This is a genomic window from Variovorax saccharolyticus, assembly GCF_030316765.1.
Taxonomy (GTDB): domain Bacteria; phylum Pseudomonadota; class Gammaproteobacteria; order Burkholderiales; family Burkholderiaceae_C; genus Variovorax; species Variovorax saccharolyticus.
Genome location: NZ_JASZYT010000007.1, coordinates 56,426 through 168,929, shown reverse-complemented (window position 1 = coordinate 168,929; position 112,504 = coordinate 56,426). Strand labels below are relative to the sequence as shown.

General features: G+C 68.5%; 101 protein-coding genes and 1 pseudogene (2 of these 102 cut by a window edge). 73 read left to right on the top strand and 29 right to left on the bottom strand.

The window, feature by feature from the left end:
• The 4 genes in view from QTI45_RS21445 to QTI45_RS21430 are tightly spaced (at most 27 nt apart) and all read right to left on the bottom strand, a layout consistent with a single transcriptional unit that may run on beyond the window.
• On the bottom strand, positions 1-1,040 hold the 5' portion of the coding sequence (locus tag QTI45_RS21445; RefSeq protein ID WP_286655829.1) for an ABC transporter substrate-binding protein. Its footprint begins 280 nt before the window's first position; 1,040 of the gene's 1,320 nt are visible here — the first part of the coding sequence; its start codon is at positions 1,038-1,040; the stop codon falls past the left edge of the window.
• A gap of 27 nt (positions 1,041-1,067) precedes the next feature.
• Positions 1,068-1,973, bottom strand: coding sequence for an NAD(P)-dependent oxidoreductase (locus QTI45_RS21440; protein ID WP_286655828.1), 906 nt, complete (start codon positions 1,971-1,973; stop codon positions 1,068-1,070).
• A gap of 18 nt (positions 1,974-1,991) precedes the next feature.
• Complete coding sequence (locus QTI45_RS21435; RefSeq protein ID WP_286655827.1) at positions 1,992-3,929, bottom strand: bifunctional 5-dehydro-2-deoxygluconokinase/5-dehydro-2-deoxyphosphogluconate aldolase; 1,938 nt, start codon at positions 3,927-3,929, stop codon at positions 1,992-1,994.
• Positions 3,926-4,789, bottom strand: coding sequence for a MurR/RpiR family transcriptional regulator (locus QTI45_RS21430; RefSeq protein WP_286655826.1), 864 nt, complete (start codon positions 4,787-4,789; stop codon positions 3,926-3,928). Before QTI45_RS21430 ends, QTI45_RS21435 begins: the two co-directional genes overlap by 4 nt.
• Positions 4,790-4,887: 98 nt before the next feature.
• On the opposite strand from QTI45_RS21430, the gene QTI45_RS21425 reads away from it, so the two are divergent.
• The 5 genes from QTI45_RS21425 (at position 4,888) to QTI45_RS21405 (ending at position 8,453) form a co-directional block, all read left to right on the top strand.
• Positions 4,888-5,946, top strand: a complete 1,059-nt coding sequence (locus QTI45_RS21425; RefSeq protein WP_286655825.1) for a branched-chain amino acid ABC transporter permease — start codon at positions 4,888-4,890, stop codon at positions 5,944-5,946.
• Positions 5,933-6,676 carry an ABC transporter ATP-binding protein gene (locus tag QTI45_RS21420; RefSeq protein WP_286367974.1) on the top strand — a complete coding sequence of 248 codons (744 nt, stop codon included), beginning with the start codon at positions 5,933-5,935 and terminating at the stop codon, positions 6,674-6,676. The genes QTI45_RS21425 and QTI45_RS21420 overlap by 14 nt, the downstream gene beginning before the upstream one ends.
• Positions 6,673-7,431 carry an ABC transporter ATP-binding protein gene (locus tag QTI45_RS21415; protein ID WP_286655824.1) on the top strand — a complete coding sequence of 253 codons (759 nt, stop codon included), beginning with the start codon at positions 6,673-6,675 and terminating at the stop codon, positions 7,429-7,431. Before QTI45_RS21420 ends, QTI45_RS21415 begins: the two co-directional genes overlap by 4 nt.
• 4 nt (positions 7,432-7,435) lie before the next feature.
• Entirely contained in the window at positions 7,436-8,071 is a 636-nt protein-coding gene (locus QTI45_RS21410; RefSeq protein WP_286655823.1) for an ATP-binding cassette domain-containing protein, read from the top strand.
• 163 nt (positions 8,072-8,234) lie between these two features.
• Positions 8,235-8,453 (top strand): hypothetical protein, encoded by a 219-nt coding sequence (locus QTI45_RS21405; RefSeq protein ID WP_286655822.1) that lies wholly within the window; start codon positions 8,235-8,237, stop codon positions 8,451-8,453.
• A 7-nt stretch (positions 8,454-8,460) separates the two neighbouring features.
• Here the strand turns inward: QTI45_RS21405 and QTI45_RS21400 are convergent, their stop codons facing one another.
• From QTI45_RS21400 to QTI45_RS21380, 5 genes are all read right to left on the bottom strand, one after another.
• Complete coding sequence (locus QTI45_RS21400) at positions 8,461-9,915, bottom strand: GntP family permease (RefSeq protein WP_286655821.1); 1,455 nt, start codon at positions 9,913-9,915, stop codon at positions 8,461-8,463.
• Positions 9,916-9,918: 3 nt separating this feature from the next.
• Entirely contained in the window at positions 9,919-10,932 is a 1,014-nt protein-coding gene (locus tag QTI45_RS21395) for a patatin-like phospholipase family protein (RefSeq protein WP_286367969.1), read from the bottom strand.
• Positions 10,933-11,167: 235 nt separating this feature from the next.
• Entirely contained in the window at positions 11,168-12,064 is an 897-nt protein-coding gene (locus tag QTI45_RS21390; RefSeq protein WP_286367968.1) for a transglutaminase family protein, read from the bottom strand.
• Positions 12,065-12,099: 35 nt separating this feature from the next.
• Positions 12,100-13,974 (bottom strand): bifunctional tRNA (5-methylaminomethyl-2-thiouridine)(34)-methyltransferase MnmC2/FAD-dependent 5-carboxymethylaminomethyl-2-thiouridine(34) oxidoreductase MnmC1, encoded by a 1,875-nt coding sequence (gene mnmC, locus QTI45_RS21385; protein ID WP_286655820.1) that lies wholly within the window; start codon positions 13,972-13,974, stop codon positions 12,100-12,102.
• A 20-nt stretch (positions 13,975-13,994) separates the two neighbouring features.
• Positions 13,995-14,270, bottom strand: a complete 276-nt coding sequence (locus QTI45_RS21380) for an oxidative damage protection protein (RefSeq protein ID WP_286367966.1) — start codon at positions 14,268-14,270, stop codon at positions 13,995-13,997.
• A gap of 127 nt (positions 14,271-14,397) precedes the next feature.
• On the opposite strand from QTI45_RS21380, the gene QTI45_RS21375 reads away from it, so the two are divergent.
• The 10 genes from QTI45_RS21375 (at position 14,398) to QTI45_RS21330 (ending at position 21,944) form a co-directional block, all read left to right on the top strand.
• Positions 14,398-15,423, top strand: a complete 1,026-nt coding sequence (locus QTI45_RS21375) for a sulfate ABC transporter substrate-binding protein (RefSeq protein WP_286655819.1) — start codon at positions 14,398-14,400, stop codon at positions 15,421-15,423.
• Positions 15,424-15,442: 19 nt separating this feature from the next.
• Complete coding sequence (ssuE, locus tag QTI45_RS21370) at positions 15,443-16,027, top strand: NADPH-dependent FMN reductase (protein WP_286367964.1); 585 nt, start codon at positions 15,443-15,445, stop codon at positions 16,025-16,027.
• Positions 16,028-16,133: 106 nt separating this feature from the next.
• Positions 16,134-16,274, top strand: a complete 141-nt coding sequence (locus tag QTI45_RS21365) for a hypothetical protein (RefSeq protein WP_286655818.1) — start codon at positions 16,134-16,136, stop codon at positions 16,272-16,274.
• Positions 16,275-16,302: 28 nt separating this feature from the next.
• The gene (locus tag QTI45_RS21360; protein WP_286367962.1) at positions 16,303-17,247 is read left to right on the top strand and encodes a sulfonate ABC transporter substrate-binding protein; all 945 of its coding nucleotides are present in this window, start codon (positions 16,303-16,305) and stop codon (positions 17,245-17,247) included.
• Positions 17,248-17,254: 7 nt separating this feature from the next.
• A complete protein-coding gene (gene ssuD, locus QTI45_RS21355; RefSeq protein WP_286655817.1) occupies positions 17,255-18,424 on the top strand; it encodes an FMNH2-dependent alkanesulfonate monooxygenase in 1,170 nt (389 codons plus the stop codon).
• 10 nt (positions 18,425-18,434) lie between these two features.
• The gene (gene ssuC / locus QTI45_RS21350; RefSeq protein ID WP_286367960.1) at positions 18,435-19,268 is read left to right on the top strand and encodes an aliphatic sulfonate ABC transporter permease SsuC; all 834 of its coding nucleotides are present in this window, start codon (positions 18,435-18,437) and stop codon (positions 19,266-19,268) included.
• Positions 19,265-20,053 carry an ATP-binding cassette domain-containing protein gene (locus QTI45_RS21345; RefSeq protein ID WP_286655816.1) on the top strand — a complete coding sequence of 263 codons (789 nt, stop codon included), beginning with the start codon at positions 19,265-19,267 and terminating at the stop codon, positions 20,051-20,053. Before ssuC ends, QTI45_RS21345 begins: the two co-directional genes overlap by 4 nt.
• Before the next feature lie 34 nt (positions 20,054-20,087).
• Positions 20,088-20,303, top strand: a complete 216-nt coding sequence (locus tag QTI45_RS21340) for a TOBE domain-containing protein (RefSeq protein ID WP_028250350.1) — start codon at positions 20,088-20,090, stop codon at positions 20,301-20,303.
• Between the two features lie 129 nt (positions 20,304-20,432).
• Positions 20,433-21,347 carry a serine O-acetyltransferase EpsC gene (epsC, locus tag QTI45_RS21335; protein WP_286655815.1) on the top strand — a complete coding sequence of 305 codons (915 nt, stop codon included), beginning with the start codon at positions 20,433-20,435 and terminating at the stop codon, positions 21,345-21,347.
• A gap of 42 nt (positions 21,348-21,389) precedes the next feature.
• Positions 21,390-21,944: an NADPH-dependent FMN reductase gene (locus tag QTI45_RS21330; RefSeq protein WP_286655814.1), complete on the top strand. Its 555-nt coding sequence runs from the start codon at positions 21,390-21,392 to the stop codon at positions 21,942-21,944.
• Between the two features lie 76 nt (positions 21,945-22,020).
• Here the strand turns inward: QTI45_RS21330 and QTI45_RS21325 are convergent, their stop codons facing one another.
• Positions 22,021-22,671 (bottom strand): FMN-dependent NADH-azoreductase, encoded by a 651-nt coding sequence (locus QTI45_RS21325; RefSeq protein ID WP_286655813.1) that lies wholly within the window; start codon positions 22,669-22,671, stop codon positions 22,021-22,023.
• Positions 22,672-22,799: 128 nt separating this feature from the next.
• On the opposite strand from QTI45_RS21325, the gene QTI45_RS21320 reads away from it, so the two are divergent.
• The 7 genes from QTI45_RS21320 to QTI45_RS21290 all read left to right on the top strand — a co-directional run bounded on the left by QTI45_RS21320 (position 22,800) and on the right by QTI45_RS21290 (position 28,961).
• A complete protein-coding gene (locus QTI45_RS21320) occupies positions 22,800-23,717 on the top strand; it encodes a LysR family transcriptional regulator (protein WP_286655812.1) in 918 nt (305 codons plus the stop codon).
• Positions 23,718-23,880: 163 nt separating this feature from the next.
• Positions 23,881-24,459 carry an RBBP9/YdeN family alpha/beta hydrolase gene (locus QTI45_RS21315; protein WP_286367954.1) on the top strand — a complete coding sequence of 193 codons (579 nt, stop codon included), beginning with the start codon at positions 23,881-23,883 and terminating at the stop codon, positions 24,457-24,459.
• Positions 24,456-25,454, top strand: a complete 999-nt coding sequence (locus QTI45_RS21310; RefSeq protein WP_286367953.1) for a sulfate ABC transporter substrate-binding protein — start codon at positions 24,456-24,458, stop codon at positions 25,452-25,454. The genes QTI45_RS21315 and QTI45_RS21310 overlap by 4 nt, the downstream gene beginning before the upstream one ends.
• An 85-nt stretch (positions 25,455-25,539) precedes the next feature.
• Positions 25,540-26,427, top strand: a complete 888-nt coding sequence (gene cysT / locus QTI45_RS21305) for a sulfate ABC transporter permease subunit CysT (RefSeq protein ID WP_286367952.1) — start codon at positions 25,540-25,542, stop codon at positions 26,425-26,427.
• 3 nt (positions 26,428-26,430) lie between these two features.
• A complete protein-coding gene (gene cysW, locus QTI45_RS21300) occupies positions 26,431-27,327 on the top strand; it encodes a sulfate ABC transporter permease subunit CysW (protein ID WP_286655811.1) in 897 nt (298 codons plus the stop codon).
• Between the two features lie 12 nt (positions 27,328-27,339).
• The gene (locus QTI45_RS21295; RefSeq protein WP_286655810.1) at positions 27,340-28,434 is read left to right on the top strand and encodes a sulfate/molybdate ABC transporter ATP-binding protein; all 1,095 of its coding nucleotides are present in this window, start codon (positions 27,340-27,342) and stop codon (positions 28,432-28,434) included.
• A 2-nt stretch (positions 28,435-28,436) separates the two neighbouring features.
• Positions 28,437-28,961 carry a disulfide bond formation protein B gene (locus QTI45_RS21290; RefSeq protein ID WP_286655990.1) on the top strand — a complete coding sequence of 175 codons (525 nt, stop codon included), beginning with the start codon at positions 28,437-28,439 and terminating at the stop codon, positions 28,959-28,961.
• Between the two features lie 226 nt (positions 28,962-29,187).
• Here QTI45_RS21290 and QTI45_RS21285 read toward each other — a convergent pair whose 3' ends face one another.
• The gene (locus tag QTI45_RS21285; RefSeq protein WP_286367949.1) at positions 29,188-29,880 is read right to left on the bottom strand and encodes a P-loop NTPase family protein; all 693 of its coding nucleotides are present in this window, start codon (positions 29,878-29,880) and stop codon (positions 29,188-29,190) included.
• A gap of 125 nt (positions 29,881-30,005) precedes the next feature.
• Between QTI45_RS21285 and QTI45_RS21280 the strand changes: the two genes are divergently transcribed.
• Complete coding sequence (locus tag QTI45_RS21280; RefSeq protein ID WP_286655809.1) at positions 30,006-30,392, top strand: helix-turn-helix domain-containing protein; 387 nt, start codon at positions 30,006-30,008, stop codon at positions 30,390-30,392.
• Entirely contained in the window at positions 30,389-31,816 is a 1,428-nt protein-coding gene (locus QTI45_RS21275; protein WP_286655808.1) for a type II toxin-antitoxin system HipA family toxin, read from the top strand. The genes QTI45_RS21280 and QTI45_RS21275 overlap by 4 nt, the downstream gene beginning before the upstream one ends.
• Here QTI45_RS21275 and QTI45_RS21270 read toward each other — a convergent pair.
• Together QTI45_RS21270 and QTI45_RS21265 are read right to left on the bottom strand one after the other, a co-directional pair.
• Positions 31,767-33,059, bottom strand: coding sequence for an esterase/lipase family protein (locus QTI45_RS21270; protein WP_286655807.1), 1,293 nt, complete (start codon positions 33,057-33,059; stop codon positions 31,767-31,769). The genes QTI45_RS21275 and QTI45_RS21270 overlap by 50 nt on opposite strands.
• 14 nt (positions 33,060-33,073) lie before the next feature.
• Entirely contained in the window at positions 33,074-33,826 is a 753-nt protein-coding gene (locus QTI45_RS21265) for a hypothetical protein (protein ID WP_286655806.1), read from the bottom strand.
• Between the two features lie 129 nt (positions 33,827-33,955).
• Between QTI45_RS21265 and smc the strand changes: the two genes are divergently transcribed.
• The 5 genes from smc to def all read left to right on the top strand — a co-directional run bounded on the left by smc (position 33,956) and on the right by def (position 41,646).
• Complete coding sequence (gene smc / locus QTI45_RS21260) at positions 33,956-37,471, top strand: chromosome segregation protein SMC (protein WP_286655805.1); 3,516 nt, start codon at positions 33,956-33,958, stop codon at positions 37,469-37,471.
• Positions 37,472-37,484: 13 nt separating this feature from the next.
• The gene (locus QTI45_RS21255) at positions 37,485-38,579 is read left to right on the top strand and encodes a cell division protein ZipA C-terminal FtsZ-binding domain-containing protein (protein ID WP_286655804.1); all 1,095 of its coding nucleotides are present in this window, start codon (positions 37,485-37,487) and stop codon (positions 38,577-38,579) included.
• Between the two features lie 12 nt (positions 38,580-38,591).
• Entirely contained in the window at positions 38,592-40,682 is a 2,091-nt protein-coding gene (ligA, locus tag QTI45_RS21250; protein ID WP_286655803.1) for an NAD-dependent DNA ligase LigA, read from the top strand.
• Positions 40,683-40,754: 72 nt separating this feature from the next.
• Entirely contained in the window at positions 40,755-41,075 is a 321-nt protein-coding gene (locus QTI45_RS21245) for a hypothetical protein (RefSeq protein WP_286367941.1), read from the top strand.
• 31 nt (positions 41,076-41,106) lie between these two features.
• Complete coding sequence (gene def, locus QTI45_RS21240) at positions 41,107-41,646, top strand: peptide deformylase (protein ID WP_286367940.1); 540 nt, start codon at positions 41,107-41,109, stop codon at positions 41,644-41,646.
• Between the two features lies 1 nt (position 41,647).
• Here def and QTI45_RS21235 read toward each other — a convergent pair whose 3' ends face one another.
• Both QTI45_RS21235 and QTI45_RS21230 read right to left on the bottom strand, forming a co-directional pair.
• A complete protein-coding gene (locus tag QTI45_RS21235) occupies positions 41,648-42,052 on the bottom strand; it encodes a DoxX family protein (protein WP_286367939.1) in 405 nt (134 codons plus the stop codon).
• A 97-nt stretch (positions 42,053-42,149) separates the two neighbouring features.
• Positions 42,150-42,464 (bottom strand): annotated as a pseudogene (locus QTI45_RS21230) (transposase); the annotation flags it as partial.
• Between the two features lie 419 nt (positions 42,465-42,883).
• On the opposite strand from QTI45_RS21230, the gene QTI45_RS21225 reads away from it, so the two are divergent.
• From QTI45_RS21225 to QTI45_RS21210, 4 genes are all read left to right on the top strand, one after another.
• The gene (locus QTI45_RS21225) at positions 42,884-43,423 is read left to right on the top strand and encodes a fimbrial protein (protein ID WP_286655802.1); all 540 of its coding nucleotides are present in this window, start codon (positions 42,884-42,886) and stop codon (positions 43,421-43,423) included.
• 87 nt (positions 43,424-43,510) lie between these two features.
• Complete coding sequence (locus tag QTI45_RS21220) at positions 43,511-44,311, top strand: fimbrial biogenesis chaperone (protein ID WP_286655801.1); 801 nt, start codon at positions 43,511-43,513, stop codon at positions 44,309-44,311.
• 123 nt (positions 44,312-44,434) lie between these two features.
• Positions 44,435-47,062, top strand: a complete 2,628-nt coding sequence (locus QTI45_RS21215) for a fimbria/pilus outer membrane usher protein (protein ID WP_286655800.1) — start codon at positions 44,435-44,437, stop codon at positions 47,060-47,062.
• Positions 47,063-47,079: 17 nt separating this feature from the next.
• The gene (locus tag QTI45_RS21210; RefSeq protein WP_286655799.1) at positions 47,080-48,195 is read left to right on the top strand and encodes a fimbrial protein; all 1,116 of its coding nucleotides are present in this window, start codon (positions 47,080-47,082) and stop codon (positions 48,193-48,195) included.
• A gap of 19 nt (positions 48,196-48,214) precedes the next feature.
• Here QTI45_RS21210 and QTI45_RS21205 read toward each other — a convergent pair whose 3' ends face one another.
• Positions 48,215-48,601 (bottom strand): hypothetical protein, encoded by a 387-nt coding sequence (locus QTI45_RS21205; RefSeq protein WP_286655798.1) that lies wholly within the window; start codon positions 48,599-48,601, stop codon positions 48,215-48,217.
• A 191-nt stretch (positions 48,602-48,792) separates the two neighbouring features.
• On the opposite strand from QTI45_RS21205, the gene QTI45_RS21200 reads away from it, so the two are divergent.
• From QTI45_RS21200 to QTI45_RS21185, 4 genes are all read left to right on the top strand, one after another.
• Positions 48,793-49,824 carry an amino acid ABC transporter substrate-binding protein gene (locus tag QTI45_RS21200; RefSeq protein ID WP_286655797.1) on the top strand — a complete coding sequence of 344 codons (1,032 nt, stop codon included), beginning with the start codon at positions 48,793-48,795 and terminating at the stop codon, positions 49,822-49,824.
• Complete coding sequence (locus QTI45_RS21195; protein WP_286367932.1) at positions 49,821-50,828, top strand: amino acid ABC transporter permease; 1,008 nt, start codon at positions 49,821-49,823, stop codon at positions 50,826-50,828. Before QTI45_RS21200 ends, QTI45_RS21195 begins: the two co-directional genes overlap by 4 nt.
• Positions 50,825-51,859, top strand: coding sequence for an amino acid ABC transporter permease (locus QTI45_RS21190; protein WP_286655796.1), 1,035 nt, complete (start codon positions 50,825-50,827; stop codon positions 51,857-51,859). The genes QTI45_RS21195 and QTI45_RS21190 overlap by 4 nt, the downstream gene beginning before the upstream one ends.
• 106 nt (positions 51,860-51,965) lie before the next feature.
• Complete coding sequence (locus QTI45_RS21185) at positions 51,966-52,400, top strand: hypothetical protein (protein ID WP_286655795.1); 435 nt, start codon at positions 51,966-51,968, stop codon at positions 52,398-52,400.
• Here QTI45_RS21185 and QTI45_RS21180 read toward each other — a convergent pair.
• Both QTI45_RS21180 and map read right to left on the bottom strand, forming a co-directional pair.
• The gene (locus tag QTI45_RS21180) at positions 52,324-54,909 is read right to left on the bottom strand and encodes a [protein-PII] uridylyltransferase (protein WP_444813302.1); all 2,586 of its coding nucleotides are present in this window, start codon (positions 54,907-54,909) and stop codon (positions 52,324-52,326) included. The two genes, QTI45_RS21185 and QTI45_RS21180, sit on opposite strands and share 77 nt — an antisense overlap.
• Before the next feature lie 26 nt (positions 54,910-54,935).
• Complete coding sequence (gene map, locus QTI45_RS21175) at positions 54,936-55,760, bottom strand: type I methionyl aminopeptidase (RefSeq protein WP_286367929.1); 825 nt, start codon at positions 55,758-55,760, stop codon at positions 54,936-54,938.
• 80 nt (positions 55,761-55,840) lie between these two features.
• Between map and purL the strand changes: the two genes are divergently transcribed.
• Entirely contained in the window at positions 55,841-59,914 is a 4,074-nt protein-coding gene (purL, locus tag QTI45_RS21170; RefSeq protein WP_286655794.1) for a phosphoribosylformylglycinamidine synthase, read from the top strand.
• A 65-nt stretch (positions 59,915-59,979) separates the two neighbouring features.
• Entirely contained in the window at positions 59,980-60,831 is an 852-nt protein-coding gene (gene ygiD / locus QTI45_RS21165) for a 4,5-DOPA-extradiol-dioxygenase (protein WP_286655988.1), read from the top strand.
• Positions 60,832-60,907: 76 nt separating this feature from the next.
• Here ygiD and QTI45_RS21160 read toward each other — a convergent pair whose 3' ends face one another.
• From QTI45_RS21160 to QTI45_RS21140, 5 genes are read right to left on the bottom strand one after another with little or no spacing between them, the layout of a single operon-like run.
• The gene (locus QTI45_RS21160; RefSeq protein WP_286655793.1) at positions 60,908-61,693 is read right to left on the bottom strand and encodes a foldase protein PrsA; all 786 of its coding nucleotides are present in this window, start codon (positions 61,691-61,693) and stop codon (positions 60,908-60,910) included.
• Between the two features lie 51 nt (positions 61,694-61,744).
• Complete coding sequence (locus QTI45_RS21155; protein WP_286655792.1) at positions 61,745-62,008, bottom strand: BolA family protein; 264 nt, start codon at positions 62,006-62,008, stop codon at positions 61,745-61,747.
• On the bottom strand, positions 62,005-62,544 hold the full coding sequence (locus QTI45_RS21150) for a septation protein A (RefSeq protein WP_286655791.1): 540 nt from the start codon (positions 62,542-62,544) through the stop codon (positions 62,005-62,007). The genes QTI45_RS21155 and QTI45_RS21150 overlap by 4 nt, the downstream gene beginning before the upstream one ends.
• A gap of 8 nt (positions 62,545-62,552) precedes the next feature.
• Positions 62,553-62,972: a peptide-methionine (R)-S-oxide reductase MsrB gene (gene msrB, locus QTI45_RS21145; protein WP_286655790.1), complete on the bottom strand. Its 420-nt coding sequence runs from the start codon at positions 62,970-62,972 to the stop codon at positions 62,553-62,555.
• On the bottom strand, positions 62,969-64,450 hold the full coding sequence (locus tag QTI45_RS21140) for a protein adenylyltransferase SelO (protein ID WP_286655789.1): 1,482 nt from the start codon (positions 64,448-64,450) through the stop codon (positions 62,969-62,971). Before QTI45_RS21140 ends, msrB begins: the two co-directional genes overlap by 4 nt.
• A gap of 103 nt (positions 64,451-64,553) precedes the next feature.
• On the opposite strand from QTI45_RS21140, the gene QTI45_RS21135 reads away from it, so the two are divergent.
• Positions 64,554-64,790 carry an AbrB/MazE/SpoVT family DNA-binding domain-containing protein gene (locus tag QTI45_RS21135; protein WP_286367922.1) on the top strand — a complete coding sequence of 79 codons (237 nt, stop codon included), beginning with the start codon at positions 64,554-64,556 and terminating at the stop codon, positions 64,788-64,790.
• Complete coding sequence (mazF, locus tag QTI45_RS21130; protein ID WP_286655788.1) at positions 64,790-65,128, top strand: endoribonuclease MazF; 339 nt, start codon at positions 64,790-64,792, stop codon at positions 65,126-65,128. The genes QTI45_RS21135 and mazF overlap by 1 nt, the downstream gene beginning before the upstream one ends.
• An 18-nt stretch (positions 65,129-65,146) precedes the next feature.
• Here mazF and QTI45_RS21125 read toward each other — a convergent pair whose 3' ends face one another.
• Entirely contained in the window at positions 65,147-66,124 is a 978-nt protein-coding gene (locus QTI45_RS21125) for an AraC family transcriptional regulator (RefSeq protein WP_286655987.1), read from the bottom strand.
• Positions 66,125-66,358: 234 nt separating this feature from the next.
• Here QTI45_RS21125 and QTI45_RS21120 point away from each other — a divergent pair, with 234 nt between their 5' ends.
• From QTI45_RS21120 to QTI45_RS21035, 18 genes are all read left to right on the top strand, one after another.
• On the top strand, positions 66,359-68,161 hold the full coding sequence (locus QTI45_RS21120; protein ID WP_444813301.1) for a carboxylesterase/lipase family protein: 1,803 nt from the start codon (positions 66,359-66,361) through the stop codon (positions 68,159-68,161).
• A gap of 156 nt (positions 68,162-68,317) precedes the next feature.
• Positions 68,318-69,961 (top strand): 3-(methylthio)propionyl-CoA ligase, encoded by a 1,644-nt coding sequence (locus QTI45_RS21115; protein ID WP_286655787.1) that lies wholly within the window; start codon positions 68,318-68,320, stop codon positions 69,959-69,961.
• A 166-nt stretch (positions 69,962-70,127) separates the two neighbouring features.
• A complete protein-coding gene (locus tag QTI45_RS21110; protein WP_286367918.1) occupies positions 70,128-71,366 on the top strand; it encodes a branched-chain amino acid ABC transporter substrate-binding protein in 1,239 nt (412 codons plus the stop codon).
• An 81-nt stretch (positions 71,367-71,447) separates the two neighbouring features.
• Entirely contained in the window at positions 71,448-72,401 is a 954-nt protein-coding gene (locus tag QTI45_RS21105) for a branched-chain amino acid ABC transporter permease (protein WP_286367917.1), read from the top strand.
• Between the two features lies 1 nt (position 72,402).
• Complete coding sequence (locus QTI45_RS21100) at positions 72,403-73,716, top strand: branched-chain amino acid ABC transporter permease (RefSeq protein ID WP_286655786.1); 1,314 nt, start codon at positions 72,403-72,405, stop codon at positions 73,714-73,716.
• Complete coding sequence (locus tag QTI45_RS21095; RefSeq protein WP_286655785.1) at positions 73,713-74,483, top strand: ABC transporter ATP-binding protein; 771 nt, start codon at positions 73,713-73,715, stop codon at positions 74,481-74,483. Before QTI45_RS21100 ends, QTI45_RS21095 begins: the two co-directional genes overlap by 4 nt.
• Position 74,484: 1 nt before the next feature.
• The gene (locus QTI45_RS21090; protein WP_286367914.1) at positions 74,485-75,180 is read left to right on the top strand and encodes an ABC transporter ATP-binding protein; all 696 of its coding nucleotides are present in this window, start codon (positions 74,485-74,487) and stop codon (positions 75,178-75,180) included.
• Positions 75,181-75,357: 177 nt separating this feature from the next.
• The gene (locus QTI45_RS21085) at positions 75,358-77,463 is read left to right on the top strand and encodes a 3-hydroxyacyl-CoA dehydrogenase NAD-binding domain-containing protein (protein WP_286655784.1); all 2,106 of its coding nucleotides are present in this window, start codon (positions 75,358-75,360) and stop codon (positions 77,461-77,463) included.
• Between the two features lie 20 nt (positions 77,464-77,483).
• A complete protein-coding gene (locus tag QTI45_RS21080) occupies positions 77,484-78,953 on the top strand; it encodes a M20 family peptidase (protein WP_286655783.1) in 1,470 nt (489 codons plus the stop codon).
• A 31-nt stretch (positions 78,954-78,984) separates the two neighbouring features.
• Entirely contained in the window at positions 78,985-80,160 is a 1,176-nt protein-coding gene (locus QTI45_RS21075; RefSeq protein ID WP_286367911.1) for an acetyl-CoA C-acyltransferase, read from the top strand.
• Between the two features lie 233 nt (positions 80,161-80,393).
• Complete coding sequence (locus tag QTI45_RS21070; RefSeq protein WP_286655782.1) at positions 80,394-82,226, top strand: acyl-CoA dehydrogenase; 1,833 nt, start codon at positions 80,394-80,396, stop codon at positions 82,224-82,226.
• Complete coding sequence (locus QTI45_RS21065; protein ID WP_286367909.1) at positions 82,226-82,447, top strand: hypothetical protein; 222 nt, start codon at positions 82,226-82,228, stop codon at positions 82,445-82,447. Before QTI45_RS21070 ends, QTI45_RS21065 begins: the two co-directional genes overlap by 1 nt.
• Before the next feature lie 60 nt (positions 82,448-82,507).
• Entirely contained in the window at positions 82,508-83,302 is a 795-nt protein-coding gene (locus QTI45_RS21060) for an SDR family oxidoreductase (protein WP_286367908.1), read from the top strand.
• A 1-nt stretch (position 83,303) separates the two neighbouring features.
• Positions 83,304-83,765, top strand: coding sequence for a PaaI family thioesterase (locus tag QTI45_RS21055; RefSeq protein ID WP_286367907.1), 462 nt, complete (start codon positions 83,304-83,306; stop codon positions 83,763-83,765).
• Positions 83,766-83,786: 21 nt separating this feature from the next.
• The gene (locus QTI45_RS21050; protein WP_286655781.1) at positions 83,787-84,803 is read left to right on the top strand and encodes an NADP-dependent oxidoreductase; all 1,017 of its coding nucleotides are present in this window, start codon (positions 83,787-83,789) and stop codon (positions 84,801-84,803) included.
• 25 nt (positions 84,804-84,828) lie between these two features.
• Positions 84,829-86,469, top strand: coding sequence for an isovaleryl-CoA dehydrogenase (locus tag QTI45_RS21045; RefSeq protein ID WP_286655780.1), 1,641 nt, complete (start codon positions 84,829-84,831; stop codon positions 86,467-86,469).
• Between the two features lie 22 nt (positions 86,470-86,491).
• Positions 86,492-87,430, top strand: a complete 939-nt coding sequence (locus QTI45_RS21040) for a glutathione S-transferase family protein (protein ID WP_286655779.1) — start codon at positions 86,492-86,494, stop codon at positions 87,428-87,430.
• An 84-nt stretch (positions 87,431-87,514) separates the two neighbouring features.
• Positions 87,515-88,420, top strand: coding sequence for an SDR family oxidoreductase (locus tag QTI45_RS21035; protein WP_286655778.1), 906 nt, complete (start codon positions 87,515-87,517; stop codon positions 88,418-88,420).
• On the opposite strand, the gene QTI45_RS21030 is transcribed toward QTI45_RS21035, so the two are convergent.
• Positions 88,421-90,244, bottom strand: a complete 1,824-nt coding sequence (locus QTI45_RS21030; protein ID WP_286367902.1) for an SLC13 family permease — start codon at positions 90,242-90,244, stop codon at positions 88,421-88,423.
• A 160-nt stretch (positions 90,245-90,404) separates the two neighbouring features.
• Here QTI45_RS21030 and QTI45_RS21025 point away from each other — a divergent pair, with 160 nt between their 5' ends.
• Positions 90,405-90,764 carry a DUF1428 domain-containing protein gene (locus QTI45_RS21025; protein ID WP_286367901.1) on the top strand — a complete coding sequence of 120 codons (360 nt, stop codon included), beginning with the start codon at positions 90,405-90,407 and terminating at the stop codon, positions 90,762-90,764.
• Between the two features lie 23 nt (positions 90,765-90,787).
• On the opposite strand, the gene QTI45_RS21020 is transcribed toward QTI45_RS21025, so the two are convergent.
• Positions 90,788-91,828, bottom strand: coding sequence for an aldo/keto reductase (locus tag QTI45_RS21020; protein ID WP_286655777.1), 1,041 nt, complete (start codon positions 91,826-91,828; stop codon positions 90,788-90,790).
• Between the two features lie 46 nt (positions 91,829-91,874).
• Positions 91,875-93,056: an MFS transporter gene (locus tag QTI45_RS21015; protein ID WP_286655776.1), complete on the bottom strand. Its 1,182-nt coding sequence runs from the start codon at positions 93,054-93,056 to the stop codon at positions 91,875-91,877.
• Between the two features lie 78 nt (positions 93,057-93,134).
• Here QTI45_RS21015 and QTI45_RS21010 point away from each other — a divergent pair, with 78 nt between their 5' ends.
• The 10 genes from QTI45_RS21010 to QTI45_RS20965 all read left to right on the top strand — a co-directional run bounded on the left by QTI45_RS21010 (position 93,135) and on the right by QTI45_RS20965 (position 103,651).
• On the top strand, positions 93,135-94,061 hold the full coding sequence (locus tag QTI45_RS21010) for a LysR substrate-binding domain-containing protein (RefSeq protein ID WP_286655775.1): 927 nt from the start codon (positions 93,135-93,137) through the stop codon (positions 94,059-94,061).
• A gap of 190 nt (positions 94,062-94,251) precedes the next feature.
• Complete coding sequence (locus QTI45_RS21005) at positions 94,252-94,974, top strand: carbonic anhydrase (protein WP_286655774.1); 723 nt, start codon at positions 94,252-94,254, stop codon at positions 94,972-94,974.
• A 47-nt stretch (positions 94,975-95,021) separates the two neighbouring features.
• The gene (locus QTI45_RS21000) at positions 95,022-95,645 is read left to right on the top strand and encodes a paraquat-inducible protein A (protein ID WP_286367896.1); all 624 of its coding nucleotides are present in this window, start codon (positions 95,022-95,024) and stop codon (positions 95,643-95,645) included.
• Positions 95,642-96,334, top strand: coding sequence for a paraquat-inducible protein A (locus QTI45_RS20995; protein WP_286367895.1), 693 nt, complete (start codon positions 95,642-95,644; stop codon positions 96,332-96,334). Before QTI45_RS21000 ends, QTI45_RS20995 begins: the two co-directional genes overlap by 4 nt.
• The gene (locus QTI45_RS20990; RefSeq protein ID WP_286367894.1) at positions 96,331-97,968 is read left to right on the top strand and encodes a PqiB family protein; all 1,638 of its coding nucleotides are present in this window, start codon (positions 96,331-96,333) and stop codon (positions 97,966-97,968) included. Before QTI45_RS20995 ends, QTI45_RS20990 begins: the two co-directional genes overlap by 4 nt.
• Positions 97,965-98,597, top strand: coding sequence for a PqiC family protein (locus QTI45_RS20985; RefSeq protein ID WP_286655773.1), 633 nt, complete (start codon positions 97,965-97,967; stop codon positions 98,595-98,597). The genes QTI45_RS20990 and QTI45_RS20985 overlap by 4 nt, the downstream gene beginning before the upstream one ends.
• A 15-nt stretch (positions 98,598-98,612) precedes the next feature.
• Positions 98,613-99,158, top strand: a complete 546-nt coding sequence (locus tag QTI45_RS20980) for a methylated-DNA--[protein]-cysteine S-methyltransferase (RefSeq protein WP_286655772.1) — start codon at positions 98,613-98,615, stop codon at positions 99,156-99,158.
• 65 nt (positions 99,159-99,223) lie between these two features.
• The gene (locus QTI45_RS20975) at positions 99,224-100,429 is read left to right on the top strand and encodes a multidrug effflux MFS transporter (RefSeq protein ID WP_286367891.1); all 1,206 of its coding nucleotides are present in this window, start codon (positions 99,224-99,226) and stop codon (positions 100,427-100,429) included.
• Complete coding sequence (locus QTI45_RS20970) at positions 100,395-101,858, top strand: MFS transporter (protein WP_444813300.1); 1,464 nt, start codon at positions 100,395-100,397, stop codon at positions 101,856-101,858. Before QTI45_RS20975 ends, QTI45_RS20970 begins: the two co-directional genes overlap by 35 nt.
• 80 nt (positions 101,859-101,938) lie before the next feature.
• A complete protein-coding gene (locus QTI45_RS20965) occupies positions 101,939-103,651 on the top strand; it encodes a hypothetical protein (RefSeq protein ID WP_286655771.1) in 1,713 nt (570 codons plus the stop codon).
• Positions 103,652-103,691: 40 nt separating this feature from the next.
• Here the strand turns inward: QTI45_RS20965 and QTI45_RS20960 are convergent, their stop codons facing one another.
• A complete protein-coding gene (locus QTI45_RS20960) occupies positions 103,692-105,146 on the bottom strand; it encodes an alpha/beta hydrolase (protein ID WP_286655770.1) in 1,455 nt (484 codons plus the stop codon).
• A gap of 63 nt (positions 105,147-105,209) precedes the next feature.
• Entirely contained in the window at positions 105,210-106,640 is a 1,431-nt protein-coding gene (locus tag QTI45_RS20955; RefSeq protein WP_286655769.1) for an aminotransferase-like domain-containing protein, read from the bottom strand.
• A 44-nt stretch (positions 106,641-106,684) separates the two neighbouring features.
• Between QTI45_RS20955 and QTI45_RS20950 the strand changes: the two genes are divergently transcribed.
• The 3 genes from QTI45_RS20950 to QTI45_RS20940 all read left to right on the top strand — a co-directional run.
• Positions 106,685-108,289 (top strand): MFS transporter, encoded by a 1,605-nt coding sequence (locus QTI45_RS20950; protein WP_286655768.1) that lies wholly within the window; start codon positions 106,685-106,687, stop codon positions 108,287-108,289.
• 107 nt (positions 108,290-108,396) lie between these two features.
• Positions 108,397-110,922, top strand: coding sequence for a hypothetical protein (locus QTI45_RS20945; protein WP_286655767.1), 2,526 nt, complete (start codon positions 108,397-108,399; stop codon positions 110,920-110,922).
• 22 nt (positions 110,923-110,944) lie between these two features.
• On the top strand, positions 110,945-112,504 hold the 5' portion of the coding sequence (locus tag QTI45_RS20940) for a GMC family oxidoreductase (RefSeq protein ID WP_286655766.1). The gene runs 312 nt beyond the window's last position; the window shows 1,560 of its 1,872 coding nt (coding positions 1-1,560); the start codon lies at positions 110,945-110,947; its stop codon lies beyond the right edge, outside the window.

The window sequence follows — 112,504 nt, the reverse complement described above, 5'->3', positions numbered from 1 at the left end:
TCGCAGCAGCGCAGCAGTTCGCGCGTCGCCATGTAGGTGTTGTGATAGACGTTGCCGGGCACCCGGATCGCCATCCCCGGGTACTGCTTCTGGTAGGCGGCGACGAACTCCTTCACGCCCGGCAGGTCGAGGCGCCAGTACCAGGTGGTGCCGAAGACGCCGAAGATCGCTTCCGGCCCGAGGCCGTAGACATCGGGCCAGTCCTGCTGGTTGTTGATCCAGGCCATCGATTCGTTGAGCTTGAGCTGCACCACCTGCTGGCGCAGCGCCTTGATGTCGTCGCCGCCCACCGCCGTCGCCACCACGTTGGGCTTGAGCTGCTGCAGCTTCAGCAGGTAGGACGAGAAGTCGCGCGTGTTCTGTGGCACCAGCAGTTCGTCGACGATCTTGCCGCCGTTGGCCTCGACGATCGCGCGCGTGGCCTTCGAGGTGTTGTGGCCCCAGACGTAGTCGTTGGTCAGCAGCACCCAGTTGCGGCCGCTGGTGGCGATCGCGTTCTTGACGATCGCGTTCGAGAAATTGGTGCCGTTGCCGTCCCAGACGAACTTGGTGCGGTGGCAGTCCTTGCCGGCCTCGGTCGGCGAGCTCGAGTTGGTGTTGAAGAACACCGTGCCGTACTTCTGCGCCACCTGCGAGATCGCGTTCGACACGCCCGAGTGCACCGCGCCGATCAGGAAGGCGGCCTCGTTGCGCGTGATCATGCGTTCGGCCACCCGCGAGCCGGTGGCCGGCGTGGTCTCGGTGTCGATGTGGATCGCCTCGATGCGCCGTCCCAGCACGCCGCCCCGGTCGTTGAATTCCTTGATCGCCATCATCGCGCCCAGGCGTTCCTCGCCGCCCGAGGCGGCATACATGCCCGAGGTGTCCATCGTGAGCCCGATCACGAGCGGCTTCTTCTGGGCCGCCTGGGCCCAGACGCGGTTGTGCTTCCAGGGCCCCATGAACGGCGCCACGCCGTAGAGGCCGGCGCCGGTCAGCGCGAGTCCGGCACCCTTGAGGAGCGCGCGGCGTGAATCGGAGGCGGGGTCGATCTTTTTCATGGTGCTTGTCTCCTGCGGTGGATGGGTCTAGCGCGGAACGATCTTCACGTCGTTGATCTTTTCCTGGGCCTCGAACAGGGAGGCGATCAGCTTGTCGCCGAAGCCCAGGTTCACGGCCTGGACCAGGCTCTGGTGCGTGGCCTCGCCCATGAAGCTCGAGACCGGCAGGCTTTCGGCCAGGTGGGTGTAGTAGCGCAAGTCCTTCTGCGCGTTGGCGATGCCGAACTTGAAGCCGTCGACCGTGCCGTCGGTCAGCGTCTTGGCGGTCATCATCTGGAAGATGCCGCAGTTGACGCCGCCGGCCGACACCACGTCGTAGAACCGCTTGAGGTCGAGCCCCGACTTGGCGGCCACGGCGAAGGCCTCGGCGATGCAGCTGGCGAAGCTCATCGCCATCATGTTGTTGACCAGCTTGAGCACGTGGCCGTGGCCCGGCGGGCCGACATGGAAGATGTTCTCGCAGAAGGCCTTGAGCACCGGCTCGATGGTGCGAAAGTCTTCGGGATCGGCGCCGACCATGGTGTTGAGGCGGCCTTCCTCGGCTTCCTTCGGCGTGCGCGCCAGCGGCGCGTCGATGAAGCTGACGCCGCGAGCCGCGAAATCGGCGCGGACCCGGGCGCTCGACGAGGGCTCGGCGGTGGAGCAGTCGACCACGATCAGCCCCGCACGCGCGGCGCCGAGCAGGCCGTCGACCCCGTAGACGATCTCCTCGACCTGCGGCGATCCGGTGACGCAGAGAAAGACGATGTCGACGTCCTGCCCGGTGGCCGCGTGGGTGTCGGCCTCGGTCGCGCCGGCCGCCAGCAGGTCGGCGAGCCTGGCGCGGTTGCGATGCGCCTTGAGCTTCACCGGATAGCCCTTGGCAAGCAGGTTCCTCACCATGCCGTGGCCCATCATGCCGATGCCGATGAAGCCGATTTTTTTGGTCGTCATTTGAATGTCTCCGAGAGTTCAAGCCAGGCTGGTGGTGTGGCCGGCGCGCGCCTCGCGCCAGAGCCGCATGAGACGCGCGTAGCGCTGCGCGATGTCGTCGATCGCCGCGGCGTCGGAAAGCCGGCCGGCGAACCATCCGGCCGCCGCCTCGGCGAAGATCGAGCGGCCGACCGCGAAGCCGCGGCAGACCGGATGCGGGGCCGCGGCCTCGAAGCCGTTGCGCAGCTCGTCCTCGCTGGCCTCCAGGCCCAGCAGCAGCACGCCGCGGCAATGCGGGTCGTGGCTGCGGACCACCTCGGCGATGCGTTCCCAGGCCTCGGCCGAGCCGGCGGGCGGCAGCTTCCACCAGTCCGGACGGATGCCGGCCTCGTAGATCTGCTGCAGGGCGCGGGCCAGGGTGCTGTCGTCGGCCGGCTGTTCGCGCGGCGGAATGACCTCGATCAGGAACTCGTGGAAGGTGGCGACGCTCGCGCACTGCAGCTCGTCGAGGTAGAGCAGCTGCTGCGCGCGCAGCGGCTGCGGGTCGTCCGGGTGGTAGCTGACCAGGCACTTGACCACGTGTTCGCCCGGCCAGCTGCGCAATTCCTGCATCAGCGGCAGCTCGGGCTCGAAACGCAGCGGCCGCGAGCCCGGCAGTTCGACCGGGCGCGCCACCCACCAGCCCCTGGCGGTGAGTGTCGGCAGGATGTCGCTGCCGAAGCGGCTGTCGAGGATCATGCCGGCCTCGAGGCCGCGGGCGGGTCCGGTGTCGGCCTGCGCCACGCGCCGTGCGGCCTCGGCCACCAGGCGCTTGAAATCCTCGATGCGCTGCGCGTCGGCGCCGTGGCGCTCGGCGAGCTCGTCGAACTGCACGCGGTGGTCGAAGGCCAGGATGCCGAGCTCGCCCCAGTGCCGCGTGCGGGTCGTCGTGCGGTGCAGGTGTTCGAGCGCCAGGTCCTCGCGCAGGCGCCGGGTGTGCGAGCCGACTGCGAGAAAGTGCTGCAGCTCCTCCCAGCTGGCCATCGCCGGCGCACAGCCGTGGCGCGACACCACCAGCGCGCCGCAGGCGTTGGCGTAGGCGCAGCAGCGCTCGAGCGGCTCGTCCTTGAGCCATCCGCGAAGAAAGCCCGCCATGAACGCATCGCCGGCGCCCAGCACGTTGTAGACGTCGACCGGGAAGCCCGGGCCCCGCAGGCCGTCGTCGAGCCGATCGGGGATCGGGCCGTCGAACACCACGCAGCCCATCGGCCCGCGCTTCACGACCAGCGTGCCCCGCGTGAGTTCGCGCAGCCGCCGCAGTGCGGCGAGCGTATCGGAGCTGCCGCCCGCGATGTGGATCTCCTCTTCGGTGCCGACCACCAGGTCGCAGGCGGGAATCAGGGTCTGCAGGTGGGCGCTGACCTGATGCGAGGGCACGAAGCGCTGCTCGCCCATGCCCGGCGAAGTCAATCCCCAGAGCACCGGCCGGTAGTCGATGTCGAGCACCACGCGGGTGCCGGCTTCTTTCGCGCGCTGCGCCGCCCTTCGGCAGGCGGCATCGCTCTGCGGCTGCGACAGGTGCGTGCCCGACAGCAGCAGGGCGGTGGCCGAGGCGATCGGCGCCGCGTCGACGTCGGCCTCGTCGATCGCCATGTCGGCGCAGTTGTCGCGGTAGAAGACCAGCGGGAAAGTCTCCTTGTCCTGGATGCCGAGGAAGACCAGCGCCGTCAGGCGCTTCGGGTCGGTCCTGACCTGGCTCACGTCGACCCCTTCGGCGGCCAGTGCCTGGCGCACGAAGCGGCCGTTGTGCTCGTCGCCCACGCGGGTCAGCATCGCCGGCCTGAGGCCCAGCCGGGCCACGCCGACCGCGGTGTTGGCCGGCGAGCCGCCGAGGTACTTGGTGAAGCTCAGCATGTCCTCCAGCCGGCCGCCGACCTGCTCGCCGTAGAGATCGACCGCCGCGCGGCCCATGCAGACCAGATCGAAGGGACGCGTCATGCTTTCCTCTTTCTCGATGGAGCCGGCTTGCGCCCGGCCTGCTCGGCCAGCAGGTGCCCGGTGCTCACGACCAGCGCCTGTGCCAGGCAGAGCGGCGCGACCAGCGAGCGGAAGGGCTTGGACGAATCGTCGGCGAGCTCGAAGCAGACCGTGGCCGAGGCCTTGAGCGGCGACAGCGGCCCGTCGGTGATCGCGACCACCGACGTGCCCTGCGCGCTGGCTTGACGGGCCGCTTCGAGCACCTCGGGCGAGTAGTTCCTGAAGCTGGCGACCAGCAGCAGGTCGCCCGGCGCCACCGAGCGCAGGCTTTCGCGCAGCATGCCGCCGGCGCCGTCCAGCAGGTGGGTGCGCAGTTCGAGCTGGCTCAGCGCGTAGGCCAGGTAGCCGGCGACCGGAAAGGCACGGCGCTGCGCCAGCACGTGGATATGGGGTGCGCCGGCGATCAGCTCGACCGCCGCCTTGAGCTCCGCCTCGCGCACCATGTCCTCGAGCTGGCCCAGCTCGGCCACCGAGTCGCTCGCCAGCTGGTGCAGCACGCCCGCCGGTGCCTGCGCATCGTGGTTCTGCTTGCGCCGCATCTCGACGATGCGTTCGCGGTAGCTGGACGAGCGTTCGACCAGGTGGCCGCGAAAGACCTGCTGCATCTCGGAGAAACCGCCATAGCCGACCGCGTTGGCGAAGCGGATCATGGCCGAGGGCTGGACTTCGGTGTTCTCGGCGATGGCCGCCACCGTGCCCAGCGCGAGATCGTCAGGGCGCTCCAGCGCATAGCGCGCGATGCGCTGCAGTTGCTTGGACATGCCGGGGTAGGCATCGGCGATGCGGGTCTTCAGCTGCTCGTAGTTCGCGATCGGGTCCATGTGCAAGAAATAGAATGAATGTTCTTGAATGTTTAAATAATAGAACGTACATTCTGTTTTGTCCAACGGTCCTTGAAAATATTCGGAGACGGAACTTCATGCACCTCGCCGCCGGCCGCGCCGCCCTGTTCCCCGCGCCCCTGGTCCTCACGCTGGGGCTGCTGCTGTCCACGCCGCTGTGGGTCGCGCAGGTCGGGCTCTACCAGTACCTGGCGCTCGAAATCATGATCTGGATGATGTTCGCGCTGGGCTTCAACCTGCTGCTCGGTTTCACGGGCTTGCCTTCCTTCGGCCACGGCGCCTACTTCGGCATCGGCGCCTATGCCTTCGGCCTGCTGCAGCTCAAGGTCTGGCCGAACCTGTGGTTCGACCTCGTCGGCGCGGTGCTGGTGGCGACCGCGCTGGGCGCGCTGGTGGCGCTGTTCATCTCGCACCGGCGCGGCATCTACTACGCGCTGCTGACCATCGCCTTCGGCCAGGTGTTCTGGTTCATCGCCAACAAGTGGCACACCGTGACCGGCGGCGAGGACGGCCTGCTCAACATCAAGCGCCTGCCGGCCGACTTCGGCTTCGTCTCGTTCAGCCTCGCGGACAACAACGCGCTGTTCTATTTCTGCCTGGCGGTGTTCGGGCTGGTGCTCGTCGGTCTCTGGCGGCTGGTGCATTCGCCGCTCGGGCGGGTGCTCAGCGCGATCAAGCAGAACGAGACCCGCGCCGCCTTCGTGGGCTACGACGTCTGGCTCTACAAGTGGCTCGCCTTCACGCTGTCGGCCGGCGTGGCGGGCCTGGCCGGCGCGCTGTTCGCGATGGCGCAGCAGTCGGCCTACCCGAACGTGATGAGCCTGCACAACTCGGGCTTCGTCGTGATGATGGTGCTGGTGGGCGGCGGGCTCGTGAGCTTCTGGGGACCGGTGATCGGCGCCGCCTTCTTCATCCTGGCGCGCGACCTGCTCGGGGTCTACACCGAGACCTGGCTGCTCTGGTATGGCCTGCTCTTCATGGCGCTCGTGATCTTCAAGCCCGACGGCATCGCGGGCATCTGGCAGGGCTGGATGGAAGCGCGACGGCGACGGCCGCCGCCGGCGTCTAGGAGCCCGAACGCCGCGGTCGGCGGCCCGGTGCCACTGGTCCAGGGAGGCGCAGATGAAGCTGTTTGAAGCCCGGGGCCTGTCCAAGCGCTTCGGCGACCAGGTGGTGCTCGAGGACATCACGCTGGGCTGCGACGAAGGCGAGCTGGTCGGCATCATGGGCCCCAACGGGGCCGGCAAGACCACCTGCTTCAACGTGCTCACCGGGCGCTATCGGCCCGACCGCGGCAGCGTGCATTTCGCGGGCCAGGACATCACGGGCCTGGCGCCGCGCGAGATCGCGCGCCGGGGCATCTCGCGCTCGTTCCAGATCATGAACCTGTTCGACGACTACTCGGCGCTCGACAACGTCCTGATCGCGACGCCGCAAGTGCGCCGGCAAGGTTTCAATCCCTGGCGCGACCTGGGCGCGGACAGCCGGGCGCAGGAACTGGCGGCGGCGGTGCTGGCGCGCGTCGGGCTGGCCGGAAAGGAGCGCGCGCAGGCCCGCAGCCTGTCGTACGGCGAGCGCCGCGCGCTCGAGATCGGCGTCGCGCTGGCCGCCGAGCCGCGCATGCTGTTCCTCGACGAGCCGACCGCCGGCCTCGGCGCCGAGGGCACCGCACGCCTGACCGAGCTGGTGGCGCAATTGCGCCGGCACCTGACCATCATGGTGATCGAGCACGACATGAAATTCCTGTTCGGCCTGGCCGACCGGATCTCGGTGATCCACTGGGGGCAGGTGATCGCGCAGGGCACGCCGGACGAACTGCGGCAGAACGAATGGGTGGCACGGTCCAACCTCGGGGTGCTCGCATGAACGCGGTCGTATCCGAACTGCGCGAACCGCCTGCCGCCCTCGATCGCCCGGCGCAGGCCTTGCTGTCCATCGACCGCATCGACACTTTCTACGGCGAGACCCAGGCTCTTTTCGACGTCTCGCTGCGGGTCGGCGCCGGCGAGGTGGTGGCGCTGCTGGGGCCGAACGGCGCCGGCAAGACCACCACGCTGCGCTCGATCCTCGGCCTGACGCCGGCGCGCGCGGGCCGCATCCGTTTCGACGGGCGCGAGATCACGCGGGCCTCGACGCACGAGATCGCGCGGGCCGGCGTCGGCTGGGTGCCGGACGACCGGCGCATCTTCCCGACGCTGACCGTGGCGCGCAACCTCGCGATCGCGCGCAAGAAGTCGCGCTTTCGCGCCTGGAGCGAGAAGGAGTGCTTCGAGATCTTCAGCGCGCTCGAGTACCTGATGCACCGCGAGTGCGAGAACCTCTCGGGCGGCGAGATGCAGATGGTCGCGATCTCGCGCGCGCTGCTCGGCTCGCCGGGACTGGTGCTGTTCGACGAGCCCAGCCAGGGCCTGGCGCCGAAGGTGGTGCAGGACGTGATGAAGACGATCACGCGGCTGAAGGCCGAGGGCGTCGCGGTGCTGGTGGTCGAGCAGAACGTGCAGAGCGCGCTCGAGGTGGCCGACCGCGTCTATGTGATGAACCTGGGCACGGTGGTCCACGAGGGCCCGGCGGAGGCGCTGCGCCGCGACGCCGCGCTGCGTCTTCGACTGTTGGGGGTATGACGGCATGAACCCACCGCTGCTCAGGGTCGAGAACATCGCCAAGCAATACGTCCGCGGCCTGCTGCGGCCGCAGGTCACCTTCGATCTCAACGCCGACTTCGAGGTCGCGCGGCCGGCGGTGGTCGGCGTGCTGGGGCCCAACGGCTCGGGCAAGACCACGCTGTTCGAGCTGATGACCGGCAGCAATCTGCCGAGCGCCGGCCGGGTGCTGGTCAACGGCCAGGACATCCACCGCGTGCGAACCCGCGAGCGCGACCGGCTCGCGATCCACTACCACCAGTCCTACCAGCTGCGCTCGTTCCAGCGCAACCGGCCGAACTTCATGCTCGACCGCGCGGCGAGCGATTCGCCGCTGGTGCACCTGTTCGACGAGCCGCAGTTCAACACCCAGGACGGCTATATCGGCTTCATGCTGGATTTCTTCCGCTCGCTCAAGTCCCGCGGCCGGCTGGTGTTCCTGTGCCTGCATCCCAACGAGCCGTATCACATCGACATCCTGCGCCAGAGCTGCGAGCGCTTCATCTTCGTCCAGAAGGGCAGGGTCACGCAGCTGCCGGACTTCGATGCGCTGATGGGCGACGAACGGGTGCGCGCCTACCTCGGCGCGGCGGCGGCCCCGCAGGGCAAGGAGTGCGCTTGAATTGAAACAAACTGCTACTGCACGTAACGGATAGGGCCTAAGCCATATGGACCCCGGCCCCTGATGGCCGTATCGTTTGCTAATACCTAAGTACTCCAATTGGCAAACGGGGGATTCCGTGCATCGGTCGAAAAGAGGAGAGCTGGCGAAGCTGCGGGGCGAGATGGTGCGCTGCCGTCTGGCGGTGGCCGCGGCCCGGGAGGAGATGATCGAGGCCCTCGGCGACTTCATGTGCGGCAGCGGGACGCCGCCGGGCCTGGAGGACGTGCGGGCCTTGAACTGCCTTTGCGAAGCCCTGGAAGAGGCCGAGGCGGCCTATGCGCGCCGCCTCGCGGCCCCGTCCGAGCTCCATCTCGGGAGCTTGCGGCGGCGGGTGGGCTGACAGAGCTTCAGAACGATCCGAACGCCGTCCCGAGCACGATCACCGCGATCAGGGCGATCAGCGCGCCCACGATGCCGACCATCACGATGTCGAAATAGCTCTCCCGGTGCTTGGTGCCGCAGACCGCGAGCAGCGTGACGACCGCGCCGTTGTGCGGCAGGCTGTCGAGCGTGCCGGCACCGATCACGGCCACCCGGTGCATTAGCGCCGGATCGAGGCCGGTGGTGGCGGCCAGTTCCATGAAAGTGCCGCCCAGGGCGTCGAGCGCGATCGTCAGGCCGCCGGAGGCCGAGCCGGTGAGGGCGGCGAGGATGTTGGTGGACAGCGCCAGCGACACCAGCGGTCCGCCGCCGATGCCGAGCACCCATTCGCGCACGATCTCGAAGGCCGGCATCGCGGCCACCACGGCGCCGAAGCCCACCAGGCTGGCCACGCAGACCACCGGCAGCACCGAGGCGTTGGCCCCGGCATCGACCGTGGCGCGCAGCGAGGGCAGGCGCTTCCAGTTCAGCGCCACCAGCACCGCCATCGCCGCGGCCAGTGCCACCAGCACCGCCCAGACGCCGCCGACATTGGCCAGGCCGATGCCGCCGAAGCGGGCCTCGGCGAGGTAGTCGGTGTCCATGCGCGGCAGCACCACCAGCGCCATCAGCAGGTTGACCACCACCACCACCACCAGCGGCATCAGCGCCACCACGATGCCGGGCTGGCTGCTGCCGTGCTGGCCCTGCTGGACCTCGGACGGGTCGAAGCTGCCGGCGGTGGTGGCGCGCTCGCGCACCACCGGATCTTCCGCGGCGTCTACGTGGGCGTCGGCGTTCTGGATGCCGAAGCTCTCGCCGGCCGCGCGGGCCTTGGCCTCCGCGCGCCGCAGCCACCACATGCCGAAGCCCAGCATGATCGCCGAGGCGATCACGCCAAGCCCGGGCGCCGCGAAGGCGGTGGTGCCGAAGAAGGGCATCGGGATCGCGTTCTGGATTGCCGGCGTGCCGGGCAGCGCCGACATCGTGAAGGTCGAGGTGCCGAGCGCGATCGCGGCCGGCATCAGCCGCGCCGGAATGTTGGCGGCGCGGAACAGCGCCTGAGCCATCGGCGCCAGCACGAAGAAGGCGACGAACAGGCTGACGCCGCCATAGGTGACCAGCGCACCGGCCAGCACCACGGCCAGCATGGCCCGCTTGGGCCCCAGCTTCTCGGTCATGAAGCGGGCGATGGTCTGGACCGAGCCGCTGTCGTCCATCAGCTTGCCGAACACCGCGCCGAGCAGAAAGAGCGGGAAGAACTGGGCCAGGAAGCCGGCCGCCGACCCCATGAAAGTCTGGGTCCAGTGGGCCAGCAGCGGCTCGCCCGCGAACAGCGCGGCGATCAGCGCCGCGGCCGGTGCCAGCACCAGCACGCTCCAGCCCCGGTAGGAGAGCCAGATCAGGAGGCCGAGGCCGAGGAAGATCCCTGCGAGTCCCATGCCTCAGACCCCTTCGAGCAGAGCGTCGAGGTCGAGTGTCGAGCGCTTGCCGATGTCGCCCTTGTGGGCGTCGAGGAAGGCTTGCGCCGAGCGCCGCCCTTCATCGCGCAGCTGGCACAGGAAGGGCCACTCCGAGATCATCTTCGAGGACGCCCCGAGCGCGAGCATGGCGTCGGTGGCAATGCGGTGGATGCGCATCCGGGCCCAGGCCGCGCCTTCGCCGTGCCCGGGATCGGCCACCTGGTGCAGCAGCGCGATCATGCGCAGCTCCTTGAGGAGCGGCGAGTTGAAGGACAGCTCGTTGAGCCGGTTGTTGATCTCGGTGGCGCTGCGCGGGATGCCCGCCCGTTCGACCGGATTGATCTGGATCAGCAGCGTGTCGCTCGACTGGCATTCGCGGATCAGCGGCGTCATGGTCGGATTGCCGGCGTAGCCGCCGTCCCAGTACGGGTCGCCGTCGATCTCCACCGCGTGGAACATGGTCGGCAGGCAGGCCGATGCCAGCAGTACCTCGGGCGTCAGCTCGGCATTGCGGAACACCCGGCCGCGGCCGGTGCGAACGTTGGTGGCGGTGACGAACAGCTTGATCGGCGAGGCCGTGAGGCGGTCGAAGTCGATCAGGTCGGCCAGGATGCCGCGCAGCGGATTCATGCCGCGCGGATTGATGTCGTAGGGCGACCACAGGCGCGTCGCCAGGTCGGCCGCAACGAAGGCCGGCGAATTCTCGAGGGTCCAGGTGCCGGTCAGCATGTCCATCCAGCTGCGCTTGAAGGGGCTGAACCTGGCGGCGTCGGAAACCCCGCGCCAGAACTTGTCGAGCGACTCGCGTGCGCCCTCGGCCCCGCCCACCGCGTGACCCGAAGCCAGGGCCGCGGCGTTCATCGCGCCGGCCGAGGTGCCGGAGATGCCATCGAGGCGCAGCCACGGCTCCTCGAGCAGGCGGTCGAGGACGCCCCAGGTGAAGGCGCCGTGCGAGCCGCCTCCCTGCAAGGCCAGGTCAATGGGAAAAGTCTTCAATCAGAACCTCCGAAGCGAAGCGTTGCCGCTGCTGAGCCGTTTCCTCGTCGCGAATCGAGTGGCGAGAGTGTCGGGCGGTGCCGTGTCCGCACGGTGTCAGCAGCAAGAAGTGCGCCCAGGAGGCGCGATGCGCCACTTTAAGTGAGCGGTGGTCGTTGCGGCAATGTCTTCGTGGCGCTTGCGCAAGCGCGCTTTTACGGCTGCTGAATCCGGTGCTGGCGGCGCCGAACGGCGCTCAGCCCGGGAGCCGGCGCACCACCACTGTTGCTTCGAGTCCTTCATAGGCTTCGGCATCGCCGTACCAGCTGCCCGAGATCGGCGCCGCCAGGGCCGGGTCGCGCGCCACGCCGACCCGGATCAGCTGGCTGCTCGCCATCAGGTTGTTGGTGGGATCGAAGGCGACCCAGCCGGCGCCCGGCAGGTAGGCGTGAAGCCAGGCGTGGGTGCTGCCCGAACCGGTGACCGCCTGGCCCGGCTCCGCCTCGCCGGTGTCGAGCGCCGCGTCGTAGAGATAGCCGGAGACGAAGCGCGTCGCGATGCCGAGCCGGCGCGCGGCTTCCATCATCAGCAGCGCGTAGTCGCGGCAGCTGCCGCTGCCGAGCGTGAGGGTCTGCAGCGGTGTCTGCGTGCCTTCCTCGTCGCGCGCGACATAGCGCAGGCTCTGGCCGACGTGCGCGTTCATGCGCGTCAGCACGTCGCGCGTGTTGTTCGGCTGGTCGGTGTGCAGGAACTGGTGTGCCCAGCGGATCAGCGTGCCGTCCGGATCGTCGTGATGCGGTCGCAGGTAGTGCTCGAGGTCGAGCCGCTCCTCCAGCGAGTAGGCGAAGGGCAGCACTTCGGCCGCAGGGTCCAGCGCGAGTTCGTCGATCGGCGTCGGCACATGCTCGATCGTGAACGAGCACACGATGCGCAACTCGGTCGCCTCGCCCATCGGCTGGACCAGCGCGACCGAATTGGAATGCGGATCCTGGATCATCCGGACATAGGCCTGGGGGCTGACCTCCAGGTCGGTGGCCAGCACCCGCAGGTCATGGCTGTCCCGCGGCCTGAACATCACGCGATGCAGCCCGAAGGTGACGGGCGTCTTGTAGCGGTAGACGGTGGTGTGGGTGATGTCGTAGCGGATGGCCATGGGGCATTGTCCCTCGGGCGCCCCGCGCTGCTCGACTACATTGCACTCGCCGATCCCGGCTCGGTCGCCCGGCGCGCATCGAGGGCCTGGGCGAGCTTGATCGGCAGCGGCAGCGGCTCGGCATGCCACTGCGCCGCCAGCAACTCGGCGCACAGCGTGGCGAAGCTCAGGCCGCGCGATCCGAGCGCGGTGCACAGCCAGATGCCATCGGCCGATCCGGATGACAGCGGCCCGACCAGCGGCCTGCGATCGGCCGAAGCGCAGCGCACGCCGGTCCAGGTCCCGGTCGCGCCGGATGCGAAGGCGGCATCGAGCTGCGCCGCTGCCTCGGGCAGCAGCCGGGCCAGCCGCTCGCGATTGAAGGCCGTGTCGGCGGCGCGCGGCGCGGCATCGGTGCTGTCGCGATCGAAGGTGGCGCCGGCGAGCCAGAGCCGGCCGTCGGCGGTGGGCACGCCGGCGATCAGATGGCCATCGCCATTCACGGGCGCCTCGGGCAAGCGTTGGGTGTCCGCCATGCGGCCCCATTCGACCTGGCCTCGCACCGGCTGCAGCGGATAGGCGGGCGCGAGGGCGCCGCTCTCGAAGCCGGCGGCGATCACGACGCGATCGGCCTCGGCGAGCAAGCGGTTGCCGGCGTCGCGCAGCGCCCAGCCGGCGGCCGGTTCGCCCGTTGCTTCGATGCGCGCCACGCGGCAGCCGGTTTCGACAAGCACGCCCGGTTGCGCGAGCCAGGCCTCGACCAGCCGCGCAGGGCGCACCCAGCCGGCGCGCGCATGCCAGAGCGCGAGGGCGTCGGCGGGCAGGCCCGCCGCGCGCAACCGCGCTTCGCCGGCCCGCCAGGATTCATTGGGGCCCATTTCGCTCCAGCCGGACGGCAGGCGGGCGTCGCCGGCGGCACGCCGCTCGAGCACGCCGCTGGCGCGCCAGTCGACGCCTTCCGCGAGCAGCGCCTCGAGTTGCTGCCAGGTCAGGCGGATGCCGGCCCGGGTCAGCCGCGAGAGCAGCGCGTCATCGGGCGACACATGCGGCGCCAGCATGCCGGCCGGCAGGCTCGACGCACCCGCTGCGGGACGCTGCGCGGCATCGAGCACCCGCACCTGCCAGCCGCGCCTCGCCAGGCTCGCGGCCACTGCGGCGCCGGCCAGCCCGGCACCGATCACCGCGCAGCGGCCTGGCGTGGCAGGGGGCGGCGCTGCCGGCCCGCGGCGCCGCGGCTCCCAGGCCGGCTCGAAAACGCCCTGCAGGCAGTCGCGCTTGGGCGGCAGCCCCGGTGACCTGGTCAATCGGAACCCGCTTTGCGCCAGCGCGTCGCAGACCGACCGGGCGATCGTCCAGGTGGCGATGCGGGTGCCGCGCCGTGCGAAGCGCGACACCGCCTTCAGCGTGTCGGCCGACCACATGGCCGGATTGCGCTGCGGGCTGAAGCCGTCGAGGAATATCGCGTCGGCCTCGAAGCGCTGGGCCCGCAGCATCGGCTGCACGTCGCCGATGCACAGCGTGAGCAGCACCTGTCCGCCAGCGAAGCCAAGGCGATGGAAGCCCGGCAGCAGGCCGTGCCATTGCGCCGCCAGCATTTCGGCCAGCGGCAGCAGATCCGGATAGGCGCCGGCCGCGCGCAGCAGATCCTCGCGCGAGACCGGAAAGGCTTCGATCGAGACGAAATGCAGCAGCCGCGGCCGCTGCGGGTCTTCGCGCCAGGCGTGCCAGGCTGTCAGGAAATTGAGGCCGAAACCGAAGCCGGTTTCGAGAATCCGCCATTGCGCCTGGCCGGCCCAGGCCGCAGGCAGTCCGCAGCCGCCCAGGAACACATGGCGGGCCTGTGCCGGCGCGCCGCTCTCGGAGTGGTAGATGTCATCGAAGCGCGCGCTGCGCGGAATGCCGTCGGCGCGCCAGTCGACGGGCTCGGCCATCGCGCGCGAGAACCCGGGGCTCAGGCGGCGGGCGGCGGCACGTAACCCTGAGCGACGTCGGCGCCATCGCCGAAGAAGTGCTTTTCCATCTGCCGCGCCAGGTACTGGCGGGCGCGTGCATCGGCGAGGTTCAGGCGGTTCTCGTTGACCAGCATCGTCTGCTGCTTGAGCCAGGCGGCCCAGGCCTCCTTGCTGACGTTCTCCCACAGGCGCTTGCCGAGTTCGCCCGGATAGGGCGGGAAATCGAGGCCTTCGGCCTCTTTGCCGAGCTTGATGCACTGGACCATGCGTGCCATTTGGATGCCTTTGTGGGTGTCTTAGTTGATTTCGTTATTTGGAAGTGAGAACTCAGTCGTTCGCTATTCCATATGCCGTATCCAGAATACGTGACTTCAGCGTTATGCCATTTACGAGCACAAGACCATGAGCCTTCGCCGCGACTTTATCAAGCTTTCCCTCGGTGCCGCCGCCGCAGCCAGCATCGCCCTGACGGCAATGCCGTCGTTCGCCCAAAGCGTGACCCTGCTCAACGTCTCCTACGACCCGACGCGCGAACTCTACGTCGACTACAACCAGGTCTTCGCCAAGTACTGGAAGGCCAAGACCGGCCAGGACGTGACGATCAAGCAGTCGCATGGCGGCTCGGGCAAGCAGGCGCGCTCGATCATCGACGGCATCGACGCCGATGTCGCGACCTTGGCGCTGGCCGGCGACACCGATGCGCTCGTCACGCATGGCGGCCTGGTCAAGCCCGACTGGCAGAAGCGCCTGCCGCACAACTCGGCCCCCTACACCTCGACCATCGTCTTCCTGGTCAAGAAGGGCAATCCCAAGGGCCTGAAGGACTGGGACGACCTGGTCAAGCCCGGCGTGCAGGTGATCACGCCGAACCCGAAGACCTCGGGCGGCGCGCGCTGGAACTACCTGGCGGCCTGGGAGTTCGCCAAGCGCAAGTACGGCGGCGATGCCAAGGCCAAGGAATTCGTCGGCAACCTCTACAAGAACGTGCCTGTGCTCGACACCGGCGCCCGCGGCTCGACGATCACCTTCGTCCAGCGCGGCGTCGGCGACGTGCTGCTGGCCTGGGAGAACGAGGCCTACCTGGCGCTGAAGGAATTCGGCGCCGACAAGTTCGACATCGTGGCGCCTTCGATCAGCATCCTGGCCGAACCGACCGTGACCGTGGTCGACAAGGTGGTCGACAAGAAGGGCACGCGCGCCGTGGCCGAGGAGTACCTCAAGTACCTGTACTCCGACGAAGGCCAGGACGTGGCGGGCCGCAACTTCTACCGCCCGACCTCCGAGAAGGCGAAGGCCAAGTACGCGAGCCAGTTCCCCAAGCTCACGCTGTTCACGATCGACGACGCCTTCGGCGGCTGGGCCCAGGCCGACAAGACGCACTTCGCTGACGGCGGCACCTTCGACCAGATCTACCTGGCCAAGAAGTAAGCCGCACCCAAGGTTGCCGATGTCCGTTCTCCTGATAGCCGGAAGCCCCTCGGCACCCTCGCGATCCGCCGTGCTGCTCGACGCGGTGGCGGCACGGCTCGCCGAGCGCGATGTGCCGGTCGAGCGGCTCGCGATCCGCGAACTCGCGGCCCATGCGCTGCTGCTCGGCGAGGCCTCGCATCCTTCGGTGCAGCGCGCCGTCGAACAGCTGCGGCGCGCCGACGTGGTCGTGATCGCGACGCCGGTCTACAAGGCCGCCTACAGCGGCGTGCTCAAGGTGTTTCTCGACCTGCTGCCGCAGTCGGCGCTCAAGGGCAAGACCGTGCTTCCGCTGGCCACCGGCGGCAGTCCGCACCACATGCTGGCGCTCGACTATGCGCTGCGCCCGGTGCTGCAGTCGCTGGCGGCGCGCCATATCCTGCCGGGCGTCTATGCGACCGATGGCCAGGTCACGCTGCAGCCCGAAGGCGCCTACCAGCTGCAATCCGAGCTGGCCCAGCGGCTCGACGATGCGGTCGAGACGCTGGCCAGCGAAGGCCTCCGGCTGCCGCCGGCCTGGGGCTTCGAGCCGGTCGATTTCTCGCGCGTCCGATGTAGCGTCTGACTGTCCGGCGCCGGCCCCGCGCGGCGCCGCCTCCATTCAACAACCCCGATCCCGATTCGAAACGCCGCTCTCGCGGCGCGGGACTTTCTTTGCCCGAAAGAAACGCATGCCGCCCGTTCTCACCGACGACTTCCAAGCCCCGCGCCCGCTGCGCCAGGCGCTCGCCGACCTCGCGATCAGCCTGCTGGTGGTGGCCGCGCTCGCGCTCGTCACCGGCTTGCTGGCGACCCCGTTCGCGCCGCTGTGATTTGCGCAGCCTGAATGAAAGCACTCTCATGAACCCGCATTCCTCGATCCGCCGACGGCTTCTTCAAGTCAGCGCAGCCGCGCTGGCACTGCCGGCGCTTTCCTCTTTCGCCCAGGCTCCCGCTCGCACCCTGCGCATCGGCCACCAGAAGGGCAACCTGAGCCTGCTCAAGGGCCGCGGCACGCTCGAAAAGCGCCTCGCGCCGCTGGGCGTGGCCATCAAGTGGACCGAGTTCAGCGCCGGCCCGGTGCAGCTCGAGGCACTCAATGTCGGCTCGATCGACTTCGGCGATGTCGGCGAGGCGCCGCCGATCTTCGCGCAGGCCGCCGGGGCGCCGCTGGCCTACGTGGCGGCGACCGTGACCCGTCCGCAGTCCGAGGCGGTGATCGTGCCGAAGGCGTCGACGATCCAGTCGGTCAAGGACCTCAAGGGCAGGAAGGTCGCGCTCAACAAGGGCAGCAACGTCCACTACTTCCTGGTCAAGCTGCTCGAGAAGCACGGCCTTGCCTACGGCGACGTCAACGTCGTCTTCCTGCCGCCGGCGGATGCCCGCGCGGCGTTCGAGAAGGGCTCGATCGACGCCTGGGTGATCTGGGACCCGTTCCTGGCGGCGGCGCAGAAGACGCTCGATGCGAGGCTGCTGGTCGACGCCACCGGCGTGGTCGGCAACCGGGCCTTCTATTTCTCGTCGCTCGACTATGCGGGCAAGAACGCCGATGTGATCAAGGTCCTGATCGAGGAACTCGACAAGGTCGACCAGTGGGGCGAGGCCAACAAGGGTGCCTTCGCGGCCGAACTCGCAGCGCTCTGGGGCCTGCCGCAGCCGGTGGTCGACCTGTCGGTGTCGCGCACCCGGTTCGGCACCGGGCCGATCACCAAGGCGATCCTCGGCGAGCAGCAGCAGATCGCCGACACCTTCCTCGCGCTCGGCCTGATCCCCAGGAAGATCAATCTGCTCGAAGCCGCCGTCTGAGGTGCCCATGCAAGTTTTCTGGTTCCTCCCCACCCACGGCGACAGCCGCTACCTCGGCACCACCGAGGGCGCGCGCGCGGTCGATCTCGACTATCTGCAGCAGATCGCCGGCGCCGCCGACTCGCTCGGCTACGAGGGCGTGCTGATCCCGACCGGCCGTTCCTGCGAGGACCCCTGGGTCATCGCATCGAGCCTGATCGGCGCCACGCGGCGGCTCAAGTTCCTGGTCGCGGTGCGGCCCGGACTGCACCAGCCCAGCCTGGCCGCGCGCATGGCGGCGACCTTCGACCGGCTCTCGGGCGGGCGGGTGCTGGTGAACCTGGTCACCGGCGGCGACCAGGCCGAACTCGAAGGCGACGGCGTGTTCCAGGACCATGCTTCGCGCTACGAGCAGTCGGCCGAGTTCATCCGCATCTGGCGCGAGATCATCGCGCGCAGCCACGACGGCGGGAGTTTCGACTTCGAGGGCAAGCACCTGAGCGTGAAGGGCGCCAAGCTCCTGTTCCCGCCGACGCAGAAGCCGCATCCGCCGGTGTGGTTCGGCGGCTCGTCGGCCGCGGCCCACGAGCTCGCCGCCGAGCAGGTCGATGCCTATCTGACCTGGGGCGAGCCGCCCGCCGAAGTCGCGAAGAAGATCGCCGACGTGCGCCAGCGTGCAGAGCGCAAGGGCAGGGCGCCGAAGTTCGGCATCCGCCTGCACGTGATCGTGCGCGATACCGAGGACGAAGCCTGGCGCGCCGCCGAGTCGCTGATCAGCCGGGTCGACGACGCGACCGTGGCGCGTGCCCAGGCCGCGTTCGCTCGCATGGATTCCGAGGGCCAGCGGCGCATGGCGGCGCTGCATGCGGGCGGTGTCAGGCGCACGCGCGAAGAGCTCGAGATCAGCCCCAACCTGTGGGCCGGCGTCGGCCTGGTGCGCGGCGGCGCGGGCACGGCGCTGGTGGGCGATGCGAAGACCGTCGCGGCGCGCATCGAGGAGTACGCAGCGCTGGGCATCGACAACTTCATCCTGTCGGGCTATCCGCATCTGGAGGAGTCCTATCGCTTCGCCGAACTGGTGTTCCCGCTGCTGCCGCGCAAGCAGCGGCCGGGCCTGCCGGGGCAGGTGCTGAGCGGGCCCTTCGGTGAAGTGGTCGCCAATCTCGACGCGCCTTCGCGCCTCGCTTCCCAGAGTTGAAGGACTCCCCATGAATCAACAAGTACAAAGCCTGCCGGTGGCCGCGCCGTCGCTGGGCGCGTTCCGCGGCTTCGCCTTCGGCGTCGCCCGGCGCCTGCTGCCATGGCTGGTGCCCGTCGGGCTCATCGTCGTCTGGCAGATCGCCTCGTCGCTCGGCTGGTTGTCGACGCGCGTGCTGCCGGCGCCGGTCGACGTGGTCAAGGCCGCGTGGCGGCTGGCTGCATCGGGCGAACTGTGGACCCATGTCAAGGTGAGCGCGGCACGGGCATTGACCGGGCTGGCGATCGGCGGCGGCCTCGGGCTGGTGCTGGGCCTGCTGACCGGCTCCGTGAAAGTGGCCGAGACGCTGCTCGATTCGACCTTGCAGATGGTGCGCAACATTCCGGCGCTGGCCCTGATTCCGCTGGTGATCCTGTGGTTCGGCATCGACGAGTCGGCCAAGCTGTTCCTGATCGCGGTGTCGGTCTTCTTCCCGATCTACCTCAACACCTTCCACGGCATCCGCAATGTCGATCCGCAGCTGATCGAGATGGGGCGCACCTATGGCCTGACCCGCTGGCAGCTCTACAAGGAGGTCATCTTGCCCGGCGCGATGTCCTCGATCCTGGTCGGACTGCGCTTCTCGCTCGGACTCATGTGGGTGATCCTGATCGTGGCCGAGACGATCTCGGCGCAGTCGGGCATCGGCTACCTGACGATGAACGCCCGCGAGTTCCTGCAGACCGACATCGTGCTGGTCGGCATCCTGTTGTACGCGCTGCTCGGCAAGCTGGCCGACCTGCTGGCGCGCGGCCTCGAACGCGGCTGGCTGCGCTGGCACCCGGCCTACGGAGCGGCGAAATGAGCGGGGGCGTTCGGCTCGACATCCGCGGCCTGTCGAAGCGCTATGGCGAGCGCGAAGTGCTGCGCAACACGCAACTGGCCATCGAGCCCGGCCAGTTCATCGCCATCGTCGGCCGCAGCGGCTGCGGCAAGAGCACGCTGCTGCGATTGGTCGCCGGTCTGGAGCCGGCTTCCGAAGGCGCGCTCTTCACCGACGGCAAGCCGGTCGAGGGATTGCACGACGACACCCGGATCATGTTCCAGGAGGCACGCCTGCTGCCATGGCGCCGGGTGATCGACAACGTCGCGCTGGGCCTGCCCGACGCCGACCGCGCCCGTGGCCGGGAGGTGCTGGCGCAGGTCGGCCTGGCCGAGCGCAGCGGCGAATGGCCGGCGCGCCTGTCGGGCGGCCAGCGCCAGCGCGTGGCGCTGGCCCGGGCGCTGGTGCACCAGCCCAAGCTGCTGCTGCTCGACGAGCCGCTGGGTGCGCTCGATGCGCTGACCCGGATCGAGATGCACCGCCTGATCGAGAGCCTGTGGCTGCGTCATCGCTTCACCGCGCTGCTGGTGACGCACGACGTGCAGGAGGCGGTGGCGCTGGCCGATCGCGTGATCCTGATCGAGGACGGCCGCATCGCGCTGGACGAGAACATCGCGCTGGCGAGGCCGCGCTCCCAGGGTGATCCGGCCTTCGCGGCGATCGAGAAACGCATCCTCGATCGCGTGCTGCAGAAGCCCGACGCCGAACCCGCCAACGACACCCCTTGGACCGATGGGCCCGCGCACGTCCTGCGCTGGGCCGTGTGAGTCCAGGTTCATTTTCCAATCCGAAGGAGTTTTCATGTCCATCCAGGCCATCAATGTGCGCAACCAGTTCAAGGGCAAGGTGCGCGAGATCATCCGCGGCGATGTCGTCTCCGAAGTCGATGTCGAAACCGCATGGGGCATCGTGACCTCGGTCATCACCACGCGCTCGGTCGACGAACTGCAACTGAAGCCCGGCTCCGACGTGGTCGCGCTGGTGAAGTCGACCGAGGTATCGATCGCCAAGCTGTGAACTTTGCTCCTCGAAGGCACTGCGCCCGCGGCGGTCTCGCTCGGAGAACGTTCCGAGCGACAAGACCCGCAGGTCGTGGGGTCTTGCGCGATGGTGCATCGTCGATGCCCCACGACTGGAGGAGTTCGCATGTCCTTATTCGATGTCGGCGACATCGTCAGCGCGCTGCACGAGGCGCGCGATGAATGGCGCGATTCGCAGCGGCGTTCGCGCGAACCCGGCAGCCGCGAGTTTCCGTCGCGCGAAGCGGTCGCCGAGATCGTCGAGTCGCTCAAGGGGGCGCTGTTCCCGATGCGCCTGGGCCCGCCGGAACTGCGCCACGAGAGCGAGGATTTCTATGTCGGCTACACCCTCGACACCGCCCTGCATTCGCTGCTGAACCAGGCGCGGCTCGAACTGCGCTACACGGCGCGCCACGAGCCGCGCGCGGCCGAGGATATCGACGCCCAGGCCGGCAGTGCGGTGCGCGAGTTCGCCGTTGCACTGCCGGGCATCCGGCGCCTGCTCGACGGCGACGTGCTGGCCGCCTTCCAGGGCGACCCCGCGGCGCGCAGCGTCGACGAGGTGCTGCTGTGCTATCCGGGGATCCTGGCGATGATCCATCACCGTCTGGCGCATCAGCTCTATGGGCTGGGGCTGCCGCTGCTGGCGCGCATCGCGGCCGAACTGGCGCACTCCCAGACCGGCATCGACATCCACCCGGGCGCACGCATCGACGCCGGCTTCTTCATCGACCACGGCACCGGCGTGGTGATCGGCGAGACGGCCGTGATCGGCAAGCGGGTGCGCATCTACCAGGCGGTCACGCTGGGCGCCAAGCGCTTTCCGACCGACACCGAGGGCAACCTGCAGAAGGGCCTGCCACGGCACCCGGTGGTCGAGGACGATGTCGTGATCTACGCCGGCGCGACCATCCTCGGGCGCGTCAGGCTGGGCAAGGGAGCGACCATCGGCGGCAACGTCTGGATCACCGACGATGTGCCGCCCGGTGCGAACGTGTCGCAGGCCAGCCTGCAGAACGCGCCGCAGCGGCAGCGCGCCTGAGCTATCGTCCTTCTCATCCTCAACCCGTCCCAAGGAGTCTTCATGGCCCAGAAAAAGATTGCCGTCGTCATCGGCAGCCTGCGCAAGGATTCGCTGAACCGCAAGCTCGCGCTCGCGATCGCCCACCTCGCACCGGAGGATTTCACCTTCGAGCATGTGCGCATCGACGACCTGCCGCTCTACAACCAGGACGACGACGGCAATCAGGCTCCCTCCGTGCGGCGCCTGAAGACCGAGATCGCGGCTGCCGACGGCGTGCTGTTCGTCACGGCCGAATACAACCGCTCGATTCCGGGCGTGCTCAAGAACGCGCTCGACAACGCCTCCCGGCCCTATGGCCAGAGCGCCTGGGCCGGCAAGCCGGCCGGTGTGGTGGGCGTCTCGGTGGGGCCGATCGGCACCGCGGCGGCGCAGCAGCACCTGCGCCCGATCCTGGCCTATCTCGACATGCCGACGCTCGCCCAGCCCGAGGTCTACATCCAGAACAAGGAGGGCATGTTCGACGACAAGGGCCACATTGCCGAGGGCAGCAAGCAGTTCCTGCAGGGCTGGGTCGACAAGTACGTCGCCTGGATCAAGACCCACAGCGGCAAGTGAGAACGCGAAAGGGGCGGCCCGCTCGATGCGGACCGCCCCTTTCAAGGCCTGGACGCGCGCTGCGTCCGGTTCGGGATCAGGCCGCCAGGGCAGCCTGGTCCTGGTTGGCCGCCTTGCCGGCGGTCGCGACTGCGATGTCGGCCCGGGCGGCGCTCAGCGCGGCAGCCTTGGCCGCATCGCCCATGCCGACGCCTTCGGCGCGCACGAAGCGCACATCGGTGATGCCGAAGAAGCCGAAGATCACCTTCAGGTAGCTCTCCTGGTGCTCCATCGCCTGGCCGCCTTCGCTGGTCGAGTACAGGCCGCCACGGGTCGAGGCGACGATCACGGTCTTGCCGCCGGCCAGGCCGACCGGGCCCTTGTCGGTGTACTTGAAGGTGCGGCCGGCTTGTGCCAGGCGGTCGATCCATGCCTTGAGCTGGGTCGGCACCGTGAAGTTGTAGAGCGGTGCGCCGACGACGATCACGTCGGCAGCCAGGAATTGCGTCACCAGGCGCTCGGAGACCTCGTTCTCGCGGCGCTGTGCTTCGGTCGGTTCGGCCTGGACGCCGACCTTGATGCCGAGGGCGTCGGCGCTGAAATGGTTCGGGGTGTCCACCGCGAGGTCGAGGTATTCGACGCTCGTGTTCGGGTGGGCGTTGCGCCAGTCGGCCACGATTTCGGCGGTGAGCTGGCGGGAGACGGAGTTGCCTCCGAGGACGCTGGAATCGACGTGCAGGAGTTTCATGATCATTGCTTTCTTTGAAAGCGCCGGCACTGGAATCGGTCGGCGTGGGATGAATTCTATTTTTGTAGCGATTGATTGATAAGTCTGCAAAAATGGCTTAGTTCGTTCCAAATATAGGACAGTGACTCATGCAGGACCTCAACGACATGGTGTTTTTTGCCGAGGTCGCCGAGCGTGGCGGTTTCGCTGCCGCCAGTCGGGCGCTCGGGATTCCCAAGTCGCGGCTCTCGCGGCGGGTCGCCGACCTCGAGGCCCAGCTCGGCGTCCAGCTGATGCAGCGCAGCACGAGGCGGCTGTCGCTGACGCCCGCCGGCGAGATCTACCTCAAGCACTGCGCGGCGATGCGCGATGCCGCGCAGGCGGCGTCCGAGGCGGTGGCGCAGATCCAGACCGAGCCCAGCGGCACGGTGCGATTGAGCTGCCCCGTGACGCTGGCGCACAGCAGCGTCGGGCCCTTGCTGCCCGAGTTCATGCGCCGCTATCCGCAGGTCCGGGTCGAGATGCGGGTGCTGAACCGGCCGGTCGACCCGGTCGAGGAGGGCGTCGACGTGGCCCTGCGCGTGCGCCCGACGATCGAGGACAGCGCCACCTTGGTGGCCAGGAATTTCGGCGACAGCCGCGGCATCCTGGTGGCCAGCCCGGAATTGCTCGAGCGCCAGGGCCCGGTTTCGACGCCGGCCGATCTCGGCCAGCTCGACACGGTGGCGATGTCGACCGGCGACGGCCGCGCCAGCTTCAGGCTCGAAGGCGCGGGCGGCAAGGTGATCGTCCATGCCCACACGCCGCGCTATGTCGCCGACGACCTGCTGACGCTCAAGTTCGCGGTGGTGCAGGGGGTTGGCGCCTCGGTGCTGCCGGACTACATGTGCCGCCGGGAGATCAACGCCGGCAAGCTGGTGGAAGTGCTGCCCGGCTGGGGGCCGGCGCCAGGCATCTGCCACGCGGTGTTCCCGGCGCGTCGCGCCCTGGTGCCGGCGGTGCGCCGCCTGATCGACTTCCTGGTCGAGAACCTCGACGGCGCCGAGCCGCATCACCTGGCGGAATAGGCTGCTTATGTCGAAAAGCTCATATTCAAACAAGTAGATATTCGTTTGCCGATTAAGCGTTGGTTTGCAAAATGGCGGCCATGAACCGCATCACCCTCTGCCAGCCGGCGATTTCCGGTCGCCGCGCCGGCAAGCTGCTGCCGATCCGAACCGCGAGCCGCGCATGAGCAAGGCGACCATCATCATCGTGCCGGGCTGGCGCGATTCCGGGCCGGGTCATTGGCAGAGCCTGTGGGCCGAGCGCATGCAGGGCGCAGTGCGGGTGGTGCAGGACGACTGGATCACGCCGAGCCGGGCGGCCTGGGTCGCGGCGCTGGAAAAGCTGGTGCTCGAAAGCCCGGGCCCGGTGGTGATCGCCGCCCACAGCCTGGGCTGCATCGCGACCACGCACCTGTCGGAAGCCGCCGCCGCGCGCATCAGCGGCGCCTTGCTGGTGGCGCCCGCGGACCCCGAGCGGCGCGCCGTCCTGAGCGATTTCGCTCCGGTGCCCTTCGGCCGCCTGCCGTACCGCAGCATCGTGGTGGCGAGCAGCAACGATCCCTTCTGCCCGGTCCGGCTGGCCGGCGCCTATGCCCGCGCCTGGGGCAGCGAATTCGTTCGGATGCAGAATGCCGGCCACATCAACATCGAATCCGGACATGGCGACTGGCCGCTGGGCCTTGCACTGCTCCAATCGCTGACCGACGAGCCGACCACGCTGATGGCCGGCCGTCAAGATTTCGTACCTTTGGCAACCCTATGACCTCCAGAATCAAGACTCTCATCGGCACGCTGGTGCTCGCCGCCAGCGGGGCCGCGTCGGCCCAGACCCTGCTCAACGCCTCGTACGACGTGGCGCGCGAGTTCTACAAGGATTACAACGCCGCCTTCGTTGCCAACTACAAGAAGACCACCGGCAAGGAGGTCAAGATCGACCAGTCGCACGGCGGCTCCAGCGCCCAGGCGCGGGCGGTGGCCGACGGCCTCGACGCCGACGTCGTGACCATGAACACCTCGACCGACATCGACTTCCTGGCCAATGCCGGCGTGGTTGCCAAGGACTGGCCCAAGCGCTTCCCGTACAACGCCTCGCCGACCACTTCGACGATGCTGTTCCTGACCCGCAACGGCAACCCGAAGGGCATCAAGGACTGGGACGACCTGATCAAGCCCGGCGTCCAGGTCGTGGTCGTGAACCCGAAGACCGGCGGCAACGGGCGCTACGCCTACCTGGCGGCCTGGGGCTACGTGAAGAAGAAGGGCGGCACCGATGCCCAGGCGGCCGAGTTCGTCGGCAAGCTGTTCAAGAACGTGCCGATCCTGGCGCGCGGCGGCCGCGATGCCACCACCGCCTTCCTGCAGCGCAACATCGGCGACGTGCTGATCACCTTCGAATCCGAAGTGGTGTCGATCGATCGCGAGTTCGGCTCGGGCAAGGTCGACGCGGTGTACCCGTCGATCAGCATCCTGGCCGAGAACCCGGTTGCGATCGTCGAGCGCACGGTCAACAAGAAGGGCACCGGCGAACTCGCCAAGGCCTACCTCGACTACCTCTATTCGGAAGAAGCGCAGGAGATCGCCGCCAAGCATGCGCTGCGCCCGCGTTCCGAGGCGGTGCTCAAGAAGAACGCCGCGACCTTCAAGCCGCTGCAGCTGTTCACGGTGCAGGAACTGTTCGGCAGCCTGGGCGAAGCGCAGAAGGTGCACTTCAACGACGGCGGCCAGTTCGACAAGCTCTACACGCCCGGCGCCAAGTAATGAGCTCGGCGCAGAACCGCTTCAAGCGAGCGAACGCCCCCTCGGGGGGCAGCGATGACGCGCCAGCGCTGAGCGTGGGGGCACGATGAGCGGTGCCGCTACATCGGCGCTGCCGTCCGCGGCAGCGCCGCTTGCGTCTGGCGCGAGCCGCGGCGTGTCGCGTCGCGTGCTGCCGGGCTTTCACCTCACGCTCGGCTACGCCGTGCTCTACCTGAGTCTGATCGTGCTGATCCCGCTGTCGGCGCTGGTCTTCAAGACCTTCACGATGAGCTGGGATCAGTTCTGGGTGGCGGTGACCTCGCCGCGCGTGATGGCCTCGTACCGGCTGACCTTCGGCGCCTCGCTGCTCGCGGCGCTGGTCAACCTGGTGTTCGGGCTGCTCGTGGCCTGGGTGCTGGTGCGCTACAAGTTCCCAGGCAAGCGGATCGTCGATGCGCTGGTCGATCTGCCCTTCGCCCTGCCGACCGCCGTGGCCGGCATCTCGCTGACCGCGCTGCTGGCCGGCAATGGCTGGGTCGGCCAGTTCCTGGAGCCGCTCGGCATCAAGCTGGCCTTCACGCCCGCGGGCGTGGTGATCGCGCTGATCTTCATCGGCCTGCCCTTCGTGGTGCGCACGGTGCAGCCGGTGCTCGAGGACACCGAGAAAGAGCTCGAAGAGGCCGCGACCAGTCTCGGGGCGACGCGCTTGCAGACCTTCACCAAGGTGATCCTGCCGTCGATCATGCCGGCGCTGCTGACCGGCTTCGCGATGGCCTTCGCGCGGGCGATCGGCGAGTACGGCTCGGTGATCTTCATCGCCGGCAACATGCCGATGATCTCGGAGATCACGCCGCTGATCATCATCGGCAAGCTCGAGCAGTACGACTACGCGGGCGCCACTGCGGTGGCGCTGGTGATGCTGGTCATTTCCTTCGTGCTGCTGCTGGTCATCAATGGCCTGCAGGGGTGGAAGCGGCGCCGTTCGGAGGCTTGAACCATGAACGCACCTTCGAAAACCATCGGCCGCGTGCAGGCCGGCACCACCGAGTCGGCCTGGGTCCGGCGCACGCTGATCGGCATCGCGCTGGTCTTCATGTTCCTGTTCCTGGTGCTGCCGCTGGCCGCGGTCGCGGCCGAGGCGCTGCGCAAGGGCTTCACGGCCTACCTCGAGGCGCTCAAGGAGCCCGACGCCTGGGCGGCGATCCGCCTGACCCTGCTCACGGCCGCGATCGCGGTGCCGCTGAACCTGGTCTTCGGCGTGGCGGCGGCCTGGGCCATCGCCAAGTTCGAGTTCCGCGGCAAGGCGATCCTCACGACCCTGGTCGACCTGCCGTTCGCGGTGTCGCCGGTGGTGGCGGGCCTGATCTACGTGCTGGTGTTCGGCGCGCAGGGCTGGTTCGGACCCTGGCTGCAGGCGCATGACATCAAGATCATCTTCGCCGTGCCCGGCATCGTGCTGGCGACCGTGTTCGTGACCTTCCCGTTCATCGCGCGCGAACTGATCCCGCTGATGCAGGCGCAGGGCACCGACGAGGAGCAGGCCGCGATCGTGCTCGGCGCCACCGGCTGGCAGACCTTCTGGCGCGTCACCCTGCCCAACATCAAGTGGGGCCTGCTGTACGGGGTGATCCTGTGCAATGCGCGCGCCATGGGCGAGTTCGGCGCGGTGTCGGTGGTGTCGGGCCACATCCGGGGCCAGACCAACACCATGCCGCTGCACGTCGAAGTGCTCTACAACGAATACCAGTCGGTGGCCGCCTTTGCGGTGGCTTCGCTGCTGGCCATCCTGGCGCTGGTCACGCTGGTGATCAAGTCGGTCATCGAGTGGCGCCACGAGCGCGAGATGAAGGCGATTGCCGAACTGCCGCCCGAGCGTCCGACGCCGGCGACCTGAGAAAGAGAAATCATGAGCATCGAAATCAGAAACGTCAGCAAGCAATTCGGTGATTTCCACGCCTTGCGCGATGTCAGCCTGGACGTGGCCTCGGGCGAGCTGGTCGCGCTGCTGGGCCCCTCGGGCTGCGGCAAGACCACCTTGCTGCGCATCATCGCGGGCCTGGAGACCGCGGGCGCCGGCAGCATCCTGTTCTCGGGCGAGGACACCACCGACGTCCATGTGCGCGAGCGCCAGGTCGGCTTCGTGTTCCAGCACTACGCGCTGTTCCGCCACATGACGGTGTTCGAGAACGTCGCCTTCGGCCTGCGCGTCAAGCCGCGCGGCCTGCGCCCGAGCGAGGCGCAGATCAAGGCCAAGGTGCACGACCTGCTCAAGCTGGTGCAGCTCGACTGGCTCGCGGACCGCTATCCGTCGCAGCTGTCGGGCGGCCAGCGCCAGCGCATCGCGCTGGCCCGGGCGCTGGCGGTCGAGCCCAAGGTGCTGCTGCTCGACGAACCCTTCGGCGCGCTCGACGCCAAGGTGCGCAAGGAACTGCGCCGCTGGCTGCGCCGGCTGCACGACGAACTGCACGTGACCAGCATCTTCGTCACCCACGACCAGGAAGAAGCGCTCGAAGTGGCCGACCGCGTGGTGCTGATGAACAGCGGCCGCATCGAGCAGGTCGGCTCGCCGCAGCAGGTGTGGGACCACCCGGCCAGCCCCTTCGTCTACGGCTTCCTGGGCGACGTGAACCTGTTCCACGGCCGCTCGCTCGAGGGCGAGGTGCAGGTCGAGGGCATCCGCCTGGATACGCGCGACCAGCAGGGCCTGCGCGACGGCAAGGCGCTGGCCTATGTGCGGCCGCACGACCTCGGCGTCGAGCGCTACGCCCCGGGCGCCAGCGGCATCGTCGCGACCCTGACCCGTGCCATCGTGGTGGGACCGATCGCGCGGCTGGAACTCGAACCGGTCGAATCGAATCCAGATAATCCGGGCTCCGGAACCATCATCGAGGCGCAACTCCCTGCGCAACAGTTCCGGGACCTCGCATTGCACGAAGGCGACAAGGTGGTCGCCACGCCGCGCAAGGCGAGGGTGTTCGTAGAGGATTGGGTTTCACCTTGAATGTGATCGACTGGTATTTCGGCGCGCCGCGGCGTGCACTGGCATTGATCTGCCTGGCCTGCATCGCGATGCTCGCCTTCGGCATGTACCTGCAACACGTGGTCGGCCTCGAGCCTTGCCCGATGTGCGTCGTGCAACGCTATGCGCTGGTGCTGGTGGCCGTCTTCACCGGTCTGGGCGCCGCCAGCGGCGGCAAGGCCTTGCGCGTCGCCGGCATGCTGCTGGCCCTGGTGGCCGCGCTGGGCGGCGCCTACACGGCGGCCAGCCAGAGCTGGCTGCAGTGGTATCCGCCCGAAGTCGTCACCTGCGGCCGCGACATCTATGGAATGATCGAGACCTTCCCGCTGCAGCGCGCGCTGCCGATGATCTTCCGCGGCGCCGGCGATTGCTCGCAGGTCGACTGGACCTTCCTCGGCCTGTCGATCGCCAACTGGTCGTTCATCGCGTTCGCGGGCTTCTCGGTGCTGCTGCTGGTGCTGCTGTTCCGCCGCGCCGCGCCGCGCCCGACATTCGCCACCGCCCACTGATTCGCGTCGGCCGGCGCAGCCAGGCCCGTTGGTGGAACACCGCGGAACTGGCTTTGCCAGGCCGCTGGTGTTGCCCCCGGCAGGGGGTGGGCGTCCGGACACGAAGTGCCGGGCAACCTGGGGGGCGAGCGAATCACCGCGGAACCGGCTTCGCCGGGCCGCTGGTGTTGCCCCCGGCAGGGGGTGGGCGCCCGGACACGAAGTGCCGGGCAACCTGGGGGCGAGCCTACAACGGCAGGGTGTCGAAGGCGGCGTAGGCTGTCGCCAGCCAGGTCTTCACGCGCTGGCGCTCGAGCAGCCCGAGCGCGTGCGGGCCTTCGCGGTCGTTGACCGCCTTCCAGAAACTCGTGTTGCGCGCGTCGATCTTGCGCATGCTGGCGTCGTGCAGCCGGGGCAGGGCGATGACGCGGGCGCCGTGCGCGGTGGCCTTGCTGAGCGACTGGGAGCCGAGCAGCAGGCCGAAGTCGTTGCCGCGCCCATAGTTCTGCACCACGATGTAGTTCGGCCGGTCGCCGAAGGTGTCGATCAAGGTGCCCAGCAGATCGCTCGAATCCTTGCCGTCATCGAGCACGTGCCAGAAGTTCACCGCCACGCCGAGTTCGGCGAAGACGTCGAACAGGTCGGACTCCTTGATCCAGCGCGACAGCGGCGCCAGGGTCTGCGCCGCCAGGTCGACGATCACGCTCTGCTGCGGGTTCGTCTCGAAGCCGTTGACCACCGTGTCGAGGCCTTCGAAGCTGTCCACCACCACGGGTGAGGCGAAGCCTTCATAGAAACGGGTGAAAGAGCTGTGCGAACGATCCGTATCGAAACCCACGAACGGCCGGCTGTGGTCGATGAAATATTGCGCCAGCACCCGCGCCGTGACCGATTTGCCGACACCGCCTTTTTCGCCGCCGATGAAATTGATGGAGCTCATGAGGTTCCTGCCAGAGTGGGGTGAAAAATCCGGATCATTCTAGGGGGCCGGGTTGCGCGGGCGCGAAGGCCAGGCGGCCGCAGAGGGGTGATCATCAAGTTGTGCAAAATTAAAAAATGCTCAGTATGTTGGTCATTTCCATTGACTTTGAGAGCCGCATTGCGCAACATGCTTTGCATGTGGACGATTTGCCCAGGATGTTGCGCATGACGACGCTCGCCGCCATCGGGAGCTTCCTGCGCCAGGCGCGCAAGGATCGCGCCATGACCGTGTCCGAACTGGCGGCGAAGGCCGGCATATCCAGAAACACGCTCGGCGCGCTCGAAGCGGGCCGGGGCAATGTCGAACTCAATACGCTGCTGGCCCTGCTGCGTTGCCTGGAGCTCGAGCTGCAGTTCGTGCCGCAGGCGGTGGCCGACCTGGCGCGATTCGGCACCGACACCAAGCGGACGGGCCTGCAAGACGAGGTTCGCGGCCTGATGCAGTCGCCCCCGCGGCGGCGCCTGCCGTGAGCGTGGTCCGTTCGTTGCGCATCCGGCTCGGCAGGACCGAGGTCGGCTCGCTGTTCGGGCTCGACGACGGGCGGGTGTACTTCCGCTTCGACGACGCCTATGCCAAGAACCCGTCGCGCCCCGTGCAGTCGCAGCTCTACGTGGTGGCGCCGGCGACCGAGGGCAGCGCCGAGAGGGTGGCGCAGGCCGTTGCCGAGGCCGAGGCCGCCACCGTGGCGCAGCTGCTGGACCCGGCCCTCGACGCGAACCGCGGCGACGGCAGCTTCGGCCTGCCGCCGTTCTTCCAGAACCTGCTTCCCGAAGGCCCGCTGCGCAAGCAGCTGATCGGCGACCTGGGGCTCGAGGTGAACGATGAACTGGGCCTTCTTGCGGCCTGCGGAGGCGACCTGCCGGGCGACGTCTGGGCCGATGCGGAGACGCTCGAGGACTCCGCGCTGGGGCGCCTGATCGGGCAAAGCCGCGACAGCTACGAGATGAGCTCGGGCCAGGTGCCGACGCCCCAGCAGACGTCGATCTCGGGCGTCCAGCCCAAGGTGGCGCTGGTCCAGGGTGCTGCGGGGCGCTACGTGATGCGCTCCAGGCGGTCGGGCGGCCGGCACTTCATCGGCAAGCTGCCGACGGCCGAATACGACCGGCTTCCCGAAGTCGAGTACAGCGCACTGAGGCTGGCCGCGGCCGCCGGCGTGAACACCTGCGATGCCTCCTTGCAGCCGCTGTCGGCCATCGCCGATCAATTGCCCTACGCGCTCCAGAAGGACGAGCGCAACTTCCTGCTGGTGTCCCGTTTCGATCGCGACGTCGACACCGAGACGCGGCGCCTGCACATGGAAGACTTCGCGCAGGTCACCGGAACGCCTTCGGAGTACAAGTACTCGGGCACCTACGCGGCCATCGGCCTGCTGCTCAAGCGCCGCTCGGCCAGGGGCGAGGCCGACGTGGCCGAACTGCTGCGGCGCATCAAGGTCTCGGAGCTGCTGGGCAACTACGACGCCCACCTGAAGAACTTCAGCCTCGTCTACCTGCCGGGTCAGGCCAGGCCCGAGCTGTCGAAGGCCTACGACATCGTCGCCTACGGCGTGTACTTCAAGGGCTCTGGGCACGGCCTGCAGTTCTTTCCGGGCCAGAAGCCGAGGACGCTGCTCACGCCCGCGACGCTGCGGCAACTCGCCAACGCCTGGGACATACCCGAAAAGCAGTTGCGCGAGGTCGTGGCGGACTGCATCGACCGGGCGATGCGAAGCTGGCCCGGCCTGTTGAAGACGCTGCCGCTCTCGCCGGCCCACCGGGCGCGGCTGGCCGCGTACATCGAATCCAATGCCAGCGTTTCTTCATGGCGCAAGCGCCACCCCGGCGCCGAGTGGTTCCAGGACGACCTCAGCGCGACGCCGGCAGCGGGTCCGCCTCCGCCCGCAGGCGCTGCATGAGCTTGTCGACCATCTCGTCCGACCGGAGGATCGAGGCGTGATCCTCGTCGAAGCCGAAGACGGAGTCGGCGCGTGACTGGATGCCGGCCGGCAGCACGCTCTGCAGCGAGACGGTGCCGTCGTTGTTGCCCGAGACCCAGCGCGACGCGCCGCCGTAGCCGAAGAAAAGCGTGTACCGGATGTCGGCAGGCCGCGGCACCACCATCAGATCGCTCAGGAACGCAGAATCGGGCGCCATGTCGAGCCACGATCCGGGCACGCGTGTCGGCCCGATGTCCGCCCAGCGTGCTGCCGCATGGCCCAGCCACGGCGTCGAGATCGTCACCACGTGATGCACCGGCGGCGTGCGGCCTTCGCGCAGGACGATGTTCAGCGCCCCCCGGACCACCAGGCCGCCCATGCTGTGGGCAACCACGATGCTGGTGGCGAATCCGTGCCGGTGATGCAGTTCATCGAGTGCGTTGTTGAGCAGCAGAGCCGACAGGCCGATGGAAACTCCCGACGGATAGAAGAAGACCCACGGCTGGAAGCGCGTGCGGTCCAGCTTGTCGATGACGTGCGCCCAGTCGCGAGGCGAGCCGCCGATGCCGTGCACGAAGATCACCGGGATCCGCTGCGGATCGTAGGGCTCCAGCAAGAAGAGCCCCGATCGGCCCTCCGCGATGAATCCGAGCGGCCGGAACAGGCCCGCGCGTACCTGTTCCGGTGCGAATCGCCCTTCGTCGATGGTGGCCGAGGCGCCGAACACCTCGTTGCGCCGGCGCACCAGGGCCTCGTAGGCTTCGTCGAAGACGGCCGGCAGCACCTTGGCGGGAGGCGCGGCCGGGATCCTGATCCGGCCGAGGCCGCTCGCCGCGGAAGGCGGCTGGTCGACGGCCTCCATGCCCAGTGCGACGCCCTCGTAGAGCGTCGCCGGTTCGCCGGCCCGATAGCGCAGGTCGCGCTCGACGTCCTCGAAGGCCAGGATCCCGTAGCGGCCCGGCGGCGCCGCGAGGTGGTAGACGCCCCGCGTTCTCGGCACCACGTCCAGGAAGACCGGCTCGGGAGGGCCGTCGAGCTTGTACAGCACGACCACGATCGGGCCGCGCGCCGCGTTCTCGGTCTCGACGATGCCCGTGAAATAGACCGCGGCATCGAGCCGCTTCATCTGCCGGTCGGCCTGCAGCAGGCCGCAGCCGCCGGCCAGCAGGCAAAGCGCCAGCAGTGCGAGGCGAAGCGTGCGGGAGAGCGTCCTGGCCGTCATCTGGCGCACCGCGCTCAGTTCTTGGGCACCATCGAGAAGAAGGGCCCGAGGCTGCCCAGAAACCAGTTCTGGCCGAAGTCGAGCGCCGCGCGCCGGTACTTCTCGTCGGCCTGCGCCGCCAGCAGATCCAGACGGGCGACCACCTTCGACAACTCGCGGTCGACCAGCAGGTTGCGCCCGCGATCGCTGATCTCGGTGGCCAGCAGCAGCGGCTGCCCGTCGGGCCCCGTTTTCGAGCCGATCAGCCACAGCGAGATCTCGAAGTTGCGCGCCGCCCTGAAACTGTTCTCGGCGCTCACGCCATCGAGCATGTTCTGCTCCCAGGTGTCGCCGTTGGCCTGCTTGAGCAGCGCCGCCCAGCCGACCACCAGCGCCGCGACGCGATCGCCCTCGAAGGGCTTGGGCGCGGTCTCGAAGGCCAGCCGGACGGCATCGATCCCATAGGCGCCGTGCAGCTGGGGCAGCGGCTCGTTCTGCGAAATCGAATCCCAGGTGCGCTTGATCGCCTCGTCGGCGCTGGCGCACCACTTGCGCCATTCGCGCGGATTGCGGCGGTAGAGCGAGAGCTGCACCCGCCGCACCGACAGCAGGTTGTCGCGCAGCGCGAGGTTGGCGATGCGGTTGGCGCCGGTCTGCAGCCATTCGTTGTTGGCGTAGGGCTCGGCCCGCTCGGTGGAAGAACAGCCTGCCAGTGCCAGGGCTGCGGCGCCGGCGCCGACCAGCCACGCGCGACGGGCGAGGGGCAGGGAAAGAGGGGAAACGCGCATGGCCTGCACGTTATCATCCTCGCCTCAGGTGGCGGCCTGGCCTGGCGGTGCCTGCCGCCGGAATCTGCTTACAAATCAACACCTTGGCACCCAACCTTGGCAAAACAACTGGCTTAGGGCCGACCTGACGTGCGTCTCAATTCCATCAAGCTCTCGGGCTTCAAGTCCTTCGCCGAACCCACCAACTTCCTGCTGCCCGGCCAACTGGTCGGGGTGGTCGGTCCCAACGGCTGCGGCAAGTCGAACATCATGGATGCGGTGCGCTGGGTGCTCGGCGAATCGCGTGCCTCCGAACTGCGCGGCGAGTCCATGCAGGACGTGATCTTCAACGGCACCACCACCCGCAAGCAGGCCAGCCGCTCGAGCGTCGAGCTGGTGTTCGACAACGCCGACCACCGGGCCGGCGGCCAGTGGGCCCAGTTCGCCGAGATCGCGGTCAAGCGCGTGCTGACGCGCGACGGCAATTCCAGCTACTACATCAACAACCAGCCGGTGCGCCGGCGCGACGTGCAGGACGTGTTCCTCGGCACCGGCCTGGGCCCGCGCGCCTACGCGATCATCGGCCAGGGCACGATCAGCCGGATCATCGAATCCAAGCCCGAGGAACTGCGCCTGTTCCTCGAAGAGGCGGCCGGCGTCTCGAAGTACAAGGAGCGCCGCCGCGAGACCGAGAACCGGCTCGGCGATACGCGCGAGAACCTCACGCGGGTCGAGGACATCCTGCGCGAGCTCAACAGCAACCTCGAGCGCCTCGAGAAGCAGGCCGAGGTGGCGGCGCGCTACAACCAGCTCACCGGCGACGCCACCCGCAAGCAGCATCAGCTGTGGTTCCTGAAGCGCACCGAGAGCGAGGCCGACCAGGCCAAGGTCAAGGCCGATGCCGAGCGCGCGATCAACGATCTCGAATCGCGCACCGCCGACCTGCGCCACATCGAGGCCGAGCTCGAGACGGTGCGCCAGGCCCATTACGCGGCCGGCGACCAGGTCAACCAGGCCCAGGGCAAGCTGTACGAGGCCAGCGGCGAGGTCGGCCGCCTCGAGGGCGAGATCCGCTTCGTGGTCGAAGGCCGCCAGCGGGTCGAGCAGCGGCTGGTTCAGCTGCGCGAGCAGATGGGCCAGTGGGGCGCGCGGCGCGAAGATGCCGAGGCCGAGATCGAGACCCTGGCCGGCCAGGGCGTGAACGCCGAGGAGCAGGCCGAACTGCTGGCCGCGCAGCTCGAGGAGCACGACGCCCGCATGCCCGAGCTCGAGGACGCGCAGCAGCGGGCCCAGAACGAGGCCAACGCGCAGCGCGCCACGGTGGTCCAGGTGCAGCAGCAGATCCAGGTGCTCGCCGCCGACCAGCGCAACATCGAGGAACAGAGCCGCCAGCTCAATCAGCGCGCCGAGCGCCTGCGCACCGACCAGAACGCGCTCGCGGCGCCCGACGAGGCGCGCCTGCGCGACCAGCAGGAGCAACTGGCGATGGCGCAGGAGGCCGCCGCCGAATCCGATGCCCGACTGCAGGAGCTGCAGGAAGCCGTGCCGCAGCTCGACGACGACCGGCGCACGCGGCAGCAGGCGGTCAACACCGAAGGGGCGCGCCATGCCGATCTCTCGGCACGGCTCGAAGCCCTCAAGGCCCTGCAGGAGAAGGTCAAGACCGACGGCAAGCTCGCACCGTGGCTCGCCAAGCACGGGCTCGAGAGCCTGCAGGGTCTGTGGAGCCGCATCCACATCGAACTCGGCTGGGAAGACGCGCTCGAATCGGCCTTGCGCGAGCGGCTCGGCGCCCTCGAAGTCAGCCGGCTCGACATGGTGCGCGCCTTCGGCGGCGATGCGCCGCCAGCCAAGTTGGCCTTCTACACGCCGCCGCTGGCCGCCGTGCCGCAAGGCCCGTCGGCGCTGCCGCGCCTGTCGGACCTGCTGCGCCTGGCCGATGCCGGCCAGCAGGCCTTGCTGGCCGAATGGCTGCACGGCTGCTTCACCGCTGCGACCCTCGAAGAGGCTCTGGCGCAGCGCGACAAGCTGCAGCCGGGCGAGGCGGTCTACGTCAAGAGCGGGCACGCGGTCACGGCCCACAGCGTGAGCTTCTACGCGCAGGACTCCGAACAGGCCGGCCTGCTGGCGCGCCAGCAGGAAATGGAAAACCTGGAGCGCCAGCTGCGCGCCCAGACCCTGATCGCCGACGAGTCGCGCACCGCGCTGGCCCGTGCCGAAGCGGCCTATGCCGATGCCGCACAGCGGCTCGTCACGGCGCGTCGCGAAGCCGCCGACAGCCAGTCCCGGGCGCACGAATTGCAGGTCGAGACGCTGCGCCTGCAGCAGCTGGCCGAGCAGACGCGGGCCCGCAGCGAACAGCTGTCCAACGACCTCGGCGAGGTCGTGGCGCAACTCGAGGAGCTGCAGGAGCGGCGCATCGCCGCCGAATCGCGCTTCGAGGAGCTCGACATGCAGCTGGCCGACAGCCAGGAGCGCCACGCGCAACTGGACGAGCGCGTCATCGAGGCCGGCCGCGCGCTCGCCGCCAGCCGCGACCAGCACCGCAGCCTGGAACGCCAGGCGCAGGAGGCGACTTTCGCCCAGCGCACCCTCGAGGCCCGCCGCGCCGAGCTGAGCCGCGCCATCGAGACCGCCATGCAGCAGACCGTGGCGCTGACCGACGAGGACGAGCGTGCGCGCGCCGAACTCGGCCGCCTGTCCGATGCCGCGGCGCAAGCCGGATTGCAGGACGCGCTCTCCCTCAAGCTCGAACGCGAGGCCGCGCTGGGCGCCTCCCGCAGCCAGTACGACGACCTCACGATCAAGCTGCGCGCCAGCGACGAACGCCGGCTGCAGCTCGAGCGCGAGCTCGATCCGCTGCGCCAGCGGATCACCGATTTCCAGCTCAAGGAGCAGGCCGCGCGCCTGGGCTTCGAGCAGTACCAGCAACTGCTGGCCGACGCCGAGGCCGATCTCGAGGCGGTCGCGCTGTCGATCGAGACCGACAAAGTGCGGCTCACCGGCCTGCAGAGCGAGATCGACCGGCTCAACCGCGAAGTGGCGGCGCTCGGCGCGGTCAACCTCGCGGCGCTCGACGAGCTGGCCGTGGCCAGCGAACGCAAGACCTTCCTCGATGCCCAGTCGGCCGACCTGAACGAGGCCATCGGCACGCTCGAGGACGCGATCCGCAAGATCGACGCCGAGACCCGCGACCTGCTCGGCGGCACCTTCAAGATCGTCAACGAGCACTTCAGCCGCATGTTCCCCGAGCTCTTCGGCGGCGGCAATGCGCGCCTCATGATGACCGGCGACGAGATCCTCGACTCCGGCGTCCAGGTGATGGCGCAGCCGCCGGGCAAGAAGAACCAGACCATCCACCTGCTGTCGGGCGGCGAGAAGGCCCTGACCGCCATCGCGCTGGTGTTCGCGATCTTCCAGCTCAACCCGGCGCCGTTCTGCCTGCTGGACGAAGTGGATGCGCCGCTGGACGACGCCAACACCGAGCGCTATGCCAAACTCGTCACCGCCATGAGCCGCGAAACCCAGTTCCTCTTCATCAGCCACAACAAGATCGCGATGGAAATGGCCGAGCAGCTGATCGGCGTGACCATGCAGGAGCAGGGCGTGTCGCGCATCGTCGCAGTAGACATGGAGTCTGCCGTTTCCATGGTCGAAGCCGCTTGAGCACCGGCGGCCCATGAGCAATCTCACCGTCGCCCTCGCCATCCTCGGAGGACTGGTTCTCGCCACCGTGGTCGGCTACAACGCCTGGATGTCGCGCCGCAACGCTCCGAAGCAGCCCGACGCGCCGGTCGGCGAAGCGCCCGCTCCCGAAGCCGCGCCCGCGGGCGAACTCGAACCCGTGCTGCACGTCGATCCGCACCAGGTGCCGGGCAACGAGCGGCACGAGCCGCTGTTCGATCCCGACCTGCCGGCGCCCAGCGCCCTGGCCGTGCCTTCGGCCGAACGGCGCGGCGGCCTCGATCCGCTGATCGACGTCATCGCCCCGGTGTCGCTCGACGGCCTGGCGTCGGGCGACGCCGCGATCGCGGCCATGCCGGCAACCCGGCGTGCCGGCAGCAAGCCCGTGGCGGTCGAGGGGCTCAACGAGTTCACCGGCCAATGGGAGCCGGCGGTGGCCGGCCAGCGCTACGGCGCCTTCCAGGTCGGCGTGCAGATGGCCAACCGCACCGGCGCGCTCAACGAGATCGAATATTCGGAGTTCGTCGTCAAGGCCCAGGCCTTCGCCGATGCGGTCAACGGCGCGCCCGAGTTTCCCGAGATGCTCGACGAGGTCGCGCGGGCCCGCGAACTCGACCAGTTCGCGAGCTCGCACGATGCCCAGCTGAGCTTCGTGCTGCGTGCGCGCCATGCCGCATGGAGCCCTGGCTACGTGCAGCAGAACGCCGCGCGCCTGGGCTTCGTCGCCGGCATCATCCCGGGCCGCATGGTGCTGCCGGCGGGCGAGCAGGGCTTGCCGCCGCTGTTGGGCCTGTCCTTCGATACCCAGGCCGCGCTGGCCGACGATCCGGCGCAATCGGCGATCCGCGAGCTGACCCTGAGCCTCGACGTGCCACAGGTCGACCGCATCGAGCGGCCTTTCGAGCGCATGCGCGAGGCCGCCGCGGCGCTGGTGCGCGAGATGGACGGCGTGGTCACCGACAGCGACGGCCAGCCGCTGCGCGAGGAGACCATGGACGCCATCGGCATCGACCTCGAACAGCTCTACGACACGCTCGATGCGCGCGACCTGTCGGCCGGATCGCCCCTGGCGCGCCGCCTGTTCAGCTAGCCGGAGACCCCCATGACCACGCGTGAAGACGCGGCCAAGGAAGCCGCGGCGCTGAGCGGGCAATTGCACCGCCATGCCCATCTCTACTACGTGCTCGACGCGCCCGAACTGCCGGACGCCGAGTACGACCGCCTGTTCCAGCGGCTGCAGGCCCTGGAGGCCGAATACCCCGAGCTGCGCAGCCCCGATTCGCCGACCCAGCGCGTCGGCGGCAAGCCGCTCGACGGCTTCGCCAAGGTGCGCCACAAGGTGCCGATGCTGTCGATCCGCACCGAGACCGACATCACGCCCGGCGGTGCCAGCGCCTTCGATGCGCGGGTGCGCAAGGAGCTCGGGTTGGCCGAGGACGGACCGCAGGTCGAATACGTCTGCGAGCTCAAGTTCGACGGCTTGGCGCTCAATCTGCGCTACGAGCACGGCGTGCTGGTGCAGGCGGCGACCCGCGGCGACGGCGAGATCGGCGAGGAGGTGACGCAGAACATCCGCACGGTGCAGCAGATCCCGCTGCGCCTGCACGGCGAGGCCTCGGCGATCCCGCCGGTGGTCGAGGTGCGCGGCGAGATCTACATGCGGCGCGACGACTTCGATGCGCTCAACGAACGGCAGCGCGAGAAGATCGCCGCCGGCCAGAAGAACGAGAAGGTCTTCGTCAATCCGCGCAATGCGGCAGCGGGCGCGGTGCGCCAGCTCGATCCGGCGATCGCGGCGCAGCGGCCCTTGAGTTTCTTCGCCTACGGCCTCGGCGAGGTGACGCCCCCCGAGCAGGGCGGGCCCTCGCATCCGACGCAGTTCGACTGGCTGCAGCAGTTCGGCGCCTGGGGCTTCCCGGTGGCGGCGCAGACCGCGCGGGCGCGCGGCGCGATCGAGCTGATCGCCTTCCACGAGACCATCGGCCGTCAGCGCGATGCGCTGCCCTACGACATCGACGGCGTGGTCTACAAGGTCGACAGCCTCGAGCTGCAGCGGCAGCTGGGCTTCGTCTCGCGCGAGCCGCGCTGGGCCGTGGCGCACAAGTACCCGGCGCAGGAGCAGCTCACCGAGGTGCTCGCGATCGAGGTCCAGGTCGGGCGCACCGGCAAGCTGACGCCGGTCGCCAAGCTGGCGCCGGTGTTCGTCGGCGGCGTCACCGTGACCAACGCCACCCTGCACAACGAGGACGAGACCCGCCGCAAGGACGTGCGCGTGGGCGACACGGTGATCGTGCGGCGCGCCGGCGACGTGATTCCCGAGGTGGTCGGCGTGCTGCCCGAGAGCGCCGCCCGGCCGGAGGCGGAGCGCGGTCCGGTCTTCACGATGGCGCACCAGTGTCCGGTTTGCGGCTCCGACGCACTGCGCGAGGAGGGCGAGGTCGACTACCGCTGCACCGGCGGGCTGTTCTGCGCGGCGCAGCGCAAGGAGGCGATCCTGCATTTCGCGGCCCGGCGGGCGCTCGACATCGAGGGCTTGGGCGACAAGCTGGTCGAGCAGCTGGTCGACGCCGACCTGATCCGCACGCTGCCTGATCTCTACAAGCTTGGTTTCACGACCCTGGCCGGCCTCGACCGCATGGCCGACAAGTCGGCCGGCAACATCGTCGAGGCGCTCGAAGCCTCGAAGAAGACCACGCTGCCGCGCTTCCTGTTCGGCCTCGGCATCCGCCACGTGGGCGAAAGCACGGCCAAGGACCTGGCGAAGCATTTCGGCAAGCTCGACGCGATCATGGATGCGAGCGAGGAGCAGCTGCTCGAAGTCAACGATGTCGGGCCGGTGGTGGCGACCAGCCTGCGCACCTTCTTCGACCAGCCTCACAACCGCGAAGTGGTCGAGCAGCTGCGCGCCTGCGGCGTGCACTGGGAAGAGGGCGAACCCGCCGCCCGGGCGCCCAGGCCGCTGGCGGGAAAGACCTTCGTCATCACGGGCACCCTGCCGACACTGAGCCGCGACGAAGCAAAGGAAAAACTCGAGGAAGCCGGCGCCAAGGTCGCCGGCTCGGTGAGCAAGAAGACCGACTACGTGGTGGCGGGCGCCGAGGCCGGCAGCAAGCTCGACAAGGCGCGCGACCTGGGGGTCGCCGTGATCGACGAGGCGCAGATGCTGGAGATCCTCGCGCAGGGATTATCCTGAGCACCTGAGTTTTCCCGGTCAACAGCCCGCCGCGCTGGCCGTTGAAACGCAGTCAGAGCTCAGGAGGTCCCGATGAAGCGAATCCGTTCCCTCTCGGCCACCATCGCGGTCGGTGGTGCCGCCCTGCTGGGGGGCTGCGTGGCACCGGGTCCCTACTACGCCGGGGCCACCTATCCCTACTATGTCGAACCCGGCCCGGTGGTCGTGTCGCCTTCGCTCTACATTTCCGGCGGGTATTACGGGTGGGGCGGCTACTACGGGGGCTGGCCCGGGTATTACGGGCGGCCGGGCTTCTACGGCGGCTATCGATACGGCGGCTGGCCCGGCTACTACGGGCGCCCGGGTTACTACGGCCGGCCTGGCTACTACGGACGCGGATACGGCCGCCGATAGCGCCGGCCCCGGCCGCCTCGATAATCGAGCGATGGCCATCCGCGAAATCCTCAAGATGGGCGACCCCAGGCTGCTGCGCATCGCGCAGCCGGTTGCCGCCTTCGACACCGACGAACTGCATCTGCTGGTGCGCGACATGTTCGAGACCATGCACGCGGTGAATGGTGCCGGCCTGGCCGCGCCGCAGATCGGGGTCGACCAGCAACTCGTGATCTTCGGTACCGACACGGTGAATCCGCGTTACCCGGATGCGCCGATCGTGCCGCGCACGGTGCTGCTGAATCCCGTCATCACGCCGATCGGCGACCAGGAAGAAGAAGGCTGGGAGGGTTGCCTGTCGGTGCCGGGCCTGCGCGGCGTGGTGCCGCGCTTCGCCAGCATCCGCTACACCGGTTTCGACCCGTACGGCGATCCGATCGACCGCACGGTGAGCGGGTTCCATGCCCGCGTCGTCCAGCACGAGGTCGACCACCTGCTGGGCAAGCTGTATCCGATGCGGGTGCGCGACTTCTCGCGCTTCGGCTTCACCGAGGTCCTGTTTCCAGGCCTCGATGCGGGCGACGACGACTGAATCAGTTGTACTTGCCGCTGGTGCCGCCGACGCTGAAGCGGCCGGCACCCAGGAAGGCCACGGCGAGCGCAGCGAACAGGAACATGCCCTGCAGTTCCAGCGCCCAGCCGCCGGTCTTGCCGATGACCCAGAGATCCTTGAGGTGCACGAGCCAGATGGCGACCAGCATGTTGATGACCGTGATCCACGCCGCAGGGCGCGTGTAGATGCCGACGATCAGCAGCACCGGGGCCAGGATCTCGCCGACATAGACCAGGTAGGCGAGCGCGCCCGGGAGGCCGTTCGCGGCCAGCGTGCTCGAAATGAAGCCGACGCCGTTGCTGAGTTTCGCGATCCCGTGAAGCAGGATCAGGATGCCAAGGGCCAAGCGCAGCACCAGCTTGCCGGTGTCATCGGAACGGATCATGAGAAATACCTTTCGTTGCTAAAGACAGGCGCGATTGTGGTCGATCCGGGACCGCCTCATCGGCTCGATGCTGCCCGGCTTGTGGGGGCAAGCCTGGCGCGGCCGATCGGCGCCTGCGGGTCTGCATGAGCGTGGCGTCGATGGCGCGAAAGGGGTTGTCGGGATCCTGAGCCAGGGCCTCCACCACGGGAGACCAGGCACCGCTGCGTCGCCAGCGCGAGTAGCGCAGGTGCACGACGCGGAAATCACCGAAATGCGTCGGCAGGTCGCGCCAGGGAATGCCCGCTCGATAACGGTAGAGCACGGCCTCGACGAAGAGCCGGTTGTCCTTCGCCGTGACGCCCACATGCCCGGGGCGCCCGGGCAGCAGGTCCTTGATCAGTGTCCATTGGTGCTCCTTCAGTGCGTACATCGGCCTTCATATTTTTAATTGTGCGTTTCTATTAATGTAGCCGCCTTAATCTTGACAAATTGATGACAGTTACAAATTGAAGTATCGGAGCCGTTGATTTTACCAATGGCTCTGGCTGCCGTTGAATTTCCAGTCCCATTCAATTGATGACAAATTGGGTGCTGGCTTTTTTGTTACGGACGGTTAGGAAAATCCGAAACTCTTACACTAATGGGCTTTTAATTGATGATTTGTCAGGATTTCCGATTTCTCCTGCTTTTGTCGGAAATTTCTCAGGCTGCCGGCTTGCCATGCCGTGCTTAGAATCCACGCCGTGCATCAATGCCGGGTGGCATTGACAATTGATTTTCAAATCAATTATCAGATGGGGCGGCTGCAGCCGCCCCTTGCACGTTCATTGACTTCAATCTGGAATTACCATGAAGAAAATCCTTTTGTCGACTCTCGTTGCCGGCGCCTCGGTCTTTGCTGTTTCTGCCCATGCATCGGGAACCATCAATTTCGACGGTGAACTGGTCGCCCAGACCTGCGATACCAACGTGAACGGCGTCCCGACGCCGTCGATCGCCACCGTCTCGCTGCCGCATGTCAGCGTGGCCGCCCTGACCGCCGCCGGTCAAGTGGCCGGTCAGACGCGTTTCACCATCGGCCTGAACAACTGCGTGGGCACCCTGACCACCGCCGCTGCCTACTTCGAGAACGGCGCCACGGTGCACACCTCGGGTCGCCTGATCAACACGGCAGCCGCCGGCGCCGGCAACGTGCAGCTCCAGCTCGTGGACAGCGGCAGCAATGCCGCGATCGTGGCCGGCGACTCGTCGCAGCGCACCAACAACACCCACGGCACCATCGTCGGCGGCGCGCTGAGCCTGCCGTACGGCGTGCAGTACTACGCGACCGGCGCGACCACGCCCGGCAACGTGGTCAGCTCGGTGACCTACACGATCGACTACCAATAAGGTCGACAGCGCCCGCGCGCCGTGTGCGTGCGGGCGCCCCCGGCGCGCCTTTGCGGCGCGCCGGCTCGGGCCAAGCAAAAAGACGCAATGAAAAATCACTTTCGCAAATACCTGCGCTGGGCGGTTGCCGTGTCCGCGTTCGGCTTCGGGTTTTCGCAAGCCGGCATCGTCATTACCGGCACGCGCGTCGTCTATCCGGCCCAAGAGCGCGAGGTCACGATAAAAATAAACAATACCGGAACATTGCCGGCCCTGGTTCAAAGCTGGATCGACGACGGCAATGAAAAAACCAGTGCCCAGGAAAAATCAATGCCGTTCTCCCTGTTGCCGCCGGTATTCAGGGTCGATCCGGGCAAGGCGCAGACATTGCGCATGTCCTATACCCAGGAGCCGTTGCCGCAGGATCGCGAGTCGGTCTTCTGGCTCAATGTGCTCGAAATTCCACCGCGGCCCGATGCGGAAACCCGGGAGAGCCGGAATCTGCTGCAGATGGCTTTCCGATCGAGGATAAAGATATTCTTCCGGCCCCAGGGCCTGCCTGGCGACGCCGACGCGGCGGCGGCCGGATTGCGCTGGCAATTGACCACCAACGAAGCCGGCACCGGCTACGACCTGGAGGCTGAGAATCCCTCGGCCTTCCACGTCAGCATTTCCAAGGCCTCGGTCTCCTTCGGCGAGCAGGCGTACGAAGCCGGCAGCGGAATGGTCGCACCGCGCGGCAGCCAGCGGTTTCCGCTGGCCGGACTGGCCGCGAAGCCCGCTGCCGCCCCCCGGATCCGGTTCACCGCGATCAACGACTACGGCGCCCTGGTCGACAGGGAAGCCGGCCCGGAAATTCGAGGCGAACAACAGGTCGCGCCGCCGTCGGAGGCGGCCCCCAACACCTGATCCGGTCCTGCTCGCCCGCCTGCCGGCGACAGCACCCATTCCGATCTTCACCTGGCGCCACCCTCCGAGGGGCTTGGCGTGGCGCAGCCTTTCCGGCTGCCAAGCGATGGAACTGAGACAACGATGCGAGTTTTTTCCCGCGACGCCAGACCGTCATGGCCGTTGAGCCGGCTGAGCGTGGCCCTGATCCTGGTGTTCGGCCCGGCTTCGATGTCGATGGCGCAGGAGACGCCGGCGCCGGCAGCCCCGCCCTCGGCGGCCTCCGCTTCCGAGAGCCTGGTCGACATCGAGTTCAACGAAGACTTCGCCGCCGATGCGGCGGGCTCCAAGGTCGATTTCTCGCGCTTCTCCAGGGGCAACCCCTTGCTGCCCGGGGACTACCGTGTCGACCTGTCGGTCAACGGCAAGGCGCTCGGGCGCACCGAGGTCTCGGTCAAGGCGAGCCCGGGCCAGGAAGAGGGCCGGTTCTGCGTCACGCGGGCCTTGCTCGAGCGCTTGGGGGTCGACTTCGAGAAGCTGGGCGAACCCGCCGTCCTAGCGCTGGCCGGGCCGGCCTGCCTGTCGATCAAGGACCTGATCCCGGACGCCTCGCTGACCCTGGACACCTCGGCCCTGTCGCTCGAAGCCAGCATCCCGCAGGCCCTGCTGCGGCGGACGGCGCGCGGCTACGTCGATCCGGCCGCCTGGGATTCGGGCGTGACCGCGGCCGTGCTCGGCTATGCCTTCAATAGCTATCGCAATCGCACCGCCGGCCAGTCCTTCGACTCGTCCTACCTCGGGCTGAACCTCGGCTTCAATGCCGGCGGCTGGAACTTCCGCCACAACGGCGGCATGTCGTGGCCGGTGCGCGGCGGCTCGACCTACCAGACCCAGAACACCTACGTGCAGCGGGACCTCAGCGCGCTGCGCGGCCGCCTCACGCTCGGAGAGGCCAACACCAGCGGCGAGATTTTCGACACCGTGCCCTTCCTGGGCGCCCAGGTGGCCTCGGACGACCGGATGCTGCCGGATTCGCAGCGCGGCTATGCGCCGGTCGTGCGCGGGATCGCCACCACCCAGGCGCGGGTCACCATCCGCCAGAGCGGGGTGATCATCTACGACACGCCGGTGGCGCCGGGCCCGTTCGAAATCGACGATCTCTTCCCGGCCGGATACGGCGGGGATCTCGAGGTGACCGTGACCGAGTCCGATGGCCGCCAGCGGGTCTTCTCGGTGCCCTATGCGGCGGTGCCACAGCTGCTGCGTCCGGACACGATGCGGTTCAGCGCGACCGGCGGCCGCCTCCGCAATCCCGCGCTGCTGGACGAGCCGGGCTTCTTCCAGGGCACGCTGCAGCGGGGCTTCACCAACAGACTGACCGGCTACGGCGGCGTGCAGGCCGCGGAACACTACGCCGCCGCGCTGCTCGGCGCCGCGGTGGCGTCGCCGATCGGCGCCTTGTCGGCCGACCTGAGCGCGGCCCGGTCGGAGATCGGGCAGGACCACCTGTCCGGCCACAGCCTGAGGCTGGGCTACAGCAAGTTCCTGGAGCAGTTCGCCAGCAACGTCTCGGTTTCGGCGGCGCGCTTCTCGACCGACGGCTTCTTCGGCTTCAGCGATGCGGCGCTCGCCGCGGATGCGGTCCGGCGCGGCCTCTCGGCCGATTCGGTCTGGCGTCCGCGCAATCGCCTGTCCCTCAGCTTCAGCCAGGCCCTCGGAGAGAACGGCGGCCACCTGTCGCTCAGCGGCTTCGCGCAGGACTACTGGAACCGCGATCAGCGCGATCTGCAATACCAGTTCAGCTACACCAACCGCTTCCGCTCGATGAGCTACACCCTGTCGATCAACCGGACGCGCGATGCCGCGGGCCGGATGGCGAACATGGTCATGGCGAGCCTGTCGATTCCCCTCGGAAGGAGCGACAGGCCGCCGATGACCGCCATGCTCAACGTCAGCCGCGATGCGGACGGCCGGATGAGCAGCCAGGCCTCGCTCAGCGGCACCGCTGGCGCCAGCAACGAGCTAGGCTGGGGCGTGGCGGCCGGCCACGCCGAGACGCAGGGGGCCAGCGGCTCGCTCAATGCCCAGTACCGCAGCCGCTACGCGAACCTGCAGGCCTTCTACGGGCAGGGCCGGGACTACCGCAGCGGCTCGCTGGGCGTCAACGGCTCGGCGGTGCTCCATGCGGGTGGCCTGACGCTGTCGCCCTACCTCGGCGAGACGATCGGCCTGGTCGAGGCGCCGGACGCGGCCGGGGCGCGGATCGAGGGCTACTCCGGCGTGGTGCTCGACGGCAAGGGCTTCGGCGTCGTGCCCTACATGACGCCGTACCGCCTCAACGAAGTGGCGATCGATCCCAAGGGCATCTCCGCCGACGTCGAGTTGCAGGCCACGAGCCAGCAAGTCGCGCCGCGCGCCGGCGCGGTGGTGCGGCTCCAGTACAAGACGACGACCGGCCGTGCCCTGCTGGTCGACAGCCGCCTGGCCGATGGCGCGAGGCTGCCGTTCGGCGCCGATGTCAGGGACGCCGCCGGCCACAGCGTCGGCACGGTCGGGCAGGGCGGCCGCATCTTCGTGCGGATGCCCGAATCCAACCGCCTGCTGACCGTACGATGGGGCGAGCAGGCTGCACTCGCGTGCAGCATCGACCTGTCGGCGTTGCCGGCGCGCGTGGCGGGCGCCGGCGCGAAGCTCGAGCGCTTCGATGGTCCCTGTACGGTGGCGCAGGCGGCGGCCGGTCGCGAGCCCGGTGCCGCTGGCGCCATCGAATGAAACCACCTGGAGCATCCATGCAAGCACTTCAACTTCCGGCCAGGGCCGCGGCCGTCCGGTTCTGCGCCGGCCTCGCATTGCTGGCTCTTTCCGCGGCGGCCCAGGCCGCGATCCGCTGCGACTACCGCTTCGACAATCCCTATGGTCCGGCGCCCGCCGTGCTGCCGCAGTCGCTGCTGGTCCAGGCGCTGACCGTCGGGCGGGACGTTCCGGACGGCACGGTCATCTACCAGCAACTCACCGACCTGCAGCCGTTCAGCCTCAGCTGCGACGGCGGCACCGGCAATGTCGAGCTGCGGTCGAGCTACGCTGCCAATCCCCGGCCACTGGCTTCATGGAACACGGGCCCTTATGCCGGGAAGGTCTACGAATCGGGCCTGCCGGGCATCGGGGTCTTCATCGAGGACCTGTCCTCCGGCGCTGCGCTGCCGGCGGTGCGGAACCTGCCGATCGCCTCGCTGCCGGCTTCCGTGACCGGAAAGCAGGCTCAACTGCGCCTGAACCTGATCAAGATCGGGCCGGTGTCGCCCGGCGCGGTCGGCGGCAGCCAGTTGCCGAGCGCCGAGGTCGCGATCGCCCAGCTGCCGCTGCTGCGGCTCCAGTTCCTGGGGGGGCTCCAGATCGTCTCGCAGACCTGCACCACGCCGGATGTGAACGTCTCGATGGGCACGCATCGAACCAGTGAGTTCTCGGGTCTGGGCAGCGCCACGGCGTGGAAGCCGTTCGAGATCCGCCTCGAGAACTGTCCGGCCTTCCACGGGGCGTCGGCATCGGCGACGAACACCCACACGGGCGGCTCCGGATGGGTGTTCTCGGGCACCACCGCGAGCAACCAGATCGGCTACGCCCTGACGAGCACGACGCGCATGATCGGCGCGCCGGCGCAGGGGATCGTGGCGCTGGGTGCGGCCCGGCGGGGCGGGTCGACGGCCGGCGGCATCGGCTTGCAGCTCGGGCGTCCGGACGGTTCACCGCACGGCTTCGACAGCCGCCATCCCTCGGGCATCGTGCCTCATTCCGAACCCGGTGCCGGCTATGCGATCCCGCTGGCCGCGCGCTATGTCCAGACCGAGGCGGCGGTGACGCCCGGCGAGGCGAACGCCTCGATCATCTTCACGATCGACTATCAATAGAAGCGGATAGACGCGGACCTCAGTCGTAGCTCGTGATGACCACGGCCGCCGCCGGCCGGCCGCCGTCCAGCGCCACCAGGCTCAGGCTGCCGCCCTGGGCGCCGAGCGGGCAGCCGCGGGCCGGCGCGGGCTGCAGTCCGTCGCTGCAGCGGATCGGAACGGGCTCCCGGTTCGGCCGTTCGACACGCACCGTGGCGCTCTGGGGGCCGGAAGGCGAGGCGACGAAGCGCAGCTCGGTCCCGGCCCCGGGGGCGGTGGATGAAAGCCGGATGCCGTACGACGACGGCACGATGGCGCCCGAGAACATGATCCCGCCGCCCGCCGCGTTGGCGACCGAAGCGAAGAGGCAGCCGGCAACGGCTGAAGCGAGGGAAAGTCTCGCCGGACATCCTGTGCGTCTCCCCATGTCGAACTCCTTGAAACGTCGATCGTTTCATGGTGATTTGCTGCTTTTATTTTTGCAAGTGTTTCGATTTGAGACAGCATTCGGTGTTTTCTTGTCCGTGCCCCTTCGGATGGCGCCGACGTCGCTCGCCCCGGACCGCACGTAAACTGCCGCCTGCCGTCAAATCGTTCAGAAGAGAAGAGGACCACCGAATGAATCCACGCATCCGTCCGGCGCTCGCCGCTGTCGCCGCCACCCTGGCCCTCACGGCCGCGCCGGCTTTCGCCGGCAAGACGCTCGATGCCGTCAAGCAGCGCGGCAGCGTCAAGTGCGGCGTGACCAACGGCGTCGCCGGCTTCTCGGCCCCCGACACGCAGGGCAACTGGTCCGGGCTCGATGTCGACACCTGCCGCGCCATTGCCGCCGCCGTGCTCGGCGACGGCAAGAAGGTCGAGTTCGTGCCGCTCAACTCGCAGCAGCGCTTCTCGGCGCTGCAGGCCGGCGAAATCGACATCCTGGCGCGCAACACCACCTGGACGCTGACCCGCGATGCCTCGCTGGGCTTCCACTTCACGACCATCACCTACTACGACGGCCAGGGTTTCCTGGTGCCCAAGAAGATCAAGGTGAACAGCGCCAAGCAACTCAAGAACGCCACCATCTGCACCCAGTCCGGCACCACCAACGAGAAAAACGTGGCCGACTGGTTCAAGGCCCAGAACATCCCGGTCAAGACGGTCGTGTTCGAGAGCTTCGAGGCTTCGTTCAAGGCCTTCTTCGCCGGCCGCTGCCAGGCCTTCACGACCGACACCTCGGCGCTCGCAGGCCTGCGCAACAAGGAGGCGCCGAACCCCGACGACTACGTGATCCTGCCCGAGCTGATCTCCAAGGAGCCGCTGGCGCCGCTGGTGCGGCGCGGCGACGACGAATGGTTCGCGATCGCCAAGTGGGTGCCCAACGCGCTGATCGAGGCCGAGGAGTTCGGCATCACCCAGGCCAACATCGACGAACTCAAGGCCAGCAGCAAGGACCCCGCGCAGCAGCGCCTGGTCGGCAGCGGCGACGACCTCGGCAAGCTGCTGGGCCTCGACAAGGACTGGTCCTACCGCGCGATCAAGGCGGTGGGCAACTACGGCGAGGTCTTCGAGCGCAATGTCGGGCCGAAGTCGGTGCTCAAGCTGCCGCGCGGCTCGAACAACTTGTGGAACAAGGGCGGGCTGATGTACGGATTGCCGGTTCGGTGAGCGCTGCCCGGCCGCCCGAACGGCGCCGTGCCGTCTGGCTCGCCTGGGCCCTGCAGGCCCTGCTGATCGCGGCGATCGCCTTCGGCGTCTTCTGGCTGGTCCACCATGCGCTCGAAACGCTGCGCGCCCGGGGCGTGCAGTCGGGCTTCGACTTCCTGCTGCAGCCGGCGGGCTTCGACATCTCCGAGGGCTGGCTCGACTTCGATGCCGGCCAGCCTTTCTGGCGCGCCTTTCTCGCCGGCCTGATCAACACCGTGCGGGCTGCGGTGCCCGCCGCGGCGTTGGCGGTCCTGCTCGGCACGCTGATCGGCATCGGCCGGCTGGCGCCGCACGTGCTGGTGCGCGGCCTCTGCGGCGCCTATGTCGAGACGCTGCGCAACGTGCCGCTGCTGGTGCAGCTGCTGATGCTGTACTTCGCCCTGACGCAGCTGCTGCCCGATTCGACCGAACCGCTCGAACTGCTGCCCGATGTCTGGCTCAGCAAGGGCGGGCTTTCGCTGCCCTGGCCGGTGCGGGAGGAGGGTGCCTTCTGGCCCTCCCGGCTCGAATGGCCCGAGCGCGGCAGCTTCAACGTCAGCGGCGGCGCGGCCCTGAGCCCCGAATACCTGGCGGTCGTGATCGCGTTGGCGCTCTACACGGCTTCCTTCGTCGCCGAGATCGTGCGCGCCGGCATCGTCTCGGTGGCGCAGGGCCAGAAGCTGGCCGCCCAGGCGCTGGGCCTCACGGGATGGCAGCAGCTGCGCATCGTGGTGCTGCCGCAGGCGCTGCGCGTGATCGTCCCGGCGCTCACCAACCAGTTGCTGAGCCTGACCAAGAATTCCTCGCTGGCGGTGGCCGTGGGCTATCCGGAGCTGGTGTCGATCGCCAACACATCGCTCAATTCGACCGGCCGCGCCTTCGAATGCATCGCGGTCATCATGGCCGTGTACCTCGGGCTGTCGCTGGTCATCTCCTGGGCCATGAACCGCTACAACGCGCGCGTCGCGCTCAGGGGCTGGCGATGAGCGGGGCGCTGCGCAAGGAGCTGTGGGGTTCGCCGCTCCGCGCGGCCTTCACGCTGGCGCTGCTGCTGCTGTTCGGCTGGGCCGGTTTCCATGCCCTGGACTGGGCCGTGCTGCAGGCCGTGTTCCGTGCCGACGCGCCAGCCTGCCGGGCGGTCCATCACGGCGCCTGCTGGGGCGTGGTGGCCGAGAAGTGGCGGCCGATCCTGTTCGGGCGCTATCCCTACGAGGACCAGTGGCGGCCGGCGGTCGCTGTCACCCTGCTGTCGCTGACCACGCTGCTGAGCGCCTGGCCGCGCAGCTGGCGCTGGTGGCTGCTGCCACTTTGGCTGGTGGCGCTGGGCCTGTTCGTGCTGCTGATGCGCGGCGGCTTTCTCGGACTCGCGATGGTCCCCACCAACCGTTGGGGCGGCTTGCCGCTCACCATCGGCCTGGCGGTGGTCGGCCTGGCGCTGGCCTTTCCGCTGGCGCTGGCGCTCGCGCTCGGCCGGCGCTCGCAGTGGCCCGCGGTCCGCACGCTCTGCGCCACCTATATCGAACTGGTGCGCGGCGTGCCGTTGATCTCGGTGCTCTTCATGGCCTCGTTCCTGCTGCCGCTGCTGTGGCCCGCGGGATGGCAGCCCGACGTGCTGGTGCGGGTGCTGGCCGGCCTGTCGCTGTTCGTCGCGGCCTACCTGGCGGAGATCATCCGCGGTGGCCTGCAGGCGGTGCCGCACGGCCAGGTCGATGCCGCGATGGCGCTGGGCTTCGGCCGCTGGCCGGTGCAGCGCGACATCGTGCTGCCTCAGGCGCTGCGGCTGGTGGTGCCGGCGCTGACCAACAACGTGGTCGGCACCCTCAAGGACACTTCCCTGGTGACCGTGGTGGGCCTATTCGAACTCACCGGCGCGCTCGGCCTGGCGCTCGGCGGCGATCCGACCTGGCGGCCGTTCTACCTCGAAGGCTATCTGTTCATCGCCGCGGTCTACTGGGCGATGTGTTTCGGGCTCTCGCGCTACAGCGCGTGGCTCGAGCGAAGGCTCGCCGCCGGCTAGAGAAAAGACCCACGAAACACCGGGATACTTCGCCGCGACGACCTGCGCGCCGACCCTGTTCACGGCCCGGGCGAAGTCGCAAACTGCGGCCATGAGTGCGATACGGATGTGGCGGACCCCGCCGGGGTTTCGACCCGGTGCGGAGTCCACCGGTCGGCGCCTTGCCTTCCTGCTGGCGCTGTATCTCGACCGGAACCTCCGCGACGCGATGGCCTGCGAAATGGCGATCGAGTTCGCCACGCGCGCCCAGGCCAGCCCCGACTACCGGCTCGAAGTCGCGAGCCACAACGCGCTGTCGATCGTCTTCGAAGCCAGCCTTGTCAGGATCGAGCACGAGGTCACGGGGCTCGGCTCGCTGCGCATCGATGCCGGCCAGTTCGCGTACCTGCTGGCGCAGTGGCTCCGGGTATTGCGCAGCAGCGTGCCGATCGAGACGACCGTGATGCTCGAGCTGCCGCCGCCGATCAGGCGGCCAACGCGTCGAGCAGTTCGGTCTCGATCGCCAATTGGGCCCGCTGGCCCTGGAGCTCGGGCCCGCTGATCAGGAAGGTGTCCTCGACGCGCTCGCCCAGGGTCGTGACCTTGGCCAGCTGCAGATTCAGGTGATGGCGGGCCAGCACCCGTGCCACCGAATAAAGCAGTCCCGCACGATCGCTGGCCGAGATGCTGAGCAGCCAGCGCTGCGCCTTCTCGTCGGGCAGCAGGCTGACGCGCGGCTTGATCGGGAAGCTGCGCACCCGGCGCGAGACCCGGCCCTTGCTCGGCGGCGGCAGCGGACCGGCTTCGTTGAGCGTCTTGGCCAGTCCGGTTTCGACCATGTTGATCAGGTCGCGGTAGTGCTCGGGGATGAAGGTGGTCACGACCTGGAAGGTGTCCAGGCCGAAGCCGTTGCTTGCGGTATGCACCTTGGCATCCAGGATGCTGAAGGACGACTGGTCGAAATAGCCGCAGATGCGCACGAACAGGTCGGGCTGGTCGGGCGTGTAGACCACCACCTGAAGCCCTTCGCCGACGGGCGACAGGCGTGCCCGCACGATCGGCGGCGTGTGCGGATCGATCGGAACGCCCGCATGCGGCACATGGCGCGACAGCTGCTTGGCGTGCCAGGCGATCTCGGAGGCATCGTGGCGCATGAAGTAGCCGACGTCGAGGGTCTGCCACAGCGACTTGTGGGAATCCTGGGGCTCGGCATGCAGTGCCAGCAGCACCAGCGCTTCGCGCTTGCGGGCCTCGATCTCGGCGCCCGGGTCGGGCATGCGGCCGCCCAGCACGCGCGAACTCAGGCGATAGAGGTCCTCGAGCAACTTGCCCTTCCAGGCGTTCCAGACCCGCGGCGAGGTGCCGCGGATGTCGGCGATGGTCAGCAGGTAGAGCGCCGTGAGGTAGCGCTCGTTGCCCACGCGCTTGGCGAAGGCGCCGATCACCTCGGGGTCGCTCAGGTCCTGCTTCTGCGCCACCTGGCTCATCACCAGGTGCTCCGAGACCAGGAACTCGATCAGCTTGGCGTCTTCGCGCGGGATCTCGTGCTGGCGGCAGAAGCGCCGCACGTCGCGTGCGCCCAGGGTCGAGTGGTCGCCGCCGCGGCCCTTGGCGATGTCGTGGAACAGCGCCGCGATGTAGAGGATCCAGGGCTTGTCCCAGCCGGCCGCCAACTGCGAGCAGAAGGGGTATTCGTGCGCATGTTCGGCGATGAAGAAGCGCCGCACGTTGCGTAGCACCATCAGGATGTGCTGGTCGACCGTGTACACATGGAACAAGTCGTGCTGCATCTGGCCGACGATGCTGCGGAACACGCGCAGGTAGCGCCCCAGCACCGAGGTCTGGTTCATCAGCCTGAGCGCGTGCGTGATGCCGCGCGGCTCCAGCAGCATGCGCATGAAGGTCGCATGGTTGACGCGGTCGTTTCGGAACTTGCTGTCCATCACGTGGCGCGCGTTGTAGAGCGCCCGCAGCGTGCGCGCCGACAGGCCGTTGACGCCGATGGTCTTCTGGTAGAGCAGGAAGGTCTCGAGGATCGCGTGCGGATCCTTCACGTAGAGGTCGTCGCTCGCGACTTCGATCAGGCCGCCCTTCTCGAAGAAGCGCTCGTTGATCGGTGTCGGCTCGTCGGCCTGCGGCTGCAGCTTCTCGGCGATGTTGAGCAGCAGGATCTGGTTGAGCTGGGTCACCGCCTTGGCGGCCCAGTAGTAGCGCCGCATCAGCGCCTCGCTGGCCTTGCGCTGCGACTCGCCCACGTAGCCGAAGGTGGCGGCCACCGCGGTCTGGAGGTCGAACACCAGCCGGTCTTCGCGCCGGTTGGCCGTGACGTGCAGGCGGGCGCGGATCAGGCTCAGCAGCGCCTCGTTGCGCTTGATCTGCTGGATCTCGAACGCGGTGGCCAGGCCATTCCTGGCGAGCTCGTCCCAGCGGTTGCCGAAGCCGGCCGCCTTGGTCATCCAGAGGATGGTCTGCAGGTCGCGCAGGCCGCCCGGGGATTCCTTGCAGTTGGGTTCCAGCGCGTAGGGCGTGTTGTCGAACTTCTGGTGGCGGTGCCGCATCTCCTGCGACTTGGCGGCGAAGAAGGCCTGCGGGTCGATGGCCGCGAGAAAGCTCTTGCGGAAGGTGGTGTAGAGCTTCTTGTCGCCGATCACCAGCCGCGACTCGAGCAGCGAGGTCTGGACCGTGACGTCCTTGGCGCCCTCGGCCAGGCATTCGGTGACGGTGCGCACGCTGGAGCCGATCTCGAGGCCGGCGTCCCAGCAGCGGCCGATGAAGGCTTCGAGGCGGGCCGGCTCGATCCCGGTCCCGTCGCCCTCGGGCAGCAGCAGCAGCACATCGACATCGGAGTACGGAAACAGCTCGCCGCGCCCGAATCCGCCGACCGCCACCAGCGCCAGCTCCTGGCCGAAGCCGGCGTCCTGCCAGAGCGCGCCGAGAGTCTCGTCGGCCAGCGCCGCCAGCTGCCGCAGCACGGTGTGCACGCTGCGCGTGGGCGCGCGCGCGCTGCGCAGCTGGTCGAACAGCGCCAGCTTGTGCGTGCGATAGGCGTCGCGCAGCGAGGCAATGTCCACGACCGGCGCCTGAAGCAGCCGCGGCTTCAAGCCGCGGCGGTGACGAAGGCCGGCGGCGGCGGGCTGCCGGCCGAGAGCGTGAGCACCTCGTAGCCGGTCTCGGTGACCAGCACCGTGTGCTCCCACTGCGCCGACAGCGAGTGGTCGCGGGTGACGATGGTCCAGCCGTCGTACTGGCCGCCCTTGGCGTCTTCCTTGATCTCGCGCTTGCCAGCGTTGATCATCGGCTCGATCGTGAAGGTCATGCCGGGCTTGAGCTCCTCGAGCGTGCCCGGACGGCCGTAATGCAGCACCTGGGGTTCTTCGTGGAAGCCGCGGCCGATGCCGTGGCCGCAGAACTCACGCACCACCGAGAAGCCGTTGCTCTCGGCAAAACGCTGGATCGCGAAGCCGATGTCGCCCAGGTGGACGCCCGGCTTGACCTTGACGATGCCGTGCCACATGGCGTCGTAGGTGAAGGCGCACAGCCGCTTGGCGGCGATCGAGGCGTCGCCGACCACGAACATCCGGCTGGTGTCGCCGTGCCAGCCGTCCTTGATGACCGTGATGTCGCAATTGACGATGTCGCCCTTCTTGAGCGGCTTGTCGTTCGGAATGCCGTGGCAGACCACGTGGTTGACCGAGGTGCAGATCGACTTGGGGTAGGGCGTGCTGCTGGCGCCCATGTAGTTCAGGGGCGCCGGAATGGCGCCCTGCACCTGCGTGATGTAGTCGTGGGCGAGCTTGTCGATCTGGTTGGTGGTCACGCCGGGGACGATGTGGGGGGTGATGTAGTCCAGCACCTCGGAGGCGAGGCGGCACGCCACGCGCATGCCGGCCACGCCCTCGGCGTCTTTGTAGGTAATGCTCATGGCCGGAATTATCCCATCCGAGCCGCTAAAATTCAGGGTTAGCGCGGATGGCCCCAGTCAGCGGCCGCCGCCTCATTCTCATGAATCCCAACGCGGCCCCTGCGGCCGACCCGAACGTGACGCTGCCCGTGAACCCGTCTTCCCCCCGTGCTGTCCATGCCGCCCCCGTGGTGAGCTTCTTCGAGGGCGGCAGCGCCCTCAGCGATTTCCGGGCCCGGCAGCTGCTGCCCCGCCTGCAGGCGGTCGAGCCGCGCATCGAGGGCCTGAGCGCCCGTTTCGTCCACCTGGTGGTCACCGACGACGCCCTCGACCAGGCCGCGAAAGAGCGGTTTGCGGCCCTGCTGGGCTACGGCGAACCCTTCGCCGCGCCGGCCAAGGCCGGCCCGACCGTGATCGTCACGCCGCGCCTGGGCACCGTCTCGCCCTGGGCTTCCAAGGCCACCGACATCGCCCACAACTGCGGCCTGGCGTTGCGCCGGGTCGAACGGGTGACCGAGTACCACCTGGTGCTCAAGGCGCCCCTGCTCGGCAAGGCGCCGGTGCTCGAAGGCGACCAGCTGGCCGCAGTGGCCGACCTGCTGCACGACCGCATGACCGAATCGGTGCTGGCCCGGATCGAGCAGGCCGCCGAGCTGTTCGCCGAACTGCCGCCGCAGCCGATGGCGCAGGTCGACGTCCAGGGCGGCGGCCGGGCGGCGCTGGTCGAGGCCAACAGCCGTTTCGGCCTGGCCCTGGCCGAGGACGAGATCGACTACCTGGTCGATGCCTTCACCCGCCTGGGCCGCAACCCGAGCGACGTCGAGCTGATGATGTTCGCCCAGGCCAACAGCGAGCACTGCCGCCACAAGATCTTCAACGCCGACTTCGTGATCGACGGCGCGGCGCAGCCGCAGAGCCTGTTCTCGATGATCCGCAACACCGAGCGCCTGAGCCCGCAGCACACGGTGATCGCCTATGCCGACAACGCCTCGGTCATGGAGGGCACGCAGATCGAGCGCTTCGTGGCGGCCTCCGAATCCGGCGGCTACCGCAAGAAAGAGGCGCTGAGCCACGTGCTCATGAAGGTCGAGACCCACAACCATCCGACCGCGATCTCGCCGTTCCCGGGCGCCTCCACCGGCGCCGGCGGCGAGATCCGCGACGAGGGCGCCACCGGGCGCGGCTCCAAGCCGAAGGCCGGCCTGACCGGCTTCACGGTGTCGAAGCTGTGGCCCGCCGAGGGCAGCTACGGCAAGCCCGGCCATATCGCGAGCCCGCTGCAGATCATGACCGAGGGCCCGCTGGGCGGCGCCGCCTTCAACAACGAGTTCGGCCGGCCCAACCTGCTGGGCTACTTCCGCGAATACGAACAGGCGATCGAAAGCGACCGGGACACGGTGCAGCGCGGCTACCACAAGCCGATCATGATCGCCGGCGGCCTCGGCAGCATCGATGCCGGCCAGACCAAGAAGATCCAGTTCCCGGCCGGCGCGCTGCTGATCCAGCTCGGCGGGCCGGGCATGCGCATCGGCATGGGCGGCAGCGCCGCCAGCTCGATGGCGACCGGCGCCAATGCGGCCGAACTCGACTTCGATTCGGTCCAGCGCGGCAACCCTGAAATCGAGCGCCGGGCGCAGGAAGTCATCAACCATTGCTGGCAGCAGGGTGACGCCAACCCGATCCTGGCGATCCACGACGTCGGCGCCGGTGGCTTGAGCAACGCCTTCCCCGAGCTGACCAACGACGCCGGCCGCGGCGCGCGCTTCGACCTGCGGGCGGTGCCGCTCGAGGAGTCGGGCATGGCGCCGAAGGAAATCTGGTGCAACGAGAGCCAGGAGCGCTATGTGCTGGCGATCGCGCCGGAGTCGCTGGCGCAGTTCCGCGCCTTCTGCGAGCGCGAGCGCTGCCCGTTCTCGGTGGTCGGCGTGGCGACCGACGAGCGCCAGCTGCTGGTGGCCGACGAGGGCGCCGAGGCGCAGCCGGTCGACATGCCGATGGACGTGCTGCTGGGCAAGCCGCCGAAGATGCTGCGCGACGTCCAGACCGTGGCGCGCAGCTTCAAGCCGCTCGATCTCACCGGCGTCGACCTGCAGCAGGCCGCGATCGACGTGCTGGCGCACCCGACCGTGGCCTCGAAGCGCTTCCTGATCACCATCGGCGACCGCACCGTCGGCGGCCTGAGCCACCGCGACCAGATGGTCGGCCCGTGGCAGGTGCCGGTGGCCGACTGCGCCGTCACGCTGGCGGATTACCGCGGCTTCGCGGGCGAGGCGATGAGCATGGGCGAGCGCACGCCGCTGGCCGCGCTCGACGCCCCGGCCTCGGGCCGGATGGCGGTGGCCGAGGCCATCACCAACCTGCTGGCGGCGCCGATCGAGCTGTCGCGGGTCAAGCTGTCGGCCAACTGGATGGCCGCCTGCGGCGAAGCGGGCGAGGATGCGGCGCTGTACGAGACCGTCAAGGCCGTCGGCCTCGAACTCTGCCCGGCGCTCGGCATCTCGATCCCGGTGGGCAAGGATTCGCTGTCGATGCGCACCCAGTGGCAGGACGGCGGCGAGGCGAAGAAGGTCACGTCGCCCGTGAGCCTGATCGTCACCGCCTTCGCCACCCTGGCCGACGTCCGCGGCACGCTGACGCCGCAGCTCGACGCCGTCGAGCCCGACAGCACGCTGGTGCTGGTCGACCTCGGCCGCGGCAAGCAGCGCATGGCCGGCAGCATCCTGGCGCAAACGCTGGGCCAGAGCGGCGACACGGTGCCCGACCTCGACGATCCGCAAGACCTGGTGAAGCTGGTCGCCGCGGTCAACGCGCTGCGCGCCGAGGGCAAGATCCTCGCGCTGCACGACCGCAGCGACGGCGGCCTGTTCGCGGCCGCCTGCGAGATGGCCTTCGCCGGCCATGTCGGCGTGGCGCTCAATGTCGACCTGCTGGTCACCGAGGGCGACGGCATCAGCGACAGCCGCGCCGAATACGGCGACGCCAAGAACTGGGCCGGCCAGGTCAGCGCGCGGCGCGAAGAGCTCACCCTCAAGGCGCTCTTCAACGAAGAGCTGGGCCTGCTGCTGCAGGTGCGCACCGCCGAGCGCAACGAGGTCATGCAGACCCTGCGCGCGCACGGGCTCAGCGCCCACAGCCACTTCGTCGGCAAGACCCGGCCGGCCAGTTCGCCGATGGACGCGGGCAAGGGCAAGGTCGAGATCTGGCGCGACGCCAAGGCTGTCTTCAGCGCCAGCCTCGCCGACCTGCACCAGGTCTGGGATTCGGTCAGCTGGAAGATCTGCCGCGAACGCGACAACCCCGACTGCGCCGATGCCGAACACGCCGCCGCCGGCGATCCGCAGGACCCGGGCGCCCACGTCCTGCTGGCGCCGGGCGCGACCGACGATGTGGCCGCGCCATTCCTCAATCTGGCCCGCCCCAAGGTCGCGATCCTGCGCGAGCAGGGCGTCAACTCGCACGTCGAGATGGCCTACGCCTTCACCGAGGCCGGCTTCGAGGCCTTCGACGTCCACATGACCGACCTGCAGACGGGCAGGGCGGACCTGGCCGACTTCAAGGGCGTGGTCGCCTGTGGCGGCTTCAGCTACGGCGACACGCTGGGCGCCGGCATCGGCTGGGCCCGCAGCATCACTTTCAACCCGAGGCTGGCCGAGCAGTTCAAGGGCTTCTTCGGCCGCGCCGACACCTTCGGCCTGGGCGTGTGCAACGGCTGCCAGATGTTCGCCGAACTGGCCGACATCATCCCGGGCGCCGAGGCCTGGCCGCGCTTCACGACCAACCAGAGCGAGCGCTTCGAGGCCCGCCTGTCGATGGTCGAGGTGCTCGATTCGCCCAGCCTGTTCTTCGCCGGCATGGCCGGCAGCCGCATGCCGATCGCAGTCGCGCACGGCGAGGGCTACGCCAACTTCAAGCACCGCGGCGACCCGGCCCGGGCGATCGCGGCGATGCGCTTCGTCGACAACCACGGCCAGGCGACCGAGCGCTATCCCTTCAACCCGAACGGCAGCGCCGGCGGCCTGACTTCGGTGACCACCGCCGACGGCCGCTTCACGGCGCTGATGCCGCATCCGGAACGCGTTTTCCGCAACATCCAGATGAGCTGGACCTCGGGCGACCGCAGCGAGCTCAGCCCCTGGATGCGGATCTGGCGCAACGCGCGCAAGTGGGTGGGCTGAGCCCCGTGCGGCGACGTTCGGTACTCGGCGCCAGCGCCGTGATGGGGGGCGCGCTGCTCGGAAGGATGCCTCTGTCCGGCGCGGCCGAAGCCTTCGGCGCGCTGAAGAAATCGCCGCGCATGCCGCTGCTCTTCGTCGGCCACGGCAGCCCGATGAACGCCATCGGCGACAACGCCTATCGAAGGAGCTGGCAGGCGCTCGGCGCCGAGTTCGGCGCCCGCTACCCGAAGCCGCAGCTGATCCTGTGCGTCTCGGCGCACTGGCTGACACGCGGCGGCTGGTTCCTCACCGGCATGGCCAGGCCCAAGACCATTCACGACTTCGGCGGCTTTCCGCAGGAGCTGTTCGACCAGCAGTACCCGGCGCCCGGCGCGCCCGAAGCGGCAGCGCAGATCGCGCAGGGCGTGCGCCAGCCGCCAGGCGGCACCGCGCTGGGCCTGGACCAGGCCGAGTGGGGCTTCGACCACGGCACCTGGTCGGTGCTCAAGCCGATGTTCCCGCGCGCCGACATCCCGGTGGTGCAGCTCAGCATGGACTACAGCCGCCCGCCGGCCCAGCACTACCAGCTCGGCCAGCAGCTGCGGGCGCTGCGCGAGCGTGGCGTGCTGATCGTCGGCAGCGGCAACATCGTGCACAACCTGCGCGCCACGCGCCGCGACGCCAGCCCGCGCCAGGCCTACGACTGGGCGATCGAGTTCGACCGCATCGTCGGCGAGCAGATCGGGAACGGCCAGCTCGCTGCCCTGCCGGACTTCAAGAGCCTGGGCCCGATCGCGGCGCAGGCCCATCCCACGCACGATCACTACCTGCCGCTGCTCTATGCCGCCGGTGCGGTCGATGGCAAGGAAGCGCCGCGCTTCTTCAACGCCGACTTCCAGTCGGCATCGATCTCGATGCGTTCGGTGGTCTGGGGCTGAAAGCAAAAAAGGCCGGCGAATGCCGGCCCTTTCGTGGAACACGCGGAGCCGGCTTCGCCGGGCCCGCAGCGTTTTACTACTCCACCTTCGCCTTCGCCCGCAGGTCTTCCTGGAACTTTTGCAGCCGCTGCTGCTGCAGTTGCTGCGTGACCTGCGGCTTGACTTCCTCGAGCTTGGGCAGTTGTGCCTGGCGGATGTCGTCGACGCGAATGATGTGGTAGCCGAACTGCGACTTGACCGGAACGGCCGTGGTTTCGCCCTTCTTGAGCTTGATCATGGCTTCCGAGAATTCGGGCACGAAGCTCGCCGGCGAGGCCCAGTCGAGGTCGCCACCGTTGGCGCCCGAACCCGGGTCCTTGCTCTGCTTCTTGGCGATGTCCTCGAACTTGGCGCCCTTCTTGAGGTCGGCCAGGATCTTGTTGGCCTGGTCCTCGGTCTCGACCAGGATGTGGCGGGCCTTGAATTCCTTGCCGCTGTTGGCGGCGACGAACTTGTCGTACTCGGCCTGCACTTCGGCGTCGGTCACCGGGTTGGTCTTGCGGAAGCTATCGAACAGCTGGCGGATCAGGATCGCCTGGCGCGCGAGTTCGAGCTGGTTCTTGTAGTCGTCGGTGGCATCGAGACCCTGCTTCTGGGCTTCCTGCATGAAGATTTCACGCGTGATCACTTCCTCGCGCAGCTGGCCCTGCATTTCAGGCGTGACCGGGCGGCCGGCAGCGGCCAGTTGCTGGGCCAGCACGTCCATGCGCGCCTTCGGCACGGCCTTGCCGTTGACGATGGCGGCGTTCTGCGCCAGGGCGGCGAACGGAATGGCGCCGACCAGGGTGGCGAGCGCGACGGCCTTCAGGATGTTTTTCTTCATAAGGGGAGGGGGTTGTCGCCGCACGACCGTGCGGGTGATGGGATCGACGCTTTAAAGCGTCTCGATGGCAAGCGCGTGGAGGCCCTGTGCGATGAAAAGTTGCAGCGCATCATACACAAGCCGATGGCGCGCCACGCGGGGCTTGCCGGCGAACAGCGGCGAGGCGATCCGGACCCGGAAATGGGTGCCGTAGCCCTCGGCGCCGGCGCCCGCATGGCCCGCATGGGCGGCGCTTTCGTCGATGACTTCGAGCTCCGTGGGCTGCAGCACTTCGCGCAGCCGCGCTTCGAGGTCGCTGGCGGTCGGGAGGCTCATGCTGCGGGCTTGTCCGATTTGAGATGGGGCGAAATGTAGAGCCCCTGCGCGATCAGGAACACGATCGGGAAGACATAGCCCCAGAGCTTGAAGTCGACCCAGGCCTCGGTCGTGAAATAGGCCGCGACGTAGCCGTTGAGGACCGCCATGAAGAGGCAGTAGGCGATCCAGGCGACGTTGAGCTTGCCCCAGACCGGGGTCGGCAGTTCGAGTTGCCCGCCCAGCAGCATCTTCAGGAAGTTCTTCTTGAAGCCCCACAGCGCGACCGCCAGCGCGATCGCCATGGCGCCGTAGAGCACGGTCGGCTTCCATTTGATGAAGCGATCGTCGTGCAACACGAGCGTCAGCGAGCCGAACAGCAGGATCAGCACCAGCGTGGCTTTCTGCATCGGCTGCAAGCGGCGCTCGGTGAACCAGATGATCGACATCTGCACCACGGTGGCAGCCATCAGCACGCCGGTCGCGGTGTAGATGTCGTAGAGCTTGAAGGCGCCGAAGAACAGCAGGATCGGGAAGAAGTCGAGGATGAGTTTCATGTTCGGGTTCAGTCGGTTTCGCGATCCTTGAACTCGAGCGAAGCCGAATTCATGCAGTAGCGCAGGCCGGTCTCGGTCGGTCCGTCGGGGAACACATGGCCCAGATGGGCGCCGCAGTTGGCGCAGACGTTCTCGGTGCGCACCATGCCGTGCGAGCGGTCGACGATGTTGCGGATCGCGCCGGGCACGGCCTCCTGCGAGAAGCTGGGCCAGCCGCAGCCGGCGTCGAACTTGGTGGCCGATTCGAACAGCTTGGCGCCGCAGCAGATGCAATGGTAGGTGCCGTCGCCCCAGTGGGCCTCGTACTTGCCGGTGAAGGGGCGCTCGGTGGCGGCGTGCCGGGTGATCTCGAAGGCGCCGCGCTCGGCGCCTTTTTCGGCCAGCAGGGCCTTCCATTCGGCATCGGTTTTCTGGACGGGTGAAGTCATGATGAACAGCTGATTTCGATCGTGGAGGCCCAGTCGGGCGGGAAGCCGGCAAACGCGTCGTGGCCGGGATGTTCGTCAAATGGGGTTTCGAGCAGGCTCAGCAAGGTGGCGACGCCGGAGAAATCCTTTTGTCCGGCGGCTTCGATCGCCTGCTGGCCCTGGTGGTTCCGCAGGACGAATTTTGGATTGCTGCGCAGCATCCGGGCGGCAGTTTCCGCGGCCGGCGCGCCGGCGCGGCGCTCGGCGTAGGTCTGCAGCCAGGCATCGAAGCCGGGCCGGTCGACGAACAGGTCGCGCACCGGCTCGAGGTCGCCGCTCGCCACGCCGTGGGACAGCCGGCGCCAGAAGATCGTGTAGTCGACCTTTTCCGGGGCCAGCAGCTTGAGCACGCCTTCGATCAGCGCGCGGTCGCCCTCGGCGGCCTCGGCGAGGCCCAGCTTGGCCCGCATCCGGGCCTCGAACTCGCGCGGGAACACGGTCTTGTACGACTCCAGCGCGGCGACCGCGACCTCCTGGTCGCCGATCAGCGGCAGCAGGGCCTGGGCCAGGCAGAACAGGTTCCAGTAGGCGACGTTGGGCTGCTGGTTGAAGGCGTAGCGGCCGGAGGTGTCGCTGTGGTTGCAGATGTGGCGCGGGTCGAAGCCGTCCAGGAACTGGAACGGCCCGTAGTCGATCGTGAGCCCGAGGATGCTCATGTTGTCGGTGTTCATCACGCCGTGGCAGAAGCCGACCGCCTGCCATTGGGCCAGCAGGGCGGCGGTGCGTTCGCTGACCGCCTCGAGCAACGCGGCATAGGCGTTGCCGTCGAAGCGCGAACTCGTGCGGCACTCCGGGTAGTAGCGGTCGATCACGTAGTCGGCCAGGGCGCGCAGTTCGTCGTTGCGCTGGTTGGCCGCGAAGTGCTCGAAGTGGCCGAAGCGGATGAAGCTGGGGGCGACCCGCGTCACGACGGCGGCGGTTTCGAGTTGCTCGCGGGCCACATGGGCGTCGGAGCCGGTCACGCACAGGGCCCGCGTGGTCGGGATTCCCAGGCCGTGCATGGCCTCGCTGCAGAGGAATTCGCGGATGCTCGAGCGCAGCACCGCCCGGCCGTCGCCCATGCGGGAGTAGGGCGTCGGGCCGGCGCCCTTGAGTTGCACCTCGAGCCCCCCGGCGGTTTCACCCAGAAAGATCGCGCGGCCATCGCCGAGTTGTCCGGCCCAGACGCCGAACTGGTGGCCGCTGTAGACGCTGGCGAACGGGCGGGTGCCCGCAACTGGCGAATTGCCGACAAAGGCGGCCAGGCCATCGTCGGATTGCAGCCAGGACGGGTCCAGGCCGAGTTCGTCGGCCACGCGGGCGCTGACGCCGACCCAGTAGGGGTCGGGCAGGGGACGTGGCTGGAGTTCGGTGAAGAAGGCGGGGCCCAGCGCCGAAAAGCCCGGGGCCCAGCGCAGACCCAGGTCGACCAGGTCCGCTTCGTCTGCAAGCATGCTCATGGGGGCGATTGTCCCGCAGCGGGCGAGACCCCGGACAGGAGAGGCCATCCCGGGCGTGGCAAAGTCGGTTAAAGTATATACATTGTCGATACATGGGGGTGTCATGCACGTGGTGATCAAGAAGTGGGGCAACAGCGCCTCGGTCCGGCTTCCGGCGTCCGTGATGAAGTCGCTCAACCTGCAACTCGATCAGACGGTGGATGTGCGCGACGAAGGTGGACGCATCGTGATCGAGCCGGTGCGCGACGCGGTCGACCTGGCGGACCTGCTGGCCGGGATCACGCCCGAGAACCTGCACGGCGAGGCCGAGTTCGGTCCGGCGGTCGGCAAGGAATGGTGATGGCGAGCCGCTACGTGCCCGAAACCGGGGACATCGTGTGGCTGCAGTTCGATCCGCAAGCCGGGCACGAGCAGTCCGGCCATCGCCCGGCACTGGTGCTGAGCCCGGCCGCCTACAACGGCAAGACCGGCTTGATGCTGTGCTGCCCGATGACGACGCAGATCAAGGGCTATCCCTTCGAGGTCCCGATTGCCGGCAGCCGGGCGACCGCGGTGCTCGCGGACCAAGTCAAGAGCCTGGACTGGAAGCTTCGGAGGGCGACCCGCAAGGGGCAGGTTTCGGCGCGAGAGTTGTCGGATGTCAGGGCCAGGATCCTGGTGCTGGTCGGGAAGCCCTGAGGCGCCAAGGCACCGCACTCAGCTCGGCACCGTGCCGCCATCAAGGCATCGAGCCCGGTACTGCGCCGGCGGCAATCCGAACCAGCGCTTGCAAGCCCTGAAAAAGTTGCTGCTGTCGACGAAGCCGAGCAGGTCGGCGACATCGGTCAGCGTGTGGCGCCGGTCGGCCAGGTACTGCTGGGCCAGCTCGCGCCGGGTCTGGTCGAGCAGGGCCTGGTAGGAACTCGATTCGGCCTGCAGCCGGCGCTGCAGGGTGCGCTCGGTGATGCCGAGGCCGGCGGCCACATCCTGCCGGCGCGGCTCGCCCGCGGGCAGCCGGCGCGCGATCTCCGTGCAGACCCGCCGGCTGATCGTGCTGTCGGCCAAGGTGATCAACTGCTCGTCGAGCAGGCGCTCGTGCAGCGCCGCCAGTGCCGGGTGCTGCGAAGGGATCGCCGCGCGCATGTCGGTCTCGGCCAGCAGCAGCCGGTTGGCGGCGGCGCCGAAGCGGATCGCGCAGCCGAAGGCGGCCCGGTGCGGCGCATCGCTCGGTGGCGCCGCGTACACGAACTCGACCGCCAGCGGCTGCAGTTCGCGCCGCGTCAGCCAGCCGCACAGCACCAGCATGGTCAGCATCCCGTACTCGACGCGCTGCCGCGGCACCGGACGGCGGCTGCCGACGTGGCCGAGCACCAGCCAGTGGCCGCGCGGCTCGGCTTCGAGCTCGAAGGTGGCGGCATCCGAGACCACCGCCAGGTAGCGCGCCAGCCGCTCCAGGCCCGCGTGCAAATGCGGGCTGCAGGTCATCGCGTGGCCCAGCATGTCGAGGTTGCCGTGGCGGGCGGCCAGTTCGCGCGAGAGGCCCAGCGTGGCCTTGCCGGAGCGGGCCACGGCCAGCTGCCACAGCTGGCTGATGTCGTCGGCCGGAAAGCGGGCTTCGGACCGCTCGATCCCGGTGGCGTCGAAGCCGCAGTCGCGCAGCAGTGACGGCACATCCAGACCTTCGGCCGCGAACATGTCGAGCACGCCCCGCAGCCAGGCGCCCGAACTGGTGCGCGGCAGGGCCGCCGGGGGCGCAGTTCGCACCGATTCCGATGCTGGCGTCTCTGAAGTCACTGGTTTGGCGCGCTAGCGATAGCAGGCATGGGACGGGTCGTTCCTAGAATTTTTCCGGGCTCGCGAAGAAGCCCAGAAGTATCGCGGCCAGCCCCGGCCGCGCGCATTCCGGATAACCCGACGAGGAGACAAGACATGACCACGACAACCCGGAAATGGGGCGCGGGATTGGTGCTACTGTGCGCCTTGATCGCCGCTTGCGGCGGATCGTCCGATCCCACTTTCAACGTTCCGCCGTCCGCGGCGGCCACGACACCGACCATGACGCCGACGACCGCCACCACCGTTCCCACGACGCCACCCGCCGAAGCGCCCACGGTGCGCAGCACCGCCCAGGGCAAGGTCGAAGGCGTGGACGACAGCGCCCGCTCGGGCACCTGGTCCTGGAAGGGCCTGCCGTTTGCCCGGCCGCCGGTCGGCGCGCTGCGCTGGCGGGCTCCGGCCGAGCCCGAAGCCTGGGCCGGCATCCGTCCGGCCAGGCAGTTCGGCAACCCCTGCCTGCAGAACGGCCGCATCTACGGCCCCGGCGCCAACAACACCTACGACGCCACCATCGCCAGCACGCTGAACACCCCGGTCGGCAGCGAGGACTGCCTGACGCTCAATATCTGGCGTCCCGCGAGCACCGACGAGAAGCTGCCGGTGCTGCTCTTCATCCACGGCGGCAGCAACATCTCGGGCTACACCGCCGACCCGGTCTACGACGGCGCCAACCTGGCGAAGAAGGCCAACGCGGTGATCGTCACGGCCAACTACCGCCTCGGCGTGCTGGGCTTCCTGAACCTGCCGCAGTTGCGCGTGGGCGGCACCGAAGGCGACGACTCGGGCAACTTCGCGCTGCTCGACAACCTGGCGGCGCTGCGCTACATCCAGAAGAACATCGCCGGCTTCGGCGGCGACGCCGGCAACGTCACGGTGATGGGGCAGTCGGCCGGCGCGATCAACCTGCTGGCCCTGATGGCGTCGCCGATGTCCAAGGGGCTGTTCCACAAGGCGATGCCTCTGTCGGGCGGCATCTCGCTGGCGAGCAACCTGCCGCCCGGCAGCCTGCCGACGCTGAATCCGGCCTCGGCCTACCTGGCGCAGGGCAACGGCCTGCTGCTGAACCTGCTGGTGGCGGATGGCAAGGCGGCCGACCTGGCCGCTGCCGCGACCTACGCCGCCGGGATGAGCGCTGCCGACGTCGCCGACTATCTGCGGGCCAAGGACGGCAGGACGATCCTGGGCACCGTGCTGGCCAAGGGCCTGACCGGCTCGGGCCCGATCCCGGACGGCGCGGTGCTGCCGACCGACCCGATCGCGGCGATGGCCGCCGGCCAGTACCTGAAGGTGCCGACCGTGGTGGGCGTCACGCGCGACGAGGGCAAGCTGTTCACGCCCTTCCTGCCGCTGGTCGGCGGCCCCAAGCCAGGCATCAAGATCGACGACGCGACGCGCTTCACGATGATGCAGAACTTCGACCCGGACGCGGCCACCACGCTGAGCTCGGCCGACATCATCGATGGTGTGTACCTGCCGGTGACGACGGCGGTCTCGGGCTACGACGCGATGACCGCGCGCATCACCAACGCCTTCATGGTGCCGAGCCGCGATAACCTGCTCAACACCCTGAAGACGCAGCAGTCGAACCTGTGGCACTACCAGTTCGACTGGGCCCAGCTGCCGCCGCCCTGGAACGAGGTCTACGGCGCCGCCCATGCCTTCGACCTGGGCTTCGTGTTCGGCAATTTCGGGCCCTCGCTGTTCTCCAACGCGAGCTTCAGCGCCGCCAACCGGCCCGGCAGGGAGGCGCTGTCGAACGCGATGATCGGCAGCATCGCCGCCTTCATGCGCACCGGCGATCCGAACAGCGCGGCACTCGGCACGACCTGGGCGCCGTGGCCCTCGCGGCTGCTGCTCGACGCCACCCCCGCCGCGGCGAGCATCTCGACCCTGTAGCCGGCCGCGCAGCGGTCTCCTCGGGGACCGGACTGCGGGTTTGCGGCATTGCACTGCAACACGGATTTGAAGGATTCTCGGCAGCAGCGGGGCGCCGGTGGTTACATTGGCTTTCCTCTCTGAATTACCAAGAATACTTACGCAAGGAGCTGATAGATGCTGGGTTTGATGCAGGACCAACCGTTGCTGATCTCGTCGCTGATCGAGTTCGCCGAGCGCCACCATGGCGACGCCGAGATCGTCTCGCGCCGGGTCGAGGGCGACATCCACCGCACGACGTGGCGCGAGGTCGCCGCGCGTTCACGACAGGTCGCCAACGCGCTGGAAGAGGAGCAGCTGCTCTTCAGCGACCGCATCGCCACGCTGGCCTGGAACGGCTATCGCCACCTGGAGCTCTACTATGGGGTCAGCGGTTCCGGCCGGGTGCTGCACACGATCAATCCGCGGCTGCACCCCGACCAGATCGCCTGGATCGCCAACCATGCCGAGGACCAGATCCTCTGCTTCGATCTTTCGTTCCTGCCGCTGGTGCAGGCAGTCCATGCCAAGTGCACCACGATCCGGAAGTGGATTGCGCTGTGTGATGCGGACAAGCTGCCGGCCGACAGCGGCGTGCCAAATCTCGTGAGCTACGAGGCCTGGATGGGCCAGCGCTCCGACGTCTATGCGTGGCCGACCTTCGACGAGAACTCGGCGTCGAGCATGTGCTACACGAGCGGCACCACGGGCAATCCCAAGGCCGCGCTCTACAGCCATCGCTCGACCCTGCTGCATGCCTACGCTGCGGCCCTGCCCGACGTGATGTGCATCTCGGCGCGCGACTCGGTGCTGCCGGTGGTGCCGATGTTCCACGTCAATGCCTGGGGCATCCCCTACTCGGCGGCCCTGGTCGGCGCCAAGGTGGTGTTCCCCGGCCCGGCGCTGGACGGCAAGTCGGTCTACGACCTGATCGAGGCCGAGAAGGTGACCTTCGCGGCTGGCGTGCCGACCGTCTGGCAGATGCTGCTGGGCCACCTGCAGGCCAACGGCCTCAGGTTCTCGAGCCTCAAGCGCACGGTGATCGGCGGCTCGGCCTGTCCGCCGGCCATGATCCACGCCTTCCAGGAGCTCTATGGCGTCGACGTGCTGCACGCCTGGGGCATGACCGAGATGTCGCCGCTGGGCACCCTCTGCACGCTCAAGAACAAGCACCTGACGCAGAGCGCCGAGCAGCAGACCGCGATCCGCATGAAGCAGGGGCGTGCAATCTTCGGCGTCGATATGAAGATCGTCGACGGCAGCGGCGAGGAGCTGCCCTGGGACGGCAAGGCCTACGGTGACCTGCTGGTCAAGGGGCCCTGGGTGGTCAAGGAGTACTTCAAGGGCGAGGGCGGCAACCCGCTGGTCGCCGATGCCCAGGACCGCGGCTGGTTCCCGACCGGCGACGTCGCGACCATCGACGCCGACGGCTTCCTGCAGATCACCGATCGCAGCAAGGACGTGATCAAGTCGGGCGGCGAATGGATCAGCTCGATCGACATCGAGAACGTCGCGGTGGCGCATCCGGCGATCGCCATGGCCGCGTGCATCGGCGTGGCGCATCCCAAGTGGGACGAGCGGCCGATCGTGGTCGTGGTGAAGAAGCCGGGCGCCGAGGTGTCGCGCGACGAACTGATCGCCTTCTACCAGGGCAAGACGGCCAAGTGGCAGATCCCTGACGACGTGGTGTTCGTGGAGGCGATTCCGCTCGGCGCCACCGGCAAGATCCTGAAGACACGGTTGCGCGAACAACTGCGCGACTACAAGCTTCCGGGGGCCTGAAAACCGGCAGATCCTACCCGCGAGTAGCACCCATCGAATGCAGGCTGTCGCATGGGTGATAGAAACCGGCCCGCAAGCGCAATCCTTACGGGCATTCCCTGACGGGCGGGCCTACAAACACTTGTAATCTCGCCCAGCCTTGACCGCTTGACCTAGGAGACATAGATTGAAATTCGCTCTCAAAATCGCTACCGCCGCCATCCTCGTCGCGAGCGCCACGGGCGCCTTCGCCCAGAAGGGCGAGACCGTGAAGATCGCATGGCTCGACCCGCTGTCGGGCCTGATGGCTGCCGTCGGCACCAACCAGCTCAAGACCTTCCAGTTCCTGACTGAAGAGTTCAACAAGAAGAATGCGGCCGGGGTCAAGTTCGAGATCATCGGCATCGACAACAAGCTCAGCCCGCAGGAGACCACCAGCGCGCTGCGCTCGGCCATGGACCAGGGCGCACGCTACGTGGTGCAAGGCAACGGCTCCGGCCCCGCGCTGGCCATCATCGACGCGCTCGAGAAGAACAACGCCCGCAACCCGGGCAAGGAAGTGCTCTACCTGAACTACGCGGCGGTCGATCCCGACCTGACCAACAGCAAGTGCAGCTACTGGCACTTCCGCCTCGACGCCGACACCTCCATGAAGATGGAAGCGCTGACCACCTTCATGAAGGAGCAGCCGGACGTCAAGAAGGTCTACCTGCTCAACCAGAACTACTCGCACGGCGTGCAGGTGGCCAAGTTCGCCAAGGAGAACCTGGCGCGCAAGCGGCCCGACGTCCAGATCGTCGGCGAAGACCTGCACCCGCTGGCGCAGGTGCGCGACTTCTCGCCGTACATCGCCAAGATCAAGGCCTCGGGCGCCGACACCGTGATCACGGGCAACTGGGGCTCCGACCTGGCGCTGCTGATCAAGGCGGCCAACGACGCCGGCCTCAACAACGTCAAGTTCTACACCTACTACGGCACGGTCAGCGGCACGCCGACCGCGATGGGTGCGGCTTCGGCCGGCAAGGTGTTCCAGGTCGGCTACGGCCACTACAACATGGGTGGCGACATCCAGCGCCTGAGCACCGAGTTCAACAAGAAGTTCAAGGAAGACCTCTACACCTCGGCCGCCTACACCTCGCTGCAGATGCTGGTCGACGGCTTCGTCAAGGCCAAGTCGACCGACCCGGTCAAGGTGGCTGCGGCGCTGGAGGGCATGCGCTTCAAGAGCTTCAACGGCGACGTCGAGATGCGCAAGACCGACCACCAGCTGCAGCAGGGCCTTTACGTGTCCAAGTGGGAGAAGGCCGGCGGCAAGTTCCCGATCGACTCCGAGAACACCGGCTACACCTTCGTGCCGGTCAAGTACTACGAGCCCTACGTGGCCAGCACGCCGACCTCCTGCGAGATGAAGCGGCCCAGCCCCTGAGCCCTTGATCCTCCGCTGACCGGTCGAGGCCCGACTTCAACACTCGGGCCTTTTTCTTTTCCCTTGCGACTCCGAGGAACGATGAACGTCGAATTTTTCGTCATCTCGCTGCTCAACGGCGTGAGCTACGGCTTGCTGTTGTTCATGCTGAGCTCTGGCCTGACGCTGATCTTCAGCATGATGGGTGTGCTCAATTTCGCGCACACCAGCTTCTACATGCTGGGGGCCTACGTGGCCTACACGCTCTCCGGCATCATCGGCTTCTGGCCGGCCCTGTTCATCGCGCCGCTGCTGGTCGGCGCCCTGGGCGCCGCCTTCGAGCGCTACAGCCTGCGCCGCGTCCACAAGTTCGGCCACGTGCCCGAACTGCTGGTGACTTTCGGCCTCTCGTTCCTGATCCTCGAAGTGGTGCAGCTCGTCTGGGGCCGTTCCACCGTGCCCTACGCGCTGCCGACGCAGTTGCAGGGGCCGCTCTTCACGCTGTTCGGAACCCAGTTCCCGAAGTCGCGCTCCTTCATCATGCTGGTCGCGCTGCTGATGCTGCTGTCGGTCTGGCTGCTGCTCACGCGCACCCGCATCGGCCTCGTGATCCAGGCCGCGCTCAAGCATCCCGAGATGGTCGAGGCGCTGGGCCACAACGTGCCACGCGTCTTCATGCTGGTGTTCGGCGGCGGCGCCGCGCTGGCCGCGCTGGCCGGCGTGGTGGGCGGCAACACCTACGTGACCGAACCGGCCATGGCGGCCTCGGTGGGCTCGATCATCTTCGTGGTCGTGGTGGTCGGCGGCCTCGGCTCGCTGGCCGGCGCCTTCCTGGCGTCGCTGCTGATCGGCATCGTCCAGACCTTCGCGGTCGCGCTCGACCAGTCGCTGGCCACCGGCCTGCAGGCGCTCGGCGTCGCGGTGACCGAAAGCACCTTCGGCTACCCGCTGCTCAAGCTCACGATCTCGCAGGTGGCTCCGATCCTTCCCTATCTCTTCCTGGTCCTGATCCTGATCTTCAGGCCCAAGGGCCTGCTCGGCACGCGGGAGGATTGACATGAGTGCAAGCCAAGGCATGACCACGCAGTACTACCGCTTCAAGCCCCTGAACATCGGGCGCTTCCTCGTCTGGTCGCTGTTCGCGATCGTCCTGATCGTGGCGCCGATGGTCTTCAAGACCAGCCTGGCGCTGACGATGCTCTCGCAGATGGGCTATCTCATCATCATCTGCCTGAGCTACAACATCCTGCTCGGGCAGGGCGGCATGCTGAGCTTCGGGCATGCGGTCTATGTCGGGCTCGGCTCCTTCATCGCGATCCATGCGATGAACTTCGCCGGCAAGGGCGTGCTGCCCATTCCCCTGGTGCTGATCCCGGTGGTGGGCGGACTGGCCGGCATGTTCTTCGCGATCATCCTGGGCTTCGTGACGACCAAGAAGTCGGGCACCACCTTCGCGATGATCACGCTGGGCATCGGCGAGCTGGTGGCGTCGATGGCGCTGATGTTCCCGGGCTTCTTCGGCGGCGAGGGCGGCATCACGACCGACCGCGTCTACGGCAAGCCCTTCTTCGGCGTCACCTTCGGGCCGCAGATCCAGGTCTACTACCTGATCGCCGTCTACTGCTTCGTCTGCACCGCGCTGATGTATGCCTTCACGGGCACGCCGCTCGGCCGCATCCTGAACGCGGTGCGCGACAACCCGGAGCGGGTCGAGTTCATTGGCTACAACACGCAGCGGGTGCGCTACTTCGCCTTCATCATCGCCGGCTTCTTCGCCGGCGTCGGTGGCGGGCTGGCGGCGATCAACTTCGAGATCGTCAACGCGGCCGACAGCCTGAATGCGCTGCGCTCGGGCAGCTACCTGCTGTTCACCTTCCTGGGCGGGGCGATCTTCTTCTTCGGGCCGATCATCGGCGCCGTGCTGCTGGTGTTCGCCGCGGTGCTGCTGTCGGAGCTCTCCAAGGCCTGGCAGCTGTACTTCGGGCTGGTCTTCGTCTTCATGGTGATGTTCGCGCCGGGCGGCATCGCCAGCTTGGTGATGATGAACCTGCGCGTGGCCAAGTTCGGCAAGTTCAAGCAATTCTGGCCGCTCTACGGCGGCCTGCTGGTGACGATCATCCCGGTGGTGATCGGCGCCGCCGCCCTCATCGAAATGATCTATCACATCCAGCTCAATTCGGCCCTGGGGCCGAACCTCCCGTTCATGGGCGTTTCGCTCGACACCTCCGGCATGGCCAGCTGGTTCGGCGCCTCGCTGATCATGGTCGTCGGGCTCATCGCGCTCGAGTTCGTGCGGCGGCGCTTCGTGCGGGCCTGGGGCACCGCGCAGGAGCAGATCGAGGCCGAGATCAAGCGGAGGGAACACGCATGACCCACGCCTTGGAACTCAAGTCGCTGCGCAAGAACTTCGGCAAGACCGAGATCATCCGCGGCGTCGACCTGGCCGTGGAGGCCGGTGAGCGGATCGCGATCATCGGCCCGAACGGCGCCGGCAAGTCGACCCTGTTCAACCTGATCAGCGGCCGGCTCGCGCCCAGCAGCGGCGAGGTGCTGCTCAATGGCCAGCGCATCGATGGCAAGAAGCCGTTCGAGATCAACCGGCTCGGGCTGTCGCGCAGCTTCCAGATCACCAACATCTTCCCGAAGCTCAGCGTCTTCGAGAACCTGCGCTGCGGCGTGCTGTGGAGCCTGGGCTACCGCTACAGCTTCCTGCGCTTCCTGTCGAACCTGCACGATGCCAACGCGCGCACCGAGGAGCTGATCCACCAGGTCGGCCTGGACCGCAAGCGCGACGTGCAGGCCGTGAACCTCACCTACGCCGAGCAGCGGGCGCTGGAGATCGGCGTCACGATCGCCGGCGGCGCCAATGTGATCCTGCTCGACGAGCCGACCGCCGGCATGAGCAAGACCGAGACCTCGCACTTCATCGCGCTGATCAAGCAGGTCACGGTCGGCAAGACGCTGCTCACCGTGGAGCACGACATGGGCGTGGTGTTCGGCCTGGCCGACAAGATCGCGGTGGTGGTCTACGGCGAGGTGATCGCCTTCGACACGCCGGCCGCGGTGCGCGCCAATGCGCGGGTGCAGGAGGCCTATCTGGGCTCCTCCGTTGCCGATGCCCAGGGCGGAGGACACTGACATGCTCAAGCTACAAGACATCCACGCCTATTACGGCAAGAGCCATGTGTTGCATGGTGTTTCGTTCGACGTCGGCCCCGGCGAGATCGTTGCGCTGCTGGGCCGCAACGGCTCGGGCCGCTCGACCACCGCCAAGGCGATCATGGGCCTGGTGCATGCCGAAGGCACGCTGCGCTGGAAGGACAAGGACATCCTGCGCCGCAAGGCCTACGAGATCGCCCACCTCGGCATCGGCTACGTGCCCGAGAACCGCGACATCTTTCCCAAGCTCACGGTGCACCAGAACCTGCTGCTGGGGCAGAAGGGGACGGGGAAGGGCAGCCGCTGGTCCTTCGACGACATGTACGGCATGTTTCCGCGGCTCAAGGAGCGCCAGCACACCGAGGCCGGCGTGCTGTCGGGGGGCGAGCAGCAGATGCTGACCCTGTGCCGCACGCTGATGGGCGACCCCGACCTGATCATCATCGACGAGCCGACCGAAGGCCTGGCGCCGAAGATCGTCGAACTGGTCGGCCAGTACCTGCGCACCCTCAAGGACAAGGGCATCTCGGTGCTGCTGATCGAACAGAAGTTGACCATCGCGATGCAGATCTCCGACCGCGCGCTGGTGATGGGGCACGGCAGCATCGTCTTCGACGGCACGCCCGACAGCCTCAGGGCCGATGCCACTACCCGCAAGGAATGGTTGGAGGTTTAATCTCCTGCCCACCCTTGTCTCGGCAGCGACTTGGCCGGCTTGCCCGGTCATCCGAAACGCCTAGAATTCGGTAAAAAAAGAACACTCGTGCTTTTTATGTGCGGGGGCAGGGCGCCGAGGGGCGCCATGCCCTCGAACCCGTTTTTTCGATCCTCTCCCATCCCAAAGGAACGCAGCATGACGGCTGAATACAAAGTGCTCGGCGATGTCGCCGTGATCACGCTGAACAATCCCCCGGTCAACGGCCTCGGCTTCTCGACCCGCGTCGGCATCACCGACGGGCTCTCCAAGGCCATCGACGACCCGGCCGTCAAATCGATCGTCATCACCGGCGAGGGCAAGGCCTTCTCGGGCGGCGCAGACATCAAGGAATTCGGCACGCCCAAGGCGCTTCAGGAGCCGAACCTGCTGAGCGTCATCCTGGCGCTCGAGGCCTCGACCAAGCCGATCGTGGCGGCGATCCATTCCGTGTGCATGGGCGGCGGCCTCGAACTGGCCCTGGGCTGCCACTACCGCGTGGCCGCGCCGGGCACCAGCATCGCGCTGCCCGAGGTCAAGCTGGGCCTGCTGCCCGGCGCCGGCGGCACGCAGCGCCTGCCGCGCGTGCTGGGCGTGGAGACCGCGCTCAACATGATCGTCAGCGGCGAGGCCGTCAAGAGCGAGGTGCTGGCCTCGCTGCCGGGCCAGAAGCTGTTCGACAAGCTCTCCGGATCGGCCGAGTCGCTGTTCGACGAAGCGCTGGAATTCGCCAAGTCCGTGGCCGGCAAGACCGCCGACGCGCTGCCGCTGGTGCGCAACCTGCCGTGCAAGCACCCGCAGGGCGACGCCTACTTCCAGTTCACCAAGAACATGGTCGGCGGCATGTCGAAGAACTACCCGGCACCGCTGAAGTGCGTCGATGCCGTGCAGGCCGCCACCAAGCTGAAGTTCGACGAAGGCATGGCCGAGGAGCGCCGCCTCTTCACCGCGCTGATGTTCACGCCCGAGTCCGCGGCGCTGCGCCACCTGTTCATGGCCGAGCGCGCCGCCTCGCGCATTCCCGACGTCGCCGACGACACGCCGCAGCGCGCGATCAAGTCGGTCGGCGTGATCGGCGCCGGCACCATGGGCGGCGGCATCTCGATGAACTTCCTGAACGCCGGCATCCCGGTCAAGATCCTCGAGATGAAGCAGGAAGCGCTCGACCGCGGCGTGGCCGTCATCAAGAAGAACTACGAAGCCCAGGTCAAGAAGGGCAAGCTCAAGCAGGACAAGTACGAGCAGCGCATGGCGCTCTTGAGCACGACGCTGAGCTACGACGAACTGAAGGACGCCGACCTGATCATCGAGGCCGTGTTCGAAGAGCTCGGCGTCAAGGAAGCGGTGTTCAAGGAACTGGACCGCGTCGCCAAGCCCGGCGCCATCCTGGCCTCCAATACCTCGACGCTCGACGTCGACAAGATCGCCGCCTTCACGAAGCGTCCGCAGGACGTGGTCGGCATGCACTTCTTCAGCCCGGCGAACGTCATGAAGCTGCTCGAAGTGGTGCGCGGCAAGGCGACCGCCAAGAACGTGCTGGCCACGGTCATGACGGTGGCCAAGAAGATCAAGAAGACCGCCGTGGTTTCCGGCGTCTGCGACGGCTTCATCGGCAACCGCATGATCGAGCAGTACTCGCGCCAGGCGGGCTTCCTGCTCGACGAAGGCGCGACGCCGCAGCAGGTCGACCGCGCGATCGAGAAGTTCGGCTTCGCGATGGGCCCGTTCCGCATGGGCGACCTGGCCGGCAACGACATCGGCTGGGCGATCCGCAAGCGCCGCGCGACCGAGATCGCCGACATGAAGTACAGCCGCACGGCCGACAAGCTCTGCGAACTGGGCCGCTTCGGCCAGAAGACCGGGGCAGGGTGGTACGACTACCAGGCCGGCAAGCGCGATGCGATCCCGTCCGAACTCGTCAACAAGATGATCGAGGACCACCGCAAGGAAATCGGCATCACGCCGCGCAAGATCTCCGACGAGGAGATCGTCCAGCGCCTGGTCTATTCGCTGGTCAACGAAGGCGCGCACATCCTCGAGGACGGCATCGCCTCGAAGTCGGGCGACATCGACATGGTCTACCTCACGGGCTACGGCTTCCCGATCTGGCGCGGCGGCCCGATGCACTATGCGTCGCAGGTCGGCCTCTTCAACGTGGCCGAGTCGATGAAGCGCTTTGCGCGGAATCCGCATGACGACGCGAAGTTCTGGCAGCCCGCCCCGCTGATCCAGAAGCTGGTGGCCGAAGGCAAGAGCTTCAGCTGAACCGGGAACGAGACCGCTCCATGGTGAAACGCGTTTTCCTGGCCTTGCTGCTGGTGCTGGTGGTCCTGTCAGCGGCCGTGGCGGTCAATACCTGGCGCACGCCGTCGCGGCAACTGGCCGTGGCGCCGGCGCCGAAGCTCTCGATCGACGTGCAGGCGGCCGCCATGCGGCTGGCCGGCGCGATCCCGTTCCGCACGGTGTCCAGCCTCGACAACCCGAGCGGCAACGACGCCGAGTTCGACAAACTGCATGCCTACCTGGCCGAGCAGTTCCCGAAGGTCCACGCCACCCTCAAGAAAGAGGTGGTGGGCCAGAAGGCGCTGCTCTACACCTGGGCCGGCAGCGACCCCGCCGCCAAGCCGATCGCGCTGATGGCGCACCAGGACATGGTGCCGATCGCGCCGGGCACCGAGAAGGCCTGGTCGGTCGACCCCTTCAGCGGCGCCATCCAGGACGGCTTCGTCTGGGGCCGCGGCACGCTCGACAACAAGGGCAACCTGTTCGCGCAGATGGAGGCCATCGAGCTGCTGATCGGGCAGGGCTTCAAGCCCCCGCAGACCATCTATCTGGTGATGGGCGACGACGAGGAGGTCAGCGGCCTGCGCGGCGCGCTGCCGATCGCCGAGCTGCTGAAGTCGCGCGGCGTGCGCCTGGACTGGGTGCTCGACGAAGGCCTGCTGGTGCTCGACGGCGTGCTGCCGGGCCTCGGCAAGCCGGCGGCGCTGATCGGCCTGGCCGAAAAGGGCTACGGCACCTTCTTCCTCTCGCTCGACACCGCACCCGGCCACTCGTCGATGCCGCCGCAGCACAGCGCGATCGGCAGCATGAGCGCCGCACTGGCACGGCTCGAGGCGACACCGATGCCTGGCGGCATCCAGGGCGTGGCGGCGCAGATGTTCGGCACGCTGGCGCCCGAGATGAGCGGCCTCAACCGCGTGATGCTCTCCAACCTGTGGCTCACCGGGCCGCTGGTCCAGGGCCAGCTCGAGAAGAGCCCGAGCAGCAACGCGATGCTGCGCACCACCACCGCGCTGACCATCGTGCGCGCCGGCAACAAGGACAACGTGCTGCCGGGGCGTGCCGAGGCGGCGGTCAACTTCCGCATCCTGCCTGGCGACAGCATCGACAGCGTCGAGAAGCACCTGAAGAGCGCGCTGGGCAACGACGCGATCCAGGTCAAGCGCTATCCGGGCAACTCCGAGCCGTCGCCGGTGTCGCCGACCGACAGCACCGGCTACCGCTCGATCGAGCACGCGGTGCGCCAGAGCTTTCCCGATGCGGTGGTCGCGCCGGGCCTCATGACGGCAGCCACCGACTCGCGCCACTTCAGCCTGATCAGCGACGCGGTCTATCGCTTCTCGCCGTTCCGCGTCAAGGCCGAGGACCTGCCGCGCTTCCACGGCAACAACGAACGCCTCTCGATCTCGAACTACGGCGAGATGATCCAGTTCTATCAGCAGCTGCTGCTCAACACGGCACAGCCCCAGTAACCGCCATTCCTCTTTCTCAAAGGACCTCATCATGACCCGCGCCGTCATCGTCTCCACCGCCCGCACGCCGCTCGCCAAGAGCTGGAAGGGTGCCTTCAACATGACGCACGGCGCCACGCTCGGCGGCCACGCGGTGCAGCATGCGGTGCAGCGCGCCGGCATCGATCCGGCCTCGGTCGATGACGTGATCATGGGCTGCGCGACGCCCGAAGGCGCCACCGGCTCGAACATCGCGCGCCAGATCGCGCTGCGCGCCGGCCTGCCGATCACGACCTCGGGCATGACCATCAACCGCTTCTGCTCCTCGGGCCTGCAGACCATCGCCACCGCGGCCCAGCGCATCATCGCGGGCGAGGGCGAGGTCTACGTGGCCGGCGGCGTCGAGAGCATCTCGTGCGTGCAGAACGAGGCCAACAAGCACATGCTGGCCGACCCCTGGCTGGTCAAGCACAAGCCCGAGATCTACTGGAACATGCTGCAGACCGCGGAGCAGGTCGCCAAGCGCTACAACATCGGCCGCGACGCCATGGACGAATACGGCGCCGCCAGCCAGCAGAAGGCCACCGCCGCGCTGGAAGCCGGCCGCTTCAAGGACGAGATCGCACCGATCACCGTGCTGGCCGGCGTGGCCGACGCGGTGCTGGGCCTGCGCACCAAGGAAGTCACGATCGAGAACGACGAAGGCATCCGCGCCGGCACCACCAAGGAAGGCATCAGCGGCATCCGCCCGGCGATCCCCGGCGGCCTGATCTCGGCCGGCAATGCCAGCCAGTTCTCCGACGGCGGCGGTGCCTGCGTGCTGGTCGACGAGAAGTACGCCGAGCAGAAGGGCCTGAAGCCGCTGGGCCGTTTCCTCGGCTTCGCGGTCGCCGGCTGCGAGCCCGACGAAATGGGCATCGGCCCGGTGTTCGCGATCCCGAAGGTGCTGAACCGCCTGGGCCTGAAGGTCAGCGACATCGACCTCTGGGAACTCAACGAAGCCTTCGCGGTGCAGGTGATCTACTGCCGCGACAAGCTGGGCATCCCGGCCGAGCTGCTCAACGTCGACGGCGGCGCGATCGCGGTCGGCCACCCGTACGGCGTCAGCGGCCAGCGGCTCACCGGGCACGCGCTGATCGAAGGCAAGCGCCGCGGCGCCAAGAAGGCGGTCGTGACGATGTGCATCGGCGGCGGCATGGGCGCAGCCGGCGTGTTCGAGATTCTCTGACGCGAGAGCGCAATGCGCCGCCTGGCGACCGGCGATCGGCAGGCAGCTGATCGCCGGCGCCCGGGCGGCGGACGGGGCCCGCGCGCAGACGCGGCCGTCGCGGCGATATCGGCGCGGTCAATGACGGCGAGACAAGTCCTGGGCGCTCGCCCAGGACACCATTGCACGGCTGCCATCGGCATCGCTTGCTGCGGCAGAATCGAATTCCAACCCCTAGCCCAGCGATCCTCTCCATGAGCCTTCGTCCCACCCTCGACTTCCTTCTCTACGACTGGCTGCACGCCGAGTCGCTCGCCGAGCGCGAACGCTTCGCCGACCACTCGCGCGAGACCTTCGATGCCGTGCTCGACACCTGCGAGCGCATCGCGCGCGAGAAATACGCGCCGAGCAACCGCATCGTCGACACCCAGGAGCCGCACTTCGACGGCGAGCGCGTCATCCTGCCGCAGGCCACGCACGATGCCCACAAGGCCTTCGTCGAATCGGGCATGCTGAGCGCCGCGCAGGACTACGACATCGGCGGCATGCAGCTGCCCTACACCCTGTCGGCGGCGGCCAACAGCTTCTTCGCGATGGCCTCGGTCAGCATCGGCTCGAACATGCTCACCAGCGGCAACGCCAACCTGCTGATGGTGCACGGCACCGAGATGCAGAAGGAGGTGTTCGCCAAGAACGAATTCGCCGGCCGCTGGTCGGGCACCATGTGCCTGTCGGAGCCGCAGGCCGGCTCCAGCCTCAGCGACGTCGCCACCCGCGCCGTGCCCGACGGCGCCGACTTCCAGGACGATCCGCTGGGCCCGCGCTTCAGGCTCACCGGCAACAAGATGTGGATCTCGGCCGGCGACCACGAGCTGACCGAGAACATCGTCCACATCGTGCTGGCCAAGATTCCCGACGAGAACGGCAAGCTGATCCCGGGCACGCGCGGCATCTCGCTGTTCATCGTGCCGAAGCGCATGGTCGACACCGAGGGCCGGCTCACCGGCGAGCGCAACGACGTCGCGCTGGCCGGCCTCAACCACAAGCTCGGCTGGCGCGGCACCACCAACACGCTGCTGAATTTCGGCGAGGGCAAGTTCCCGGTCGGCGGCAAGGCCGGCGCCGTGGGCTACCTGGTGGGGCAGCCCGGCAAGGGGCTGTTCTGCATGTTCCACATGATGAACGAAGCCCGCATCGGCGTCGGCACGGCGGCGACCATGCTCGGCATGGCCGGCTACCACGCCTCCCTGGAGTATGCAAAGGCGCGACCGCAGGGCCGGCCCGCGGGCCCGGCCGGCAAGGATTCGGCCAAGCCGCAGGTGCGCATCATCGAGCACGCCGACGTGCGCCGCATGCTGCTCGCTCAGAAGGCGTACTGCGAAGGCGCACTGGCGCTCGAGCTCTACTGCGCGCGGCTGGTCGACGAGCAGAAGACCGGCGCGGCCCAGGCCGCGGACGACGCCCGGCTGCTGCTCGAGGTGCTGACCCCGATCGCCAAGAGCTGGCCCAGCGAGTGGTGCCTGGAGGCCAACTCGCTCGCGATCCAGATCCATGGCGGCTACGGCTACACGCGCGACTTCCCGGTCGAGCAGTACTGGCGCGACAACCGGCTCAACATGATCCACGAGGGCACGCACGGCATCCAGGCCGCCGACCTGCTCGGGCGCAAGGTGCTGATGGAAGACGGGCGCGGCCTGCAACTGCTGGCCGGACGCATCGCCGAGACGATGGCGCGCGCCGGCAAGGTGCCGGCGCTGGCCGCCCATGCGGCCGCGCTCGGCGACGCGCTGCAGCGCATCGGCACGGCGACGAAGAAGGCCTGGGCCACCGGCAATCCACAGGAGGCGCTTGCCAATGCGGTGCCCTACATGCAGGCCTTCGGCCACGTGGTGCTGTCCTGGATCTGGCTCGACGTCGCCCACCGTGCGCTCGAACGCGATGCGGACAGGGCCCAGCCGGCGACCGCCGGCCGCGTCGGCGCCACCGACTTCTTTTTCCACTATGAGCTGCCGAAGATCGGCGCCTGGCTCAACGTCGTCGAGAGCCGCGATCCGACCTGCGCCGCGCTGCCCGAGGAGGCCTTCTGATGGCCGCCAACCCACCGGCGAAGCCGCATGCGAGGCTGGAAAAGTGGATCTGGATCCTGATCTACGGCGGCCTTTTCGCGATCATTCTCGGCATCGTGACCGGCCGCACCGAGGAAGCCCTGGGCTGGGCCATGGCCGTGCCCGGTGCGGCGCTGGTCGTGGTCGGCGTGGTGCTCATCTACGTCCGCTCCCGACTCCCGGACAAAAAGGATTCGCCGTGAGCCTGCGCCGGTCGCGCAGCATGCCCGACCACCCAACCCCCTGAAATTCCCGGAGACACCATGACTGCCAGAAGCATCCAGAAACTTTTCGACCTCAGCGGCAAGACGGCGCTGATCACCGGCGGCTCGCGCGGCCTGGGCCTGCAGATGGCCCACGCGCTGGGCGAGGCCGGTGCCCGCATCATGCTGAGCTCGCGCAAGGCCGAGGACCTCGAGCAGGCCGCGGCCGAGCTGCAGGCGGCCGGCATCGACACCCGCTGGATCGCGGCCGACTGCTCGAAAGAGGAGGACACCCGCCGCCTCGCCACCGAGACGCTGGAGCGCATGGGCGCGGTCGACATCCTGGTCAACAACGCAGGCGCCAGCTGGGGCGCGCCCGCCGAAGACCACCCGGTCGAGGCCTGGGACAAGGTCATGAACCTCAACGTGCGCGGTTACTTCATCCTGGCGCAGCAGGTGGCGCGCGCCTACATGATCCCGAAGAAGGCCGGCCGGATCATCAACATCGCCTCGATCGCGGGCCTCAACGGCAATCCGCCCGAGATGCAGACCATCGCCTACAACACCTCCAAGAGCGCGGTGATCGGCTTCACCCACACGCTGGCCGCCGAATGGGGCAAGTACAACATCAACGTCAACGCGATCTGCCCGGGCTTCTTCATGACCAAGATGGCGGCGGGCCTGATCAAGTCCATCGGCGAGGACAAGATGGCCTCCCACGCGCCGCTCGGCCGGCTCGGCGACGACGAGGACCTGAAGGGAATCACGCTGCTGTACGCCAGCGACGCCGGCAAGCACATCACGGGCCAGTGGCTGGCGATCGACGGCGGCGTGAGCGTGGTTCTGGGCGCCTGACATGACCGATTCCGACGACAGCATCAACTTGCGCTCCTACACGGACCAGATCCCGTTCGCGCGCCATCTCGGCTTCGAGATCACGAAGTTCGAGGGCGGCGAATCCGAGCTGCGCTACACCGCGAAGCCCGAGCACCTGAACACCTTCGACGTGACGCACGGCGGCGCCGTCATGACGATGCTCGACATCGCCATGGCCGCCGCCGCGCGCAGCGAAACGCCCGAGACCGGCGTCGTCACGATCGAGATGAAGACCACCTTCATGGCGCCTTCGGTCGGTCCGCTGATCGCGCGCGGCAGCCTGCTGCATCGCACCGCGACGATGGGCTTCACCGAGGCGAAGATCTACGACGCCCAGGAACGCGTCTGCGCCCACGCCACCGGCACCTTCAAGTACGTGAAGCGCCGCCTGCCCACGGGGCCGGCCAGCGCCAACGCGATGCGCCCGCCTTCGACCGACTGACCCCTTTTCCCGGAGACCTCCATGCCCACCAACAGACAACAGATCCTCGACAACCGCCCCGAGGGCGAAGCCGTCGCCAGCAACTTCAAGCTCGTCAGCACCGAGACCCCGGCGCTGAAGGACAACCAGGTGCTGGTGCGCCATCACTACATGAGCCTCGACCCCTACATGCGCGGCCGCATGAACGATGCCAAGAGCTACGCCCAGCCGCAGCCCCTGGGGCAGGTGATGCAGGGCGGCACAGTCGGCGAGGTGGTCGAGAGCAAGCACCCCAAGTACGCCGTCGGCGACAAGGTGGTCGGCTTCGGCGGCTGGCAGGAATACAGCGTGGTCGATGCCTCGCAGCCCGGCGCGCTCAAGAAGGTCGACACCTCGCACGTGCCGCTGTCGCACTACCTGGGCGCGGTCGGCATGCCCGGCGTCACGGCCTGGTACGGGCTGGTGAAGATCATCGCGCCGAAGGCAGGCGAGACCGTGGTCATCACGGCCGCCAGCGGCGCCGTCGGCAGCGCCTTCGGCGCGCTGGCCAAGGCGCGCGGCTGCCGCGTGGTCGGCATTGCCGGCGGCCCCGACAAGTGCAAGTACGTGACTGACGAACTGGGCTTCGATGCCTGCATCGACTACCGCCAGCATCCGGACGTCAAGAGCATGAGCGCGGCGCTCAAGGAAGCCTGCCCGCAGGGCATCGACGGCTACTTCGAGAACGTCGGCGGCTACATCTTCGATGCGGTGCTGCTGCGCACCAACGCCTTCGCTCGCATCGCGCTATGCGGCATGATCGCCGGCTACGACGGCCAGCCGCTGCCGCTCGCCAACCCGGCGCTGTTCCTGATCAACCGGCTCAAGCTCGAGGGCTTCATCGTCAGCGAGCACATGGAGGTCTGGCCCGAGGCGCTGGCCGAACTGGGCGCACTGGTCGCCAGCGGCAAGCTCCGGCCGCGCGAGTCGGTGGCCGAGGGCATCGAAGCGGCACCCGAAGCCTTTCTCGGCCTGCTGAAAGGCAAGAACTTCGGCAAGCAGCTGGTCAAGCTGATCTGATCGTCGAACTGAACAGGAGGCTGGCATGGACACCACGCACGAGGTCTTCAACCAGCCGGCGCCGCTGGCCGGCTACAACCTGTTCGAGACCAACCGGCCGCTCGGCGACGCGCTGAAGCACAACGCGCCGCAGCTGCAGCTCGACCCGCTGCGCAGCCTCGGCGCCGAGATCGGCAGCGCCGGCATGCAGACCCATGCGCGGCTCGCCAACATCCACACGCCGGTGCTGCACACGCACGACCGCTTCGGCCGCCGCATCGACGAGGTGGAGTTCCACCCGAGCTACCACGTGCTGATGGCGGCCGCGGTCGGTGCCGGACTGCACGGCGCACCCTGGAGCGGTGAGTCGCAGTCGCCCCATGTGGAGCGCGCGGCCGGCTTCATGCTGTTCACCGAGCTCGAACCGTCGATGCTGTGTCCGATCTCGATGAGCTACGCGGTCACGCCCGCGCTGCGCAGCAACGCCGGCGTGTATGCCGACTGGGGCCCGAAGCTCGCGAGCCGCTGGTACGACCCGGCGCTCAGGCTGTGGCGCGACAAGCCCGGCCTCACGATGGGCATGGGCATGACCGAGAAGCAGGGCGGCTCGGACGTCCGCGCCAACACCACGCAGGCGGTGCGCGCCGGCAGCGACGGCTGGGGCGAGCGCTACGAGATCACCGGCCACAAGTGGTTCTTCTCGGCACCGATGTGCGATGCCTTCCTGATCCTCGCGCAGGCGCCGGCCGGCCTGTCGTGCTTCTTCCTGCCGCGGGTGCTGCCGGACGGCAGCCGCAATGCGATCCGCATCCAGCGCCTCAAGGACAAGCTCGGCAACAAGGCCAACGCCAGCTCCGAGGTCGAGTTCCATGGCGCCAGCGCCTGGCTGGTCGGCGAGGAAGGGCGCGGCGTTCCGCAGATCCTCGAGATGGGCACCATGACCCGGCTCGATTGCGCGCTCGGCACCAGCGGGCTGATGCGGCAGGCCCTCAGCCTGGCGCTGAACCACACGGCGCAGCGCCAGGCTTTCGGCCGCCCGCTGATCGAGCAGCCGCTGATGAAGAACGTGCTGGCCGATCTTGCGCTCGAGAGCGAGGCCGCGACCGCGCTGGCGATCCGGCTGGCGCGCGCCTTCGACCATCCCGGCGACGAGCACGAGCGCCTGATGGCTCGCCTGCTGACGCCGGTGGCCAAGTTCTGGATCTGCAAGCGCGGCAGCCACTTCGCCCAGGAGGCCATGGAGTGCCTGGGCGGCAACGGCTACGTGGAAGAAGGCGGCGAGGGCGTGATGGCCCGCGTCTACCGCGAGATGCCGCTCAATTCGATCTGGGAGGGCGCCGGCAACATCATGGCGCTCGACCTGCTGCGCGGCCTGCGCAAGGGCGACGCGGTTGCTGCGCTGGCGCGCGAACTGGCGCCGGCGCGCGGCAGCGATGCAGCGCTCGACCACCTGGCCGATGCGCTGCCCGCGCGAATCGAGGCCATGGCGACCGAAGTCGAGGCGCGCCGGCTGGCGCAGGATGTCGCGCTCGCGGTGCAGGCCGCGCTGCTGGTGCAGACTGCACCGCCCGCGGTGGTCGGCGGCTTCTGCGCCTCGCGCCTGGGCGGCGACTGGGGCCATGCCTTCGGCACGCTCGGGGCCGGCGTCGACCTCGATGCGATCATTTCCCGCGCCCGGCCCCAGTGAAACTCCACCCTCGAAGGACCCCATGGCAGACCTGATCCTCCACCACTACGCGACCTCGCCGTTCTCCGAGAAGCTGCGGCTGATCCTGGGCTACAAGAAGCTGGCCTGGAAGTCCGTGATCATTCCGCAGATCGCGCCCAAGCCCGAGCTGGTGGCGCTCACGGGGGGCTACCGCCGCACGCCGGTGCTGCAGATCGGTGCCGACATCTATTGCGACACGGCGCTCATCTGCGACGTGCTCGAGCATCTGGCGCCGCTGCCGTCGATCTATCCGGAGCCGGGCAAGGGCCTGTCGCGACTGGTCGCGCAATGGGCCGACAGCACGCTGTTCTGGGCCGCCATGGCCTACAACTTCAGCCCCAAGGGCGCGGCCGACATGTTCGGCAAGGCGCCGCCGGAGCTGGCCAAGGCCTTTGCCGACGATCGCCGCGCGATGAGCGGGAACATGGTGCGGCTGCGGCCGGCCGATGCCGCCGCGGCCTACAAGTCGTACCTGCGCCGCCTGTCCGACATGCTCGACGACACCGACTACCTGCTCGGCGCCTTTCCGACCGTGGCCGACTTCGCCTGCTACCACTCGCTGTGGTTCACGCGCAAGCGCACGCCTTCGATGGCCGGCATCCTGCAGTTGACGCCCGCCGTGGGCGACTGGATGGACCGCATGGCGGCCATCGGCCACGGCACGATGGAAGTCTTCGACGCCGCCCGTGCGATCGAGGTCGCGGCGGCGGCCACGCCCCACACGCTGCTGTCGGACAGCACCTTCCAGGACGAGCACGACATCGCGCTCGGCTCGCGTGTCAGCATCGCCGCCGAAAGCTTCGGGCCCGAGACCACCGAGGGCGAACTGGTCGCGGCCACGCGCACCCACTACACGCTGCGCCGCAGCGACCCGCGCGCGGGCACGGTGCATGTGCACTTTCCGCGGATCGGCTATGTGTTGCGGGCGCTGTCTCCCTGAAGCACCTAGGCGACTCCGATCTCGCCGGTTTCGTATTTCAATAGCGCCTCACCGCCAACACAAGAGACGAAAGGACACGCGCAAATGATCCAGGACTTCAAGGGCAAGACGGCCGTTCTCACCGGTGCCGGCTCCGGCTTCGGCCTCGAATGCGCGCGCATCGGCGCGGCCCGCGGCATGAACCTCGTGCTGGTCGACGTGCAGCAGGATGCGCTCGACCGCGCGCAGGCCGAGATGGAAGCCGCCGGCGCCCAGGTTCTGGCCCGCAAGGTCGACGTCGCCAGCGCCGCGCAGATGGACGAGCTCGCGCGCGCGGTGCAGCAGCGCTTCGGCGCGCCGCACTTCGTCTTCAACAACGCCGGCGTCGGTGCCGGCGGCCTGGTGTGGGAGAACAGCGTCGCCGACTGGGAGTGGGTGCTCGGCGTCGACCTGATGGGCGTGGTGCACGGCGTGCGCCTGTTCACGCCGATGATGCTGGAGGCCGCTTCGAAGGACCCGGCGTACCGAGGCCACATCGTCAACACCGCCAGCATGGCGGGCCTGCTGACGCCGCCCAACATGGGCATCTACAACGCCGCCAAGGCGGCCGTCGTGAGCCTCACCGAAACCCTCTACCAGGACCTGAAGCTGGTCACCGACCAGGTCGGCGCCAGCCTGCTGTGCCCGTATTTCGTGCCCACCGGCATCACGCAGAGCGAACGCAACCGCCCCGGCGCGCTGGCCGGCGGCGAGCTCACCAGGAGCCAGCTGATCGGCCAGGCGATGAGCAACAAGGCGGTCAGCAGCGGCAAGGTCAGCGCCGCCGAGGTCGCGCAGATGGTGTTCGACGCCATCAGCGCCAACCAGTTCTACGTCTTCAGCCACCCGAAGGCGCTCGGCAACGTGAAGAGCCGGATGGAGAACATCGTGTCGATCACCAACCCCGCCGATCCCTTCCTGGAGCGGCCGGAGATCGGCGTCAAGCTGCGCGAGCAGCTGCGCGCCGGCTGATCAGGGCGGCAGCAGCCAGGGCACCAGCAGCACGCTGAGCAGCAGCACCATGGTGGCCAGCGGAAGGCCGACCTTGACGAAGTCGCCGAAGCTGTAGTTGCCGGCCGTGCTGACCAGCGTGTTGACGGGCGACGAGATCGGCGTCAGGAAGCCCGAGGACGCTGCAAGCGCCACCATCATCGCGAACGGGTAGGGCGAGGCGCCGAGGTGCGTGGCCAGCGCCAGCGCCACCGGCGCCATCAGCACCGCGGTCGCGGTGTTCGGGATCACCAGCCCGATCAGCGTGCAGAGCACGAACAGGCTGGCCAGCACCGTGCGCACGCCGAAGTCGCCGACCAGCGCCAGCAGGCCATCGGCGGCGAGGTCGATGCCGCCGGTGCGCTGCAGGGCCAGCGAGAAGGGCAGCATGCCGACGATCAGGATCAGGCTGCGCCAGTGGATCGCGCGGTAGGCGGTGTCGAGGTCGATGCAGCGGAACAGCCCCATCAGCAGGCAGCCGAGCAGCGCGGCCTGCACGTTGGGAAGAAGGCCCGACATCATCAGGCCGATCACCAGAACGAGGCAGAACACCGCGTGCGGCGCCCGCCGCGGCGCCGGAACCAGCGACTTGCCTTCGAGCGGCAGGCTCAGGCCGACCAGATCGTGGCCATCGGATTGCAGCACCCGGATGGCCTGCCAGGGACCGACCAGAAGCAAGGTGTCGCCAACCTGGAGCCGCGCATTTTCAAGACCGTGCGCATGCGTCACCCGGCCGCGGCGCAGGCCCACCACCGTCAGTCCGTGCTGGGCCAGCAGGCGCGACTCGCAGCCGGTGGTGCCGACCAGCGTCGAATCGACCGGGATGATGGCCTCGGCCATGCCGACATCGCGCGACTGGTCGGTGAAGTAGGCGCCCGAGATCGGCAGCACGTGCAGCGCATGCCGCTCGCAGAGCCGGTGCAGGTCGAAGTCCTTCGATTCGACATCGAGCAGCAGGATATCGCCGGCGCGGATCTCGGTGTCGTCCGAGACCCGCAGCACTTCCCGCCTGAGCGTGTGCTGGCGCTCCAGCGCGATCACGCGCGCCGCGGAACTGTCGCCCAGGCCCAGGCCGGCGAGGCTGCGGCCGACCAGCGGGGACTGCGCTTCCACGGCGAGGCGAAAGGCGCGGTCGTGCAACTGGTACTGGTCGACCCAGTCGTTGAGGCTCGGCCGTCCGCTGCCGGCCGATGGGCGCTGGCTCGGCAGCCAGCGTCGCGCCACCGCCATGTAGGCGATCGCGAGGACCAGCACCGGCACGCCGATCGGCGTGAAGACGAAGAAGCTGAAGCCGGCTTCGCCATGGCGCATCAGTTCGCCGTTGACGACCAGGTTCGGCGTGGTCGCGACCAGCGTCATCATGCCGCTGATCAGGCCCGCCACGCTGACCGGCATCAGCAACTGGCTGGCCGCGATGCCGGTCTGCTGGGCAATGCGCATGACGATCGGGATGAAGATCGCGACCACCGCGGTGGAGCTCATGAACGAGCCCATCAGGCCGACCGCGAGCATCATCAGGACCAGCAGGCGTGTCTCGCTGCTGCCGCCGTGCCGGACCAGCCAGTCGCCGACGCCCTGGGCGACGCCGGTTCGCACCAGGCCTTCGCCGATCACGAACAAGGCAGCGACCAGCACGATGTTCGGGTCGGAGAAACCCGCCAGCGCCTCGTTCATGTCGAGCACGCCGGTCGCGGGCAGCAGCACGATCATGATCAGCGCCACCGCATCGAGGCGCGGCCGGCCGGCGACGAACATGGCGATCGCGATGCCCAGCAGCACGAGGACCTGGGCCAGCTCAAGGGACATGCGAAGTTCCGCTGGAAAGGGAGTCCGGATTCTGAGGGATGCAGCGTCGGCGGCGTTCGATTTCGATGCCCACACCCTCGGCCGGGGGCTTTGAGCCGGCAGCCGGGATGCATATACTGAACTACTCGGTTCTGTGTTTGCTCACCTTCAGGAGACCCCCATGGCTTATGTCGATGGCTACGTGTTGCCGATCAAGAAGAACAAGGTCGAGGCTTACCGCCAGATGGCCACGCTCGCCGGAACGGTCTGGCGCGAGCACGGCGCGCTCGAGTACCGCGAGTGGATCGCCGAGGATGTGAAGTCCGGCGAGCACACCTCGTTTCCGCAGGCCGTGAAGCTGGAGGACGACGAGATCGTGGTGTTCTCGTGGATCGTGTTCGAGTCACGCGACCACCGCGACGAGGTCAACGCCTTGGCGATGAGCGACCCGCGACTGGCCGGCATGATGAACCCGGCCGAGATGGCCTTCGACGGCAAGCGCATGTTCTGGGGCGGCTTCGAGCCGCTGGTCGCGCTCTGAGTCCCTGAACGCCGCCGCGCAGCTCAGCGCGACGGCACCGCGACCGGACTGCGCTCCGCGAACTGCCCGTTCCAGTAGGGGTAGTAGGGGTAGGGCGGCGTCACGGCGCTTGCGGCATCGAGGCGTGCCACCTGCCTGGGGGTCAGCTCCCAGCCCAGCGCGCCGAGGTTCTGCTTGAGCTGCGCTTCGTCGCGGGCGCCGATCAGCACGCTGGCCACGGTCGGGCGCCGCAGCAGCCAGTTGAGCGCGATCTGCGGCAGCGTCCTGCCCGTCTCCTCGGCCACCTGGTCCATCGCGTCGACCACGCGGTAGAGGCGCTCGTCCTCCACCGGGGGTGCGAAGCCGGCTGTCTCGTGCAGCCGGCTGCCGGCGGGCAGCGGCTGGCCGCGCCGGATCTTGCCGGTCAGGCGGCCCCAGCCCAGCGGACTCCAGACGATCGCGCCGACGCCCTGGTCGAGACCGAGCGGCATCAGCTCCCACTCGTAGTCGCGGCCGACCAGCGAGTAGTAGGTCTGGTTCGCCACGTAGGGCGAGAGGCCCAGCCGGTCCGCTGCGGCCAGCGACTTCATGAGCTGCCAGCCCGAGAAGTTGGAGGCGCCGATGTAGCGCACCTTGCCGGCGCGCACCAGGTCGTCGAGGCTGCGCAGGACCTGCTCGACGGGCGTCATCGCGTCGAAGGCATGCAGCTGCAGCAGATCGATGGTGTCGGTGCCCAGGCGCCGGAGCGCGGCATCGACGCCCCGGATCAGATGGTGGCGCGAGGAGCCGACCTCGTTCGGCCCCTCGCCCGCGCGCAGCGACAGCTTGGTCGAGACGATCACCTGGTCGCGCCGGCCCTTGATCGCGGCCCCGAGGATCGATTCGGAGGCGCCGCCCGAGTACACGTCGGCGCTGTCGAACAGGTTGACGCCGGCATCGAGGCAGATGTCGACGATGCGGCGCGCGCCGGCGACGTCGGTGTTGCCCCAGGCGCTGAAGAGCGGGCCCTCGCCGCCGAAGGTGCCGGCCCCGAAGCCGAGGGCCGGGACCTTGAAGCCCGAGTTGCCGAGATAGCGGTATTCCATGACGAGTCCTTTGGAGAGATGAAGCTGGGTCCAGGATGAACAGGGATCAGGCGCAGGCCGCTGCCGTCGCCGGCGCGGGACGGCGTCGGTCCAGGGCCCGGCTCCAGAGCGCGATCGCGAGGCCAGCAAGCGTCAGCAGCGCCGCGGCCCAGCCCAGGCCCTGCAGGCCCGGCCCGTGTTCGATCACCACGCCGCCGACCCAGGCGCCCAGTGCGTTGCCCAGATTGAAGGCGGCGATGTTGAGGCTGGAGGCGAGGTTCTGACCCGCGCCCGCGGCCTTGTCGAGCACCCGCAATTGCAGCGGCGCCACCGTGGCGAAGGATGCGATGCCCAGCAGCAGCAGGAAGAGGATGGCGGTCCAGGGCGTGTGGATCGCCAGTTGCATGGCCCCCAGGACCGCGGCCAGCACCAGCAGGGTGCCGAGCACCGCGGGCATCGGCGCGCGGTCGGCCAGTCGGCCGCCGAGCAGGTTGCCCACGGCCAGTCCGCCGCCGAAGATCAGCAGGATCGGCGACACCGCGGCCTCCGGCACGCCGGTCACGCGGGTCAGCAGGGGTTGGACGTAGGTGAAGACCACGAACAGGCCGGCGAAGCCCAGCACGGTCATCGCGAGCCCGAGCAGGACCTGCGGCCGGCCGAGCACGGCGAGTTCGTCGCGGAGCGAGGACGCCTCGGCATCGGCCTGGCTGCGCGGCACGAAGAACGCCAGCACCGCGAAGGCGGCGACGCCGATCAGCGCCACGGCCCAGAAGGTCGAGCGCCAGCCGAAGTGCAGGCCGAGCCAGGCGCCGGCCGGCACGCCGAGCAGGGTCGCGGCCGTGAGGCCGGTGAACATGATGGCGATCGCCGAAGCCCGGCGCTCCGGCGGCACCAGGCCGGTGGCGACCACCGAGCCGACGCCGAAGAAGGTGCCGTGCGCGAGCGAGGTCACGACCCGCGCCGTCATCAGCATCTCGTAGTTGAGGGCCAGCGCACAGGCGATGTTGCCGAGCGTGAAGATCGCCATCAGCGCCAGCAGCACGGTCTTGCGTGGCACCCGGCGGGTGGCGATGGTCAGCAGCGGCGCGCCGACCGCGACCCCGAGTGCATAGCCCGAGATCAGCAGCCCGGCGGCGGCGATGGAGACCTGGAGATCGGCCGAGACCTGCAGCAGCAGGCCCATGATGACGAATTCGGTGGTGCCTATTCCGAAGGCACCGGCGGTGAGAGCAAGAAGGGCGATGGGCATGATGGCACGACTGTGCCGGCTTCTTCGACTCATGAATAGAATGCCATTTCTACATGATGCTATGAATTGAAGTCACATATGCCGAGGATCGACATCAACCGCTCCGGCGAAATGGAAGCCTTCGTGCAGGTGGTCGACCGCGGCAGCTTCTCGGCCGGCGCCCGGGCCCTCGGCATGACGCCCTCGGCGGTCAGCAAGCTGATCGGCCGGCTCGAGGCGCGCCTTGCCACGCAGCTCGTGCTGCGCTCCACGCGCCGGCTGCAGCTCACGGCCGAGGGCCGTCTCTTCTACGAGCGCAGCGTGCGCGTGCTGGCCGACCTCGACGAGGCCGAGCGCTGCGCCGCGTCCGGCGCCGCGCCCGCCGGGCGCGTCAGCATCAACACCAGCGTCCCCTTCGGCCATCAGGTGCTGATCCCGCTGGTGCCGCGCTTTCTGGCGCTGCACCCGCAGGTCACGCTCAGCATCGTGCTGACGGATCGCGTGGTCGACCTCATGGAGGAACGCGCCGACGTCGCGATACGGTGGGGCGAACTGCCGCCGTCCGACCTGGTGGCCCGCCGGCTCGGCGCCACCGGCCAGGCGATCGTCGGCGCGCCGGCCTACCTGGCACGCTGCGGCACGCCGCACACGCCCGCAGAACTCGAAGCCCACAACCGGCTCGGCTTCACCTACCGGCGCAGCGTGCCGGACTGGCCGCTCTCGGTCGACGGCCGGGTGATCGACATGCCGGTCAACGGCAACGTGCGGGCGGGCGACGGCGAGGCCCTGCGCGCGCTGCTGCTGGCGGGCGTGGGCCTGGGCCGGCTGTCGCTCTACCAGCTGCAGCCGGACATCGACGCCGGCCGCCTGGTCCCGGTGCTGGAGGCCTTCAACCCGGGCGACAGCGCGCCGATCCATGCGGTCTACCTGGGCAAGCCGGGGCGCCTGCCGGCGCGCGTGCGGGCCGTGCTGGACTTCCTCGCGGCCCATGTGGGGGAGGACGGCCGGCCGCGTCCCCTGCCGTGAATTCGGGAATTTTCCGAGTAGTTGAAGGGAATGATCGTTCGGCTCTCTTCGCGCGCCGGGCCAGCGCCGGTTCGAGAATCGCTCTGCGCCCCGGCGCCTGCGCTCCGTTCCCGGAGCCGACAGCTCCCCCAAACTCCCGACGACAACCATGAGTAATCTTTCGCGCCCCGCTCTAGCGGGGCTTTTGGCCTTGGGCCTCTGCAACGCAGCCTCGGCGCTCGAACACGCCCACTGGTCCTATGCCGGCAAGACCGGACCGGCCGAATGGGCCGCCCTCGCGCCCGACAACCAGCTCTGCAAGACCGGGCAGCAGCAGTCGCCGATCGACCTGCACGCCGCCAAGGCGCGTGCGCCGGCGTCGCACGACGTCGCGATCCGCTATGGCAGGGCAGCCGGGCGGCTGGTCAACAACGGGCACACGCTCGAACTGGACCTGGCCGGGCCGTCCGACAACCTCGTGGTCCACCAGGGCGTCGAGCATCGGCTGGCCCAGTTCCACTTCCACACGCCGAGCGAGCACCGCCTGGACGGCCGTGCGTTCCCGATGGAACTGCACCTGGTCAACAAGAGCGCCGATGGCGGCATCGCGGTGGTCGGCGTGCTGATCAGGGAGGGCCGGAAGAACGGGGCACTGGCGCCGATCTTTGCCGGGCCGCCCAAGGCCGGTGCCGCCGGCCGCGACCTGCAGATCGACCTGGCCGCGCTGCTGCCCGCCGACCGCAAGGCCTTGCGCTACACCGGCTCGCTGACCACGCCGCCGTGCACCGAGCAGGTGCACTGGATGGTTCTCGAGCAGCCGATCGAGATGTCGGCTGGGCAGATCGCCGCCTTCCGCCGGCTCTTCCCCGACAACCACCGGCCGGTGCAGCCCCTCAACGGGCGCGAGCCGGTCGAAGAGAACGCCGGCGAATAAGCCGGCGCCGCGGCGCTCGGCTTGCCCCACAATCGCCGCTTCAACGCATGAAAGAAGTCCCCGACGCCATCGTCTGTGAAGGCTGCGACGCTGTTTACCGCCGCGTGCGGCTGCGCCGTCGCGAGGTGTCGCACTGTCCGCGCTGCAGCACCGAGCTCGACCGCCACGCCGGTGATCAGAACGCCCGGGCGCTGCCGCTGACCGTGGCCTGCCTGATCCTGTTCGCGATCGCCAACCTGTTCCCGATCGTCGAGATCGAGCTGCAGGGTCTCAGCAGCGAGACCACGCTGGTCGGCGCGGTGGTGGCGCTCAGCACCGAGGGCATGTCGCCGGTGGCGCTGCTGGTGCTGGCGACCACGCTGCTGTTCCCGCTGCTGCAGCTGTGCATCCTGTTCTACCTGCTGGTGCCGATGCGCTACGAGCGCCGGCCGGCCGGCTTCGACGTGCTGGTCAACGCCCTCGTGGCGCTGCGGCCCTGGGGCATGATCGAGGTCTTCCTGCTCGGTGTGCTGGTGGCGATCATCAAGCTCAGCAGCATGGCCCAGGTCATCGCCGGACCGGCGCTCTGGGCCTTCATGGGGCTCACGGTGCTGCTGACGGCAGTGCTCTCCTTCAACCCCCGGACCTTCTGGGAAATGGCCTTCGAGCCGCGGCCGGGGCAGCAGGAATGAGCGCAGCGCCGGGCCGCCCCGAAGCAGCGAGCGAAGCGCTGCCGACCGAAACCGCCGGGGCGCAGGGCCTCATGGCCTGCCACCATTGCGGCACCACCTGGCGAGGCGCCGTCGACGGCGAGCCCTGTGCCCGCTGCGGCACGCACCTGCACACGCGCAAGCCCGACAGCATCAAGCGCACCTGGGCCTACCTGATCGCCGCCGCGATCCTCTACCTGCCGGCCAACATGCTGCCGGTGATGATCACCAAGAGCCTGCTGGGCACCCAGCAGGACACGATCCTGAGCGGCGTCATCTACTTCTGGGTCTCCGGCGCCTATGGGCTGGCGGCGCTGATCTTCATCGCCAGTTTCCTGGTGCCGCTGTTCAAGCTCAGCGCGCTGATCCTGCTCACCATCACGGCGCAGCGCCGCAGCAGCTGGCGGCAGCTGGAGCGGGCCAAGCTCTACCGCATGCTGGAGGTGATCGGCCGCTGGTCGATGCTCGACGTCTTCGTGGTCGCATTGCTGGCTGGCCTGGTGCGCATCCACGGCTTCGCCGAGATCACGGCCGGGGTCGGCATCGCGGCCTTCGGGGCCGTGGTGGTGCTGACCATGCTGGCCTCGCTGAGCTTCGATCCGCGCCTGACCTGGGACACCGAGGCCGACGCCGGCCCGCAAGAACTGAAAATGGACAATGAACCGATATGAATGACGAAGCCATCCGACCCGAGCCCCAGCCGCCGCGGGCCGCGCCGAAGGTCGTCAGGCGCCGCAACTGGCTGCCTTCGCTGATCTGGCTGATCCCGATCGTGGCTGCGCTGGTCGGCGTCTTCCTGGTCGCGCGCATCCTGATGGACCGCGGCCCCGAGATCGTGCTGACCTTCAAGACCGCCGAAGGGCTGGAGGCCAACAAGACCGCCGTCAAGTACAAGGACGTGCAGATCGGCACCGTGCAGAGCATCCGCCTGGCCTCCGACCGCTCGCATGTGCGGGTGCTCGTGCAGCTCAAGAAGGAAGCCAGCGCCTTCACCGCGCAGGACACCCGCTTCTGGGTGGTGCGGCCGCGGCTCGACACCTCGGGCATCTCGGGCCTCGGCACCTTGCTGTCGGGCGCCTACATCGGCGCCGATGCCGGGACTTCCGAAGAGACCGCGGGAGAGTTCACCGGCCTGGAGACGCCGCCGATCGTCACGCGAGACGCTTCGGGCCGGCAGTTCCTGCTCAAGGCACGCGACATCGGCTCGCTCGACATCGGTTCGCCGGTGTACTTCAGGCGCGTCAAGGTCGGCCAGGTGGCGGCCTACGAACTCGACGGCGACGGCCGCGGCGTGACGCTGCGGGTCTTCGTGAATGCGCCCTACGACAAGTTCGTCGGCATCAACACGCGCTTCTGGCACGCCAGCGGCTTCGATGTCGACCTCAATGCCAGCGGCCTCAAGGTGCGCACCCAGTCGCTGGTCACGGTGCTGCTGGGCGGGATCGCCTTCCAGTCGCCCGATGACCTGAACGGTCCGGTGGCGCAGGAGAACACCGCCTTCGCGCTGGCGACCGACGAGACCGCCGCCATGAAGGAGCCGGACGGCCCGTCGCGCACCATGCTGCTGTACTTCAACCAGTCGCTGCGCGGCTTGTCGCCCGGGGCGCCGGTCGATTTCCGCGGCGTCGTGATCGGCGAGGTCAAGTCGATCGGGGTCGAGTTCGATCGCGCCGAGCGCGAGTTCAAGATGCCGGTGGTGGTGCAGATCTACCCGGACCGCCTGCGGCGCCAGGGTTCCGACCGGACCCGCGAAGGGCAGTTGTCGCAGCTCGAACGCTGGCGCTTCCTGGTCGGCAAGGGGCTGCGCGCGCAGTTGCGCACCGGCAACCTGCTCACCGGCCAGGTCTATGTGGCGATCGACTTCTTCCCCGATGCCAAGCCGGTCGTCCTCGACATCGAACGCACGCCGCTCGAACTGCCGACCGCGCCCAACAGCCTGGACGAGCTGCAGTCGCAGGTGTCGGACATCGCGCGCAAGATCAACAAGGTGCCGTTCGAGGAGATCAGCGCCGACCTGCGCCGCGCACTGGCTTCGCTCAACAAGACGCTGGCCACCAGCGAGCAGCTGGTCAAGAGCATCCAGAACGACGTCACGCCCGAGATGGCGGCGGCCATGAAGGACGTGCGGCGGACGCTGAACTCGGCCGAGAAGACCATCGCCGACGACTCGCCGCTGCAGCAGGACCTGCGCCAGACGCTGCAGGAGGTCACGCGCGCCGCGGGTTCGCTGCGCGTGCTGACCGACTACCTGGAGCGCCATCCCGAATCCCTGATCCGCGGCAAGCCGGAGGACAAGCAGAAATGAGAACGACGAAGTTGCGCCCGGGCGCATGGCTCCTGGCGGCGGCGCTGCTGGCGGTGGCGGGATGCGGCAGCACGCGCACGCAGTTCTACAGCCTGGCGGAGACCAGCGCGCCGGTGCCGCGCGCGCCGTCCGCCGCGGCTGCGCCGCTCTACATCGAGCTCGCGCCGATCGCGATGCCCGAGCGCTTCGTGCGGCCGCAGCTGGTGGTGCGGCAGAAGGGTTCGGCGGCCGGTCCGCAGGTCGAGATCCTCGAGCAGCATCGCTGGTCTTCGTCCTTCGAAAGCGAGCTGCGCGACGCGCTGGGCAGCGCGGTCGCGGTGCGCCTGGGCGCCGTCGACCTGACGCGCACCGGCCGCCAGCGTGGCCAGCCGGCGGTCCGCATCGGCGTGCAGATGGGGCAGTTCGACGCCATCGAGGGCAGCCGGGTCGACGCCGCCTTCAGCTGGACCCTGCGGCGAACCGACGAAGGTCCGTCGGTCGGTTGCCGGATCGTGTTGACGGAACCCGTGGGCGGCGGTATCGAGGCGTTGGCGCAGGGCAGCCAGCGGGTGGCTTCGCGCCTGGCCGATGCGATCGCGGCCAGCGTCCCTGCGCTGCAGGGCCAGCCGGTGGCGTCCTGCGCCGCCTGATGCAGCGAGCCTGAGATGGGCCCCGGCGGCTTCGCGCTCTTCGAAACGCCGATCGGCGCCTGCGGCATCGCCTGGGGTCCGCGCGGCATCGTCGGCGTGCAGTTGCCCGAGGGCGGGGAGGGCGCGACGCGCGAGCGCATGCGGCGGCGTTTCCCCGGTTGGGTCGAAGCAGCCGAGGCGCCGGCGGAGGTCGGGCCGGCGGTCGCGGGCATCCGCGCGCTGCTGGCCGGCGAGGCGCTCGACCTGGCGGAGATCGAGCTCGACATGGAAGGCGTCAGCGAGTTCCACCAGCGCGTCTACGCGATCGCGCGCCGCATCCCGCCAGGCCAGACCCGCAGCTACGGCGAGATCGCGGCCGAGCTTGGCGACAAGGGCCTGGCGCGCGCGGTGGGGCAGGCGCTGGGCCTCAATCCCTTCGCCCCGGTGGTGCCCTGCCATCGCGTGCTGGGCGCGGGCGGCAAGTGGGGCGGCTTCTCTGCGCACGGCGGAGCGGCCTCGAAGCTGCGGCTGCTGGCGATCGAAGGGGCGCGGCCGGCAAGCGAGAGCGCTGATCTTTTCTGAGGCCTAGCACAGCTCGTCCGATCGCGCTCCGGACGGTTCATCGCCGCCTTGGCGACAATCGGGCCATGACTTCTTCGCGCTTCTTCAAGATCGCGCTCGTGCTGGGCCTGTTGTCGGCCATCGGCCCGTTCGCGATCGACATGTATCTTCCGGCCCTGCCCGAGATCGGCAGCAGCCTGCAGGCCGGCATCGGACCGGTGCAGATGAGCCTCACGGCCTTCTTCATTTCGCTCGGCGTCGGGCAACTGCTCTACGGTCCGGTGTCGGACATGGTGGGGCGCAAGCCACCGCTGTACTTCGGCCTCGGCCTGTTCGCGCTGGCCAGCATCGGCTGCGCGCTGGCCACCAGCATCGAGATGCTGATCGCCCTGCGCTTCGTCCAGGGGCTCGGCGCCGCGGCGGGCATGGCGATCCCGCGCGCCGTGGTGCGCGACCTGCACACGGGCAACGACGCCGCGCGCCTGATGTCGCTGCTGATGCTGGTCTTCAGCGTGTCGCCGATCCTGGCGCCGCTGGCCGGCAGCGCGGTGATCGCCTTCACCGGCTGGCGCGGCGTGTTCTGGGCCGTGACGCTGGCCGCCGCGATCGGGCTGGCGACCATCGCCTCGGTGCTCAAGGAGACCCGTCCGCCCGAGCAGCGCGTCGAGAGCAGCCTGGGCAGCGCGCTCGCGGCCTACGGCGTGCTGCTGCGCGACACGCACTACCTCGGGCTGGTCTTCATCGGCGCCTTCGCGATGGCCGGCTTCTTCACCTACCTCGCGAACTCCTCCTTCGTGATGATCGACCACTACGGCCTGTCGCCGGTGATGTACAGCATCGCCTTCGGCGTCAACGCTGCGGCCTTCTTCGCCGCCGCGCAGCTCAACGGCCCGCTGTGCGAGCGCTTCGGCATCGAGCGCGTGGTCAAGACCAGCGTCTGCGCCTGCGGCGCGGTGATGCTCGCGATGTTCGCCTACTTCGCCAGCGGCGGCGACCGGCTGGCAGTGCTGATCGTGCTGTACTTCATCGCCAGCGGCCTCATGGGCCTGGTGATCCCGACCACCTCGGTGCTGGCGCTCGAGAAGCACGGCGCCATCGCCGGCACCGCCTCGGCGCTGCTCGGCACCTTGCAGATGCTGACCGGCGCGGTGGTGATGGCGGTGGTCGGCCTGTTCACCGACGGCCGGCCGCTGCCGATGGTGACCGGCATGGCCGGCGGCGCCCTGATCGCGGTCGTGCTGACCTGGCTCACGCTCGATGGCCGGCGCCAGGCCGCCTGCCAGGCGGGCTGACGCGGTGTCGGCGATTCCCGCGCCTGCGGCCGCAGCCATCGTCGCCGACGGGCTGCCGCAGCCGCAGCGCCGGCAGGCGATGGTGGTGGTGATCCTCGGCATCGCGGTGGCGGTGCTCGACGGCACCATCGTGAACCTCGCGCTGCCGGGCATCGCGCGCGAACTGCAGGCCGATCCGGCGCATGCCATCTGGGTCGTCAACGCCTACCAGATCGCCACGCTGGTGATGCTGCTGCCACTGGCGTCGCTGGGGGATCGCATCGGCTACCGGCGCGTCTACCTGACCGGCATGGCGCTGTTCGCGGCCGCTTCTCTGATCGCCACCCTGTCGAACTCGCTCGGCATGCTGATCGCGGGCCGCGCGCTGCAGGGGCTCGGCGCCGCCGGCATCATGAGCGTCAATGCGGCGCTGGTCCGGCTGATCTATCCGTCGTCGCAGCTCGGGCGCGGCATGGCGATCAACTCGATGGTGGTCGCCACCGCCTCGGTGGCGGGCCCCTCCGTGGCGGCCGGAATCCTCTCGGTGGCCTCCTGGCCCTGGCTGTTCGCGCTCAACGTCCCGCTGGGGGCCCTGGTGCTGGTGCTCGGCTTGCGCGCGCTGCCGGCCAACGAAGCGAAATCATCCGGACTGCGTTTCTCGCTGCTCGATGTGGCGCTCAACATCGCGATGTTCGCGTTGATCTTCATCGGCGCCGACCGGCTGGGCGTGCGCGGCGAAGCCGGGCAGGGCGCCGGGCCGATGGCCTGGGGGCTGCTGCTGGCGGGCATCGCGGTCGGCTTCTTCTACCTGCGGCGGCAGGCCGCCCAGGCGGTGCCGCTGTTCCCGGTCGACCTGTTGCGCATCCCCGTGTTCGCGCTCTCGATGGGGACATCGGTCGGCGCCTTCTGCGCCCAGATGCTGTCCTTCATCGCGCTGCCCTTCCTGCTGCTCGACACCTATGGCCGCTCGCACTTCGAGGCCGGGCTGCTGATCACCGCCTGGCCGCTGGCGATCGTGGTGATGGCACCGATCGCCGGTCGGCTGATCGGCCGATATCCGGACGGCTTGCTCGGCGGCATCGGGCTGGCACTGCTGGCCACCGGCCTGGCGCTGCTGGCCGCGCTTCCGGCCCATCCGGGCAACGCCGACATCGTCTGGCGCATGGTGCTGTGCGGCTTGGGCTTCGGCTTGTTCCAGTCGCCCAACAACCACACCATCGTGACCACGCCGCCGCCGCAGCGCAGCGGCGCCGCGAGCGGCATGCTGGGCACGGCGCGGCTGACCGGGCAGACGCTGGGCGCCGTGATGCTGGCCGGCATCTTCAGCTTCTGGAGCCCGCACGACGGCCGTGGCCAGGTGATCGCTCTCGGGCTGGCTGCCTGCTGCGCCGCGGTGGCCGCGGTCTGCAGCAGCTTGCGCACCCGGCAGCCGATCGCACGGCACGGCTGAAGCCGTCCTATCTCCGACGGCCGATTGCCGGCCGCGGAGCCGGCTCCTATCGTCAGGCCCTGCGCAGCCAAGGGGGCCCCATGCCTGATCGTTCGGACATCCTGTGGTTCAAGACCGAATTCCAGTCGAGGATTGCTCCGCTGCTGGCCGGCACAGCGCTGACGGTGGACATGATCGCCGCCATCGCCTGCCAGGAGACCGGCCACATCTGGCCGGTGCTGCGCCGCAAGAACATCCCGACGCCGCGCATCCTCGCGCTGTGCGTGGGCGACACGCTGGACGCCGACAAGGGGCGCCGCGCCTTCCCGCGGACCAAGGCCGAGCTGCTGTCGCGCCCGCGCGGCGACCAGATGTTCGCGATCGCGCACCAGGCGCTGGTCGACATGGCGGCCAAGGTGCCGGGCTACGCGGCCGTGGCGGCGCGGCCCGACAAGTTCTGCCACGGCTACGGCATGTTCCAGCGCGACCTCCAGTTCTTCGTCTCCGATCCCGACTACTTCCTCGAACGGCGCTACGAGCAGTTCGAGGAGACGCTGGGCCAGTGCCTGGACGAACTGCGCAACGCGCTGCGCAAGCTGGGCTTTCAGAATCGCACAGCGCTCAGCGATCTCGAACTGGCTGCCGTCGGCATCGCGTACAACACCGGCGGCTTCAAGCCGGCCAAGGGTCTCAAGCAAGGCCATTTCAACGGCACCAGCTTCTACGGCGAACTGCTGTTCGACTTCATCCGGCTGTCCCGCACCGTCGCGCTGCCGGGTGACACGAACACGCTGGCCGAGCCGCCGCCGGGCGTTGCGATCGTCCCGCCGCCGACGCCGCCGAGCGCCCGGGGCCAGGCGCTGGTGGTGACGACGACCGATGGCATGCTGCGCCTGCGCAGCGCGCCGCTCATCAGTTCGCCGCCCCAGGCCAACGTGGTCGCGAACCTGCCGGCCGGGCATGGGGTGCGCGCGGTCACGGGCACCGCGGTCAAGGGCTTCATGGAGGTGGAGACCGAGCTCTTCGGCGCCTTGCTGCATGGCTTCGCGTCGATGAAGTTCCTGGCACCGGCACCGGTGCCGCGGCGCGCGGCGCTGCCCCGGGGGGCGCGCGCGGCGCCGGTGCCGGGCTTCACGCCGCCGGCGGCGAGCATGCCGCGTTCACCGGGCAGCGTGACGCGGCGGCGCGACCTGGCCAACGCCCATTCGCTCAACGAGGCGGGCCAGCCGGGCCGGCAGGGCACCACGGCCGAGGCGCTGCGGGCCGAACTCGGCGCCATCGTCGACTGGCTGGCGGTGGACAAGCCCAGCCACAAGCGCTACCAGCCGCGCGCCGGCCTGACCTTCTGCAACATCTACAGCCACGACTACTGCCATCTCGCGGGCGTCTACCTGCCGCGGGTCTGGTGGAGCACGCCGGCCATCGTCTCGATGGCCGGCGGCGCGCAGGTCGCACCGCTGATCGGCAACACCCTGGTCGAGATGCGTGCCAACGACCTGTTCCGCTGGCTGCGCGATTTCGGCGCGGGCTTCGGCTGGCGCCAGACCGGGACGCTGACCGGGCTGCAGCAGGCTGCGAACCAGGGCGCCGTCGGATTGATCGTGGCGCGAAGAAAAGAAGATGGCCGATCGGGCCACATCGTCGCCGTGATCCCCGAGACCGAGGGCGCGAGCGCGCGACGCAACGCCGCCGGCGAGGTCATCGCGCCGCTTCAGAGCCAGGCCGGCGCGCGCAACTTCGGCCGGGGCACCGGCAAGCCCGGCTGGTGGAACGGCGAGGAGTTCGCGGAAAGCGCGTTCTGGATTCACGCCTGAGCGGCATGGCGCGGCGCGGGTGCTGATGCGCCCGACCCGCTCAACGCGCCGGGATCACCGCCGCGATGCGTTCGGCCATGAAGTCGTAGAACGGATTCGAGGACAGCCGCGTGAGCGAATCGAGGCTCACGATCAGGCCGCCGCGCTCGCCGCGCACCGCCAGCGCGCCGAGGTTGACGCCGAAGTCGTCGCTGTCGTCCGGCCGGATGCCGTACAGCGGATCGGTGATCGGGAAGGGCAGCGCCAGATGCGACAGCGAGAACACCTCGAGCGGGAACTCGAGCCCGATCTCCTTGGTGTCCACTTGGGTGCTGCCGGCCTCGGTGATCTGCGCCACGACCTGGCGGCTGTGGGTGTCGACGTTGGTCACCAGCGTGGTGCGGAAGTTGCGCGGCGCCGGCGGGAACACCCGCTCGGGCCGCAGGTCGCTGCCGGAGCGCAGCAGCGGCCCGAACTTGACGCTGCGGTTGAGATCGAAGAGCACCAGCTCGCTGCCGTTGGCCGGCAGGCGCGCATAGAGGGCGGTGACGATCGCGCGCGTGCTGACCGTGAAGTCGATCAGCGACTGGAAGGTCAGGATGGGCGGCAGCTGCGAGAGCCGGCCATCGCGCTCTTCGCGCGCCACGTGGGCCTGCAGGTCGCGCGTGAGCAGGGACGACTGGCGCGCCCCGTTGACCGGGAACGAGTTGTACTTGAAGGGGTTGAACTCCGGCACGATGCCGAGCCAGGCCGCCTTGGCGAAGGCCGGGAAGATCGCCGGCCAGCCGAACACGCCGGCGAAGCGCGAGAGTTCCGTGATGCCGATCATCGGCGCGATCAGGATCAGGCGATCGGGCCGCGCGAGCTTCGGATCGTCGATCGCGTCGAGCGCGTACTTGGTGGCGAGCGCACCGCCGTTGGAGAAGCCGACGACGTGCAGCGGCAGCGGCGCCGGCACGCGGCGCCGGGCCTCGCGCACTGCGAGCTGCGTCGCGGCGGACCAGTCTTCCCACTGCACATGGGTCAGGCCGGCGGGCACGGTGCCGTGGCCCGGCATCCGGATCGCGACCACCGAGAAGCCGCGATCGCGGTAGAGCGTCGCGACATGGCGCAGGCTGTAGGGGGAGTCGGTCAGGCCGTGCAGCAGCACCACCGCGCCCTTGGGCGGGCCTTGCGGGTCGAGCGTGTAGGAGCGGTTCCAGTCTTGCCGGAAGTGGCCCGGATAGATCGGACTGCCGTCGAAATAGCGGTTCGACGGGTTCTTCAGTTCAGGCGGGAGTTTCTCGGTGACCTCGCGGCGGACCTCGTCGAAGGCGGCGTTCTCGGCCGCCAGCCAGGTCGGCCAGTCGGCCTTGCGGATCTCGTCGCCGGACAGCTCCTTGGGCACGTGGGTGTGCCACGGCTCGAGCGCGGGGCCGCGCTGCACGTCGTAGGTGCGCACCGCGATCAGGGTGACGAAGACGATGCCCAGCAACAGCGCGGTGCGCTTCAGCATCCTGGCCAGCCAGGGTCCCATTGCTATCCTTTTCCGTTCTTGTTCGAGCACGCGGGCCCGGTAAACCAACTGGCGTGCAATCTATCACGCGGCCGATCGCTGCCCGAGGCCGTGGGCGAGCCGCCCGAGCGTCGCGACCGCCTGCTCGGTGCGCGCATCCCAAGGGTGGCCGTAGTTGAGGCGCAGGCAGTTCGCGAAGCCGCGCTGGGCCGAGAAGATCGGCCCCGGCGCCATGCTGATGCCTTGCGCGAGCGCCTGCCGATGCAGTTCCAGCGCATCGATCTCCCTGGGCATCTCCACCCACAGGAAGTAGCCGCCGGCCGGCCGCGTGGCGCGGGTGCCCGCGGGGAAGTGCTCCCCGATCGCCTGCGCGAGCCGTGTCTGCTGCTCCGCCAGCGTGCGCCTGAGCCGCCGCAGATGCTTGTCGAAGCCGCCCTTCTCGAGATAGGTCGCGAGTCCGTTCTGCGTCGGGGCAGAAGCGCCCAGCGTGGTCGTGAGCTTGGCGCGTGCCACCGCGCGCGTGAAGCGTCCGGGCGCGGCCCAGCCGATGCGATAGCCCGGCGCCAGGCACTTGGAGAACGAGGCGCAGTGCATCACCAGACCCTGGGTGTCGAAGGCCTTGGCCGGCAGCGGCCGCTTGTCGCCGAAATACAGCTCGCCGTAGACGTCGTCCTCGATCAGGGGAATCTCGTGGCGCGCCAGCAGTTCGACCAGCGCCTTCTTCCGGGTCTCGGGCATCAGGCTGCCGAGCGGGTTCTGGAAGTTGGTCATCAGCCAGCAGGCCTTGGGCCGATGGCGCTCGATGGCGCGCTCGAGTGCGTCGAGCGCCATGCCTTCGCGCGGATGGGTCGGCACCTCGATCGCCTCCAGGCCCAGCCGCTCCAGCGCCTGCAGAGCGGCATAGAAGGTGGGGGATTCGATCAGTACCGCATCGCCCGGCCGCGTGACGCTGGCCAGGCACAGGTTCAGCGCCTCCAGTGCGCCGTTGGTGATGACGATCTCGTCGGTGTGGACCTGCATGCCGTCGGCCAGGTAGCGCAGGGCGATCTGCCGGCGCAGGCGCGCGTTGCCGGGCGTCAGGTCGTCCACCGTGCTCCAGGGGTCGAGGTTCTGCACGCTCGAGGCCATGATGCGGCCCAGGCGCTCGAGCGGGAACAGCAGCGGGCTCGGGAAGGCCGAGCCCAGCGGCACCACGTCGCGCACCATGGTCGATTCGAGGATCTCGAACACGTGCTCGCTGACGTCGAGCGGCACCGCGTCGTTCTCGGGCTGGGAGGCGGCCTCGGGCTCGGGGGGCAAATGGCGGGCGCCTTCGGCGACGTAGTAGCCGGAGCGTTCGCGGGCCCGGATCAGGCCCTGGGCCTCGAGCAGGTAGTAGGCCTGGAACACGGTCGACGGGCTGACGCCGCGGCTGGCGCGTGCCTGGCGCACCGACGGCAGGCGGTCGCCGGGATGCAGCACGCCGGTGCGTATCGATTCGGCGATCTCGGAGGCCAGGGCTTCGTAACGTGTCATGAAGCCGCGATTGTCCGGCACCGCCGGCGGCCGCATACTGCCGCATGCCCCAGATCGGCAAACCACCGGGCGACGACAGCCTGATCCGCCACGGTTGCGACGCCGCGGACTGCCCGCCGGGCTCCAGGCCCTGGGTGCTCGCCGCGGCGATCGTCGGTTCGAGCATGGCCTTCATCGACGGCACCGTGGTCAATGTCGCGCTGCCGGCGATCCAGGCCGACCTGCAGGCGAGCGCCTTCCAGGCGCAGTGGGTGGTGGAGTCCTATGCGCTGTTCCTGGCGGCGCTGCTGCTGGTCGGGGGCTCGCTCGGCGACCACTTCGGGCGCCGGCGGATCTTCGCGCTCGGGGTCGCGCTGTTCGCGCTGGCCTCGGCGGCCTGCGCGCTGGCCGGCGATGTGCAGCAGTTGATCCTGGCGCGCGCGGTGCAGGGCGTCGGCGCCGCGCTGCTGGTACCGGGCAGCCTGGCGCTCATCAGCGCCGCCTATCCCGAGAAGGAGCGGGGCCGCGCGATCGGCACCTGGTCGGGCGCGAGCGGCATCACGGCTGCCATCGGGCCGGTGCTGGGCGGCTTCCTGGTCGATCACTACTCGTGGATCTGGGCCTTCCTGGTCAATCTGCCGATGGCCGCCGTGGTGCTGTGGATCTGCTGGCGCCACGTGCCCGAGAGCCGCGGCGGTGCAGCCACGGGGGAGCGGCTCGATCTCTGGGGCGCGGCGCTCGCCACGCTGGCGCTCGGCGGCATCGTGTATGCGTTCATCGAGGCGCCGACGCAGGGCTGGCAGGCACCGGCCGTGCGGGCCGCCTGGCTGGGCGGCATCGCGGCGAGCGTCGGCTTCGTCGCGGTCGAACTGCGGGTGCGCTCGCCGATGCTGCCGCTGTCGCTGCTGCGCATCGGCAATTTCGGCGGCGCCAACCTGCTGACGCTGCTGCTCTATGCGGCGCTCGGCGGCGGCCTGTTCTTCTTTCCGCTCAACCTGATCCAGGTGCAGGGCTACTCGGCCACCGCCGCGGGTGCCGCCTTGCTGCCGTTCATCCTCATCATGTTCGCGCTGTCGGGATGGGCCGGGCAACTGGTCGATCGCTTCGGTCCCCGGCTTCCGCTGGTGGTCGGTCCGGGCATCGCCGCCGCCGGCTTCGCGCTGTTCGCGCTGCCCGGCGTCGGCGCCGGCTATTGGACCTCCTTCTTCCCGGCGGTGGTGGTGCTCGGCTTCGGCATGACGGTGACCGTCGCGCCGCTCACGACCACCGTGATGAACGCGGTCGGCCCGGATCTCGCGGGCATCGCCTCGGGCGTCAACAACGCCGTGTCGCGCGCGGCCGCGGTGCTGGCCATCGCGGTCTTCGGCGTCGTCATGGCCGCGGCCTTCGATGCCCGGCTGGAACTCGGCCTGCGCGAGATCGGCGCGGCGCCCGAGAGCGTCGCCTTCCTGCAGGAGCAGCGCAGCCGGCTGGCCGGCGCTGCGTTGCCGGCGGGCGTCGATGCGGCGGCCGCCGCGGCGCTGCGGCATGCCATCGACGCGGCCTTCGTCAGCGGCTTCCGCAAGGTGATGCTCCTGTGCGCCGGCCTCGCATTGCTGAGCGCGCTGAGTGCGTGGCTGCTGATCGGCCGCGCCAGGGCCAACGATCGCCATACGTCGCATGGCCGATAGGCAATGCAGGGGCCCCCCTCCAAACTGCGCACTCGATGGCCCGTCCTGGCACACCTTCGCGACCCCGGAAGCAGGGTGATCAGGCCCTAGCCGCAGGAGGAATGGCAATGAACCAGGGTATTCGCCGCGGCGCTCGATGGTTGCCGCTGCTCGCCGGCCTGCTGCTCGCGGCCTGCTCGAAGGGCCCGCAGCCCGGCGAGGTGCAGGACGAGGCGAAGATCGCCGGCCGCGATGCCGCCTCGTTCCCGCATGCCGGCGAGGACTACTTCAAGGACATGGACAACGGCGTCGCGCTGTCGCCGGAAGAGATCAAGGGCCGCAACATGTGGCTGGTCTGGAGCGGCGGCAACGACCGCTTCTGGACCCAGATGTCCGACTACACCTTCGGAGCCTTCGACCTGCTGAAGGTGATCAGCTCGCATCCGAGCCTGGGCTATTCGCGCACCAATCGCTGGTCGTACTTCGGTCTCGTCAACGAACCCTGCTTCGGCAACGCCACCGGGCCCGACAAGGAGCGCCGCGGCCTCTGGCTCGATGTCCGCAGCAAGGACTGTGCGCCCGATCCGTTCGAGAACGAGAGCAAGTACCCGGGCGTCGCGATCGGCTCGCGCGGCAAGGCGCTGGGCGACGGCACGACCCAGCCGGTGGGCTCGTTCTACGGCTGGGGCACCGGCATCGCGGGCCTGCGCCTGTTTCCGAATCCGGCCTTCGACGAGAAGGCGGCCAAGGCCTGGGACGCCGAGAAGTACTACACCGATCCGAGCTACTACAACCGCAAGGACCTGGTGCGCCCCTACCGGGTCGGCATGTCCTGCGGCTTCTGCCACATCGGGCCGAGCCCGGTGAAGCCGCCGGCCGATCCGAACAACCCGAAGTTCGAGAACCTCAGTTCCTCGGTGGGCGCGCAGTACATGTGGGTCGACCGGCTCTTCATCTACAACGCCAACAAGCCCGAGGGCCGGACCAACTACATGTTCCAGCTGGCCCACACCTACCGGCCGGGCGCGATGGACACCTCGCTGGTCTCGACCGACGGCATCAACAACCCGCGCACCATGAATGCGGTCTACGACTTCCCGTCGCGGCTCGAGATGGCCCGTCGCATCGGCCGCGAAAAGCTCGCGGGCGGCGAACTCGACAACAAGCAATTCAACGACTTCATCACCAGCGGGCCGCTGACCGAGTTCTTCTCGAAGGCCGACTCGGTGGTCTACACGCCGCACGTGCTCAAGGACGGCGCCGATTCGGTCGGGCTGCTGGGCGCCTTGAACCGCGTGTATCTCAACATCGGCCTGTTCAGCGAAGAGTGGCTGCTGCACTTCAATCCGGTGATCGGCGGCAAGACCATCACGCCGATCAAGATCGCGACGGCGCAGAAGAACTCGAGCTACTGGCAGGCGACGGAGGCCGGCACGCCGAACACGGCGCTGTTCTTCCTCAAGGCGGCGCAGCCCGACCTGCTGAAGGACGCGCCCGGCGGCGACAAGCACCTGGGCGCGGATGCCGCGACGCTGGAACGCGGCAAGCTGGCCTTCGCCGATACCTGCGCGCGCTGCCATTCGAGCAAGGCGCCGCCGCTGCCGGCCGCGCTAGAGCTCAATCCGGCGCGCTGCGCCGGCCCGGGCTACGTCGACTGCTTCAAGCGCTACTGGGGCTGGACCCAGACCGCGGACTACAAGGCGCAGATGCGCAAGATCGTGCAGGCGCCGGACTTCCTGAAGAGCAACTACCTGTCGACCGAGGCGCGGATCCCGGTCACGCTGCTGCGCACCAACGCCTGCAGCCCGCTGGCGACCAACGCGCTCGAGGGCAACATCTGGGACAACTTCTCGTCGCAGACCTACAAGAACCTGCCGTCGGTCGGCACCGTGACGCTCGCCGATCCCTTCACGGGCGAGGGCAAGCCCTACGCGATGCCGGCGGGCGGACGCGGCTATACCCGCGTGCCGTCCTTGATCAGCGTCTGGTCGACCGCGCCCTTCCTGCTCAACAACACGGTCGGCGATGCCAACGGAGACCCCTCGGTCGAAGGTCGGATGAAGGTCTTCGACCAGTCGATCGAGCAGATGCTCTGGCCCGAGAAGCGCACGCCCGACGCGGTGCTGGGCGCCAAGGTCGGCGGCACCATCGACCGCACCACCGAGCGCAGCGTGGTGACGATCCCGACCGGCTATGCGCCCGAGGCGCTGCAGCCGCTGCAGGGTGCGCTGCAGCGCTGGCTGCCCTGGCTGGTGCAGCAGGACGGCGACATCGTGATCGGCCCGATCCCCGCCGGCGTGCCGGTGAACCTGCTGGCCAATCTCAAGCTGCGCGCCGAAAGCGACGGCCTCGGCGACAAGGCCGTCCATGTGAAGGATGCCGGGGCGCTGCTGGTCAAGCTCAAGCTGGCGCTCGCGAGCGCGCCGGCCGGCGCCACCGACGAGGAGCTTCGCAAGCACTTCTCGAGCTTGCGCGAGCCGATGCTCGAACTCAGCAAGTGCCGCGATTTCGTGGTCAACCGCGGCCACTATTTCGGCACCGCCGAGTTCAACCGGCAGGATGGGCTGAGCGCCGACGAGAAGGCCTTCGGCCGCGAGCCCGAACTGAGCGACGACGACAAGCGGGCGCTGATCGCCTTCCTGAAGACCTTCTGACCGCTACATCGAAACGCCGCGCATGCCCGGAGCCGACGCGACCGACTGGGACTATGTGATCGTCGGTTCGGGAGCGGGCGGCGGCACCCTGGCGGCGAGGCTGGCGGAGTCGGGCATGCGGGTCTTCCTGCTCGATGCGGGCGGCGATCCGCGCAGCGGCGACGAGCGCCTGCCGGACGACTACGACGTGCCGGCCTTCCATGCCTTCGCATGCGAGAACCCCGCGCTGCGCTGGGACTTCCGGGTTCGCCACTACGCCGGCGAGACGCAGCAGGCCAGGGACTGGAAACACCGGGAGGGGCAGGGCGTGCTCTATCCGCGCGCCGCCGGACTCGGCGGCTGCACCTCGCACAACGCGATGATCTTCATGCTGCCGCACCCTTCGGACTGGGATCGCATCGCGAAACTCACGGGCGACCCGTCATGGCACGCGACTTCGATGCGCCGCTACGCCCACCGCATCGAGGACTGCCGGCACCGGCCGCTCTGGCGCGCGCTGCGGCACATCGGCCTCGACCCGACCGGCCACGGCTGGCGCGGCTGGCTGCAGACCGAGAAATCGATTCCCTTGTCGGTGCTGGGCGACGACGGCCTGGTGCGGGTGCTGCGCGACACCGCGAGCAGCTTCACCCGCAGCCTGCCGACCCCGCTGCTCAGCACGCTGCGCTGGCTGCGCGGCGGCCTGGGTGATCCGAACGCGCGGCGCTGGCGGCCCGGCAGCTTCGAAGGCATCTGCTACACGCCGCTGGCCACCTCGGGCCATCGCCGCCGCGGCGTGCGCGAGCGGCTGCTGGAACTGGCGGCGCGCCACCCCGAGCGGCTGCACATCGAACTCGATGCGCTGGCCACGCGCGTGCTCTTCGATGCCGATGGCGGGGCCTGCGGCGTCGCGTACCTGAAGGGTGCGCGGCTCTACCGCGCGCACGCGGCGCCGAGCGCTGCGCCGGGAACCGGGCACGAGGTGCGCGCACGGCGCGAGGTGATCCTGTGCGGCGGGGCCTTCAACACGCCGCAGCTGCTGATGCTGTCGGGCATCGGGCCGGCGGCCGAGCTGCAGGCGCACGGCATTCCGGTGCGCCTCGATCTGCCGGGTGTCGGAAGCAATCTGCAGGATCGCTACGAGATCGCGGTCACGCACCGCATGCGGGCGCCGTGGGAGGTGCTGGAGGGCGCGCGCTTTGCGCGCGACGACCCGCTGTGGCGCCGCTGGCAGCGCCGCCGCAGCGGCATGTATGCGTCCAATGGCGCGGCGCTGGGTGTGATCCGGCGTTCGAGCGCCGCGGCGGCGCCGCACGAGGAGCCCGATCTTTTCTGCATGGCACTGCTGGCCCGCTTCGAGGGCTACTTCAGCGGCTTCTCGAGCTGGATCCGCGACCAGCCCGACCAGCTGACCTGGGCCGTGCTCAAGGCCCACACGCGCAACCGCGCCGGCACCGTGCGGCTGCGCTCGGCCGATCCGCGCGACATGCCGCTGGTGAACTTCCACTACTTCGAGGAGGGCAGCGATGCCGCCGGCGAGGACCTGAAGGCGGTGGTGGAGGCCATCCGCTTCGTGCGGCGCATGACGGCGCCGCTGCTCGCG

Coding starts and splice junctions, on each gene's coding strand:
- QTI45_RS21440 (WP_286655828.1), bottom strand. CDS start 1,973: ATGACGACCAAAAAAATCGGCTTCATCGGCATCGGCATGATGGGCCAC.
- QTI45_RS21435 (WP_286655827.1), bottom strand. CDS start 3,929: ATGACGCGTCCCTTCGATCTGGTCTGCATGGGCCGCGCGGCGGTCGAT.
- QTI45_RS21430 (WP_286655826.1), bottom strand. CDS start 4,789: ATGGACCCGATCGCGAACTACGAGCAGCTGAAGACCCGCATCGCCGAT.
- QTI45_RS21425 (WP_286655825.1), top strand. CDS start 4,888: ATGCACCTCGCCGCCGGCCGCGCCGCCCTGTTCCCCGCGCCCCTGGTC.
- QTI45_RS21420 (WP_286367974.1), top strand. CDS start 5,933: ATGAAGCTGTTTGAAGCCCGGGGCCTGTCCAAGCGCTTCGGCGACCAG.
- QTI45_RS21415 (WP_286655824.1), top strand. CDS start 6,673: ATGAACGCGGTCGTATCCGAACTGCGCGAACCGCCTGCCGCCCTCGAT.
- QTI45_RS21410 (WP_286655823.1), top strand. CDS start 7,436: ATGAACCCACCGCTGCTCAGGGTCGAGAACATCGCCAAGCAATACGTC.
- QTI45_RS21405 (WP_286655822.1), top strand. CDS start 8,235: ATGGTGCGCTGCCGTCTGGCGGTGGCCGCGGCCCGGGAGGAGATGATC.
- QTI45_RS21400 (WP_286655821.1), bottom strand. CDS start 9,915: ATGGGACTCGCAGGGATCTTCCTCGGCCTCGGCCTCCTGATCTGGCTC.
- QTI45_RS21390 (WP_286367968.1), bottom strand. CDS start 12,064: ATGGCCATCCGCTACGACATCACCCACACCACCGTCTACCGCTACAAG.
- mnmC (WP_286655820.1), bottom strand. CDS start 13,974: ATGGCCGAGCCCGTCGACTGGCGCGCCGACGGCATTCCGCGCAGCGCG.
- QTI45_RS21380 (WP_286367966.1), bottom strand. CDS start 14,270: ATGGCACGCATGGTCCAGTGCATCAAGCTCGGCAAAGAGGCCGAAGGC.
- QTI45_RS21375 (WP_286655819.1), top strand. CDS start 14,398: ATGAGCCTTCGCCGCGACTTTATCAAGCTTTCCCTCGGTGCCGCCGCC.
- ssuE (WP_286367964.1), top strand. CDS start 15,443: ATGTCCGTTCTCCTGATAGCCGGAAGCCCCTCGGCACCCTCGCGATCC.
- QTI45_RS21365 (WP_286655818.1), top strand. CDS start 16,134: ATGCCGCCCGTTCTCACCGACGACTTCCAAGCCCCGCGCCCGCTGCGC.
- QTI45_RS21360 (WP_286367962.1), top strand. CDS start 16,303: ATGAACCCGCATTCCTCGATCCGCCGACGGCTTCTTCAAGTCAGCGCA.
- ssuD (WP_286655817.1), top strand. CDS start 17,255: ATGCAAGTTTTCTGGTTCCTCCCCACCCACGGCGACAGCCGCTACCTC.
- ssuC (WP_286367960.1), top strand. CDS start 18,435: ATGAATCAACAAGTACAAAGCCTGCCGGTGGCCGCGCCGTCGCTGGGC.
- QTI45_RS21345 (WP_286655816.1), top strand. CDS start 19,265: ATGAGCGGGGGCGTTCGGCTCGACATCCGCGGCCTGTCGAAGCGCTAT.
- QTI45_RS21340 (WP_028250350.1), top strand. CDS start 20,088: ATGTCCATCCAGGCCATCAATGTGCGCAACCAGTTCAAGGGCAAGGTG.
- epsC (WP_286655815.1), top strand. CDS start 20,433: ATGTCCTTATTCGATGTCGGCGACATCGTCAGCGCGCTGCACGAGGCG.
- QTI45_RS21330 (WP_286655814.1), top strand. CDS start 21,390: ATGGCCCAGAAAAAGATTGCCGTCGTCATCGGCAGCCTGCGCAAGGAT.
- QTI45_RS21325 (WP_286655813.1), bottom strand. CDS start 22,671: ATGAAACTCCTGCACGTCGATTCCAGCGTCCTCGGAGGCAACTCCGTC.
- QTI45_RS21320 (WP_286655812.1), top strand. CDS start 22,800: ATGCAGGACCTCAACGACATGGTGTTTTTTGCCGAGGTCGCCGAGCGT.
- QTI45_RS21315 (WP_286367954.1), top strand. CDS start 23,881: ATGAGCAAGGCGACCATCATCATCGTGCCGGGCTGGCGCGATTCCGGG.
- QTI45_RS21310 (WP_286367953.1), top strand. CDS start 24,456: ATGACCTCCAGAATCAAGACTCTCATCGGCACGCTGGTGCTCGCCGCC.
- cysT (WP_286367952.1), top strand. CDS start 25,540: ATGAGCGGTGCCGCTACATCGGCGCTGCCGTCCGCGGCAGCGCCGCTT.
- cysW (WP_286655811.1), top strand. CDS start 26,431: ATGAACGCACCTTCGAAAACCATCGGCCGCGTGCAGGCCGGCACCACC.
- QTI45_RS21295 (WP_286655810.1), top strand. CDS start 27,340: ATGAGCATCGAAATCAGAAACGTCAGCAAGCAATTCGGTGATTTCCAC.
- QTI45_RS21285 (WP_286367949.1), bottom strand. CDS start 29,880: ATGAGCTCCATCAATTTCATCGGCGGCGAAAAAGGCGGTGTCGGCAAA.
- QTI45_RS21280 (WP_286655809.1), top strand. CDS start 30,006: ATGTTGGTCATTTCCATTGACTTTGAGAGCCGCATTGCGCAACATGCT.
- QTI45_RS21270 (WP_286655807.1), bottom strand. CDS start 33,059: ATGACGGCCAGGACGCTCTCCCGCACGCTTCGCCTCGCACTGCTGGCG.
- QTI45_RS21265 (WP_286655806.1), bottom strand. CDS start 33,826: ATGCGCGTTTCCCCTCTTTCCCTGCCCCTCGCCCGTCGCGCGTGGCTG.
- QTI45_RS21255 (WP_286655804.1), top strand. CDS start 37,485: ATGAGCAATCTCACCGTCGCCCTCGCCATCCTCGGAGGACTGGTTCTC.
- ligA (WP_286655803.1), top strand. CDS start 38,592: ATGACCACGCGTGAAGACGCGGCCAAGGAAGCCGCGGCGCTGAGCGGG.
- QTI45_RS21245 (WP_286367941.1), top strand. CDS start 40,755: ATGAAGCGAATCCGTTCCCTCTCGGCCACCATCGCGGTCGGTGGTGCC.
- def (WP_286367940.1), top strand. CDS start 41,107: ATGGCCATCCGCGAAATCCTCAAGATGGGCGACCCCAGGCTGCTGCGC.
- QTI45_RS21235 (WP_286367939.1), bottom strand. CDS start 42,052: ATGATCCGTTCCGATGACACCGGCAAGCTGGTGCTGCGCTTGGCCCTT.
- QTI45_RS21225 (WP_286655802.1), top strand. CDS start 42,884: ATGAAGAAAATCCTTTTGTCGACTCTCGTTGCCGGCGCCTCGGTCTTT.
- QTI45_RS21220 (WP_286655801.1), top strand. CDS start 43,511: ATGAAAAATCACTTTCGCAAATACCTGCGCTGGGCGGTTGCCGTGTCC.
- QTI45_RS21215 (WP_286655800.1), top strand. CDS start 44,435: ATGCGAGTTTTTTCCCGCGACGCCAGACCGTCATGGCCGTTGAGCCGG.
- QTI45_RS21210 (WP_286655799.1), top strand. CDS start 47,080: ATGCAAGCACTTCAACTTCCGGCCAGGGCCGCGGCCGTCCGGTTCTGC.
- QTI45_RS21205 (WP_286655798.1), bottom strand. CDS start 48,601: ATGGGGAGACGCACAGGATGTCCGGCGAGACTTTCCCTCGCTTCAGCC.
- QTI45_RS21200 (WP_286655797.1), top strand. CDS start 48,793: ATGAATCCACGCATCCGTCCGGCGCTCGCCGCTGTCGCCGCCACCCTG.
- QTI45_RS21190 (WP_286655796.1), top strand. CDS start 50,825: ATGAGCGGGGCGCTGCGCAAGGAGCTGTGGGGTTCGCCGCTCCGCGCG.
- QTI45_RS21185 (WP_286655795.1), top strand. CDS start 51,966: ATGTGGCGGACCCCGCCGGGGTTTCGACCCGGTGCGGAGTCCACCGGT.
- map (WP_286367929.1), bottom strand. CDS start 55,760: ATGAGCATTACCTACAAAGACGCCGAGGGCGTGGCCGGCATGCGCGTG.
- purL (WP_286655794.1), top strand. CDS start 55,841: ATGAATCCCAACGCGGCCCCTGCGGCCGACCCGAACGTGACGCTGCCC.
- ygiD (WP_286655988.1), top strand. CDS start 59,980: ATGCCTCTGTCCGGCGCGGCCGAAGCCTTCGGCGCGCTGAAGAAATCG.
- QTI45_RS21160 (WP_286655793.1), bottom strand. CDS start 61,693: ATGAAGAAAAACATCCTGAAGGCCGTCGCGCTCGCCACCCTGGTCGGC.
- QTI45_RS21155 (WP_286655792.1), bottom strand. CDS start 62,008: ATGAGCCTCCCGACCGCCAGCGACCTCGAAGCGCGGCTGCGCGAAGTG.
- QTI45_RS21150 (WP_286655791.1), bottom strand. CDS start 62,544: ATGAAACTCATCCTCGACTTCTTCCCGATCCTGCTGTTCTTCGGCGCC.
- msrB (WP_286655790.1), bottom strand. CDS start 62,972: ATGACTTCACCCGTCCAGAAAACCGATGCCGAATGGAAGGCCCTGCTG.
- QTI45_RS21140 (WP_286655789.1), bottom strand. CDS start 64,450: ATGAGCATGCTTGCAGACGAAGCGGACCTGGTCGACCTGGGTCTGCGC.
- QTI45_RS21135 (WP_286367922.1), top strand. CDS start 64,554: ATGCACGTGGTGATCAAGAAGTGGGGCAACAGCGCCTCGGTCCGGCTT.
- mazF (WP_286655788.1), top strand. CDS start 64,790: ATGGCGAGCCGCTACGTGCCCGAAACCGGGGACATCGTGTGGCTGCAG.
- QTI45_RS21125 (WP_286655987.1), bottom strand. CDS start 66,124: ATGTTCGCGGCCGAAGGTCTGGATGTGCCGTCACTGCTGCGCGACTGC.
- QTI45_RS21120 (WP_444813301.1), top strand. CDS start 66,359: ATGACCACGACAACCCGGAAATGGGGCGCGGGATTGGTGCTACTGTGC.
- QTI45_RS21115 (WP_286655787.1), top strand. CDS start 68,318: ATGCTGGGTTTGATGCAGGACCAACCGTTGCTGATCTCGTCGCTGATC.
- QTI45_RS21105 (WP_286367917.1), top strand. CDS start 71,448: ATGAACGTCGAATTTTTCGTCATCTCGCTGCTCAACGGCGTGAGCTAC.
- QTI45_RS21100 (WP_286655786.1), top strand. CDS start 72,403: ATGAGTGCAAGCCAAGGCATGACCACGCAGTACTACCGCTTCAAGCCC.
- QTI45_RS21095 (WP_286655785.1), top strand. CDS start 73,713: ATGACCCACGCCTTGGAACTCAAGTCGCTGCGCAAGAACTTCGGCAAG.
- QTI45_RS21090 (WP_286367914.1), top strand. CDS start 74,485: ATGCTCAAGCTACAAGACATCCACGCCTATTACGGCAAGAGCCATGTG.
- QTI45_RS21085 (WP_286655784.1), top strand. CDS start 75,358: ATGACGGCTGAATACAAAGTGCTCGGCGATGTCGCCGTGATCACGCTG.
- QTI45_RS21080 (WP_286655783.1), top strand. CDS start 77,484: ATGGTGAAACGCGTTTTCCTGGCCTTGCTGCTGGTGCTGGTGGTCCTG.
- QTI45_RS21075 (WP_286367911.1), top strand. CDS start 78,985: ATGACCCGCGCCGTCATCGTCTCCACCGCCCGCACGCCGCTCGCCAAG.
- QTI45_RS21070 (WP_286655782.1), top strand. CDS start 80,394: ATGAGCCTTCGTCCCACCCTCGACTTCCTTCTCTACGACTGGCTGCAC.
- QTI45_RS21065 (WP_286367909.1), top strand. CDS start 82,226: ATGGCCGCCAACCCACCGGCGAAGCCGCATGCGAGGCTGGAAAAGTGG.
- QTI45_RS21060 (WP_286367908.1), top strand. CDS start 82,508: ATGACTGCCAGAAGCATCCAGAAACTTTTCGACCTCAGCGGCAAGACG.
- QTI45_RS21055 (WP_286367907.1), top strand. CDS start 83,304: ATGACCGATTCCGACGACAGCATCAACTTGCGCTCCTACACGGACCAG.
- QTI45_RS21050 (WP_286655781.1), top strand. CDS start 83,787: ATGCCCACCAACAGACAACAGATCCTCGACAACCGCCCCGAGGGCGAA.
- QTI45_RS21045 (WP_286655780.1), top strand. CDS start 84,829: ATGGACACCACGCACGAGGTCTTCAACCAGCCGGCGCCGCTGGCCGGC.
- QTI45_RS21040 (WP_286655779.1), top strand. CDS start 86,492: ATGGCAGACCTGATCCTCCACCACTACGCGACCTCGCCGTTCTCCGAG.
- QTI45_RS21035 (WP_286655778.1), top strand. CDS start 87,515: ATGATCCAGGACTTCAAGGGCAAGACGGCCGTTCTCACCGGTGCCGGC.
- QTI45_RS21030 (WP_286367902.1), bottom strand. CDS start 90,244: ATGTCCCTTGAGCTGGCCCAGGTCCTCGTGCTGCTGGGCATCGCGATC.
- QTI45_RS21025 (WP_286367901.1), top strand. CDS start 90,405: ATGGCTTATGTCGATGGCTACGTGTTGCCGATCAAGAAGAACAAGGTC.
- QTI45_RS21020 (WP_286655777.1), bottom strand. CDS start 91,828: ATGGAATACCGCTATCTCGGCAACTCGGGCTTCAAGGTCCCGGCCCTC.
- QTI45_RS21015 (WP_286655776.1), bottom strand. CDS start 93,056: ATGCCCATCGCCCTTCTTGCTCTCACCGCCGGTGCCTTCGGAATAGGC.
- QTI45_RS21010 (WP_286655775.1), top strand. CDS start 93,135: ATGCCGAGGATCGACATCAACCGCTCCGGCGAAATGGAAGCCTTCGTG.
- QTI45_RS21000 (WP_286367896.1), top strand. CDS start 95,022: ATGAAAGAAGTCCCCGACGCCATCGTCTGTGAAGGCTGCGACGCTGTT.
- QTI45_RS20995 (WP_286367895.1), top strand. CDS start 95,642: ATGAGCGCAGCGCCGGGCCGCCCCGAAGCAGCGAGCGAAGCGCTGCCG.
- QTI45_RS20990 (WP_286367894.1), top strand. CDS start 96,331: ATGAATGACGAAGCCATCCGACCCGAGCCCCAGCCGCCGCGGGCCGCG.
- QTI45_RS20985 (WP_286655773.1), top strand. CDS start 97,965: ATGAGAACGACGAAGTTGCGCCCGGGCGCATGGCTCCTGGCGGCGGCG.
- QTI45_RS20980 (WP_286655772.1), top strand. CDS start 98,613: ATGGGCCCCGGCGGCTTCGCGCTCTTCGAAACGCCGATCGGCGCCTGC.
- QTI45_RS20975 (WP_286367891.1), top strand. CDS start 99,224: ATGACTTCTTCGCGCTTCTTCAAGATCGCGCTCGTGCTGGGCCTGTTG.
- QTI45_RS20970 (WP_444813300.1), top strand. CDS start 100,395: ATGGCCGGCGCCAGGCCGCCTGCCAGGCGGGCTGACGCGGTGTCGGCG.
- QTI45_RS20965 (WP_286655771.1), top strand. CDS start 101,939: ATGCCTGATCGTTCGGACATCCTGTGGTTCAAGACCGAATTCCAGTCG.
- QTI45_RS20960 (WP_286655770.1), bottom strand. CDS start 105,146: ATGGGACCCTGGCTGGCCAGGATGCTGAAGCGCACCGCGCTGTTGCTG.
- QTI45_RS20955 (WP_286655769.1), bottom strand. CDS start 106,640: ATGACACGTTACGAAGCCCTGGCCTCCGAGATCGCCGAATCGATACGC.
- QTI45_RS20950 (WP_286655768.1), top strand. CDS start 106,685: ATGCCCCAGATCGGCAAACCACCGGGCGACGACAGCCTGATCCGCCAC.
- QTI45_RS20945 (WP_286655767.1), top strand. CDS start 108,397: ATGAACCAGGGTATTCGCCGCGGCGCTCGATGGTTGCCGCTGCTCGCC.